Annotated in this window: 104 protein-coding genes, 3 tRNA genes and 1 other annotated feature (1 of these 108 cut by a window edge); of the genes, 94 read left to right on the top strand and 13 right to left on the bottom strand. The window is 40.8% G+C overall.

Annotated features, from left to right (window positions below; all coding sequences use genetic code 11):
* From ODU41_RS05390 to addA, 3 genes are all read left to right on the top strand, one after another.
* Positions 1-2,952 carry the 3' end of a MucBP domain-containing protein gene (locus tag ODU41_RS05390; protein WP_398578739.1) on the top strand. The gene continues 4,479 nt to the left of window position 1, outside the view, so the window shows 2,952 of its 7,431 coding nt (coding positions 4,480-7,431); the start codon falls outside the window, past its left edge; it ends in the stop codon at positions 2,950-2,952.
* Positions 2,953-3,118: 166 nt separating this feature from the next.
* A complete protein-coding gene (gene rexB, locus ODU41_RS05385; RefSeq protein ID WP_398578738.1) occupies positions 3,119-6,385 on the top strand; it encodes an ATP-dependent nuclease subunit B in 3,267 nt (1,088 codons plus the stop codon).
* Positions 6,385-10,035: a helicase-exonuclease AddAB subunit AddA gene (gene addA / locus ODU41_RS05380; protein WP_398578737.1), complete on the top strand. Its 3,651-nt coding sequence runs from the start codon at positions 6,385-6,387 to the stop codon at positions 10,033-10,035. Before rexB ends, addA begins: the two co-directional genes overlap by 1 nt.
* A gap of 287 nt (positions 10,036-10,322) precedes the next feature.
* Here addA and plsY read toward each other — a convergent pair whose 3' ends face one another.
* Complete coding sequence (plsY, locus tag ODU41_RS05375) at positions 10,323-10,967, bottom strand: glycerol-3-phosphate 1-O-acyltransferase PlsY (protein ID WP_105159783.1); 645 nt, start codon at positions 10,965-10,967, stop codon at positions 10,323-10,325.
* Between the two features lie 142 nt (positions 10,968-11,109).
* Here plsY and parE point away from each other — a divergent pair, with 142 nt between their 5' ends.
* From parE to ODU41_RS05300, 15 genes are all read left to right on the top strand, one after another.
* Complete coding sequence (parE, locus tag ODU41_RS05370; protein WP_002935482.1) at positions 11,110-13,059, top strand: DNA topoisomerase IV subunit B; 1,950 nt, start codon at positions 11,110-11,112, stop codon at positions 13,057-13,059.
* A 23-nt stretch (positions 13,060-13,082) separates the two neighbouring features.
* Positions 13,083-13,685, top strand: a complete 603-nt coding sequence (gene fic / locus ODU41_RS05365) for a protein adenylyltransferase Fic (RefSeq protein WP_141598900.1) — start codon at positions 13,083-13,085, stop codon at positions 13,683-13,685.
* A 32-nt stretch (positions 13,686-13,717) separates the two neighbouring features.
* Positions 13,718-14,221: a YkvA family protein gene (locus ODU41_RS05360; RefSeq protein ID WP_398578736.1), complete on the top strand. Its 504-nt coding sequence runs from the start codon at positions 13,718-13,720 to the stop codon at positions 14,219-14,221.
* Positions 14,222-14,249: 28 nt separating this feature from the next.
* Entirely contained in the window at positions 14,250-14,810 is a 561-nt protein-coding gene (locus ODU41_RS05355; protein ID WP_398578735.1) for a GTP pyrophosphokinase, read from the top strand.
* Positions 14,811-14,834: 24 nt separating this feature from the next.
* Entirely contained in the window at positions 14,835-15,395 is a 561-nt protein-coding gene (locus tag ODU41_RS05350; protein ID WP_044681566.1) for a hypothetical protein, read from the top strand.
* Between the two features lie 261 nt (positions 15,396-15,656).
* The gene (gene parC / locus ODU41_RS05345) at positions 15,657-18,110 is read left to right on the top strand and encodes a DNA topoisomerase IV subunit A (RefSeq protein ID WP_398578734.1); all 2,454 of its coding nucleotides are present in this window, start codon (positions 15,657-15,659) and stop codon (positions 18,108-18,110) included.
* Positions 18,111-18,182: 72 nt separating this feature from the next.
* Positions 18,183-19,103, top strand: coding sequence for a hypothetical protein (locus tag ODU41_RS05340; protein WP_398578733.1), 921 nt, complete (start codon positions 18,183-18,185; stop codon positions 19,101-19,103).
* Positions 19,104-19,264: 161 nt separating this feature from the next.
* Positions 19,265-19,882 (top strand): DUF4230 domain-containing protein, encoded by a 618-nt coding sequence (locus ODU41_RS05335; RefSeq protein WP_398578732.1) that lies wholly within the window; start codon positions 19,265-19,267, stop codon positions 19,880-19,882.
* A 110-nt stretch (positions 19,883-19,992) separates the two neighbouring features.
* Entirely contained in the window at positions 19,993-21,015 is a 1,023-nt protein-coding gene (locus ODU41_RS05330) for a branched-chain amino acid aminotransferase (RefSeq protein ID WP_014735910.1), read from the top strand.
* 66 nt (positions 21,016-21,081) lie between these two features.
* Positions 21,082-21,315, top strand: coding sequence for a DUF2969 domain-containing protein (locus ODU41_RS05325; protein WP_105095790.1), 234 nt, complete (start codon positions 21,082-21,084; stop codon positions 21,313-21,315).
* A 51-nt stretch (positions 21,316-21,366) separates the two neighbouring features.
* A tRNA-Tyr gene (locus ODU41_RS05320) sits at positions 21,367-21,447 on the top strand.
* A gap of 275 nt (positions 21,448-21,722) precedes the next feature.
* Positions 21,723-21,794 (top strand) — tRNA-Gln (locus ODU41_RS05315).
* A 123-nt stretch (positions 21,795-21,917) separates the two neighbouring features.
* Entirely contained in the window at positions 21,918-23,123 is a 1,206-nt protein-coding gene (gene rpsA / locus ODU41_RS05310; protein ID WP_024395145.1) for a 30S ribosomal protein S1, read from the top strand.
* Positions 23,124-23,160: 37 nt separating this feature from the next.
* Positions 23,161-23,232, top strand: a tRNA-Arg gene (locus ODU41_RS05305).
* A 61-nt stretch (positions 23,233-23,293) separates the two neighbouring features.
* Entirely contained in the window at positions 23,294-24,322 is a 1,029-nt protein-coding gene (locus tag ODU41_RS05300) for a threonine aldolase family protein (protein ID WP_398578731.1), read from the top strand.
* A gap of 18 nt (positions 24,323-24,340) precedes the next feature.
* Here the strand turns inward: ODU41_RS05300 and ODU41_RS05295 are convergent, their stop codons facing one another.
* Both ODU41_RS05295 and ODU41_RS05290 read right to left on the bottom strand, forming a co-directional pair.
* On the bottom strand, positions 24,341-24,724 hold the full coding sequence (locus ODU41_RS05295; protein ID WP_024395143.1) for a hypothetical protein: 384 nt from the start codon (positions 24,722-24,724) through the stop codon (positions 24,341-24,343).
* A gap of 60 nt (positions 24,725-24,784) precedes the next feature.
* Positions 24,785-25,198, bottom strand: coding sequence for a DUF6556 family protein (locus ODU41_RS05290; RefSeq protein ID WP_024401687.1), 414 nt, complete (start codon positions 25,196-25,198; stop codon positions 24,785-24,787).
* 112 nt (positions 25,199-25,310) lie between these two features.
* Between ODU41_RS05290 and ODU41_RS05285 the strand changes: the two genes are divergently transcribed.
* From ODU41_RS05285 to ODU41_RS05170, 24 genes are all read left to right on the top strand, one after another.
* Positions 25,311-26,453, top strand: a complete 1,143-nt coding sequence (locus tag ODU41_RS05285; RefSeq protein WP_248031076.1) for a cysteine desulfurase family protein — start codon at positions 25,311-25,313, stop codon at positions 26,451-26,453.
* Between the two features lie 6 nt (positions 26,454-26,459).
* Entirely contained in the window at positions 26,460-27,344 is an 885-nt protein-coding gene (locus ODU41_RS05280; protein WP_044762094.1) for a DapH/DapD/GlmU-related protein, read from the top strand.
* A 4-nt stretch (positions 27,345-27,348) separates the two neighbouring features.
* Positions 27,349-28,566, top strand: a complete 1,218-nt coding sequence (gene thiI, locus ODU41_RS05275) for a tRNA uracil 4-sulfurtransferase ThiI (protein WP_044667791.1) — start codon at positions 27,349-27,351, stop codon at positions 28,564-28,566.
* Between the two features lie 117 nt (positions 28,567-28,683).
* Positions 28,684-30,012, top strand: a complete 1,329-nt coding sequence (brnQ, locus tag ODU41_RS05270; RefSeq protein WP_398578759.1) for a branched-chain amino acid transport system II carrier protein — start codon at positions 28,684-28,686, stop codon at positions 30,010-30,012.
* Between the two features lie 67 nt (positions 30,013-30,079).
* Positions 30,080-30,168 (top strand) — a sequence feature (ribosomal protein L21 leader region).
* A gap of 35 nt (positions 30,169-30,203) precedes the next feature.
* The gene (gene rplU / locus ODU41_RS05265) at positions 30,204-30,518 is read left to right on the top strand and encodes a 50S ribosomal protein L21 (RefSeq protein WP_002941330.1); all 315 of its coding nucleotides are present in this window, start codon (positions 30,204-30,206) and stop codon (positions 30,516-30,518) included.
* 46 nt (positions 30,519-30,564) lie between these two features.
* A complete protein-coding gene (rpmA, locus tag ODU41_RS05260) occupies positions 30,565-30,858 on the top strand; it encodes a 50S ribosomal protein L27 (RefSeq protein WP_009909754.1) in 294 nt (97 codons plus the stop codon).
* Between the two features lie 307 nt (positions 30,859-31,165).
* Positions 31,166-31,621 carry a GNAT family N-acetyltransferase gene (locus ODU41_RS05255; RefSeq protein WP_029171825.1) on the top strand — a complete coding sequence of 152 codons (456 nt, stop codon included), beginning with the start codon at positions 31,166-31,168 and terminating at the stop codon, positions 31,619-31,621.
* Between the two features lie 86 nt (positions 31,622-31,707).
* On the top strand, positions 31,708-32,622 hold the full coding sequence (locus ODU41_RS05250; RefSeq protein WP_023370460.1) for a LysR family transcriptional regulator: 915 nt from the start codon (positions 31,708-31,710) through the stop codon (positions 32,620-32,622).
* Positions 32,615-33,079, top strand: a complete 465-nt coding sequence (gene lspA, locus ODU41_RS05245) for a signal peptidase II (protein ID WP_015646892.1) — start codon at positions 32,615-32,617, stop codon at positions 33,077-33,079. The genes ODU41_RS05250 and lspA overlap by 8 nt, the downstream gene beginning before the upstream one ends.
* Entirely contained in the window at positions 33,063-33,956 is an 894-nt protein-coding gene (locus ODU41_RS05240) for an RluA family pseudouridine synthase (RefSeq protein ID WP_029171823.1), read from the top strand. Before lspA ends, ODU41_RS05240 begins: the two co-directional genes overlap by 17 nt.
* Positions 33,957-34,036: 80 nt before the next feature.
* Positions 34,037-34,375, top strand: a complete 339-nt coding sequence (locus ODU41_RS05235) for a zinc ribbon domain-containing protein YjdM (protein ID WP_012775074.1) — start codon at positions 34,037-34,039, stop codon at positions 34,373-34,375.
* 45 nt (positions 34,376-34,420) lie between these two features.
* Positions 34,421-35,068 (top strand): Pr6Pr family membrane protein, encoded by a 648-nt coding sequence (locus tag ODU41_RS05230; protein WP_074391161.1) that lies wholly within the window; start codon positions 34,421-34,423, stop codon positions 35,066-35,068.
* Positions 35,069-35,266: 198 nt separating this feature from the next.
* Complete coding sequence (pyrR, locus tag ODU41_RS05225) at positions 35,267-35,788, top strand: bifunctional pyr operon transcriptional regulator/uracil phosphoribosyltransferase PyrR (protein ID WP_011922318.1); 522 nt, start codon at positions 35,267-35,269, stop codon at positions 35,786-35,788.
* 55 nt (positions 35,789-35,843) lie between these two features.
* Positions 35,844-36,767: an aspartate carbamoyltransferase catalytic subunit gene (locus ODU41_RS05220; RefSeq protein WP_074391160.1), complete on the top strand. Its 924-nt coding sequence runs from the start codon at positions 35,844-35,846 to the stop codon at positions 36,765-36,767.
* A 504-nt stretch (positions 36,768-37,271) separates the two neighbouring features.
* On the top strand, positions 37,272-38,351 hold the full coding sequence (locus ODU41_RS05215; RefSeq protein ID WP_024388785.1) for a carbamoyl phosphate synthase small subunit: 1,080 nt from the start codon (positions 37,272-37,274) through the stop codon (positions 38,349-38,351).
* A gap of 228 nt (positions 38,352-38,579) precedes the next feature.
* Entirely contained in the window at positions 38,580-41,759 is a 3,180-nt protein-coding gene (gene carB / locus ODU41_RS05210) for a carbamoyl-phosphate synthase large subunit (RefSeq protein WP_074391159.1), read from the top strand.
* 10 nt (positions 41,760-41,769) lie between these two features.
* On the top strand, positions 41,770-42,084 hold the full coding sequence (locus ODU41_RS05205; RefSeq protein ID WP_044667780.1) for a hypothetical protein: 315 nt from the start codon (positions 41,770-41,772) through the stop codon (positions 42,082-42,084).
* A 70-nt stretch (positions 42,085-42,154) separates the two neighbouring features.
* The gene (locus ODU41_RS05200; protein ID WP_044761281.1) at positions 42,155-42,916 is read left to right on the top strand and encodes a class I SAM-dependent methyltransferase; all 762 of its coding nucleotides are present in this window, start codon (positions 42,155-42,157) and stop codon (positions 42,914-42,916) included.
* Positions 42,913-43,560 (top strand): pyroglutamyl-peptidase I, encoded by a 648-nt coding sequence (gene pcp / locus ODU41_RS05195; RefSeq protein ID WP_002940685.1) that lies wholly within the window; start codon positions 42,913-42,915, stop codon positions 43,558-43,560. Before ODU41_RS05200 ends, pcp begins: the two co-directional genes overlap by 4 nt.
* Positions 43,560-43,868: a DUF4298 domain-containing protein gene (locus tag ODU41_RS05190; RefSeq protein WP_015646885.1), complete on the top strand. Its 309-nt coding sequence runs from the start codon at positions 43,560-43,562 to the stop codon at positions 43,866-43,868. The genes pcp and ODU41_RS05190 overlap by 1 nt, the downstream gene beginning before the upstream one ends.
* A 124-nt stretch (positions 43,869-43,992) precedes the next feature.
* Positions 43,993-44,265, top strand: a complete 273-nt coding sequence (gene rpsP, locus ODU41_RS05185) for a 30S ribosomal protein S16 (protein WP_002940682.1) — start codon at positions 43,993-43,995, stop codon at positions 44,263-44,265.
* A 21-nt stretch (positions 44,266-44,286) separates the two neighbouring features.
* On the top strand, positions 44,287-44,529 hold the full coding sequence (locus ODU41_RS05180; RefSeq protein ID WP_012028079.1) for a KH domain-containing protein: 243 nt from the start codon (positions 44,287-44,289) through the stop codon (positions 44,527-44,529).
* A 75-nt stretch (positions 44,530-44,604) separates the two neighbouring features.
* The gene (locus tag ODU41_RS05175; protein WP_340417922.1) at positions 44,605-46,341 is read left to right on the top strand and encodes an ABC transporter ATP-binding protein; all 1,737 of its coding nucleotides are present in this window, start codon (positions 44,605-44,607) and stop codon (positions 46,339-46,341) included.
* An 8-nt stretch (positions 46,342-46,349) separates the two neighbouring features.
* Positions 46,350-48,119 (top strand): ABC transporter ATP-binding protein, encoded by a 1,770-nt coding sequence (locus ODU41_RS05170; RefSeq protein WP_044766617.1) that lies wholly within the window; start codon positions 46,350-46,352, stop codon positions 48,117-48,119.
* A 56-nt stretch (positions 48,120-48,175) separates the two neighbouring features.
* Here the strand turns inward: ODU41_RS05170 and ODU41_RS05165 are convergent, their stop codons facing one another.
* Complete coding sequence (locus ODU41_RS05165; protein WP_074391156.1) at positions 48,176-49,099, bottom strand: polysaccharide deacetylase family protein; 924 nt, start codon at positions 49,097-49,099, stop codon at positions 48,176-48,178.
* A gap of 104 nt (positions 49,100-49,203) precedes the next feature.
* Between ODU41_RS05165 and ODU41_RS05160 the strand changes: the two genes are divergently transcribed.
* The 8 genes from ODU41_RS05160 (at position 49,204) to ODU41_RS05125 (ending at position 61,317) form a co-directional block, all read left to right on the top strand.
* Entirely contained in the window at positions 49,204-50,490 is a 1,287-nt protein-coding gene (locus tag ODU41_RS05160; RefSeq protein WP_318804836.1) for a homoserine dehydrogenase, read from the top strand.
* A 3-nt stretch (positions 50,491-50,493) separates the two neighbouring features.
* Complete coding sequence (gene thrB / locus ODU41_RS05155) at positions 50,494-51,354, top strand: homoserine kinase (protein ID WP_340417921.1); 861 nt, start codon at positions 50,494-50,496, stop codon at positions 51,352-51,354.
* 234 nt (positions 51,355-51,588) lie between these two features.
* The gene (gene murB / locus ODU41_RS05150) at positions 51,589-52,497 is read left to right on the top strand and encodes a UDP-N-acetylmuramate dehydrogenase (RefSeq protein ID WP_029171811.1); all 909 of its coding nucleotides are present in this window, start codon (positions 51,589-51,591) and stop codon (positions 52,495-52,497) included.
* A gap of 38 nt (positions 52,498-52,535) precedes the next feature.
* Entirely contained in the window at positions 52,536-53,690 is a 1,155-nt protein-coding gene (locus ODU41_RS05145) for an ABC transporter ATP-binding protein (RefSeq protein ID WP_014637974.1), read from the top strand.
* The gene (locus tag ODU41_RS05140; RefSeq protein WP_340417920.1) at positions 53,674-54,474 is read left to right on the top strand and encodes an ABC transporter permease; all 801 of its coding nucleotides are present in this window, start codon (positions 53,674-53,676) and stop codon (positions 54,472-54,474) included. The genes ODU41_RS05145 and ODU41_RS05140 overlap by 17 nt, the downstream gene beginning before the upstream one ends.
* Complete coding sequence (locus tag ODU41_RS05135) at positions 54,474-55,244, top strand: ABC transporter permease (RefSeq protein WP_002938656.1); 771 nt, start codon at positions 54,474-54,476, stop codon at positions 55,242-55,244. Before ODU41_RS05140 ends, ODU41_RS05135 begins: the two co-directional genes overlap by 1 nt.
* A complete protein-coding gene (locus tag ODU41_RS05130) occupies positions 55,244-56,314 on the top strand; it encodes an ABC transporter substrate-binding protein (protein WP_318797556.1) in 1,071 nt (356 codons plus the stop codon). Before ODU41_RS05135 ends, ODU41_RS05130 begins: the two co-directional genes overlap by 1 nt.
* Before the next feature lie 245 nt (positions 56,315-56,559).
* Entirely contained in the window at positions 56,560-61,317 is a 4,758-nt protein-coding gene (locus ODU41_RS05125; protein ID WP_395379392.1) for a S8 family serine peptidase, read from the top strand.
* Positions 61,318-61,360: 43 nt separating this feature from the next.
* Here the strand turns inward: ODU41_RS05125 and ODU41_RS05120 are convergent, their stop codons facing one another.
* Positions 61,361-62,224, bottom strand: coding sequence for an NAD(P)H-hydrate dehydratase (locus tag ODU41_RS05120; RefSeq protein ID WP_340417919.1), 864 nt, complete (start codon positions 62,222-62,224; stop codon positions 61,361-61,363).
* A 97-nt stretch (positions 62,225-62,321) separates the two neighbouring features.
* On the opposite strand from ODU41_RS05120, the gene nth reads away from it, so the two are divergent.
* The 24 genes from nth (at position 62,322) to lepA (ending at position 85,208) form a co-directional block, all read left to right on the top strand.
* Positions 62,322-62,945, top strand: a complete 624-nt coding sequence (nth, locus tag ODU41_RS05115; protein ID WP_024384233.1) for an endonuclease III — start codon at positions 62,322-62,324, stop codon at positions 62,943-62,945.
* Positions 62,946-63,230: 285 nt separating this feature from the next.
* Positions 63,231-64,214 carry a GMP reductase gene (gene guaC / locus ODU41_RS05110; RefSeq protein ID WP_014637970.1) on the top strand — a complete coding sequence of 328 codons (984 nt, stop codon included), beginning with the start codon at positions 63,231-63,233 and terminating at the stop codon, positions 64,212-64,214.
* A gap of 69 nt (positions 64,215-64,283) precedes the next feature.
* Complete coding sequence (locus ODU41_RS05105; protein WP_340417918.1) at positions 64,284-65,633, top strand: MATE family efflux transporter; 1,350 nt, start codon at positions 64,284-64,286, stop codon at positions 65,631-65,633.
* Positions 65,634-65,730: 97 nt separating this feature from the next.
* Entirely contained in the window at positions 65,731-66,249 is a 519-nt protein-coding gene (rimM, locus tag ODU41_RS05100; RefSeq protein ID WP_340417917.1) for a ribosome maturation factor RimM, read from the top strand.
* Positions 66,239-66,964, top strand: a complete 726-nt coding sequence (trmD, locus tag ODU41_RS05095; RefSeq protein WP_024390342.1) for a tRNA (guanosine(37)-N1)-methyltransferase TrmD — start codon at positions 66,239-66,241, stop codon at positions 66,962-66,964. Before rimM ends, trmD begins: the two co-directional genes overlap by 11 nt.
* Positions 66,965-66,994: 30 nt before the next feature.
* Positions 66,995-68,050, top strand: coding sequence for a histidinol-phosphate transaminase (locus ODU41_RS05090; RefSeq protein ID WP_024416189.1), 1,056 nt, complete (start codon positions 66,995-66,997; stop codon positions 68,048-68,050).
* A 103-nt stretch (positions 68,051-68,153) separates the two neighbouring features.
* Entirely contained in the window at positions 68,154-68,903 is a 750-nt protein-coding gene (locus ODU41_RS05085) for a DeoR/GlpR family DNA-binding transcription regulator (protein WP_014637965.1), read from the top strand.
* Entirely contained in the window at positions 68,900-69,811 is a 912-nt protein-coding gene (gene pfkB, locus ODU41_RS05080; protein ID WP_024401743.1) for a 1-phosphofructokinase, read from the top strand. The genes ODU41_RS05085 and pfkB overlap by 4 nt, the downstream gene beginning before the upstream one ends.
* Positions 69,808-71,763 (top strand): fructose-specific PTS transporter subunit EIIC, encoded by a 1,956-nt coding sequence (locus ODU41_RS05075; RefSeq protein WP_074391145.1) that lies wholly within the window; start codon positions 69,808-69,810, stop codon positions 71,761-71,763. The genes pfkB and ODU41_RS05075 overlap by 4 nt, the downstream gene beginning before the upstream one ends.
* 95 nt (positions 71,764-71,858) lie before the next feature.
* A complete protein-coding gene (locus tag ODU41_RS05070; protein ID WP_002934959.1) occupies positions 71,859-72,233 on the top strand; it encodes a DUF1149 family protein in 375 nt (124 codons plus the stop codon).
* Between the two features lies 1 nt (position 72,234).
* A complete protein-coding gene (locus ODU41_RS05065) occupies positions 72,235-73,086 on the top strand; it encodes a DegV family protein (protein WP_014637961.1) in 852 nt (283 codons plus the stop codon).
* 8 nt (positions 73,087-73,094) lie between these two features.
* Positions 73,095-73,862, top strand: coding sequence for a 4-hydroxy-tetrahydrodipicolinate reductase (gene dapB / locus ODU41_RS05060; protein ID WP_015646867.1), 768 nt, complete (start codon positions 73,095-73,097; stop codon positions 73,860-73,862).
* Complete coding sequence (locus ODU41_RS05055; RefSeq protein WP_044992883.1) at positions 73,859-75,070, top strand: CCA tRNA nucleotidyltransferase; 1,212 nt, start codon at positions 73,859-73,861, stop codon at positions 75,068-75,070. Before dapB ends, ODU41_RS05055 begins: the two co-directional genes overlap by 4 nt.
* Positions 75,063-76,931, top strand: a complete 1,869-nt coding sequence (locus ODU41_RS05050; protein ID WP_136581305.1) for an ABC-F family ATP-binding cassette domain-containing protein — start codon at positions 75,063-75,065, stop codon at positions 76,929-76,931. The genes ODU41_RS05055 and ODU41_RS05050 overlap by 8 nt, the downstream gene beginning before the upstream one ends.
* Positions 76,932-77,267 carry a hypothetical protein gene (locus ODU41_RS05045; RefSeq protein ID WP_136581304.1) on the top strand — a complete coding sequence of 112 codons (336 nt, stop codon included), beginning with the start codon at positions 76,932-76,934 and terminating at the stop codon, positions 77,265-77,267.
* Positions 77,268-77,362: 95 nt separating this feature from the next.
* A complete protein-coding gene (locus tag ODU41_RS05040) occupies positions 77,363-78,322 on the top strand; it encodes an ROK family glucokinase (RefSeq protein WP_398578730.1) in 960 nt (319 codons plus the stop codon).
* Between the two features lie 125 nt (positions 78,323-78,447).
* Complete coding sequence (locus ODU41_RS05035) at positions 78,448-78,726, top strand: hypothetical protein (RefSeq protein ID WP_002934968.1); 279 nt, start codon at positions 78,448-78,450, stop codon at positions 78,724-78,726.
* An 11-nt stretch (positions 78,727-78,737) separates the two neighbouring features.
* Positions 78,738-79,040, top strand: a complete 303-nt coding sequence (locus ODU41_RS05030) for a hypothetical protein (protein ID WP_029752306.1) — start codon at positions 78,738-78,740, stop codon at positions 79,038-79,040.
* 51 nt (positions 79,041-79,091) lie between these two features.
* A complete protein-coding gene (locus ODU41_RS05025) occupies positions 79,092-79,931 on the top strand; it encodes a thymidylate synthase (RefSeq protein ID WP_398578729.1) in 840 nt (279 codons plus the stop codon).
* A 335-nt stretch (positions 79,932-80,266) separates the two neighbouring features.
* Positions 80,267-80,779 (top strand): dihydrofolate reductase, encoded by a 513-nt coding sequence (locus tag ODU41_RS05020; protein ID WP_105112529.1) that lies wholly within the window; start codon positions 80,267-80,269, stop codon positions 80,777-80,779.
* A gap of 197 nt (positions 80,780-80,976) precedes the next feature.
* A complete protein-coding gene (gene clpX / locus ODU41_RS05015) occupies positions 80,977-82,203 on the top strand; it encodes an ATP-dependent Clp protease ATP-binding subunit ClpX (RefSeq protein ID WP_002934974.1) in 1,227 nt (408 codons plus the stop codon).
* Between the two features lie 53 nt (positions 82,204-82,256).
* Positions 82,257-82,844: a ribosome biogenesis GTP-binding protein YihA/YsxC gene (gene yihA, locus ODU41_RS05010; protein WP_014638915.1), complete on the top strand. Its 588-nt coding sequence runs from the start codon at positions 82,257-82,259 to the stop codon at positions 82,842-82,844.
* Between the two features lie 22 nt (positions 82,845-82,866).
* Positions 82,867-83,280, top strand: coding sequence for a nucleoside-diphosphate kinase (gene ndk, locus ODU41_RS05005; protein ID WP_398578728.1), 414 nt, complete (start codon positions 82,867-82,869; stop codon positions 83,278-83,280).
* Between the two features lie 95 nt (positions 83,281-83,375).
* A complete protein-coding gene (gene lepA / locus ODU41_RS05000; RefSeq protein WP_044678415.1) occupies positions 83,376-85,208 on the top strand; it encodes a translation elongation factor 4 in 1,833 nt (610 codons plus the stop codon).
* Between the two features lie 49 nt (positions 85,209-85,257).
* Here lepA and ODU41_RS04995 read toward each other — a convergent pair whose 3' ends face one another.
* Complete coding sequence (locus ODU41_RS04995) at positions 85,258-85,440, bottom strand: 4-oxalocrotonate tautomerase (RefSeq protein WP_002934978.1); 183 nt, start codon at positions 85,438-85,440, stop codon at positions 85,258-85,260.
* Positions 85,441-85,574: 134 nt separating this feature from the next.
* Between ODU41_RS04995 and ODU41_RS04990 the strand changes: the two genes are divergently transcribed.
* From ODU41_RS04990 to ODU41_RS04930, 13 genes are all read left to right on the top strand, one after another.
* Positions 85,575-86,888: an excalibur calcium-binding domain-containing protein gene (locus ODU41_RS04990; protein WP_398578727.1), complete on the top strand. Its 1,314-nt coding sequence runs from the start codon at positions 85,575-85,577 to the stop codon at positions 86,886-86,888.
* A 382-nt stretch (positions 86,889-87,270) separates the two neighbouring features.
* Positions 87,271-87,852, top strand: a complete 582-nt coding sequence (locus tag ODU41_RS04985; RefSeq protein WP_012028098.1) for a thymidine kinase — start codon at positions 87,271-87,273, stop codon at positions 87,850-87,852.
* A gap of 279 nt (positions 87,853-88,131) precedes the next feature.
* Entirely contained in the window at positions 88,132-89,211 is a 1,080-nt protein-coding gene (prfA, locus tag ODU41_RS04980) for a peptide chain release factor 1 (RefSeq protein WP_015646857.1), read from the top strand.
* Complete coding sequence (prmC, locus tag ODU41_RS04975; protein WP_024385204.1) at positions 89,211-90,044, top strand: peptide chain release factor N(5)-glutamine methyltransferase; 834 nt, start codon at positions 89,211-89,213, stop codon at positions 90,042-90,044. Before prfA ends, prmC begins: the two co-directional genes overlap by 1 nt.
* Positions 90,031-90,639: an L-threonylcarbamoyladenylate synthase gene (locus ODU41_RS04970; protein WP_011922372.1), complete on the top strand. Its 609-nt coding sequence runs from the start codon at positions 90,031-90,033 to the stop codon at positions 90,637-90,639. The genes prmC and ODU41_RS04970 overlap by 14 nt, the downstream gene beginning before the upstream one ends.
* Complete coding sequence (locus tag ODU41_RS04965; RefSeq protein WP_024385205.1) at positions 90,636-91,067, top strand: GNAT family N-acetyltransferase; 432 nt, start codon at positions 90,636-90,638, stop codon at positions 91,065-91,067. The genes ODU41_RS04970 and ODU41_RS04965 overlap by 4 nt, the downstream gene beginning before the upstream one ends.
* Before the next feature lie 23 nt (positions 91,068-91,090).
* On the top strand, positions 91,091-92,350 hold the full coding sequence (gene glyA / locus ODU41_RS04960) for a serine hydroxymethyltransferase (RefSeq protein ID WP_014637944.1): 1,260 nt from the start codon (positions 91,091-91,093) through the stop codon (positions 92,348-92,350).
* Positions 92,350-93,324, top strand: a complete 975-nt coding sequence (locus tag ODU41_RS04955) for a nucleoid-associated protein (RefSeq protein ID WP_024385206.1) — start codon at positions 92,350-92,352, stop codon at positions 93,322-93,324. The genes glyA and ODU41_RS04955 overlap by 1 nt, the downstream gene beginning before the upstream one ends.
* A complete protein-coding gene (locus ODU41_RS04950) occupies positions 93,325-93,924 on the top strand; it encodes a lysozyme family protein (protein WP_024411310.1) in 600 nt (199 codons plus the stop codon). It abuts the gene before it with no gap.
* Positions 93,925-94,261: 337 nt separating this feature from the next.
* Positions 94,262-99,256 (top strand): starch-binding protein, encoded by a 4,995-nt coding sequence (locus tag ODU41_RS04945; protein WP_024385208.1) that lies wholly within the window; start codon positions 94,262-94,264, stop codon positions 99,254-99,256.
* A gap of 117 nt (positions 99,257-99,373) precedes the next feature.
* Positions 99,374-100,132 carry an SDR family NAD(P)-dependent oxidoreductase gene (locus ODU41_RS04940; protein ID WP_044761193.1) on the top strand — a complete coding sequence of 253 codons (759 nt, stop codon included), beginning with the start codon at positions 99,374-99,376 and terminating at the stop codon, positions 100,130-100,132.
* A 16-nt stretch (positions 100,133-100,148) separates the two neighbouring features.
* Positions 100,149-100,898: a DUF6287 domain-containing protein gene (locus ODU41_RS04935; protein ID WP_044753052.1), complete on the top strand. Its 750-nt coding sequence runs from the start codon at positions 100,149-100,151 to the stop codon at positions 100,896-100,898.
* A gap of 21 nt (positions 100,899-100,919) precedes the next feature.
* Positions 100,920-101,273, top strand: coding sequence for an HIRAN domain-containing protein (locus ODU41_RS04930; RefSeq protein WP_002943204.1), 354 nt, complete (start codon positions 100,920-100,922; stop codon positions 101,271-101,273).
* Between the two features lie 20 nt (positions 101,274-101,293).
* Here the strand turns inward: ODU41_RS04930 and ODU41_RS04925 are convergent, their stop codons facing one another.
* Positions 101,294-102,241, bottom strand: coding sequence for a hypothetical protein (locus tag ODU41_RS04925; protein WP_398578725.1), 948 nt, complete (start codon positions 102,239-102,241; stop codon positions 101,294-101,296).
* Positions 102,242-102,268: 27 nt separating this feature from the next.
* Positions 102,269-103,057 carry a hypothetical protein gene (locus tag ODU41_RS04920; RefSeq protein ID WP_024385212.1) on the bottom strand — a complete coding sequence of 263 codons (789 nt, stop codon included), beginning with the start codon at positions 103,055-103,057 and terminating at the stop codon, positions 102,269-102,271.
* Positions 103,058-103,252: 195 nt separating this feature from the next.
* On the opposite strand from ODU41_RS04920, the gene ODU41_RS04915 reads away from it, so the two are divergent.
* Both ODU41_RS04915 and mcrC read left to right on the top strand, forming a co-directional pair.
* The gene (locus ODU41_RS04915) at positions 103,253-104,950 is read left to right on the top strand and encodes an AAA family ATPase (RefSeq protein WP_024385213.1); all 1,698 of its coding nucleotides are present in this window, start codon (positions 103,253-103,255) and stop codon (positions 104,948-104,950) included.
* Positions 104,947-105,996 carry a 5-methylcytosine-specific restriction endonuclease system specificity protein McrC gene (mcrC, locus tag ODU41_RS04910; RefSeq protein WP_398578724.1) on the top strand — a complete coding sequence of 350 codons (1,050 nt, stop codon included), beginning with the start codon at positions 104,947-104,949 and terminating at the stop codon, positions 105,994-105,996. The genes ODU41_RS04915 and mcrC overlap by 4 nt, the downstream gene beginning before the upstream one ends.
* A gap of 206 nt (positions 105,997-106,202) precedes the next feature.
* Here the strand turns inward: mcrC and ODU41_RS04905 are convergent, their stop codons facing one another.
* From ODU41_RS04905 to ODU41_RS04890, 4 genes are read right to left on the bottom strand one after another with little or no spacing between them, the layout of a single operon-like run.
* Positions 106,203-107,513, bottom strand: coding sequence for a site-specific integrase (locus ODU41_RS04905; protein WP_024417955.1), 1,311 nt, complete (start codon positions 107,511-107,513; stop codon positions 106,203-106,205).
* The gene (locus ODU41_RS04900; RefSeq protein ID WP_050573319.1) at positions 107,485-107,718 is read right to left on the bottom strand and encodes a DUF3173 domain-containing protein; all 234 of its coding nucleotides are present in this window, start codon (positions 107,716-107,718) and stop codon (positions 107,485-107,487) included. Before ODU41_RS04900 ends, ODU41_RS04905 begins: the two co-directional genes overlap by 29 nt.
* Positions 107,696-108,682, bottom strand: coding sequence for a hypothetical protein (locus ODU41_RS04895; protein ID WP_398578723.1), 987 nt, complete (start codon positions 108,680-108,682; stop codon positions 107,696-107,698). Before ODU41_RS04895 ends, ODU41_RS04900 begins: the two co-directional genes overlap by 23 nt.
* Positions 108,683-108,704: 22 nt before the next feature.
* Complete coding sequence (locus ODU41_RS04890; RefSeq protein ID WP_024417958.1) at positions 108,705-109,013, bottom strand: hypothetical protein; 309 nt, start codon at positions 109,011-109,013, stop codon at positions 108,705-108,707.
* A 253-nt stretch (positions 109,014-109,266) separates the two neighbouring features.
* Between ODU41_RS04890 and ODU41_RS04885 the strand changes: the two genes are divergently transcribed.
* Both ODU41_RS04885 and ODU41_RS04880 read left to right on the top strand, forming a co-directional pair.
* Positions 109,267-109,545: a hypothetical protein gene (locus ODU41_RS04885; protein WP_398578722.1), complete on the top strand. Its 279-nt coding sequence runs from the start codon at positions 109,267-109,269 to the stop codon at positions 109,543-109,545.
* A gap of 114 nt (positions 109,546-109,659) precedes the next feature.
* Complete coding sequence (locus ODU41_RS04880; RefSeq protein ID WP_024407057.1) at positions 109,660-109,938, top strand: helix-turn-helix transcriptional regulator; 279 nt, start codon at positions 109,660-109,662, stop codon at positions 109,936-109,938.
* A gap of 694 nt (positions 109,939-110,632) precedes the next feature.
* Here ODU41_RS04880 and guaA read toward each other — a convergent pair.
* Entirely contained in the window at positions 110,633-112,183 is a 1,551-nt protein-coding gene (guaA, locus tag ODU41_RS04875) for a glutamine-hydrolyzing GMP synthase (protein WP_398578721.1), read from the bottom strand.
* A gap of 275 nt (positions 112,184-112,458) precedes the next feature.
* Between guaA and ODU41_RS04870 the strand changes: the two genes are divergently transcribed.
* The 3 genes from ODU41_RS04870 to ffh all read left to right on the top strand — a co-directional run bounded on the left by ODU41_RS04870 (position 112,459) and on the right by ffh (position 115,179).
* On the top strand, positions 112,459-113,157 hold the full coding sequence (locus ODU41_RS04870) for a GntR family transcriptional regulator (protein ID WP_002943214.1): 699 nt from the start codon (positions 112,459-112,461) through the stop codon (positions 113,155-113,157).
* Between the two features lie 102 nt (positions 113,158-113,259).
* Positions 113,260-113,592, top strand: a complete 333-nt coding sequence (locus tag ODU41_RS04865; RefSeq protein WP_014735854.1) for a putative DNA-binding protein — start codon at positions 113,260-113,262, stop codon at positions 113,590-113,592.
* A 12-nt stretch (positions 113,593-113,604) separates the two neighbouring features.
* A complete protein-coding gene (gene ffh / locus ODU41_RS04860; RefSeq protein WP_398578719.1) occupies positions 113,605-115,179 on the top strand; it encodes a signal recognition particle protein in 1,575 nt (524 codons plus the stop codon).
* The last annotated feature ends 164 nt before the right edge of the window (positions 115,180-115,343 follow it).

Here is a 115,343-nt window from a genome sequence, read left to right as displayed (position 1 = left end):
ACTACGGAAGTAACCTATGTTTATCGTAAAGTAGAAGCGCCGGTTGCTAAAACAGGTAATGTTGTAGTTGAATATTACAATACTGACGGCGAAAAAATCGCAGCGGATGTTGAAGATACACCTGAAACAGCTGTTGGAACAGTTTATGAGACCCTTGATTACAAACCAACAACCATCACTAAAGATGGCGTGAAATACTACTACAAAGAAGTTAAAGCGACATCTGCTACTGAGAAAGGTACCGTAAGCGAAGGTACAACAACTGTTCAATATGTTTACGAACCAGGTGGTTCAGTCACAGTCAACTATGTAACGACTGATGGTGCAGTCATCAAGTCTCCTGTGAAGGATGAAGAAAACGCTGAGCCAGGTAAGTCTTATACAACAGAAGACAACAAACCAACAACTATCACAACCGAAGACGGTAAGACCTACAAACTTGTTCCAAACGCAACAACGGGTGATGAAAATGGAACAATCACTTCAGGCGAAGATAAGCAAGTAACTTATGTTTACGAAGAAGTGAAAGGAAATGTTATTGTTAACTATATCGATACAGAAGGTAATGTTATCAAGACACCAGTTGAAGATACTAAGTCTGTATCAACAGGTACAGCATACGACACAACCGACAACAAACCAACTACTATCACGACAGAAGATGGTACAGAGTACAAACTTGTTCCTGTATTAACAAAAGGTGATGAAACAGGTAAAGTAGTTGAAGGTACAACACAAGTAACGTATGTATACCAAAAAGTAACAACTCCTGCTCCAAAACCAAATGGTAGTGTCGTTGTTAATTATGTCAATACAAATGGTGAAACAATTGCAACTTCAGTAAATGATACAACAGATGCTAAATTGGATACACCATACGATACAACAGATTACAAACCTGCCATTATCAAACACGACGGTGTTACATACTACTACAAGGAAGTGAAATCTGGTGATAGCGAGACAGGTAATGTCGTTGAAGGTACAACAGAAGTCACATACATCTACGAACCAGGTGGTTCAGTCACAGTCAACTATGTAACGACCGATGGTACAGTTATCAAGTCTCCTGTGAAGGATGAAGAAAACGCTGAGCCAGGTAAGTCTTATACAACAGAAGATAACAAACCAACAACTATCACAACCGAAGACGGTAAGACCTACAAACTTGTTCCAAACGCAACAACGGGTGATGAAAATGGAACAATCACTTCAGGTGAAGATAAGCAAGTAACTTATGTTTACGAAGAAGTGAAAGGAAATGTTGTTGTTAACTATATCGATACAGAAGGTAATGTTATCAAGACACCTGTCGAAGATACGAAGTCTGTATCAACAGGTACAGCATACGACACAACCGACAACAAACCAACTACTATCACGACAGAAGATGGTACTGTCTATGAAATCGTGCCAGTATTGACAATCGGTTCTGAATCTGGTTCAGTCGTAGAGGGTACAACACAAGTAACCTATGTTTATCGTAAGGTATCTACACCAACTCCAGCAGTTAAGAATGGTACGGTTGTTGTTAATTACGTAACAGAAGATGGCACAGTCATCAAGTCACCTGTGACAGATACGCCAACCTCTCCAGAAGGTACGTCATACGACACAACCGATAACAAACCAACTGAAATTACAACGGAAGATGGTTCACGTTATGTATTAATTCCGTCTAAGACAATTGGTTCAGAGAATGGTACAGTTGTAGAAGGCGAAACTGTTGTTACTTACGTGTATAAGAAAGTTGCGAACTGGATTCCACAAATTCCGTCAACACCGGAAAATCCAACACCAGTTAACCCAGTTATCCCTTATCCGTTTGACCCAACAAATCCTGATAAACCGGTTGATCCAACAACACCAGGAACAAATGGTGAAGTTCCAAATATTCCTTATGTTCCAGGCTACACACCAGTAGATCCTAAGGACAATACACCATTGAAACCGGTTGATCCAAATGATCCAGGTAAAGGTTATGTACCACCAACTCCAGATGAAACTGGTAAAGATACACCAATTCCTTATGTTCAAAACGGTAATGTTGTTGTTAACTATGTAACAGAAGATGGCACAGTCATCAAGTCACCTGTAAATGATGAAACAGATGCACCAGCTGGTAAATCTTATGATACAACCGACAACAAACCAACTACTATCACGACAGAAGATGGTACAACTTATGAGCTTGTTCGTGTTGATGGTTCAGAAAACGGTACTGTTGTAGGTGGTAAAACAACTGAGGTAACTTATGTTTACCGTAAGGTTGAAACACCAACTAAGAAAGTTGTAACTAACCACGTTGATGAAGAAGGTAATCCGATTGCACCACAAGAAGAAGGTACAACACCTGATAAATCAATCCCAGGATATGAGTTCACAGGTAAGACGATTACTGACGAAGATGGCAACACAACCCACATCTACAAGAAAACACCAACTAAGAAAGTTGTAACTAACCACGTTGATGAAGAAGGTAATCCGATTGCACCACAAGAAGAAGGTACAACACCTGACAAATCAATCCCAGGATATGAGTTCACAGGTAAGACGATTACTGATGAAGATGGCAATACAACCCACATCTACAAGAAAACACCAACTAAGACAGTCATAACAAAACACGTTGATGAAGAAGGTAATCCTGTTGCACCACAAGAAGATGGTACAACACCAAATAAATCAATTCCTGGTTATGAATATGTACGTACTGTAGTTGATGTTGAAGGTAACACAACGCATATTTATCGCAAAGTTTCTAATAAGCCGACCCCACCTGCTACAGAAACTCCTGTGAAGCCTCAGCCAGCAACTCCGACTCCAACTGCTGATAAGACGAAACAATTGCCAAATACTGGTGAAGCTTCATCTTCAGCTGGCGTCCTTGGTGCAGCGATGCTGGTTGCAGCAATCGCTCTTGCAGGCAAACGTCGTCGTCACGAAGACTAATTATGTTTCTTTACACGAATTCTTCCCCCGATAGAATAAGTGAAGAAATTTAGATAAATGTAGAAAGAATTACCTTTCTGAAAAAATGGTCCATTGGACCATTTTTTTTTGTTTGAATTTTGATATACTAGACATAGTATATTCAATGAAAGAATGAGAATTTGATATGAAATTAGTTTATACAGATATTCGCAATCCTCTGACGCAGTATTTAACGGATACCGCAGCAGAATTTGCTAAGGAAGCTAAGCGAGTTTTTTACATTGCTCCAAACTCTCTATCCTTTGAGATGGAGCGCAAGGTCTTGGAATATTTGCCTGAACAGGCAACTTTTGATATTATCGTGACCCGTTTTGGGCAATTGGCCCGCTATTTGATGATTGATAGGAAAGAAGCAGGTCAACCGCTGGATGATGTTGGTCTGGCCATGATTTTCTTTCGTGTGCTATCGCAATTTAAAGACGGCGACTTGAAAGTCTATGGTCGTTTACAGACAGATTTTGGGTTTATTAACCAGCTAGTTGCTTTATATAAAGAATTGCAACGGGCAAATATGTCTATTTTGGACTTGGGAGCCATGGAGTCACCAGATAAGCAGGCTGATTTGGTAAAGATTTTTCTGGCTGTAACAGACATTTTGTCCAAAGAAGGCTTTGAGCATCAGTCTCAGTTAGCACAGCTGACTAGCTTGGTGGAAACTGGTCAGTTGGATGAGCAGTTGAAGAACATTGTGCTGGTGGTAGACGGATTTTCTCGTTTTTCGGCAGAAGAAGAAGCTTTAGTAAGTGCTTTAAATGAACGGGTGTCGGAAATCCTGATTGGTGTATATGCCAGCAAGAAAGCTGTGCAAGCGACCTATGCGGAAGGGAACGTTTATCAAGCCAACGTTGACTTTTTACGTCAGTTATCAACGCAGTTCCAGACTAAGGCTACTTATATTGGTCAAGAGCCAGTCTTGGACAGTATTGGTAAATTTTCAAAGAATATGGAAGCCTATTATGACTACAGCGGGACCATGATAGACTTGACTCCAGCAGACCAAGAAAAAATCCAACTATGGGAAGTCGTTAACCAAAAAGAAGAAGTTGAGCAGGTTGCGACTGCAATTCGTCAGCATGTGCATCAAGGGGCTCGCTATAAAGACATCTTATTACTTTTGGGTGATGTAGATAGCTACAAGTTGCAGATTGGCAAGATTTTTGACAAGTATGATATTCCTTACTATTTCGGCAAGGCAGAGGAGATGAGTCATCATCCCCTGGTTCATTTTGTGGAGTCCTTGGAGCGCTTGCGCCGCTATCGTTTCCGTGCGGAAGACCTGCTCAATCTCCTCAAATCTGGTTTGTACGCCAGCATTTCCCAAAAGGAGCTGGACCTATTTGAGTCTTACATCCTCTTTGCGGATATGAAGGGGCAGGCTGCTTTTTCGCGGGCTTTTTCGGTCAATGGCAGAGCGGACTACGATGCTGAAGCCATCAAGGAGAAAAGGCTTGTCTATGATTTGACTGTCTTGGACCCCCTACGTGCTAAGATTATGGAGCCTTTGAACCAGCTGTTTAAGGCTGGACCACAATCTGGAACTGCCTTGCTTGAGAAATTTATGGCTTTTTTGGAGGCAATTGAGCTTCCTAAAAATATGGAAAAAATGTCTCGAAATTTGAGTGAGGTAGAGCAAGAAAAAGAAGAGCAGGTCTGGAAAAGTTTTACCCATATTCTAGAGAATTTTCATCAGATTTTCGGAAAAGAAAAATTGAAAATGGATGATTTTCTGGCTATTTTACAGGCCGGCATGCAGGCTAGTCACTATCGTACCGTTCCTGCAACGGTTGATGTGGTCAATGTCAAATCCTATGATTTGATTGAGCCACACACTGCTAAGTATGTTTATGCTATCGGTATGGGCCAGTCCAATTTTCCAAAAGTTGCCAAGAATACCAGTCTATTGACAGAAGAAGAGATGGAGAAAATCAATCTTGTCTCAGCTAGCTCTTCACGTTTTGATTTGGTCAGCCGAGAGAATATCAAGAAGAACCATGCTGCCATGATGTCTCTGCTGAATGCTGCGACGGAACAGTTAGTTATTTCAACTCCTCAGATATATAATGAAGGCGAGGATAGTCTCTCCCCTTATATCAAGATTCTCCAAAAAATGGGGCTGAAAACCGAAGAACGTGGAAGGATGAAAACACTTAGTCCACAAGACATCGGTCACTACAAGAGTCTCTTATCCCGTTTGATTGAGTCGGAAAGACCATCTCTTGATCATGAAGAATGGGAAGGGCAGACGGCCTTCTGGACAGTCTTGGTTCGCCATTTGAAGAAGAAATTGGAGTCGCAAGGCATTGAAATTCCGACCATTACTGGCGAAATTACTTCTAAACAGCTTGCAGCTGATACCTTGGCTGCTTTATATCCAGAGGATAAGCCGCTCAATCTTTCTGCATCCAGCTTGACCAATTTCTACAACAACCAATATCTTTACTTTGTCCGTAATGTTCTTCGCTTGCGGGAACAGGAATCCATCCATCCGACTGCCTTTCAGCATGGTTTGTTCTTGCATCGGATTTTTGAACGAGTGGTCATGGACCAATCTGATCTAGATTTTGATCAAAAAGTGGACAAGGCCATCCTGCATACGCGTGACGAGGCAGAATTTGCTATGTTTTATAACCAGGATGCGGATGCTCGTTATACGGAGGAGGTGCTGGATAAGATTGCTCGCTCCAGTGCAACCATTTTGCGGGATAATGATTTGGTTGAAATTGATGGTCAGGAAAAGAGTTTCCGTCAGGATAAGGCGCTGGTTTTTGACCTTCAAAATGGCAAGAGTGTACATGTAAATGGTACAATTGACCGCTTGGATACCTTACAAATCAATCAGGCTGTCGGTGTTGTAGATTACAAGTCCAGCGACCAATCTTTTTCAGTTGGAGAATTTTACAATGGTCTAAAACCTCAGTTGGTGACCTACCTGGCAGCCTTACAAGAGCTGGATGAAACCAAGGATAAACCTGTTTTTGGGGCTATGTATTTGCATTTGCAGGATCCGATTATCAAGTTAAAAGACACAAAGAATTTAGAACAGCTAGAAGGAGCTGCCAATACGAGCTTGGTTTACAAGGGGCTTTTCTTGAAGGAGGGAAGTCAGGGGCTCAATCATTTTTATCAGACTCGTAACCAACTCTACACGGAAGAAGAGTTTGCGGTTTTATTGAACCACAACCAAGAACTCTACAAACAAGCTGCCAAGGACATCCTAGATGGTCGCTTTGCTATTAACCCTTATACCAAAGATGGGCGTTCGGTAGCAGGTGAGCAGTTGAAGGCAATCACTGGTTTTGAGACGGATCGGCACATGGGCATGGCGCGGCGGTTGATCAAAGAGGCCAAGCGTCAAGATTGGATGGAACGAATGAAAGGAGGTCAGGACTAATGGCTTTTGAACAATTTTTAAGCGCGGAAGAAATCAAGGCTGTGCAGCTGGCGGAAGCTAATTCTGATAAGCAACAAAAACGCACACCTGAGCAGATTGAAGCCATCTACACGCACGGTCAGAATGTTCTGGTCTCTGCATCGGCAGGGTCAGGAAAGACCTTCGTTATGGTTCAACGGATTTTGGATAAGTTGAAGCGTGGTGTGGGAATCGACCAGCTCTTTATCTCGACCTTTACAGTCAAAGCGGCTGGTGAATTGAAGGAGCGGGTTGAGAAAAATCTCAATGAAACCATTGCTGAGACGACCGATATGGAAGTGCGTCGGCATTTGTCGGCCCAGTTGGCGGATTTGACCAAGGCGGACATTGGGACCATGGACTCCTTTACGCAGAAATTGGTCATAACCTATGGTTATAGTCTTGGCATTTCTCCGCAGTTTCGGATTTTACAGGATGAGACAGAAAAAGCGAGTCTGAAAAAAGAGGTTTTTGATCAGCTCTTTGCAGATTATCTTGAACAGGATGAAAATGGTACATTCCGCAAACTGGTTCACAATTTTTCAGGCAACCGCAAGGATAATAGTGGTTTTCGTCAAGTTGTTTATCAGGTGCATGATTTTAGTCAATCGACGAGCAGTCCAACTAAATGGCTGAAAGAGCAGGCTGTTCAAGCTGATTTGTACAGTCAAGAGCGTATAGAGCAGATCTTAGAGCAAGGCTTTAAGGAAAAAGTATTAGACAAGCTCTATCAAGCTACAGATTTCTTCCGCTACCATGTGGAATGGGGCAGAAATGACTTTGGTTCCGCCAAGTATTTTGCCAATGTGGAAGAAGTCTTGGATTTGTTGACAGGTTTAGATAGTCTGGACCAGAAGGGCTTGATGGAGCGGGTTGAAAGAATCCTTCTCATCAATGACCAGTCCAGAGGCAAGGGCCTGACCAATGTCAATCGACCAAAAGATGAGCATTTGATAGCCTTTAAAGAAGAATACAATGCTGGCAAGAACCAGATTATCTCAGAATTACGAGATTTGGGTCAGGAAGTTTATGAATTGACCCTGCTGAAAGATTATCAGGTTCAAGCTTTGCCACTGCTTGTATTATTACGTGAGTTTGTCTTGGATTTTTCGCAGGCTTATCTGGATGTCAAAATCAAGGAAGCAGCCTTTGAATTTGGCGATATTGGGCATTTCGCTATTCGTATTTTAGAAGAAAATGCGGACATCCGCCAGTTTTTCCAAGAAAAATACCACGAAGTCATGGTGGACGAGTACCAGGATAACAACCATAGCCAAGAACGGATGTTGGACTTGCTGTCTAACGGTCACAACCGCTTTATGGTGGGCGACATTAAGCAGTCCATCTATCGATTCCGTCAGGCGGATCCGATGATTTTCCAAGAGAAATTTGAACTGTATCAGGCAAATCCTCAGGCTGGGAAATTGATTTTGCTTAAGGAAAACTTCCGTAGTCAGATTGAGGTCTTGGAGGCAACAAATGCTATTTTCACGCGCCTGATGGACCGTCAAGTAGGGGAAATCAAGTATGATGACACCCACAGTCTAGTGGCTGGTAGTCTTGGTCAAAAAATTGCCCAGCCCAAGCATGAGATGGAATACTTTATTTACGACCAGCAGGATAGCGCACATTCATCAGCGGATGCTGAGGAGGATGCTCTTCTTACTGCAGGTGAAATTGAGGTCGTTGCAAAAGAGATTATTCGTCTTCACAATGAAGAAGGTGCAGACTTCAAAGACATCACTCTCTTGGTGCAAAAACGGACGCACAATGACCTCATTATGTCCATTTTTGAAAAACATGGGATTCCTATTGTGACAGATGGCGGAGCAGCCTCCTATCTGCAATCTTTAGAAGTCATGATCATGCTGGATACCTTGCGGGTTATCAATAATCCACTCAATGACTACGCCTTGGTTGCACTGCTTAAATCGCCTATGTTCCGATTCGATGAGGATGAACTGACACGGATTTCCTTGCAGACTGGGACGGGTTTCTTTTACCAGAAAATGGAAATAGCCCAGCAAGCAAGTGGACAACATCCTGAACTGATGTCAGGAGAGTTGATGAAGAAAATCAAGGATTTCTTGTCTATTTTGGAAAACTGGCGTGCCTATGCCAAACTGCATTCTATTTATGACCTGATTTGGAAGATTTTCAATGAAAAATTCTACTATGACTATGTCGGTGCTCTTCCAAATGGCAGCAAGCGTCAGGCCAATCTATATGCACTAGGTCTGCGTGCCAACCAGTTTGAAAAAACAGGCTACAAGGGCTTGTCCCGCTTCATCGCCATGATTGACCGTGCCTTAGCAAATGATAAGGATTTGGCAGATGTACAAGAGTTTCTACCGCAAAATGCTGTACAGCTTATGACCATTCACAAGTCAAAAGGTTTGGAGTTCAAGTATGTCTTCCTCATGAACATCGATAAGCGATTCAACTTGGAAGACCATTACCAGTCAGTCATCATCAGCCGGAAAAATGGTCTGGGTATCCAATATTTAGCGGATATGAAAGATAAGGTAACTAGCCCATTACCTCAGGTGCGAGTCTTAATGAACACCCTGCCTTATCAAAATAATCTCCAAGAGCTCAAAATTGCCAATCTTTCAGAACAAATGCGGTTACTTTATGTTGCACTAACGCGTGCCGAGAAGAAGCTGTATCTGGTTGGAAAGGGCAATGCTGACAAGTTAGCTGAAAAATACGATGGTAAAAAGGAAGATGGCGTACTTGCCCAATCAACTCGTGAAAGTACGGCGACCTTCCAAGACTGGATTCTAGCCATTGATGAGGCCTTTTCAGGAGAAGACTTGCATTTCAAGAAAGTCTTTGTGACGGATGAGGATTTGACAGAGGAGAAGATTGGTAAACTGACATTGAAGAATAAGCTAGAAGACGCCAGCCTTAAAGATATTCGTCAATCAGAAGACATCGCCCAGGCCTTGGACCAGTTGTCTTCTGTTCAAGAGTTGAACGAACGCTATAAGGCTGCCATTGAATTGCCAAGTTTACGCACTCCAAGTCAAATCAAGAAACTCTATGAGCCTGTCTTGGAACAAGAAGGCATGGAAGTTATGGAAAAATACCAGCCCAAATGGACCTTTGCCTTACCAGATTTTTCCAAGAAACCAAAAATCACTGGAGCCCAAGTCGGTTCAGCAGTTCATGAACTCATGCAACGTTTGGATCTGTCTTGGTTGGTGACAGAAGATACGGTAAGAGAAGCCTTAGAAGCTGTTCATGCTGAGCAAGCGGTTAAAGATAAAATCAATGTTCAGATGATTTTGGATTTCTTTGATACAGACTTAGGAAGAGAAATTCTAGCCAATACAGACAAACTCCACAGAGAAGCTCCATTTGCAAGTTTGCAGACAGATTCTTTGTCGCAGGAACAATTTGTCCTTCGTGGGATTATCGATGGCTACCTACTATATGATGATCATATTGTCCTCTTTGATTACAAGACAGACAAATATGACCAACCAAGCCAACTCAGCCAACGTTACCAAGCTCAAATGCAACTCTATGCCGAGGCATTGAAAAAAGCCTACAAGATAAATCGTGTAGACTGCCATTTGATTTTGCTTGGTGGGGAGAGGATTGAAGTGGTTGAAGTCAACATATAGCCATTTAGTTTTTCTTTTATTACTTCGACGCAAGAGGAAACTCCGTTTCTTTATTTCCAACTTCAAACATTCCACTGGATTGTTTGAACTCGCTTTGCCGTACTCTGCAGGGGGTAACTTGCTCCGCAAGTGCTATCTCCAACCTTGCACAGTCACTCGACTGTACAAGCTGTCTGCAGCTATTGAGGCGAACTTTGTTCGCTATATCTCCAACCTCCAAAGGTTCCCCGAACCTTTGGAGCGAGTACTAAAAGTAAACTAAAAGACTATAAATGAAAAGCGAGTGGTTAAACTCGCTTTTTCTGTTTGGTTAGATTGAGTCCGAATGGGACAAGGTTCTCTTCTTTTTTCAAAATCCGCTGGATATTTTCCTTGTGGCGGATAATGACAAATAGGCCCAAAAAGACGATAATCACTGTAAAGAGCCAGTCGTAGCTTGGCAGGATGATTCCTATTGCTGGAAATAGCAGAGCTCCTAAGATTGCTAAAGCAGCAGCCAATACGCTGGAGAAGGAAACCATCGAAGTGAGGTAAAGAGAAGTCACAAAGATGACAACCAGATAGAGACAGAAAGCAGGTGCGACGCCTAGAAGCATACCAGCAGATGTTGCAACCGCCTTTCCACCTTTGAATTGGGCAAAGATAGGGAAAGTATGTCCTAAGACAGCCATTAACCCAAATACAATCGGAGAAATTCCTTGGGCATGAAAGATCAGCGGAAGCAAGGCTGCCAACGTTCCCTTGAGAAAATCAATTACAAATACAATCGTACCAGCCTTTGGACCTAAAATACGGAATGTGTTGGTTGTTCCAGTATTTCCCGAACCATGTTCACGAATGTTGATATTGAAAAAAGTTTGACCTATCCAAAGTCCTGACGGGATAGATCCCAATAAATATGCAATAAATAGTAAAATAAGATTGACTAACATGTTTTCATTATAGCATATTTTCATCTAATTTAGTCCAAAATCTTATTTTGTGAGCTGTCTCAGCCGATAGGTAGCAGAAATATTTTGCAAAAATGCTAAAAAACTTGTAATATAGAAAGGATGATAAGTATGGAGGTCAATTTTGGCTAAGAAAGAGATTGATATAAATAATTACAATGATGATGCCATTCAGGTATTGGAAGGCCTAGATGCCGTTCGCAAACGCCCTGGTATGTACATCGGATCCACAGACGGAAATGGCTTGCACCACATGGTCTGGGAGATTGTCGACAACGCTGTCGATGAAGCCTTGTCTGGTTTCGGTGATCGGATTGACGTGACTATTAACAAGGACGGTAGCCTGTCTGTTTCCGACCGTGGACGTGGAATGCCTGTCGGTATGCACGCAACAGGCAAGCCAACGGTTGAAGTCATCTTCACCGTTCTCCACGCAGGTGGTAAGTTCGGTCAAGGTGGCTACAAGACTTCAGGTGGTCTCCACGGGGTTGGTTCTTCGGTGGTCAATGCCCTGTCCAGCTGGTTGGAAGTTGAGATTACCCGTGACGGTGCTGTTTACAAGCAACGGTTTGAGCAGGGCGGAAAGCCAGTCACGACTTTAGAGAAGATTGGTACCGCTCCAAAATCAAAAACAGGTACAAAAGTTACCTTTATGCCTGACGATACCATCTTCTCAACGACTGATTTCAAGTTCAACACCATTGCCGAACGCCTGAAAGAATCAGCCTTCTTGCTCAAACAAGTCACCATGACCTTGACAGATGAGCGGACTGGCGAGCAGGAAGAATATCACTATGAAAATGGCGTGCAGGACTTTGTATCCTACCTCAACGAAGACAAGGAAACTCTGACACCTGTCCTCTATTTCGAAGGAGAAGATGCAGGATTCCAGGTCCAAGTGGCTATGCAGTACAATGACGGCTATTCAGACAACATCCTCTCCTTCGTTAACAACGTTCGGACCAAGGATGGCGGTACCCACGAAACAGGGCTCAAACTAGCCATTACCAAGGCTATGAATGACTACGCCCGCAAGACCAACTTGCTCAAGGAAAAGGACAAGAACTTGGAAGGCTCCGACTACCGTGAAGGTCTGTCTGCGGTCCTTTCTATCCTTGTGCCAGAAGAGCATTTGCAGTTTGAAGGGCAGACCAAGGACAAGCTGGGAAGCCCCTTGGCACGACCTGTGGTGGACGGCATTGTATCAGATAAGCTGACCTTCTTCCTTTTGGAAAATGGCGAGCTAGCCTCTAATCTAGTTCGAAAGGCCATTAAGGCCCGTGATGCCCGCGAGGCTGCGCGTAAGGCACGTGACGAATCCCGAAATGGTAAGAAAAACAAGAAGGACAAGGGGCTTCTGTCAGGTAAGCTAACTCCAGCCCAGTCCAAAAATCCAGCCAAAAATGAACTCTATCTGGTCGAGGGAGATTCAGCCGGAGGCTCTGCCAAACAGGGCCGTGACCGCAAGTTCCAAGCCATTCTACCTTTGCGTGGTAAGGTTATCAATACCGCCAAGGCAAAAATGGCGGACATCCTCAAAAACGAAGAAATCAATACCATGATTTACACCATTGGTGCAGGTGTTGGGTCAGATTTTACGCTGGAAGATGTCAACTATGACAAGATTATTATCATGACCGATGCGGATACGGATGGTGCCCACATTCAGACCCTCTTGCTGACTTTCTTCTATCGCTATATGCGACCATTGGTAGAAGCAGGACGGGTTTACATCGCCCTTCCGCCACTTTATAAGATGTCAAAAGGCAAGGGCAAGACAGAAAAGATTGCTTATGCTTGGTCTGACGGAGAATTAGAAGATCTCCGCAAGGATTTTGGCAAGGGCTTTATCCTCCAACGCTACAAGGGACTTGGTGAGATGAATGCCGATCAACTCTGGGAAACAACCATGAACCCTGAAACTCGTACCCTTATCCGTGTCACCATTGAAGACCTAGCCCGTGCTGAACGCCGTGTATCCGTCCTCATGGGCGACAAGGTCGAGCCACGCCGCAAGTGGATTGAAGACAATGTGAAGTTTACCTTGGAGGAAGCGACAGCTTTTACTAAATAATCTCAGGGAAGTTGAGGTGCAGTATGGTTTTAGAAAATAAATTGGGGATTGAAAATTCGGCTGAATTAGCTCGTCTTGAAGAACAAATCAGCAAGAAAAAAGCAGCCCTCTTATTTGAAACTGGTCAACTGTTCCAGATAGAAGTTGGGACTTTTGCAGGTTTGGCACACATTCATCGTACTTTATTTGAGGATATTTACGACTTTGCAGGCAAAATTCGTGATGTCAACATTGCCAAAGATAATTTTCAATTCGCTCCACGAATCTTTCTTGAGCAGTCTTTGGCCTATATTGACAAGCTACCTCATGAAACCTTTGACGAAATCGTTGAAAAATATGCGGATATGAACATTGCACATCCATTCCGTGAAGGAAATGGACGCAGTATGCGTATCTGGCTGGATTGTATGCTACGGGCTAGTTTGGGCAAGGTGGTTGATTGGAATAGTATTGATAAAGATGACTATTTCAATGCCATGATTAGAAGTCATGTATCAACAGGCGAGCTTAAATATTTATTATTGAAGGCATTAACAGAGAATCTTGATCAAGCAACATATTTCAAAGGCATCGACCATTCTTATTACTATGAGGGTTATAACCTTTATCGTACTGAGGATTTGTAAATCTAGCACAGACAAACTATGTGAGGTGTTTTATGCCATTAAGAGGAAAATTAACTGACCATTTTCAAAAACGGTTGTCTGAATGGGCTCGAAAGCGCAAGCCATTTAAAAATAAACAGGAGTTGGAAGAGAAATTTGACCAAGCATTGAAGATTTGGCAATCTTCCAAAACTCGGCAACATGCAGAAAACTTGCTATCTGAGCAAGGAAAATTAGAACATTTTTTACATAGCACGGAACGGAAACTGTCTCGTATGCCTTTTGGTGGAGATAAGTTTGCGGCTATTCCAGGCTTGATTTCCATGGTGCGAAGCTATATCCGTAGAGATTACAACAAGTTACCCAAAGGGACAATCCTCGCAATTATAGGTGCTTTGATTTATTTTTTCAGCCCTATTGATGCCTTACCAGATTTCATCCTTGGAGCAGGTCTACTTGATGATGCCTTTGTCCTTAATGCCTGTTTGAAATTAATCAAAACAGATGTCGATGACTTTAGAAGCTGGCAAGCAAGCCAGTGGAAAGTGGATGTGTAGCTCTGCTATTTTCAAAAGGAGAAAGAAGATGTTAGAGAAAGTTGAACGCTTAATAAGTGAAATTAACCGTATTCATCTGGAGTATTCAAAGGATTATTTAGAAACTGGTAAGGTTGAAAAGGTCAATCTCAAACATACCTTTGCAAAGGTTCCAACCTGGCCTATTCTGGCTTATCGGCTCAACTTACACGAGGCTATTAATGACTACTTGATGCGTGCTGATGTCAAGGATATTGCCTATTTTTACCGTGTCAAAACATCGGAATCGATTTTGGATAAGATTGAGCGTTTTAAGGATAGAAGAGAGGGCTATCCTGTCAACTCCATTCTCAATGATATTTTCGGTGCTCGTATGATTTTGACTTCTGAGGAAATTGCGGAGGTCATGGAGCGTCTGGATGACTGGCAGGAACAATATGGTCTGAAAAACTGGTATCTGCGTGATAAAGACGGCTATGTCGGCATTCATATCTATTTCAAAAACAAGAGCAATTTCTATTACCCGTGGGAACTGCAACTGTGGGACGAGAAGGATGTAGAAGGCAATATTGCTAGTCATATCAAGTATAAGAGGAAGTTTGTGGGGTAAAATCTATCTGGAGGAGAGAAGTAAATGACTAAGGAAAATATTGAATTATTATCAAGACCTGTTTTACATATGACTATTTGGGGTGTCGCCCCTAGAGAGATTATGGGAAAATATAAGTTTGAAAAAATAAAAAAGCTGGTTCAACTAGAAGCAGCTAACCATTGCATGATTTGCGACAGATTTGTTCCCCATACAATGCAGACTAAGGATTGGATATTTACTCATGAAGTATATCATATTGATAAAGTGAAGAAATGCTATACACTAGAAAAATTTGTAGGTATTTGCCAAGAGTGTCATAATTATATTCACATTGGACGATTGAATGTTTTATATAACCAAGGACAAGTTACAGAGGACTACTTTAACAGGGTCATAAAAAATGGCGATAGACTTCTAGCTACTATTAATCTTGAAAAACAACCAAATGATGATTTTGAAGAACCATATTACTTGGAATATAATAATGAAAGATTTGTAAATGATATCGATCCCGAATTTGCAATAGATTTTTATAAAAAAGGAGGTAATATCATACATTATAATGACTCAAAATTTTTAGATGAAGTTGTTTACTATAAATAATATAGAGTAATCATTTATGAATATGTTTAAGATGGTAGAAAGTATTGGACATATTTTACAAATTTTCTAAAGAGGAAAAAACTCAGAGAGATAAATTTCTTTATATTATCTTATTTTATCTTATTTCCATCTTCATCACTAAAGCTAGTATCTAAAAAATAAAAAGAAAATTTAACTACCCACCAAGAAACAAAGAAAGGAATGTTCAGCTAGTCTGTCTAACTGAACACGGGACTGAATCGTCCCTTTGTATCTTAATTTATGTCTAACATTCAAAACATGTCCCTTGAGGACATCATGGGAGAGCGCTTTGGTCGCTACTCCAAATACATTATTCAGGAGCGGGCTTTGCCGGACATTCGCGACGGTCTAAAGCCCGTGCAACGTCGGATTCTTTATTCTATGAATAAGGATGGCAATACCTTTGACAAGGGCTACCGTAAGTCTGCCAAGTCAGTCGGAAATATCATGGGGAATTTCCACCCGCACGGTGATTCCTCTATTTATGATGCAATGGTCCGCATGAGTCAGGACTGGAAAAACCGCGAGATTTTGGTGGAGATGCACGGAAACAACGGTTCCATGGACGGTGATCCGCCTGCGGCGATGCGTTACACCGAGGCTCGTCTATCGGAAATGGCTGGCTATCTCTTGGCTGACATCGAGAAAAAGACGGTGCCATTTGCCTGGAACTTTGACGATACGGAAAAAGAACCCACAGTGCTACCAGCTGCCTTCCCCAATCTCTTGGTCAATGGAGCGACAGGAATTTCAGCAGGGTACGCGACTGACATCCCGCCGCATAATCTGGCGGAGGTCATCGATGCCGTTGTTTACATGATTGATCATCCGACAGCTAGCTTAGACAAGCTAATGGAGTTCCTTCCTGGACCAGACTTCCCAACAGGTGCCATTATCCAAGGGGCTGACGAAATCAAGAAGGCCTATGAAACTGGTAAGGGTCGTGTCGTAGTTCGTAGCCGTTGTGAAATCGAGCAACTCAAGGCTGGCAAGAAACAGATTGTCATTACCGAGATTCCTTACGAGGTCAATAAGGCTGTTTTGGTCAAGAAGATTGATGATGTCCGTGTCAACAACAAGGTGCCTGGTATTGCCGAGGTGCGCGATGAGTCAGACCGTACAGGTTTGCGGATTGCCATTGAGTTGAAAAAAGACAGCGATGAGCAAACCATTCTCAACTACCTTTACAAATATACCGACCTGCAAATCAATTACAACTTCAACATGGTGGCCATTGACAATTTCACTCCGCGTCAGGTCGGCTTGCAAAAGATTCTTTCTAGCTATATTGCTCACCGACGTGAGATTATCATTGCTCGTTCTAAGTTTGACAAGGAAAAGGCAGAGAAACGCCTCCATATCGTAGAAGGCTTGATCCGTGTTATTTCTATTTTGGACGAGGTCATTGCCCTTATCCGTGCTTCTGAAAACAAGGCGGATGCTAAGGAAAACTTGAAAGTCAGCTATGATTTCAGCGAGGAACAGGCAGAAGCAATCGTGACCTTGCAACTCTACCGCTTGACCAATACCGACATTGTGACCTTGGAAAATGAAGAAGCAGCTCTACGCGAGCAGATTCAGACCTTGGCAGCTATTATCGGTGATGAGCGGACCATGTTCAATCTTATGAAGAAAGAACTGCGTGAGGTTAAGAAGCAGTTTGGCAATCCTCGTTTGAGTGAATTGCAGGATCAGGCAGAAACGATTGAGATTGACACCGCCAGCTTGATTGTCGAAGAAGAAACTTTTGTCAGCGTGACCAAGGCAGGCTATATCAAACGGACAAGTCCTCGTTCATTCAATGCCTCAACCCTTGAAGAAATGGGCAAACGAGAGGATGATCAGCTGATTTTCTTGCAGAATGCCAAGACAACCCAGCATCTCCTGCTCTTTACCAATCTTGGAAATGTCATTTACCGACCTGTCCATGAACTGACAGATATTCGTTGGAAGGACATTGGTGAACACCTGAGCCAGACCTTGATGAACTTTGATACCAATGAAGAGGTTATCTTTGCTGAATTGGTTGAGAATTTTGATGAGGGAACTTATTTCGCGGTGACTAAATACGGTCAAATCAAACGTGTGGAGCGGAAGGAGTTTGCTCCATGGCGGACTTACAAGTCTAAGTCAACCAAGTATGCCAAACTTAAAGATGCGGATGATGTGGTCATTACCGTATCGCCTGTGGTCTTAGACGACATCATGCTCATGACAGAAAAGGGCTACGCTCTGCGATTTAACATCGAAGAAGTGCCAATCATCGGTGCCAAGGCGGCCGGTGTCAAGGCGGTCAACCTCAAGGATGGGGATGTGGTGGCTGCGGCCTTTATCAGCAATACCAGCTCCGTCTATCTCCTGACCCAGCGTGGTAGTTTGAAGCGGATGGCGGCGGAGGAAATCCCTGTGACCAGCCGTGCCAAGCGTGGTTTGCAGGTGCTTCGCGAACTCAAGGCTAAGCCTCACCGTGTCTTTGCGGCTGGTCCAGTCTTGACGGACCAGGGGGATTTTGACCTCTTTAGCACAGCAAATGAAGATGAAACGACTAGTCAAATCCTTCATGTGCAGTCTAAAACGGGCAAACTCTATGAGGTTGATGTGACCCAGCTTAGCCTGTCTGAACGCACTAGCAACGGCAGCTTCATTTCGGATACCATTTCCGATGAAGAAGTGTTGTCTACTTGGATAAAATAAATAAGGAGAAAGATTGTCTTTGGACAGTCTTTTTTGTTATACTGATATGGAATATATGAGGAGAAGAATAGAATGAAAAAAATCCGTAAATACCTGATAATAATTATCTTTTGTTGTATGCTCCCTAGTTTGTCTGCTTGTGCATCTCCAGAGAGTATGTTGGAGTTTTTAGCTGGAAAAGAGCGTTCAGTTTCCGAGGAAGGAATCTATATTGACGCTTTTGAATCGTTTTTCCATGCTAAACCTTCTTTACAAATATATGAACATATTCCGGCAGGATTACTACAAGGAACTTCGATGACCAGCTATGAGGTTGTTATTGGCGATGAATTAGCCAATAACCCTATTTTTAATGTGGGAGAGGCTTCGTGGACGCCTGAAAGTACCATTGATTTACCAGACCCATATGCTCATGATGGAGTAGCCTTCGAGAATGCCCGTAAATTTGTATTTGATGATGTGATTTCACATCCTTTGTGGAGTATTGGAGCTGAAGTTTTCAATAATGAGTGGATCCAGACAAATTTGGTGAAGGAACCCTATAAGATTATTGCGTTAGATAATAAAACAATAAGGAAAAAGGATTTAAATTTATGGCCCTTTGTAACACTTGATTTGGATTCCTTTGATAACACAGCCTATCAAAATGTATCTAGAATACATGAGTTAGTGACTCTTGAACTAGATAAAGAATCAGGTTATTTGACTTATAAAATTGATGAAAATGACAGAGAAGAGCTGGTGAATCTATTTAGAAACCTTTTTTCAGAGGGGTATGTTGGAAAACAAGACGAAGAAAACAGTATCTTTAATCAAATAGGTTTTGTGATTGATACTGACTTCACAACGGAAGAATTGGAAAATGGAGCAAATAATACAGATGTAGTAGGTAGATTTGTCAATTTAGATGCCCTCCCTGAAGGAATGGTTCTCTATTTGTATGACAGTCATTTTAATCTAATTACCTATGGATTGGATGATACTGAGCAATAATAATCTATAAATCAAGATTTAATACTAACGTACCAGCAATGGCAGCTTCATTTCGGATACCATTTCTGATGAAGAAGTCTTCAGAGCCTGGATAGACTAAAAAGATGAAAAGATTGCTCGCAAAGCAGTCTTTTTGCTATACTGTAGGGGAGGTACATATTATGAAAATTATCAAATTATTTTTCGGTATAAAAGTCTATCTATGGCTTGTTCTGTCCTTCCTTCTGTTATTGTGTGGTGTATGGGGATACGGCTACATCTCTGGTGAAAAGAGTAATCAGCAGGAAGTGAGTGTTCATACGGCTATTGAGTCTGTCGAGCAAGTCAATGAATTGGTATTTCTAAATACAGCTGTCCAGAAAATTGTGACCGCTAAAAACTACACGGTCTTATTTGGTCAAGAAATGCCCTTCTCAGAAAAATCAGCCCTCTTAATCATTAAGTACAAGGCAAAATTTGGTATCAAAAGTCCTGTATCCATTGAACATCTTTCTGAAAATCGGTACAAAATTACCCTTCCAGCCTTTGAAGTCATTGGATTGGAATTAGATGCAGAAGAACCTTATACCTTATATGATAAGAGTGGTGAGATACTGAGTTTTGCGACAGAAGAAATCGATACTGCCCAACTCATCACAAATGAATTTCAGTCAGCAGAACAAGAAACGTTTCTAGCAGATTATCAGGAAGACATAAAAGAGTCAGCCAAAAACTACTATCAAAATTTATTTAGTGCTATCTCACCTGAAATTCAACTAGAATTTGTTTTTAAAGAGTAAGAGTCTGGTTTACCAGGCTTTTTCTTATATTCACAAAATTTTCTGAATTTTTAATTGAAAATCACTTTCAAAAGTAGTAAAATAATAAAAAATGAATTTGGAGAAACTATATGACAGTGAACATTGACTGGGAAAACCTTGGTTTTTCTTATATGAAACTACCTTATCGCTTCATCGCTCATTTCAAAAACGGCCAATGGTCTGAAGGGCAATTGACCGAAGATGCCGAACTTCACATTTCAGAAAGCTCACCAGCCCTTCACTATGGCCAGCAGGCTTTTGAAGGCCTCAAGGCCTATCGCACCAAGGAGGGAAAACTCCAGCTCTTTCGTCCAGACCAAAACGCTGAGCGCCTACAACGGACAGCTGACCGCTTGCTCATGGAGCCTGTACCGACGGACCTTTTCATCAAGGCTTGTAAAGAAGTGGTCAAAGCCAACGCAGACTACGTTCCTCCCTATGGAACAGGTGGCACCCTTTATCTCCGTCCGCTCCTGATTGGCGTCGGCGACATCATCGGCGTAAAACCAGCAGAAGAGTACATTTTCACAGTTTTTGCCATGCCGGTCGGCAACTACTTCAAGGGTGGGTTGGCTCCGACCAACTTCCTCATTCAGGACAAGTACGACCGTGCGGCACCAAATGGAACAGGGGCAGCTAAGGTTGGTGGTAACTACGCGGCGTCGCTCTTACCGGGCCAATATGCCAAAAAGCAGGGCTTCTCAGATGTCATCTACCTAGACCCAGCTACCCACACCAAGATTGAAGAAGTAGGGTCTGCTAATTTCTTTGGTATCACAGCTGATAACGAGTTTGTCACACCGATTTCACCATCAATCTTGCCGTCTATTACCAAGTATTCTCTCTTGTACTTGGCAGAGCATCGTCTGGGGATGAAGGCAGTGGAACGAGAAGTCCTTGTCGAAGAATTAGACCAGTTTGTCGAAGCAGGAGCTTGCGGAACAGCTGCAGTCATCTCACCAATTGGTGGTATCCAGATTGCAGACAAACTCCATGTTTTCCATAGTGAAACAGAAGTAGGACCTGTCACTCGTAAATTGTATGAAGAATTAACAGGTATCCAGTTTGGTGATATTGAAGCTCCTGAAGGCTGGATTGTCGAAGTAGATTAATTTCAGAAGGCTTGCACTTGCAAGCTCTTCTCTTTTTTTGTAGAATAGTAAAAGTGAGGTTTGAAAATGAGTAAAAAAGATAAAAAAATTGAAATTCAGATTGAAGATAGCAAAGTTCTTGTCAATAGAGAAGAGTTCCCTGGCTACCGCCTTGTTATAGGTAAAAAAGTAATTGGAGAAATTGCAGAATTGGCTGAACATAACTTTGCAGTTATAAAAAATGGAAACACCGAAAGCTTTTACAAAAAATTAGAAAAAGCAGTCGGAAATATTATTGAAAATTATAATTTAAGTCACTAAAAGGCTTGTAATAGTCGCTATTTTATGTTAGAATAGTGACTGTTAGTGCACGGAGAGATAGCGAAGAGGCTAAACGCGGCGGACTGTAAATCCGCTCCTTCGGGTTCGGGGGTTCGAATCCCTCTCTCTCCATTGAACAGGATACAAAGGACGTTAAGAAATCCGTATGAAAATAGGAAACTGATGTAGTGTGCTAAACACACAAGGAAGTTTATCTTTTTCACTAGGATTTTAGTCCGTGTTCAACTAAGATACGAGAGATGTTCTGGTTTATCAGAAATTTCTGTAGAAAATTAGGAGACTGACGCTGAATGTTAACACTCAAGGAAGGCTATCTATTTTCCTAAGAAATTAATATCGAGTTCAATTTCTTGTGATTAGTAAATAAATGAATTGTATCTATTTTTTGGGGTATCGCCAAGCGGTAAGGCAAGGGACTTTGACTCCCTCATGCGTTGGTTCGAATCCAGCTACCCCAGTAAAGGTACTAGATATAGTCTAGTTCGTCAAAGATGTCTAATTGTTGTTGTCCTTGCGTGTGCCTTAAATAAAATATATTTTATGTTAGGTCGAAAGACCTGATTGTCGGAGGTTTTTTTATAATGAACGAATTTGAAGATTTGTTGAACAGTGTAAGCGAAGTTACACCTGGTGATGTGGTAACTGCAGAAGTATTGACAGTTGATGCTGGTCAAGCAAACGTAGCTATCTCAGGTACTGGTGTTGAAGGCGTATTGACTCTTCGTGAGTTGACTAACGACCGTGATGCTGATATCAACGACCTTGTAAAAGTTGGTGAAACACTTGAATTGTTAGTACTTCGCCAAGTTGTTGGTAAAGATACAGACACTGTTACTTATCTTGTATCTAAAAAACGTTTGGAAGCACGTAAAGCATGGGACAAGCTTGTTGGTCGTGAAGAAGAAGTTGTTACAGTTAAAGTAACTCGTGCCGTTAAAGGTGGTCTTGCAGTTGAATTTGAAGGTCTTCGTGGATTCATCCCAGCTTCAATGATCGACAGCCGTTTCACTCGTAACACTGAGCGTTTTGTAGGTCAAGAATTTAATGCTAAAATCAAAGAAGTTGATCCTGCTGAGAACCGTTTCATCTTGTCACGTCGTGACGTTGTTGAAGCAGAAGCTGCAGCTGCACGTGCTGAAGTATTCGGTAAATTGGCAGTTGGTGAAGTTGTGACTGGTAAAGTTGCACGTATCACAAGCTTCGGTGCATTCATCGACCTTGGTGGTGTAGATGGTTTGGTACACTTGACTGAATTGTCTCACGAGCGTAACGTATCTCCTAAATCAGCTGTAACAGTTGGTGAAGAAGTTGAAGTTAAAGTTCTTGCAATCGACGAAGTTGAAGGTCGCGTATCATTGTCATTGAAAGCTACACAGCCTGGTCCATGGGATGGCGTTGAGCAAAAATTGGCAGCTGGTGATGTCATCGAAGGTAAAGTAAAACGTTTGACTGACTTCGGTGCTTTCGTTGAAGTATTGCCAGGTATCGATGGTTTGGTACACATTTCACAAATTTCACACAAGCGTGTTGAAAATCCAAAAGACGCTTTGTCAGTAGGTCAAGAAGTAACTGTTAAAGTTCTTGAAGTGAACGCAGCTGATGAGCGTGTATCACTTTCTATCAAAGCTTTGGAAGAGCGTCCAGCAGCAGTTGAAGGTGAGGAAAAAGCTGAAAAACGTGCTCCACGTCCACGTCGTCAAAAACGTGAAGAAAAACGTGATTACGAATTGCCAGAAACTCAATCTGGATTCTCAATGGCTGACCTTTTCGGTGACATTGAATTGTAATTCATATAAAAACTTGCCTTGTGCAAGTTTTTCCTTTCCACCCTTAGTGTAATGGATATCACGTAAGATTCCGGTTCTTGAGATGGGGGTTCGATTCCCTCAGGGTGGACTAAAGTGAAAAGCCTGCATTAACAGGCTTTTTTGTTATATTATATCAAGGAGGCTATGATATGTTACATTTTGAAAATGACTATAACAAAGGTGCCCATCCCGTCTTGCTAGAAGCCTTAGTTGCAAGCAACCAAGAAGGTTTATCTGGATATGGCACTGATAAATATACTGAATCTGCTATCGAAAAAATCAGACTTGCTACGGACTGTCCTCATGCACAAGTTACGTTTTTAGCAGGTGGCACGCAGACCAATCAAATTGTCATTTCGTCTATGTTAGCTTCCTATGAAGGAGTCATTGCAGCGGATACTGGTCATATTGCAGTTCATGAAGCAGGGGCAATTGAATTTACAGGTCATAAGGTGCTGGCCTTACCGCATACGGATGGCAAACTTGTTGCAAGTGAAGTTGAGAACTATATTTCCGATTTCTACGCAGATGCTAATCATGCTCACATGGTTCATCCAGGAATGGTTTATATTTCCCACCCGACTGAATATGGTACGCTTTATAGCAAAACAGAGCTAGAAGATTTGTCCAAAGTTTGCCAACAGCATAATATTCCGCTCTTTTTAGACGGTGCTCGCTTGGGTTATGGGCTTGCTGCTCGTGAAACGGATCTTGATTTGAAGACAATTGCAGAGCTGACAGATGTTTTCTACATTGGTGGTACAAAACTTGGTGCCTTGATGGGGGAAGCTTTGGTATTTACAAAGAACAACCAGCCTAAGAATTTCGTATCGATTGTCAAACACCATGGTGCCTTGTTGGCGAAAGGAAGGGTGACAGGTGTCCAGTTTGATTGCTTATTTACTGATGACTTGTATCTTGAATTGGGGCGTCATGCTATCGCAATGGCAGAGCAACTGACCCAGATTCTGGAAGAGAAAGGCTTTCAATTCTATCTCAAATCACCGACCAATCAGCAATTTGTTATTGTTAAGAATGAAGAATTGGCTAGATTGACAGAAGCTGGAATTGCCTATGGCTTCTGGGAGAAATACGACGATAGCCACAGTATCATCCGCTTTGCGACCAGCTGGTCAACTAGTCAAGCGGATATTGATGCGTTAAGGAATAGATTATAATTAATAAAAAAGAAAGGGTTAGCCTTTCTTTTTAGTTTGTAAATAATGATAGCGATAAACTGCATAACGTTCAATAAGGCGATAGCCTATTCCTCCTGCGATTGCATGTACAATCAGGGCAATGTGCAATTCTAGTGGTGCTTTTATAGTGATACCAAATAGAATACCGATTACAGTCCATCCTAGTATCACCCACCATAAGTACTTAAATGGAGCATACTGACCATCCTGGTCTTTAACTTCACTGGAAACCCTGATTGAACAACCGGTCAATACTCCCATGGGGAGCAATGAACGAGTATCAAATGGTTCTGGTAAAAATGACGATAAGGCGAAGACTTGTATAAGTGCAAAAATCAGTAGCCAAACGAAAATCGGCGTTTTTAGAATGACGTATTTCATATTGCACACCTCCTGAAATTAGTATCTCAAATCCAAGAAAGTAAAACAAATATTTTTGTGCTATTGATTAGAAGTCGTTTCGGATGCCCCACTAGTTACCTCTGTATCAGTACTGGTTTCTGTCCTTGTCTCCGAAGCTTGAGTAGCAGACGTTTCTGTAGACGAGGAAGAGGCAGTAGACTCTACTGAAGAGCTGGTCTCGATTTGGGTTGAGGATGTTGTTTCGGAGCTTAAACTTGTTAAATCTTGTACTTCAGTTAACGGATTGTCGCTGGATGATTGGCTGGGGCTAGTGTCGCTAGATGATGAAATGGTAGTACTTGGAGATGTTGAGGATGTTGCAGGTTTTGCTGTAAAGGTGTAGATAGTGATGCAGGCAGTGATAATCCCTAAAATAGACCCGATAAAGGTTAAATATTTTTGAAAATTAGTTAAACCAGCCGGTTTTTTATTTGTATTCTTACGTGTATTCATGATGTACCTCCACCTTTAGTTTAAGATAGGAAGTTTAAAACTATCTTAAAGATTGCCGAAAGGCATGAAAACATGATAAAATAGGACTATTGCAATAAAAGGAATATAAAAAATGATATATTTTGATAATGCGGCAACGACACAGGTCTATCCAGAAGTTCTCAAGACCTATACGGAAGTGGCGACAAAAATCTGGGGAAACCCCTCTAGCCTCCATAGTCTAGGCAGTCAGGCAACCCGTATTTTGGAAGCATCTCGCAAGCAAATCGCAGAATTACTTGGCCAGGATAGCAAAGAAATCTTTTTCACCTCAGGTGGTACGGAAGGTGACAACTGGGTCATCAAGGGAGTGGCATTTGAAAAGGCACATTTGGGCAAGCACATCATCGTGTCAGCTATTGAGCATCCAGCGGTAAAAGAATCAGCACTTTGGCTCAAAACGCAAGGTTTTGAGGTGGATTTGGCTCCGGTCAATGCCCAAGGTTTTGTGGATGTTGCAGCCTTAGAAAGCTTGATTCGTCCAGATACCACACTGGTTTCTATCATGGCCGTCAACAATGAAATTGGTGCTATTCAGCCCATTCAGGAAATCTCCCAACTCTTAGCTGATAAGCCGACTATCTCCTTCCACGTGGATGCGGTGCAGGCAATCGGCAAGGTGCCAACGGAACGGTATTTGACAGACCGAGTTGATTTTGCCAGTTTTTCAGGTCACAAATTCCACTCTGTCAGAGGAGTAGGTTTCGTCTATGTCAAGTCAGGCAAGAAAATCGCTCCGCTATTGACAGGAGGAGGACAGGAAAGCGACAAACGCTCAACAACGGAAAATGTGGCTGGTATCGCCGCGACTGCTAAGGCGCTCCGCTTGACCTTGGACAAGGCGGTAGATAGCCAGAAGCGGCTGGCAGCTATGAAGCAGATTCTTGTGGATGAATTGGGCAAATATGCCGATGTGACAGTCTTTTCTGGGCTAGAGGACTTTGTGCCAAGCATTGTGACCTTTGGGATTAAGAATATTCGAGGCGAAGTCATTGTCCACGCCTTTGAAGATCACCAGATTTACATTTCGACCACCTCAGCCTGCTCATCCAAGGCTGGAAAACCAGCTGGAACACTGATTGCTATGGGTGTTCCGCAGAAGTTGGCTCAAACTGCCGTCCGTATCAGCTTGGATGATGACAACGATATGGGGCAAATTGAACAATTCCTCACGATTTTCAAACAAATTTATCAGAACACACAGAAAGTAAGGTAGCAACTGATGACGGATGTTCTTTCGGAATCAAAGTTAATCAAAAAAGGAAGTTTTTATGATTTTCAGCTTTCGCCAGTTGGGAAACTCTCAGTTGGAAATAATGTTGTTTTGCGTAATTTTATCAGTATTGAAGTCAACAATGGTGCGTCTTTAACATTGGGTGACAATGTTTATATCAACAACTATTCGAATATCCGTTGTTTTCACTCGATTGAGATTGGTGAAAATACTATGCTAGGAGATGGTGTGCGAATTTTTGACTTTGATCATTCTTATTCTGCTTACCATATTGGCAGGTTGTCTTCTACAGTTGCTCCAGTTGTAATTGGCAAAAATTCCTGGATTGGAGCGAACTGTGTGATTACAAAAGGAGTCACCATTGGAGATAATGTAATCATCGGTGCAGGGACTGTTGTTACAAAAGATGTTCCAAATGATTCTTTGGTATATGGTCAAAAGAATTTAGTTATAAAGAAAAGAGAACAAGCCAGTACACATGCTTTTATCCTTACAGTATCAGATAGGATTGAGCATATTGAGTATCTGCTGGAACATTTACCGGAGATGGATTTTCATATAGCTGCTCCAACCTGTATCTCTTCAAGTTTGGAACAATTAGGGCGCAAATTTTCCAACTGTCAACTTTATCCATTGGTGTATGCAGATTATAGTTTGGATATATTACTGAAGCAAGCAGATTGTTACTTAGATATCAATCATGGTAGAGAAGTAGATGAAATAATTAGTAAAGCATTAGAATACAATAAGGTTATCCTCTCTTTTTCAAATACTTCTCATCGTTTGGATGAAGATAAAATTATTCAAATTGATTCAGAGAAACCGGAGTTGATGGTTTCAGAACTTAAAAATATTATAGGAAGTAGGCAGTAGACTATTGAACTATTCAGAAATTATGATTCGCTACGGCGAATTGTCAACTAAAGGGAAAAACAAGATGCGGTTTGTTAACAAACTCCGCAATAATATCAAGCATGTCCTTTCTGTTTACCCAGAAGTGACCGTTTATTTTGACCGTGACCGTGGTCATGTCTATTTGAACGGGGCAGATTATCAGGAAGTCTCAGCTTCTTTGAAGAAGATTTTTGGGATCCAAAATTTCGCACCATCTTATAAGGTTGAAAAGTCTGTTCCAGCTTTGAAAGAAGCGGTTCAAAACATCATGAAAAACATTTATAAGGACGGTATGACCTTCAAGATTGCTGCACGTCGTAGCGACCACAATTTTGAATTGGACAGCCGTGACCTTAACCAAGTCCTTGGAGATGCGGTTTTTACAGCTATTCCAAATGTACAGGTACAGATGAAGTCACCAGATATTACCTTGCGAGTGGAAATCCGTCCTGATGCTGCTTATATTTCCCATGAAGAAATCAAGGGGGCAGGCGGTCTGCCAGTTGGAACATCTGGAAAAGGAACGCTTATGTTATCAGGTGGTATTGATTCGCCTGTTGCGGGCTATTTAGCACTGAAACGTGGGGTTGAAATTGAAGCCCTTCACTTTGCAAGTCCGCCTTATACTAGCCCAGGTGCACTTAAAAAGGCCCATGATTTGACTCGTAAATTGACTGCCTTTGGTGGTAATATCACCTTTATCGAAGTGCCGTTTACAGAAATTCAGGAAGAAATCAAGGAAAAAGCACCTGAAGCTTATTTGATGACCTTGACACGCCGCTTCATGATGCGGATTACAGACCGAGTACGGGAAGAGCGTGGTGCCATGGTTATTATCAATGGTGAAAGTCTAGGACAGGTGGCAAGTCAGACCTTGGAATCTATGCAGGCTATCAATGCGGTGACAAATACACCTGTTATCCGTCCAGTCGTTACCATGGACAAGTTGGAAATCATTGATATTGCTCAAGAAATTGATACCTTTGATATTTCCATCCAGCCATTTGAGGATTGCTGTACCATCTTTGCCCCTGACCGTCCAAAAACCAACCCTAAAATCAAAAATGTCGAGCAATACGAGGCTCGTATGGATGTTGAAGGCTTGGTGGAACGAGCTGTGGCTGGGATTATCGTAACTGAAATCACACCGAAAGAAGAAGTGAAAGACGAAGTGGATAGTTTAATTGAAGACTTACTGTAGAATTCAATTGTTTGACATACATTTAAATCCAGCTATTGCTGGATTTTTTAGTTCGAATCGTTCGGAAAAATCGAATTTGTATGATATAATAAGACTTCAGAAAAATACAAAGGAGTTATTATGAAAAAAGGAGCTCTAACAGGTTTACTCCTGTTTGGTATGTTTTTTGGTGCAGGAAACTTGATTTTCCCACCTGCACTTGGTGTCTTATCTGGTGAGAATTTCTGGCCAGCTATTTTAGGATTTGTTGTATCGGGTGTCGGTATTGCTGTCATTGCCTTGATTGTCGGTACATTAAACCCCAAAGGTTATGTACATGAGATTTCTCGCAAGATTTCACCGACTTTTGCAACGATTTATCTTGTTGCCTTGTATTTGGCTATCGGTCCTTTCTTTGCCATTCCGCGTACGGCTACAACGTCCTTTGAAATTGGTATTGCGCCATTGTTGAGTGATGCGAATCTAGGGCTCTGGTTGTTTGGCTTTACAGCTCTTTACTTTGTGGCAGCCTACCTGATTGCCCTCAATCCATCTCAAATCTTGAACAGTATTGGTCGTATTTTAACCCCTGTTTTTGCGATTTTGATTGTGATTTTGGTGGTGCTGGGTATTGCCAAGTATGGTTCGACCAGTCCGTTGCCGGCTTCGGAAGCCTATTCAGCTGGACAGGCATTTGGTACAGGATTTATTGAAGGATACAATACCCTTGATGCTCTTGCGGCGGTTGCTTTTAGTGTGGTAGCTGTCAATACCTTGAAACAACTTGGTTTCTCCAGCAAGAAAGAATATGTTTCAACCATCTGGTCTGTTGGTTTTGTTGTAGCTTTAGCTTTCTCAGCACTATATGTCGGTTTGGCTTTCCTAGGTAATCATTTCCCAGTTCCTGCTGATGTTTTGGCTTCTGATACCAACAAGGGTGTTTATATTCTTTCGCAAGCAACACAGGCTATTTTTGGTCCAAGTGCACAAATTTTTTTGGCAGCTATGGTTATCGTCACTTGCTTTACGACAACGGCTGGTTTGATTGTTTCCTCAGGTGAATTTTTCGCTGAGCGTTTTCCACGTTTTAGCTACAAAGTATATGCGACTATCTTTACTTTGATTGGCTTTGGGATTGCCAACCTCGGTTTGAACAATATCATCACCTTCTCAGTTCCAGTTCTTTTGGTTCTCTATCCAATTACCATCTGTATTGTCTTGATTACCATTGTTAACAAATTTGTACCGCTTTCTACTTACGGTATGCAATTAACTGTGGGACTAGTGACAGCTTTGTCATTGGTAGAAGTTTTGGCTGGTCAATTTGGTTGGACAGCTGTTTCAAAAGTTATTTCAGCTTTGCCATTGGCTGGACAATCATTAGCATGGTTATTACCAGCTCTTGTCGGAATCGTCCTCTCTCTATTCTTACCAAACAAGCAGGAGAGCGAAGTTTTTGAAATGTAAGAAAAGTGATACAAAACACTTGCATTTGCAGGTGTTTTTGTTATAATAGGACTGTTGACTATGCACATTTCCTGTGCAACCGCACGAATGCCGTTCTTTCGATGAGAGTAGAGTAAGTGGTTCGTCCCACGGTACTAGGCGAGTCTTCACATTAAATTCGGGCAAGGCCCAAAAATCATAGGAGGTGCATAATGAGCACATATGCAATCATTAAAACTGGCGGCAAACAAGTTAAAGTTGAAGTCGGTCAAGCTATCTACGTTGAAAAATTGAACGTTGAAGCAGGTCAAGAAGTTACTTTCGAAGAAGTAGTTCTTGTTGGTGGTGAGAAAACTGTTGTGGGTACTCCACTTGTAGCAGGCGCTACTGTTGTTGGTACTGTTGAAAAACAAGGTAAACAGAAAAAAGTTGTTACCTTCAAGTACAAACCTAAAAAAGGTAGCCACCGCAAACAAGGTCACCGTCAACCTTACACAAAAGTTGTTATCAACGCTATCAACGCTTAATCGCGTAGCTTGAAGCAATCATTACAGAAATTCGGAGGAATAACATATGTTAAACTTGAATCTTGCTAACTTGCAATTTATGGCCCACAAAAAAGGTGGAGGTTCAACGTCAAACGGTCGTGACTCACAAGCAAAACGCCTTGGTGCGAAAGCTGCTGACGGCCAAACTGTATCAGGTGGTTCAATCCTTTACCGCCAACGTGGTACAAAAATCTACCCAGGAGCTAACGTAGGTCGTGGTGGAGATGACACTCTTTACGCTAAAGTAGAAGGCGTTGTACGCTTCGAACGTAAAGGTCGCGATAAGAAACAAGTATCTGTTTACCCAATCGCAAAATAAGTCTGAAAATGGCTTAACAATAGGCTTTCCGAGATTTCGGAAGGCCTGTTTTTTTGTTTTAATCTCCATTTTTCATTTACCAAGGGTTTGATGTGAAATGATCAGGCACTGGTAGTTATATAAAAAGTTATTAGTTGAAAATGAACATGTGAATATAGGTTGACTGACACGAGTAATATATGGTAGTATTACCATACAATAGAATGAAGGGAGGCGATTCAAATGAAAGCAATAGTAAGATATGTCAAAAAACAAGGAATCAAGAGTAAGGAGGTTAAGGCAATTTAACCTCCGAAAGGAGAAAATAATGCAAATTGTAGCAATAAGAGATTCAGTTGAAAAAGCTGATATTATAAAAATGGTATTGGCAGATTTACCTGAGTGGTTTGGCTTACCTGAAAGCACTAAAGAATATATTCAAGATGGGAGTTTGCTGCCATTATGGGCGGCATTTGACGAAGATGAGCCAGTAGGATTCGTAACCTTAACGTGCACCTCTGACGATTGTGGGGAAGTTCACTGTATGGGTGTTAAAAAATCTCATCATCGAAAAGGACTGGGTCGAGCGTTGATGCAAGCATTGGAAGGAGAGGCGAGAAAATCATATGCCTATCTACAAGTAAAAACGGTTGACCAAGGGCACTATGAAACATACGACAAGACCATTGCTTTTTATCATTCTTGTGGTTTTGCTAAGTTAGAAGTTTTTCCAAACTTGTGGGACGAATGGAATCCCTGTCTTATCATGATTAAAAAGTTATAATCACTTACCACTAGCAATTTTGCTGGTGGTTTTATTATGTGGTATAATAGAAAGATAGGAAATTGGAATGAAGAAAGGACGAGTCGATGAATATTCAACAATTGCGCTATGTGGTGGCGATTGCCAATAGCGGGACTTTTCGTGAGGCAGCAGAGAAAATGTACGTTTCCCAGCCTAGTTTGTCTATTTCCATTCGTGATTTGGAAAAAGAGTTAGGTTTTCAAATTTTTAGCCGAACTAGTTCAGGAACTTTTTTGACACAAAAAGGGATGGAATTCTATGAGAAAGCTCAGGCTTTAGTTAAGGGATTTGATCAGTTTGAGCATCTCTATTTGCAACCTGAGGAAGGTGAGAAGACTTTTTCAATTTCAAGTCAGCATTATGATTTTCTTCCCCCATTGATTACGGAGTTCTCTCGTAGCCACCCGCAGTACCCTCATTTTCGCATTTTTGAATCGACTACAGTACAGATTTTAGATGAAGTTGCTCAAGGTTATAGCGAGCTTGGTATTATTTATTTGAACGAGAGAAATACAAAAGGAATCATGCAGAAATTGGATAAACTTCACTTGCAAGCTGTAGATTTGTCTGCATTTCAGACTCATATCTACCTTCGTGAAGATCATCCTTTGACAAAGAAAGCTGAGATTGAGCCAGCAGATTTGGTAGGTCTACCTACCGTACGGTTCACTCAAGAAAAAGAGGCTTATCTCTATTATTCCGAGAACTTGATTGATACGTCGGATTCCTCGGTTGTGTTTGATGTGACAGACCGTGCTACTTTGAATGGAATTTTGGAGCGTACGGATGCCTATGCAACTGGTTCGGGCTATCTTGATGATGAGAGTGTCAATGGCATTACAGTAATTCCTCTCAAAGGAAAGGTAGACAATCGCATGGTCTACGTTAAACGAGCCAATGATGAACTTAGTTCTTGTGCCAAAGACTTTATTGAAACCATGCAGGCATATTTTGATAAGAAGAAGGATGAAAATGCGTAAAATTGGATTTCCATTTTTGATGGTAGTATTAATTGGTCTGGACCAGCTTGTAAAAGCTTGGACAGTTGCCAATGTTGAATTAGATACGGTAACGGAATTTATACCAGGATTGATGAGCTTAGCTTATCTAAGAAATTATGGTGCAGCCTGGTCGATTTTACAAAATCAGCAGTGGTTTTTCACGATAATGACAATTGTAGCTGTGACAGGCCTAGTGTGGTACTATATCAAACAGATCAAGGGCAATATCTGGACTCTATTCAGTCTGTCTTTGATGATTGCTGGTGCTCTTGGGAATTTTATTGATCGTCTTAGACTGGGATATGTGGTGGACATGTTTCACTTGGATTTTATTAGTTTCCCTGTATTTAATGTAGCAGATGTTTGTCTGACAGTTGGTGTAGGTATTTTATTTATTTGTATTATGAAAGAAGAGAGTAATGGAAGTAAGAGTTGAGGTTGGTGGCATTCGTTTGGATAAGGCATTGTCGGATTTGACGGATTTGTCTCGTTCGGTTGCAAATGAGCAGATTAAGGCTGGTCAGGTTTTGGTCAATGGACAGCCTAAAAAAGCTAAATATAGTGTACAGGTTGGAGATGTCCTAACCTATCAAATTCCAGAAGTAGAAGAAATCGACTATGTTGCTGAGGATATTCCTTTAGAGATTGTCTTTCAGGACGAGGATGTTGCTGTTGTAAATAAACCTCAAGGGATGGTCGTTCATCCGTCGGCTGGTCACACATCTGGAACGCTAGTTAATGCTCTCCTTTATCACGTAAAAGATTTGTCAGGCATCAATGGTGTCTTGCGACCAGGAATTGTTCATCGGATTGATAAGGATACTTCTGGCCTGCTCATGGTTGCTAAAAACGATGATGCCCATACAAAGCTTGCTGCTGAATTGAAAGACAAGAAATCCCTTCGTAAGTATTGGGCCATTGTCCACGGCAATCTACCAAACGATCGCGGAGTAATTGAGGCGCCGATTGGTCGTTCTGAAAAAGACCGCAAGAAACAAGCGGTGACTGCCAAAGGGAAAGAAGCTGTGACACGTTTTCAGGTTCTGGAGCGTTTTGGTGACTACACTTTGGTGGAATTGACCTTGGAAACAGGGCGAACTCACCAAATTCGTGTCCACATGGCTTATATTGGTCATCCGGTTGCGGGGGATGAGGCTTACGGCCCAAGAAAAACACTAAAAGGGCATGGTCAATTTCTTCATGCCAGAACGCTTGGATTTACCCATCCGAGAACTGGTGAGGTTGTTGAATTTACGGCAGAAGCGCCAGCTATTTTTCAGGAGACACTTGAAAAACTGCGCAAGGCTGAATAATAGTATGAAAACCTTATCATCTTGCCCATTTTTTCAACAAATGCTATACTAGAACATGAAAAATGTTAAGGAGAGTAAGAATGGAAACTTTACCAAATTGTCCAAAATGTAATTCTGAATATGTCTATGAAGACGGTGCCCTCTTGGTTTGCCCTGAGTGTGCTTACGAGTGGAACCCAGCAGATGTAGCTGAGGAAGAAAGTGGACCTGTTGCAATTGATGCTAACGGTAATCGTTTGGCGGACGGCGATACTGTGACGCTTATCAAAGATTTGAAAGTGAAAGGTGCGCCTAAGGACCTTAAACAAGGTACACGTGTTAAAGGCATCCGTATTGTTGAAGGCGATCACAATATTGATTGTAAAATCGATGGTTTCGGTGCGATGAAGCTGAAATCTGAATTTGTTAAGAAAATCTAAGAGAGGACTGGTTAACCAGTCTTTTCCTGTTTTTGAAAGGATATTATGAAACATCAAAGTATTTTGTTTTACAGTAGATGCCTGTTAGCCATTTTAGCCATCACAGGTACCGCCTTAGAAATCATTAAATACGGTATCGGGATGCTCATGTATTATACGGTGCAATCTAATTTATTAGTATCTCTGTTCGCTGTCTATATGGTATATGCCATGGGTAAAAGTGTGGATTTACAGACGTCACGTTTTCTTCGGATAAAGGCTGCTGTAACCATGTCTATCATGATTACTTGTGTAGTCTATCACTTTATGTTGGCACCTTTGGCAGACGATTTCTGGCGTCTTGAAAATCTACTCTGCCATTATATTGTTCCCTTATATTTTTTGTTAGATACCCTAATAGTAGATCGTCAGCAACAGTACAAGTGGTTTGACCCGATTTGGTGGACGCTTTTGCCTGTTCTCTACATGATTTTTGGTCTAGTGAATGGTCTTTTCATAAAAATTCCAATCCCAGATGCTAAGGACAGTCCTTTTGCTTATTTCTTTCTCAATGTCCCTAAGTATGGTTGGACTTATGTTTTGACTTATGCAGGTACAATTTTTGTTGCTTATCTGATTTGTGGGTTTATGTTGGCGGGACTTAAATCCATAAAACTTAAGACTTCATTGTCTTTTGGAAAAAATTCTCAGTAAAATCCGATAATTTCTATATTTTTTCAGAAAAAAATTGTCAAGGCTGAGATTTTATGCTATACTCTGCTTAATAAATCCTTTAAAACCTGTCCAGAGAGGCAGACAAGGAGTCGGATGTTAAGCAGGTTGGTTCTAACTAGCCTATATTTTCATAGTCTCCTTGTATAAGGAGACTTTTTCTATACTTTTGGAGGTCTTATGAAGACAAAAGAAATCGTTGACGATATGACTATGAAACGGGCGATCACCCGTATCACTTATGAAATTATCGAGCGGAACAAGAATTTGGATAATATTGTCCTTGCAGGGATTAAAACACGGGGTGTTTTCATTGCAAAGAGGATTCAGGAGAGGCTTAAGCAATTAGAGGGTATCGATGTTCCGTTGGGAGAGTTGGATACCAAGCCGTTTCGAGATGACATGAAGGTAGAAGATGATACGACAAATATGACTGCCAATGTCAACGATCGTGATGTTATATTAGTAGATGATGTGCTTTATACAGGACGAACTATTCGTGCTGCTATTGACAACATAGTGTCCTTGGGCCGTCCAGCTCGCGTTAGTTTAGCGGTACTTGTGGATCGTGGACACAGGGAGTTGCCTATTCGAGCAGATTATGTTGGGAAGAATATTCCAACTAGTCGTTCTGAAGAAATCATTGTGCACATGGCTGAAATCGATGGTCAAGACGCTGTCCTTCTGGTTGAAGGTGCATAGTCGCTTCGTTTACAAATTATCATTCTACATCTAGATCATAAAGGTAGGTATCATCATGACAATTACAAATGGTAAAGTTTCACTCAAACACTTGGTTACAATGGAGACCCTCTCAAATGAAGAAGTATTGGGACTCATTCAACGTGGTATTGCTTTTAAACGCGGTGAAAAGGTAGAGTTGGATCGGAAGTACTATGCTTCTAACCTTTTCTTTGAGGATTCAACTCGGACGCATAAGTCTTTTGAAATGGCAGAGCTTCGTTTGGATATGGGAATGATTGACTTCGATGCTCGTACCAGCTCAGTCAATAAGGGTGAAACCTTGTATGATACCATTTTGACCATGTCGGCACTTGGGGTAGACATTTGCGTGATTCGTCATTCGGAAGTGGATTATTACAAGCAATTGATTGATAGTCCTACCATCCAGACTTCAATTGTCAATGGTGGTGATGGTTCAGGCCAACACCCAAGCCAATCCCTACTTGATTTGATGACTATTTATGAAGAATTTGGAACTTTTGAAGGCTTGAAGATTGCCATTGCAGGTGATATTACACACTCACGGGTTGCTAAGTCCAATATGCAAATTTTGAAACGTCTGGGAGCTGAGATTTTCTTTGCTGGACCGGAGGAATGGTACGCAGAGGAATTTGATGTCTATGGTCAGCATTTGAATATTGATGATATTGTGGAAATGGTAGATGTACTGATGTTGCTCCGTGTGCAACACGAACGACATGATGGTGATGGTGGATTCTCTAAAGAAACTTATAACCGTTTGCATGGTTTGACTGATGAACGCTACAAACGCTTGAAAGATACTGCAATTGTTATGCATCCGGCCCCTGTTAACCGTGATGTAGAAATTGATGACCAATTGGTAGAGGCACCAAAATCACGTATTGTCCGTCAAATGCAAAATGGTGTCTTTGTTCGGATGGCGATTTTGGAAGCAATTGTCAATGGCAAGGCTTAAACTTTAACTATTTAGAAATTTGTTAGACTTATCTTATTTAATGTCGCTCAGAGAGGCGACGAATAGAAAGGTAAGGGACAGGTCAATGGTTGCAAGCAACTCATTTCCCTACGCCTGCCTCTATGGAGGTCAGGCTATCCCTTGCACTAGCAGTAAGGTTTATCTAATATCGAGCTAAACCTTACTGTGTCGGTCAGAGCAAGTCGGATGATATGCTAAAGCATTTGTCCTCCTATGCAAAGTCCTATGGGACCTTTGCTAACTTTGACACTAGTTTGTACAGTCAATTATTATCGAATTGACCGTACAAACGTCGGACTATTATTTAATTCTATCCGGAGAGATAGAAAATAGAAAGGAGAGTGGGTGCTCTGTTGCTCGGATTTGTAACTGAATTCGGGCTACGGACTGGGTCAAAAAGATAGTTTTTCCTCGAACGCAAGCGTTCTTGGTCAAACTCCTATTTTGACTGTGTCCGCTTAACGCCCTTAATATCTTATTATTATGTCAAAAAGACGTTTGATTTTAGAGGATGGCACTATTTTTGAAGGGGAGGCCTTCGGTGCTGATATTGATGTGACTGGTGAGTTGGTTTTCTCAACTGGGATGACAGGTTATCAGGAATCTATCACGGACCAGTCTTATAATGGTCAGATTTTAACCTTTACCTATCCCTTGGTAGGAAATTACGGGATTAACCGTGATGATTACGAGTCAATTAAGCCGACTTGTAAGGGAGTGGTTGTCAGTGAGTGGGCTCGTCGGGCAAGTAACTGGCGTAACCAGATGACTTTGGATGAATTTTTAAAGGCTAAGAAAATTCCAGCAATTTCTGGAATTGACACACGCGCCCTAACTAAAATTATTCGTCAGCACGGTACCATGAAGGCGACTCTTGCAAATGTCGGTGATTCTGTGGAGCATTTGACAGACCAGTTGAGAGCGACTGTTTTGCCAACCAACAACATCCAGCAAGTATCAACAAAAACAGCCTATCCTGCACCTGGAGTTGGACGTAGTGTCGTTCTGGTTGATTTTGGATTGAAACATTCTATTCTTAGAGAGTTAGCCAAGCGTGATTGCAATGTGACAGTTGTCCCGTATGATACGACTGCTGAAGAAATTCTTGCCCTCCATCCTGATGGTGTCATGCTATCAAACGGCCCAGGAAATCCAGATGATGTTCCAGAAGCGCTAGAAATGATTCGTGGGATTCTTGGTAAAATTCCAATTTTTGGTATCTGTATGGGGCACCAACTTTTTGCTAAAGCAAATGGGGCAACGACTTATAAAATGAAGTTTGGTCACCGTGGTTTCAACCATGCTGTTCGTGAAATTGCGACAGGTCGAGTGGACTTTACCAGTCAGAACCATGGTTATGCAGTGGCTCGTGAAGATTTACCTGAATGTTTAATGATTACTCATGAAGAAATCAATGACAAATCAGTAGAAGGGGTACGCCACAAGTACTATCCAGGTTTCTCTGTTCAATTCCACCCAGATGCTGCACCTGGTCCACATGATGCCAGCTATTTGTTTGATGAATTTATGGAATTGATGGATTCGTTTAAAAAAGGGCAGTAAGGTTTAACCACTATCGAGCTAAACCTTACTGCGTCGGACTTATCTTATTTAATGTCGCTCAGAGAGGCGACGAATAGAAAGGAGAAGGGGTGTTCTGTTGCTCGGATTTTGTAATTGAATTCGGGCTACGGACTGGGTCAAAAAGATAGTTTTTCCTCGAACGCAAGCGTTCTTGGTCAAACTCCTATTTTGACTGTGTCCGCTTAACGCCCTTAATATCTTAAAATTATGCCAAAACGTACGGATATTAAGAAAATTATGGTGATTGGGTCTGGTCCGATTATTATCGGTCAGGCTGCGGAGTTTGATTATGCTGGGACTCAGGCTTGTTTGGCTTTAAAGGAAGAAGGCTATAGTGTTGTCTTGGTCAATTCAAACCCTGCGACCATCATGACAGACAAGGAAATTGCGGATAAGGTCTATATTGAGCCGATTACGCTTGAATTTGTCACACGGATTTTACAGAAGGAGCGTCCAGATGCTCTCTTGCCGACTCTTGGTGGTCAGACCGGTCTAAACATGGCCATGGAATTGTCTAAGGCTGGTATTTTAGATGAGCTTGGAGTTGAGCTGTTGGGAACCAAACTCTCTGCAATTGATCAGGCAGAGGACCGCGACCTCTTCAAACAACTCATGGAAGATCTCAATCAACCTATTCCTGAGTCAACGATTGTGACAACAGTTGAAGAGGCTTTGGAATTTGCTGGTGAAATTGGCTATCCTGTCATTGTTCGCCCAGCCTTCACGTTGGGTGGTACTGGCGGTGGTATGTGTGCCAATGAAGAAGAACTGCGTGAAATAGCGGAAAATGGTCTGAAACTATCACCGGTGACCCAGTGTTTGATTGAGCGTTCGATTGCTGGTTTCAAGGAAATCGAATACGAAGTAATGCGCGATGCAGCTGACAATGCCTTGGTCGTATGTAACATGGAAAACTTTGACCCTGTGGGAATTCATACAGGAGATTCTATCGTATTTGCCCCAACGCAGACGCTTTCGGATATTGAAAACCAGATGCTGCGTGATGCCAGTCTCAGCATCATCCGTGCCTTGAAAATCGAGGGCGGTTGTAATGTGCAGTTGGCACTGGATCCACATAGTTTCAAATACTATGTCATCGAGGTGAACCCACGTGTGTCCCGTTCCTCTGCCTTGGCATCCAAAGCGACAGGTTATCCTATTGCCAAATTGGCAGCAAAAATTGCGGTTGGCTTGACCTTGGATGAAATGGTGAACCCTGTCACAGGGACAACCTATGCCATGTTTGAACCTGCACTTGACTACGTTGTGGCTAAGATTCCTCGTTTCCCATTTGATAAGTTTGAAAAAGGGGAGCGCCGCCTTGGAACGCAGATGAAGGCAACTGGTGAGGTCATGGCCATTGGTCGCAATATCGAAGAAAGTTTGCTCAAGGCCTGCCGTTCTTTAGAAATCGGAGTCTATCACAATGAAATGCCCGAACTCAGCCAAGTGACAGATGACCAATTGGTTGAAAAGATTGTCAAGGCACAGGATGATCGTTTATTCTATCTTTCAGAAGCTCTTCGACGTGGCTTTACAGTAGAAGAACTGGCTCAATTGACGAAGATTGATCTTTTCTTCCTTGATAAGCTGCTTCATATCTTAGAAATCGAGCAGGAATTGGTAACGAATTTTGATAATATTGATTTATTGAAGAAAGCCAAGAAATACGGTTTTGCAGATCGCAAGATTGCGGAACTCTGGGGACGGACAGAATCCTACATTCGTCAACTGCGGACAGAGCACAAAATTGTCCCTGTTTATAAGATGGTGGACACTTGTGCAGCTGAATTTGAAAGTGCTACACCTTATTTCTATTCAACTTATGAGTGGGAAAATGAGTCCATCCGCTCGGAAAAAGAATCTGTTTTGGTGCTGGGTTCTGGCCCAATCCGTATCGGACAGGGTGTGGAGTTTGACTATGCAACGGTGCATTCGGTCAAGGCCATTCAAGCGGCTGGCTACGAAGCTATCATAATGAACTCAAACCCTGAAACAGTGTCAACTGACTTTTCGGTTTCGGACAAGCTTTACTTCGAGCCGTTGACCTTGGAAGATGTCTTGAATGTGATTGACCTTGAGAAACCCAAAGGGGTTATCGTTCAGTTCGGTGGCCAGACGGCCATTAATTTGGCAGAGCCATTGGCAAAAGCAGGTATTCCAATCTTGGGGACGCAAGTGGAAGACTTGGATAGAGCTGAAGACAGGGATTTATTTGAAAAAGCCCTGAAAGACCTTGGTATTCCACAGCCACCAGGCCAAACCGCAACCAATGAAGAGGAAGCACTAGAAGCGGCCCACAAAATTGGTTTCCCAGTACTTGTTCGTCCCTCATATGTCTTGGGCGGTCGTGCTATGGAAATTGTCGAAAATGAAGAGGACTTACGTTCTTATATGAGAACGGCGGTCAAGGCTTCGCCGGAACATCCAGTTTTGGTGGATTCTTACATCGTCGGTCGTGAGTGTGAAGTGGATGCCATTTCAGACGGTAAGGATGTCTTGATTCCAGGTATTATGGAACATATCGAACGCGCAGGGGTTCACTCAGGTGACTCGATGGCTGTTTATCCGCCACAAACCCTGTCTAAAGAGGTGCAGGCGGCCATTGCAGACTACACCAGACGCTTGGCAATCGGTCTCAACTGTATCGGTATGATGAATATCCAGTTTGTTATCAAGGATGAGACGGTTTATGTGATTGAGGTCAATCCTCGTGCTAGTCGTACGGTTCCATTCTTGTCCAAAGTCACAGACATTCCAATGGCCCAGGTTGCAACCAAATTGATTTTGGGACAAAGCCTTGCGGAACTGGGTTACCAAGATGGTCTTTATCCTGAGAGCAATCAGGTGCACGTTAAAGCACCAGTATTCTCATTTACAAAATTGGCTAAAGTTGACAGTTTGTTAGGACCTGAGATGAAATCTACTGGTGAGATTATGGGGTCTGATACAACTCTCGAAAAAGCACTTTATAAGGCTTTTGAAGCAAGTTATCAGCATTTGGAAGATTTTGGCACTATCGTCTTTACAGTTGCGGATGAGGACAAGGAGGAGGCCTTCCGTCTAGCGGAAAGATACCGTGAAATTGGCTTTATTATTGCGGCTACAAGCGGTACGGCAACTGCCTTTCAAGCTAAGGGCTTAGACTGTCTGCCTGTTGGGAAAATCAGTAGAGACCAAAGAGAGTCGATTCCTCAGCTGGTCCGTAAAGGAAAAGTGCAAGCCATTGTCAATACAGTAGGCAAAAAGCGTGTGGCAGACGAGGATGGAGAGGTTATTCGTGCATCTGCTATCGAAGCAGGGATTCCGCTTTTTACAGCCTTAGATACTGCTGCGGCTATGTTGGCTGTACTAGAAAGTCGTAGTTTTTCGACGCGAGCAATTTAGGAGATAAAAAATGAAGGTTCATTTAGTGGATGAGTTTGGGAATGTAAAGGAAGTGAAGGCTGGTTTTTCATGGACAACCTTTTTCTTCAAGTTTTTTGTACCGCTGATTCGAGGTGATTTAAAATGGTTTGCGATTATTTTGGTAGCATTCTTATTTGCCTTGTTAATTGATCGTCGCTTTGATATTCCTTTTATTAATACTGGCTTTGGGATTTTGTGGGGCTATCTCTACAATCGAATCTATATCAAGGAAGCCTTGGCAAAAGGATGGCGTCCGGTTAGTGAAGCTGATCAGGAAGCCATTCGCCAATTTCTACAATCCTAAGTCTTGATTCACAAAGAGATTTAAGTGTGACTTCGTAAGAAGTCACGCTTTTTCTGTTATAATATTTAATATGAAAGTAATCGTAACAACAAGTTTGGGAATGGATGGGCACTTGGTTCAGAAGGCCAAACGGCTAGCTGAAGATTTAGGGATTGTTTACTGTGAGCGGCGGAAGCAAGCCGTGAAGGTCTTACTCAAGCAGGCGGATGCGGTTTTGGTGGTTTATAAGGATCGATTGGTTTTTGAGCAAAAAGAAGGGAGAAAACTCTTTTTCCATCCAGATACTGCCATGTTGCGGATTAAGTCTGGAAGAGATCCGATTTTAGAATTACTTGGAAAAGAAAAACAATCAATAATAGACTGTACTATGGGCTTGGGATCTGATAGCATAGTGTTAGCGAGTGCTGGTCATCGGGTGACAGCCTTGGAAAGTTCTAAGCTAGTGCACTTTATTGTGAGTCGGGGTTTACAGGATTTTGATAGTGGGCTGCAAGAGGTCAATCGAGCCATGAAATCTATCCAGACAATTTGGACAGATAGTTTGACTTATTTGAAAGAGCAAATAGATAAGTCTGTTGATGTCATTTACTTTGATCCCATGTTTTCAGAAGAAATCAAGGAATCACAAAATCTTTCTGGCTTGTCTGGTTTGGCTGACAGAAGCCGTTTAACGGAGGAAATTGTATCTGAGGCTAAACGAGTAGCTAGGAAGAAATTGATTATAAAGGCTCATTTTCGAGATCAGGTCTTTGAAGAATTTGGCTTTAAACGTCATGTCAGACCCAATCAAAAATTTCACTACGGAGAAATTATTTTGGAGGAGGAAGTATGAAAATCATCGTAACAGGCTTTGATCCCTTTGGTGGCGAGCCTATTAACCCAGCCTTGGAAACAATCAAATCTCTACCTAAGACCATTGCTGGTGCAGAGATTATTCTTGTAGAGATTCCGACTGTTTTTGACAAGGCTGCGGATGTTTTAGAGGAGAAAATGGCAGAACATTTACCTGATGCGGTACTATGTATTGGTCAGGCTGGTGGGCGAGTTGATTTAACTCCTGAGCGTATAGCCATTAACCAAGATGATGCACGCATTCCAGACAATGAAGGGCAACAGCCGATTGATAGAACGATTCGAGAAGATGGTCAGCCTGCTTATTTCTCCACCTTACCCATCAAAGCAATGGTTGAAGCTATTCATAGGATTGGGCTTCCAGCTTCTGTTTCTAATACTGCTGGGACCTTTGTCTGCAATCATCTCATGTATCAAGCTCTTTACTTGGCGGAGAAACAATTTCCAAAGACTAAGGCAGGCTTTCTCCATATTCCCTTCTTGCCAGAGCAGGTTGTAGACAAGCCAGGACTAGCTTCCATGTCTTTGAACGATATTGTAAGAGGAGTTGAAGTAGCTATAGGAGCGATTGTTGAATATAGGGATAAAGAGGATATTAAAAAGGGTGGTGGCAGTACACATTGATGAAAAATATTATGGAAGCAAGAAAACGTGTAGAGGAAATGGAAAAAATATTTAACAGACAGCTAGAGCTGAACCAGTCCCTTTCCGATAGTCTGTCACAACTCAACCAGGAACAATCGACTTATTTACAGTTATTAGATTATTACCAGAGCCAGACCTATATGGAAGATCTTGATTTATCTAATAAGGGTTATTTCAATGGTATTCCTTGCGGAGTATTGAGTGAAGATGGAGTCTATAATTTACTGTTTGACCGTACAAATCTAGCAAGTCAACTGAGAGAACTAGCAGATATGCTCGAACAATAAAATTTTTTAAAACCTGTCAAGTTTTTTTCTTGACACCCTGTTAAAGTGTGGTATAATAGAACATGTGCTAAATAGCTCTGCTATTTCACCGAATAAAAATACAAAGAAAAGAGAACATTTAAAAATGGCAGTAAAAATCCGTTTGACTCGTATGGGTTCTAAAAAGAAACCTTTCTACCGTATCAACGTTGCAGACTCACGTGCACCACGTGATGGTCGTTTCATCGAAACTGTTGGTACTTACAACCCACTTTTGGCTGAAAACTCAGTAACTCTTAAAGAAGAGCGTGTACTTGAGTGGTTGGCAAAAGGTGCACAACCATCTGATACAGTTCGTAGCCTTCTTTCAAACGCTGGCGTATTGAAGAAATTCCACGAACAAAAATTCTCTAAGTAAGAACAGTAAGCGAGAACACTTATGGACATGATTGAAAATCTCATTATTGCGATTGTGAAACCTTTGATTTCACAGCCTGATAGCTTGACAATAAAAATTGTTGATACACCTGAATTCTTGGAATATCATTTGGATTTGGATCAATCTGATATTGGACGTATCATTGGTAGAAAAGGACGCACAATTTCTGCAATCAGAACGATTGTCTATTCTGTTCCAACAAGTGATAAAAAAGTTCGTTTAGTGATCGACGAGAAAGAATAGAAAGTCACCGTTTGGTGGCTTTTAACGTTGACAAAGGGGCCTAGCCCCTTTTTAACATATAGAAAGGAAGAAATGATGAATCTGATTTGGACCTATTTGAAAAAATATCCTAAGTGGATTGCCTTAGACTTGTTGGGGGCCTTCTTATTTGTAGTGGTAAACTTGGGCTTGCCAACTTTTTTGGCTAGGATGATTGACCAAGGAATTACAAAGAACGATGTTAGTCAGCTCTATTTCTGGGCGGGGATGATGGGATTGATTGTCCTACTCGGTATTGTTGGTCGAGTGACACTTGCCTATGCAGCTGGAAAATTGACTACAAATATCGTCAAAGATATTCGAAATGATCTGTATGAGAAAATTCAGGACTATTCTCATCACGAATATGAGCAGATTGGTGTTTCTTCTCTAGTTGCTCGTATGACAAATGATGCTTTTGTTCTCATGCAATTCTCTGAAATGGTCTTGAAACTAGGTATTATTACACCCTTGATGATGATTGCTTCTGTCATCATGACCTTGGTAACCAGTCCGAGCTTAGCCTGGACAGTAGCAGTAGCCATGCCCTTTCTGGTTTTCGTCATTTTTTATGTAGCTACTAAAACTCGTCCTCTTTCTGAAAAACAACAGAAACGATTGGACACCATTAACCAATATGTTCGCGAAAATCTCATGGGCTTGCGTGTCATTCGTGCCTTTACTCGTGAGGAGTTTCAAGAGGAGCGCTTTGAGTCGGTCAATGAGGAATATACCGATATTTCCAAAAAGCTCTTTAATCTGACTGGATTGACAGAGCCTCTCTTTGTCCAGATTATCATTGCTATGATTGTAGCCATTGTCTGGTTCGCATTGGCTCCTTTGCAAACAGGCAGTCTGCAAATCGGTGATTTGGTAGCCTTTATCGAATATAGTTTCCACGCGCTGTTCTCATTCTTGCTCTTTGCTAACTTGTTTAACATGTATCCACGTATGTCCGTATCGAGCCAACGGATTCAGGAAGTCTTGGACATGCCCATTTCCATTTCTAAGAATGAAGACGGCATAACTGAAACAGATACTCGTGGTTATTTGGAATTTGAAAATGTAATCTTTGCCTACCCTGGTGAAACGGAATCGCCTGTGCTGCATAATATTTCCTTCAAAGCTAAGCCTGGTGAAACGATTGCCTTTATTGGTTCAACAGGTTCTGGTAAGTCTTCCTTGGTCAACTTGATTCCACGTTTCTATGATGTGACACTTGGTCGTATCTTGGTGGACGGTGTGGATGTCAGACGCTACAATCTAAAGGCACTCCGCAGCAAGATTGGCTTTATTCCGCAGAAAGCTCTGCTATTTACCGGAACTATCGCGGAAAACTTAAAGTACGGTAAGATGGATGCTAGTCTTACAGAACTTCATGATGCGACGGATGTGGCTCAGGCTAAGGAGTTTATCGAGAGTAAGGAAGAAAAATTCGACACCCATCTAGCTGAGGGCGGAAGCAACCTGTCAGGCGGGCAAAAGCAACGTTTGTCCATTGCACGTGCTATTGTCAAACAGCCCGATATTTATATTTTTGATGATTCTTTCTCAGCGTTGGATTATAAGACGGATGCAATTTTGCGGAGTCGTTTGAAGGAAGTGACGGAAAATGCGACAGTGCTGATTGTTGCCCAACGTGTCGGAACCATTATGGATGCTGACCAGATTATCGTGCTGAACGAAGGTGAAATTGTCGGCCGTGGCACCCACAATGAATTGATGGAAAGCAATGAGATTTACCGAGAAATTGCCAACTCTCAACTTAACCGTCAATCGTTAACAGAAGAATAGGAGGAATTATGAAGAATAGATCAGTATTTACCCGTGTTTGGGACTATTTGCGTCGTTACAAATCTTCTGTATTTTTAGCTGTTTTTCTAAAGACCATCAGTGCAGTTATGAATGCCTTGGAACCCTTTGTATTGGGGCTTATCATCACAGAATTGACCAAGAATCTGTTAGACATGGCAAATGGAGTAGACGGAGCGCAGATTAACTATTCCTACATTGCTATCATGCTTGCGCTATATGCCCTCCGTGCCCTTATGTATGAAATCGGCGCCTATGGTTCTACCTATTTCATGACTAAGGCGGTACAGGGAGCAACCAAGGAACTGCGGCAGGATTTGAGTCACAAGATTAACAAAATTCCCGTTTCCTATTTTGACAAGCACCAATATGGTGATTTACTCGGGCGTTTTACAAGCGATGTGGAGACTGTTTCAAACGCCCTACAACAAAGTTTCCTCCAGCTAGTCAATGCCGTTCTGACTCTCTCTCTAGCCATTTTCATGTGTTTCTGGTTGGATGTATCCCTAGCACTTGTAGTCGTAACCTTGGTTCCAGTGACCTATTTTGGTTCCAAGTTTGTCATGGGCAAATCCCAGCCTTATTTCAAGCAACAGGCTGATGCCCTAGGTCGATTGAACGGCTTTGTCCAAGAAAATCTGACAGGTTTTAACGTTCTCAAACTCTACGGCCGTGAAGAAATTTCTACAGAAGAATTTCGCCAGATTACCGCAGATTTGCAGGAAGTTGGTTTCAAGGCTAGTTTTATGTCAGGCTTGCTCATGCCCCTGGTACACGGCTTATCGAACATTGCCTATGTAGTCGTGGCCTTACTTGCTGGTCTGAAAGTTCTTGCAGGTACATTGACAGTTGGTAATATGCAGGCCTTCGTCCAATACGTCTGGCAGATTTCTCAGCCAGTCCAAACTTTGACCCAATTGGCACCACAGTTGCAGTCTGCCAAATCTTCCCTTGAACGCATCTTTTCAGTCTTAGATGAGCTTGACGAAGAAGACGCCAATGCGCTAGAGTTGACAGCTAGTCTGACCGGACAAGTCAGCTTTGAACAGGTCGAATTCGGCTATTCAGAAGACAAACCGCTTATCCGTAACTTTAATCTTGATGTTAAGCCAGGTGAAATGGTGGCTATCGTTGGACCAACAGGGGCTGGTAAGACAACCCTCATCAACTTACTCATGCGTTTCTATGATGTCACATCCGGTGCTATCAAGGTGGATGGTCAGGATATTCGGAATATTTCTCGTCAATCCTACCGTAGTCAATTTGGTATGGTCTTGCAGGATGCTTGGCTCTACGAAGGGACGATTAAGGAAAACCTGCGTTTTGGGCGTCTGGATGCGACGGATGAGGAAATTGTGGAGGCTGCCAAAGCTGCCAACGTTGACCACTTTATCCGTACCCTGCCTGGCGGTTATAATATGGAAATGAACCAGGAATCCAGCAATATTTCCCAAGGTCAGAAACAGCTTTTGACCATTGCACGTGCCTTGTTGGCAGATCCTGCTATTCTGATTCTTGACGAAGCGACTTCTTCAGTTGATACTCGTTTGGAACTCTTGATTCAAAAAGCTATGAAACGATTAATGAAGGGACGAACAAGTTTTGTCATAGCTCATCGCTTATCTACCATTCAGGAAGCTGATAAGATTTTGGTCTTGAAAGATGGACAGATTATCGAACAAGGTAACCATGAAAGTCTTTTGGCAGATAAAGGTTTCTATTATAATCTTTATCAAAGTCAGTTTAGTGAATCCAAATAAAAAACGAACTCCCTTGTCAGTGACAGGGAGTTTTCTCATATACATGTTTGTGAAAATTAATAGGAAATTTCTGATAATAGTCCCTCAGCGGTAGTGGTTGGGAGGATGCGGACACGATTGAGAGTCAGTAATCCGTCACTAGCAGAAGCCAAGCCGTTGTTAGTAGTCACACCAAGTTTGTAGCCAGCTTGTTCTGTCAATGCCACGGTATCTGCTGAGTATCGTCCACCAGGGTAGGCGATAGCGATGGTTTCCTGATTTAATTGGCTGTCAAGATAGGCTTTAGAGGATGTAAGTTCATTTGTTTGATCCTCGATAGAACTATACTCTAAATCAGGATGGTTGACGGTATGCCCTTGGAAGGAGAGCCCTGCGGTCTGCATTTCCTTGATTTGATCAAGAGTAAGATGCCCTGCTTGTCCATATTCAGTAAACCCTGTAATGACATTGTTGGTTGCCTTCATTTGATATTGCTTAAGCAATGGGTAGGCATAACTATAAAAATCCCAGAGGCTATCGTCAAAGGTTAGCCAGACAACCTTTTTGCCAGCAGGAAGGACATTTTCTGTCAATACCTTATAAGCCTCTTCAGGTGATAAAGTATAGTAACCTGCATCTTGCAATGCTTTTAGATGACTTTCGAAAGTCGTTGGATCTACGATAAGATTCGCATTAGCTTCTTCCTCGGGAGCCATTACGTGAATGGCATGGTACATGAGGATTGGAAGTTTGATAGGTTCAGTTTGTTGTTCCCAAATGATTTCTGTTTGTACTTCACTACTTTCTGAAGTCATAACACTCGAACTGGCTGTTGTCTCTACCGTTGAAGCTTTGGAATCACTTTGTTGCTTAGATGGCTGTTTTAGAAAGATTAGAAAAATAGATAGTAGAGTCACTACTAATAATGCGATACCAAGTAGCATTGGCACAAGTTGTTTCTTTTGCGTGCGACCTCGACGGGCTCTTCTTGAATGTTTCATTATCTTATCTCCATAATCATATATTAAAACAATTATATCAAATTTTTTGCCAAATAGTCAGAATATTTGTTATAATGGGAGAAATACATTTTAAAGGAGAGCACATGGTAGTTAAGATAGGATTATTAGGATTTGGAACCGTTGCGAGTGGTGTGCCATTTTTATTAGAAGAAAACCAGGAAAAAATAGAGAAAGCCGCGCATGATAGTATTGAAGTTGCGAAGGTTTTGGTCAAGGATGAAGCAGAAAAAGACCGTCTCTTGGCTGCAGGTCATGACTATCATTTTGTAACAAATATTGATGACATTTTGGCTGACGAAAACATCGCCATTGTAGTTGAGCTGATGGGACGTATTGAGCCAGCAAAAACATTTATTACACGTGCCTTGGAAGCAGGCAAGCATATTGTAACAGCCAATAAGGATTTACTTGCTGTTCATGGTAGCGAATTGCGTGCCTTGGCTGAAGAGAAAGGTCTTGCGCTTTATTATGAAGCTGCAGTTGCAGGTGGTATTCCAATCTTGCGTACCTTGGTCAACTCTTTGGCTGCTGATAAGGTAACTCGTATCCTCGGTGTATTGAATGGTACTTCAAACTTCATGTTGACTAAGATGGTTGATGAAGGCTGGACTTACGAAAAAGCTCTTCAAACAGCGCAGGAACTTGGCTATGCAGAATCTGACCCAACAAATGACGTTGAGGGGATTGATGCGGCTTACAAGGCTGTTATCCTCAGTCAATTTGCTTTCGGTATGACAGTTGATTTTGAACACGTAGCACACAAGGGTATTTCAAATATCACGCCAGAAGATGTAGCAGTGGCACAAGAGTTGGGCTACGTCATCAAACTTGTGGGTGATATTCAAGAAACTACCTCTGGTATTGCTGCCGAAGTATCTCCAACCTTCCTACCGAAAAATCATCCACTTGCAAGCGTGAATGGTGTGATGAATGCTGTATTTGTCGAATCTATCGGCATCGGCCAGTCTATGTACTATGGACCGGGCGCTGGGCAAAAACCGACTGCAACAAGTGTTATGGCTGACATTATTCGTATCGTTCGTCGCTTGAAAGACAATACTATCGGCAAAGCTTTTAATGAATATAGCCGCCCACTTCAATTGGCAGCCCCAAGCGATGTGAAGAGCGAATATTATTTCTCAATTGATGCGCCTGATAAAAATGGAAAAATGCTTCGTTTAGCAGAAATCTTCAATTCTGAAGAAATTTCCTTTAAGCAAATTCTGCAACAAGCTGCAGATGGAGAAACAGCTCGCCTAGTGATTGTGACCCATGAAATGAGTAAGACTCAGTTGGAAAATGTAACAGACAAATTGAGCAAAGAAGCAGACTTTACTGTCTTAAATACCTTTAAAGTACTGGGAGAATAAGCAATGAAAATTATTATTCCAGCAACTTCAGCTAATATCGGTCCAGGATTTGATTCAGTAGGTGTTGCCCTTTCGAAATATCTAACGATTGAAGTGTTTGAAGAGACTGATGAATGGGTGGTTGAGCACAATCTTGAACATGTTCCATCAGACAAGAACAATCTTTTGATCAAGACAGCTTTAAAGATTGAAAAAGGATTGCAGCCGCATCGTATCAGAATGATTAGTGACATTCCCTTGGCACGTGGTTTGGGTTCATCCAGTTCCGTTATCGTAGCTGGTATCGAATTGGCTAATCAATTAGCAGGTTTGAATATGACAGCGGATGAAAAATTGCTTAAAGCTACAGAAATTGAAGGACATCCTGATAATGTAGCCCCAGCGATTTTTGGTAATTTAGTCATCTCTAGCTATGTTAATAAGAAAGTACAGGCAGTTGTAACAGAATTCCCAGAAGCAAGTTTTGTTGCCTTTATTCCAAACTACCCACTGCGTACGGTTGAAAGCCGAGGTGTACTACCTTCTCAGATGGGGTACAAGAAAGCAGTGGCTGCTAGTGCCATTGCAAACGTTGCTGTTGCCAGTTTGATGGCAGGTGATCTGGAAAAAGCTGGGAAAGCAATTCAGTCAGACATGTTCCATGAACCGTTCCGTCAGCTACTTGTTAAGGAGTTTTGTCCAATCAAACAAACTGCACAGGAGTTGGGAGCCTATGCAACCTACTTATCAGGTGCCGGTCCAACAGTGATGGTATTAGCGCCCAAAGATAGGGAGGACGCTATTGTTCTTGCATTAGAGGAACTAAATCTAGACGGAACTGTCCACCGCCTTCAAGTTGATACCAAGGGGATTGCTATTGTATAGATAGTGAGAATCTATCATTTGCAAAACTAAAAATGTTTATTTTATTGGAGTTCGCCATCGCAACTATATGCGGTAGGAAGGGAACTCCTTTTTTTGTGCATTCCATTCTCCATTTCAAAATATTGGGGCAAATTAATTTGGCTTGTGAAAGTATTTTTGTTGAATTTTATTCGTTTTCTCCTGTAATTTTTGGTATAATAAATCCTGTATATCTTAAATTGAAATGAGAAGGTTATGAAAGATAAAATTAGGCTTGAATTAGAAGGCATCGATATTCGATTCGATGAGCCTTTAAAAGAATATACCTATACAAAAGTAGGAGGAGCTGTTGATTATCTAGCTTTTCCGCGGAATCGTTACGAGATTGTTCGTATAGTAGAATTTGCTAAACGCGAAGGTATTCCATGGCAAGTGTTAGGAAATTCAAGTAATATCATTGTCCGAGATGGCGGTATTCGTGGTTTTGTTATCCGTATGGATAAACTTAACTCCGTTACTGTATCAGGATACACCATTGAAGCGGAAGCAGGTGCCAATCTGATTGAAACGACAAAAGTCGCACTTTTCCATTCTTTATCAGGATTTGAATTTGCTTGTGGTATTCCGGGAAGCGTTGGTGGTGCTGTCTATATGAATGCAGGTGCTTACGGAGGTGAAGTAGCACACATTCTAGTTTCAGCGCAGATTTTGACTCCAGCAGGTTATGTCGAAACATTGGACAATCGTGAGTTACGATTTGGCTACCGTTCTTCTATCTTGCAGGAAAACGGTGCGATTGTTTTGTCTGCAAAATTTGCCCTCAAGCCAGGAAATCATACGGTTATTCAACAAGAAATGGCTCGTTTGACACATTTACGCGAGCTCAAGCAACCTTTGGAATATCCATCTTGTGGTTCAGTCTTCAAACGTCCACTTGGTCACTTCGCAGGACAGTTGATTATGGATGCGGGTTTAAAAGGTTATCGAATCGGTGGAGTCGAAGTTTCTGAAAAACACGCTGGCTTTATGGTCAATGTTGCTGATGGAACGGCATTGGACTATGAACATTTGATTGCCCATGTGATTGAAGTCGTTGAAAAATCTTCAGGAATTACTCTGGAGAGAGAGGTGCGTATTATCGGCGACCCTGCTGATACACTCTAGCCATCAGGCTCTTACAAAAAAGAAGGAATTTATGAGAATTGAAAAAGCCAATTATTGAATTTAAGAACGTTTCAAAAGTATTTGAAGACAGTGGAACAACTGTATTAAAGGATATTAGTTTTGAATTGGAAGAGGGGAAATTTTATACCCTTTTAGGAGCTTCTGGTTCAGGTAAATCAACGATTTTGAACATTATTGCTGGTCTATTGGATGCGAGTTCAGGTGATATTTATCTGGACGGTCAACGGATTAATGATGTTCCGACCAATAAACGGGATGTCCATACTGTTTTCCAGTCCTATGCCCTTTTCCCACATATGACTGTCTTTGAAAATGTGGCTTTTCCTCTTAAATTACGAAAAGTTGACAAGGCTGAAATCGAACGCCGTGTGACAGAAGCCTTACAAATGGTCCGACTTTCTGGTTATGAAAATCGTTCCATTCAGAAATTGTCTGGTGGTCAACGCCAGCGGGTTGCTATTGCACGTGCGATTATCAACCAGCCTCGCGTTGTCTTGCTAGATGAACCACTTTCTGCCCTGGACTTGAAACTAAGAACAGAAATGCAGTACGAACTGCGTGAATTGCAACAACGTCTAGGAATTACCTTCGTCTTCGTTACCCATGACCAAGAAGAAGCTCTGGCCATGAGTGACTGGATTTTTGTCATGAATGAAGGTGAAATTGTTCAGTCTGGGACGCCAGTGGACATTTACGACGAACCAATCAACCATTTTGTTGCTACCTTCATCGGTGAATCCAATATCCTTCCAGGTCGCATGATAGAAGACTATCTGGTTGAGTTTAACGGCAAACGCTTTGAAGCTGTCGATGGCGGTATGCGTCCTAATGAAGAAGTTGAAGTCGTTATCCGTCCAGAAGATTTGCAGATTACCCTACCTGAGGAAGGCAAATTGCAGGTAAAAGTGGATACTCAGCTCTTCCGAGGGGTTCACTATGAAATCATCGCCTATGACGACCTCGGTAATGAGTGGATGATTCACTCAACTCGTAAGGCTATTGTCGGAGAAGTGATTGGACTAAGTTTTGAGCCAGAAGATATTCATATCATGCGTCTCAATGAAACAGAGGAAGAATTCGATGCCCGTATCGAAGAATATGTGGAAGTGGAAGAAGTAGAAGATGGCTTGATTAACGCCATTGAGGAGGAACGCAATGAAGAAAACCTCTAGGCTTTTTGCAATTCCCTATGCCCTATGGGTCTTTCTCTTTGTACTTGCTCCAGTTGCCATGATTATCTTCAAATCTTTTTTTGATATTCATGGCAATTTCACTTTGGCCAATTACCAGACCTATTTTAACTCGCCTAATATGACCTATCTGCGAATGAGTTTTAACTCCATTTTTTACGCAGGTATTATTACTCTGGTCACGCTTTTGGTTTCCTACCCAACAGCCTATTTCTTGACCAAACTCAAGCATAGACAGCTCTGGCTCATGTTGATTATCTTGCCAACCTGGGTCAATCTTTTGCTGAAAGCCTATGCCTTTATCGGTATTTTTGGGCAACACGGCTCTATCAACCAGTTCCTAGAATTTATTGGTCTAGGAGCTCAGCAAATTCTTTTCACAGATTTCTCCTTTATTGCTGTTGCAGCCTATATCGAGATTCCGTTTATGATTTTGCCGATCTTTAACGCCTTGGATGATTTGGATAAAAACCTAATCAATGCCAGTCGTGATTTGGGGGCAACTTCTTGGCAGACCTTCACAAAAGTTATTTTTCCTCTTTCTATGAATGGTGTCCGTTCTGGTGTACAGGCGGTCTTCATTCCAAGTCTGAGCCTCTTCATGTTGACCCGTTTGATTGGCGGTAATCGAGTCATTACACTGGGAACAGCTATCGAACAACACTTTCTCACAACACAAAACTGGGGAATGGGTTCAACCATAGGTGTGGTCTTGATTTTAGCCATGCTCTTGATTATGTGGATGACGAAAGAGAGGAAGAAATAATGAAGAAATTTGCAAATATCTACTTAACAGTTGCCTTTCTCCTTCTCTACTTACCGATTTTCTATCTCATTTTTTATGCCTTTAATGAAGGTGGAGATATGAACGGTTTTACAGGCTTTACCTTGGAGCATTTTTCATCTATGCTTGGTGATAGCCGACTAATGCTGATTCTGGCTCAAACCTTCTTGTTGGCCTTCTTGAGTTCTTTGATTGCGACCATTATCGGAACTTTCGGTGCCATCTATATCTATCAGGCAAAACCTCGTTTTCAAAATGCACTCTTGTCTGTCAATAATATCTTGATGGTAGCTCCAGACGTCATGATTGGGGCGAGTTTCCTAATTCTCTTTACCATGATTGGTTTCCAGCTTGGCTTTGTCTCAGTATTGCTCAGTCATATTGCTTTTTCTATTCCAATCGTAGTATTGATGGTTTTGCCACGCTTGAAGGAAATGAATGCCGATATGATTTCAGCAGCTTATGATTTGGGGGCAACTCAGCCACAAATGCTGAAAGAAATCATGTTGCCATACCTAACACCAGCCATTATTGCAGGCTACTTCATGGCCTTTACTTATTCCTTGGATGACTTTGCCGTGACATTCTTTGTTACGGGAAATGGTTACTCAAACCTATCTGTAGAGATTTACTCACGTGCTCGTCAAGGGATTTCTCTAGAAATCAATGCCCTGTCAACCCTTGTTTTCCTTTTCTCTATCTTATTGGTAGTGGGTTATTATTTCATCTCACGTGAAAAGGAGGCCAACTAATGAAACGACTGTATTCATTTTTTGTAGGAATTATAGCTATTGTCCTAGTTTTATGGGGAATTAGTTATAAGTTAGAAGCTGATTCAACCCAGGGGACAACTGATAAACTTGTCATCTATAACTGGGGTGATTATATTGACCCAGAATTACTCGCAGAATTCACTGCTGAAACAGGTATTCAGGTAGATTATCAGACCTTTGACTCCAACGAATCCATGTACACAAAGATTAAGCAGGGTGGAACAACATACGATTTGACAATCCCATCTGAGTACATGATTTCTAAGATGACAGAAGAAAATATGTTAATCAAGCTAGATAAGTCTAAGATTGAAGGGATAGAAAATATCGATCCACGATTTATGGGCCTTAGCTTTGATAAGAATAATGACTATTCTATTCCATATTTCTGGGGAACCTTGGGCATTGTTTACAATGAAACCATGGTAGAAAATCCTCCTCAGGAATGGGAAGACTTGTGGTCAGAGGAGTACCGTGACAATATCATGTTAATTGATGGTGTGCGTGAAGTCATGGGCTTTGGTCTACAATCACTGGGCTATAGTCTCAATTCCAACAACCCTACCGAGATTGAAAAGGCAGCTGAACATCTTTATAATTTAACTCCAAATGTCAAAGCAATTGTTGCTGATGAGATAAAAGGTTATATGATACAAGATGCGGCAGCAATTGCTGTTTCGTTCTCAGGTGAGGCGAGTGAAATGTTAGATGGAAATGAAAATCTGCGCTATGTTGTACCATCAAAAGGTTCTAACCTTTGGTTCGATAACATGGTCATTCCAAAAACAGCAAAAAATATTGCTGGAGCTTACGCCTTTATGAGTTTTATGCTTCGTCCTGAAAATGCGCTTCGCAATGCAGAATATGTTGGCTACTCAACACCAATTCCTGCAGCCAAGGCTATGCTGGATGAGGAGACTCAGAACGACGAATCTTTCTATCCTTCAGAAGAAACGATGAAGAAGATGGAAGTTTATGATAATCTTGGACCAGAGATGCTTGGAATGTATAATGACCTCTATCTCCAATTCAAGATGTATCGGAAATAGTCTGAATATCCATATCTAGTTTTCAAATCAGAATAGTATGAGCAACCGCAAATAGTGGTTGCTTTTTACTGTTCATTTAATACATTCAGTATCACAGATTCCAGTTATAAATATTAACTATACCTAGTTATAGTTTGAAGAAATAACTGAATTTTCAGAATATACTTGCAATGCTGATAATTTTATGTTTTAATATATTTATTGGTTTTGCCAATAATGAAGGAGAAAAACTAGGAGGAAAAGTTATGAAAAAGAAAGAAACTTTCTCACTTCGGAAGTATAAGATTGGAACTGTGTCTGTTCTTTTGGGTGCAGTTTTTTTGTTTGCAGGTGCACCATCGGTAGCTGCAGATGAATTGACAAGCCTTGTAGAGACTAAGGTGGAAGCAACTGTTCCTGATGCAATCGTCAGCGAATCAGCCTCAGAAAGTCCCGTAGTCGAGGAGTTGGTTGACACTTCTGTGGAGGCTACCTCAACTGATGTAACCACTACAGATAATGAAGAGGAAACACCTGGCTCAGAAGCTCTTGAAAACATCACAAATGCAGAAGTAGAGACAACTCAACCAGCTGTAGAAACTCCAGTTATTTCAGAGAAAAAAGTAGAAGAAGAGGAGAAGCTTTCCGTAGCAGATGAGACTACTGCTATTGCGAATCAGGAAGAAGCGAAACCACAAAACATTGATAGTAATACGATCATTACAGTACCTAAAGTTTGGGATAGTGGTTACAAGGGCGAAGGAACAGTAGTTGCAATCATAGATTCCGGTCTTGACGTTGACCACGATGTATTGCATATTTCAGACCTCTCAACTGCAAAATATAAATCAGAAAAAGAGATAGAAGCAGCTAAAGAAGCAGCAGGAATTACCTACGGTGAATGGTTTAACGATAAGGTTGTATTTGGTTATAATTATGTTGATGTGAATACTGTCTTGAAAGAAGAAGACAAACGTTCACACGGTATGCACGTAACAAGTATTGCCACAGGAAATCCGACACAACCAGTCGCTGGACAATTAATGTATGGTGTAGCTCCTGAAGCGCAAGTCATGTTTATGCGTGTATTCTCAGACCTCAAAGCTACAACAGGCGCAGCATTGTACGTAAAGGCGATTGAAGATGCTGTAAAATTAGGTGCAGATAGCATCAACCTCAGTCTGGGAGGAGCTAACGGCTCTGTTGTTAACATGAATGAAAATGTGACTGCAGCAATCGAGGCTGCTCGTCATGCAGGGGTTTCTGTTGTTATTGCAGCTGGTAATGATGGAACATTTGGTTCAGGTCATTCTAATCCGTCAGCCGATTATCCAGATTATGGCTTGGTCGGTGCTCCTTCAACAGCGCGCGATGCAATTTCTGTCGCTTCTTACAATAACACAACGGTTGGTAGTAAAGTAATTAATATCATTGGCTTAGAAAACAATGCTGATTTGAATTACGGTAAGAGTTCGTTTGATAATCCAGAGAAAAGTCCTGTACCGTTTGAAATCGGGAAAGAATATGAATATGTCTATGCGGGAATCGGTCAAGCTTCGGATTTTGATGGTCTAGATTTGACTGGAAAGCTTGCACTCATCAAACGAGGAACGATTACTTTCTCAGAAAAAATAGCCAATGCAACAGCTGCAGGTGCAGTAGGGGTGGTCATTTTCAATAGTCGTCCAGGTGAAGCCAATGTAAGCATGCAACTTGATGATACAGCTATTGCAATTCCATCTGTCTTCATTCCATTGGAATTTGGTGAGGCTTTGGCAGCTAACTCATATAAGATTGCGTTCAATAACGAAACGGATATTCGCCCTAACCCAGAAGCAGGTCTTCTTTCAGATTTTTCAAGTTGGGGTCTATCAGCGGATGGCGAGCTAAAACCAGACTTAGCTGCTCCAGGTGGTGCTATTTATGCAGCCATCAATGATAATGACTATGCCAACATGCAGGGAACAAGTATGGCTTCACCACACGTGGCAGGAGCAGCCGTACTAGTAAAACAGTATTTACAGGCAACTTACCCTACTAAGTCCCCTCAAGAAATCGAAGCCTTAGTAAAACACTTGCTTATGTCTACTGCTAAAGCACATGTGAACAAAGAAACAACGGCCTACACTTCCCCACGCCAACAAGGTGCAGGTATCATCGATACTGCAGCAGCTATTTCTACAGGTTTATATTTGACTGGCGAAGATGGGTATGGCAGCATTACCTTGGGAAATGTTGAGGATACATTCAGCTTTACGGTCACACTTCATAACATTACAAACGAAGATAAGACTTTAAACTACTCAACACAATTAACAACGGATACTGTTCAAAACGGATTGATCACCTTGGCTCCACGTCTATTAGCAGAGATTCCTGGCGGTAAGGTGACTGTGAAAGCCAATTCAAGTACAACTGTTACAATTAATGTCGATGCATCAAGCTTTGCAGAAGAATTGACAGGATTGATGAAAAATGGTTACTATCTTGAAGGTTTTGTTCGATTTACAGATGTAGCCGACGGCGGTGATATTGTCAGCATTCCATACGTTGGTTTCCGTGGGGAATTCCAAAATCTAGCCGTTCTAGAAGAGCCGATTTACAATCTTATTGCCGATGGTAAGGGGGGCTTCTACTTTGAACCTGTTACAGCACAGCCAAATACTGTTGACATCAGCCATCACTACACAGGTCTTGTTACAGGAAGTACAGAGTTAATCTATTCTACAGACAAACGATCTGACCTTGCGATCAAGACTCTTGGTACATTTAAAAATGAAGCAGGATACTTTGTTTTAGAGCTTGATGAGTCTGGTAAACCTCATTTAGCTATCTCGCCAAATGGGGATAACAACCAAGATTCGCTCGCTTTCAAAGGTGTCTTCTTGAGAAATTATACTGATTTAGTCGCAAGCGTCTATGCTGCAGATGATACTGAGCGAACAAATCCACTTTGGGAAAGTCAACCACAGTCAGGCAATAAAAACTTCTATAGTGGTGATCCTAAAAATCCAAAATCAAGCATTATTTATCCTACTGAATGGAATGGAACAGATAGTGACGGAAATGCTTTAGCAGATGGTAAGTATCAATACGTTTTGACCTACTCATCTGAAGTTCCAGGTGCAGCAGTACAAACTATGATTTTCGACGTTATCATCGATAGAGAATCACCAGTTATCACCACAGCTACCTATGATGAAACAAACTTTACATTTAACCCTCGTCCAGCCATTGAAAAAGGAGAATCAGGTCTATATCGTGAGCAAGTATTCTATCTTGTAGCAGATGCAAGCGGTGTGACAACTATTCCTTCCTTATTAGAAAATGGTGATGTAACCGTTTCTGATAATAAGGTATTTGTGGCACAAAACGATGATGGCTCCTTCACATTGCCTCTTGATCTTGCAGATATTTCAAAATTCTACTACACAGTGGAGGATTATGCTGGTAACATCAGCTATGAAAAAGTAGAGAATCTGATCAGTATTGGCAATGAAAAAGGGTTGGTAACTGTCAATATTCTTGATAAAGATACAAATAGTCCTGTACCAATACTTTTCTCTTACTCAGTCACCGATGAAACAGGCAAGATTGTTGCAGAATTACCACGATATGCCGGCGATACTAGCGTTCTTAAGCTACCATTTGGTACTTACACCTTTGATTTATTCTTATATGATACAGAGTGGTCAAGCCTAGCAGGTGAAACAAAAGCAGTCGTGACGATTTCGGAAGAAAATAGCACTGCCGAGGTGAATTTCTATGTGACTTTGAAAGATAAGGCCAACTTGCTGGTAGATATTGATGCATTACTACCTTCTGGTTCAACCATCCAACTGGTAACTGCTGATGGCCAGACTATTCAGCTACCAAATGCTAAATATTCTAAGACCGATTATGGTAAATTTGTACCAGTTGGTACCTACACTATCCTTCCAACCCTCCCAGAAGGCTATGAATTTTTGGAAGAATTAGACGTAGCAGTACTAGCAAACCAGTCAAATGTTAAGAAATTAACCTTGATTAATAAAGTTGCTTTGAAAGAACTGATTGCTGAACTTGCAGGACTTGAAGACACAGCGCGTTATTACAATGCTAGTCCAGAACTTCAAACTGCCTATGCTAAAGCATTAGAAGATGCCAATGCAATATATGCCAATAAACACAATCAGGCACAAGTAGATTCAGCACTTGCCAGTCTTGTGGCGGCGAGAGAACAGCTAAACGGTCAGGCTACTGATAAGGAAAAACTAATTGCTGAAGTATCAAACTACACACCGACTCAGGCAAACTTTATTTATTACAATGCTGAAAATACCAAACAAATTGCCTATGATACAGCTATTCGTTCAGCACAACTTGTATTGAACCAAGAGAATGTAACACAGGCAGTTGTCAACCAAGCGTTGGCTGACTTGTTAGCAGCGAAAACCAACTTAGATGGTCAAAAGACTGATATTTCAGCCCTTCGTAGCGCAGTATCCGTTTCTTCCGTATTAAAAGCGACAGATGCTAAGTATCTCAATGCATCTGAGAACGTGAAACAAGCTTATGACCAGGCAGTTGAAGCAGCGAAAGCGATTCTAGCTGATGAATCTGCAAGCCAAGCAAGTGTCGATCAAGCCCTAGCCGTTCTGACAAGCGCTCAGGCAGAACTGGATGGTGTTGCTACTTCAACAAATGATGCCAAAGAGCCAGCAAATACTGCCACTGACAAAAAAGATGAAGGCACTGTAACGCCTCTACCTATAGACTCAGAAAAAGTTGATGTACAGGCACCTCCTGTAAAAGATACTGGGAATTCAGGGCATGTACCGATAGGTCAGAAGCCAAACCCTCAACCAGCTTTACCTCGTCCAGTCACTTTGCAAGCTAGTCTATCTAGCCCTAATCAAGAAAAACAGGTGACTCAACTACCAAATACTGGAGAAAATGATACGAAATACTATCTTGTTCTTGGTATCATTATTGGGCTAGGGACTCTGTTGGTAAGCAAACGACGTCACAAGGAAGAAGTATAACCAACACTAGCTTTATCACAAGTTTGCTAAATAATAAAACCGCTTAATCATTGATTAGGCGGTTGTTTGTGTTTGAAATTGAAGCCATTGTCTTTTGGATGTTTCTTGAGACATCAGTTGGCTTTACAAGATAATAATCTTGAGCCAGTTGGTCGGCAATATAGGAGTGGAGGTAGGTTGCCACAAGGATTCTTTCATATAGTTGAACATGGGGAAATTGTACAGCAAATCCTGCAATCATACCTGCAAGAGTATCTCCCATACCTCCTGTTGCTTGGTAGGGACCACCAGCTCCTGTTGGAGTGACTTGGTTTGGCTGGGTTTTTAGGATTTGAGTAGCAGAACTTTTAGCTACAAGGATTGTATTTTCTTGAAAAGATTGCAAGGCTTCAAGATTTCTTTGGCTTGTTTGGTCAGCAACCGGAATGGCTGATAACCGTTCCCATTCTTTCTGGTGGGGTGTCAGGATGACTTGTTTACACGGGAAGTTCTTTCTGTTTTGCTTTGCGACTAAGGTAAGGGCTGAGCCGTCAAGAACTAAAATCTGCTGGTCAGATAAATGTTCAAAAACAAAGTCCAATAACTGTTCAGCTCTGCTATTTTCCCCCAAACCTGGACCAATCAATACCAAGTCAGCATTTTCTAAGCTACTTATCAGTAAGGCTTGATCGTCAAATGAAAATGCCATGGCTTCAGGCAGATGACTATGTAAGGCTGGTATGTTGTCTTTTTCAGTAGCAACAGTTACCAAGCCTGCTCCACTGTTGACGGTTGCTAGTGCGGCCATGATAATCGCTCCACCATAAGGATACAGTCCACCAATCAGCAAGACTCGACCATAGCTTCCCTTATGGCTATTGCGTGGTCTTGCTTGAATAACCTTTCTACAGAGTTCTTGTAAGTCCATACTTATTCCCCCTTTTCTTCTTATTATATCACGAGGAATGAGGTTTATGACAATCCAGATTTTAGATAAATCCAAGTTTTCATGCTATAATGAATTCATGGTATTATCAAAAAAACGTGCAAGAAAAGTTATTGAAGAAATCATCGCTCTATATCCTGATGCTAAGCCTAGCTTGGACTTTCGAAATCACTTTGAGTTGGTATGTGCAGTGCTCTTATCTGCTCAAACTACAGACGCTGCGGTGAATAAGGCAACACCTGGTTTGTTCGCTGCTTTCCCAACGCCACAAGCCATGGCAGCAGCAGAAGTAAAGGATATTGAGCCTTATATTTCTCGTTTGGGTTTGTATCGTAATAAAGCCAAATTTTTAAAAGAATGCGCCCAGCAGTTATTGGAACGGCATAATGGCATTGTCCCTCAAACTCGTGAGGAATTAGAAGCTTTGGCAGGAGTGGGAAGAAAAACAGCCAATGTTGTTTTAAGTGTCGGTTTCGGAATCCCAGCCTTTGCAGTTGATACCCACGTGGGACGGATTTGTAAACACCACGATATTGTCAAAAAATCGGCTACACCCCTGGAAACAGAAAAACGAGTCATGGAAGTCCTACCTCCTGAACTCTGGCTCCCTGCTCATCAAGCTATGATTTATTTTGGTCGTGAGGTTTGCCATCCTAAGAACCCTGAATGCGAAAAATTCCCACAATTATATGAATTTGACTAAAAAATATTCTGTTTTTGAAGATTTTTTTAGTTTTTATGTAAAATTGTTTGAGTAAATTCTGAACATTTTTTAAAATTTTATAAGAATAGTAACTCAGAAAAGAATTATACGAATGTTATATTTTATAAACAAGCCTTAAAGGTGATATATCCGAATATTGTCTAGATAGGTTTCTTTTTTATTGACAAAACACAAACAATAAGCTATACTATATCTTGTAATAAGGAAAAAATACGAAAAACAAACTGTTTTTCTGTTCTAATGTTAAGAAAAAGAGGTAGAAGCATGTTCAACGAAACTCCAGTTTTTGACTACGAAGATATTCAGCTCATTCCAAATAAATGTATCATCAATAGCCGTTCCGAGGCAGATACAACAGTGACTCTTGGAAAATATAGCTTTAAATTACCAGTTGTTCCAGCTAATATGCAGACTATTATTGATGAAGATGTAGCAGAAATGCTTGCCAAAGAAGGGTATTTCTACATCATGCATCGTTTCGATGAAGCTGGTCGCATTCCATTTATCAAACGCATGCACGAGCAAGGTTTGATCGCTTCTATCTCTGTTGGCGTAAAAGAATATGAATATGAGTTTGTGACTAGCTTGAAAGCTGATGCCCCTGAGTTTATCACTATTGATATTGCTCATGGCCATGCAGAAAGTGTTATCAAGATGATCCAACATATCAAGAAAGAATTGCCTGAGACATTTGTTATTGCAGGTAATGTCGGTACTCCAGAAGCAGTTCGTGAACTAGAAAATGCTGGTGCGGATGCGACAAAAGTTGGTATTGGTCCAGGTAAAGTATGTATTACAAAGGTTAAGACTGGTTTTGGTACAGGTGGTTGGCAGTTGGCTGCCCTTCGTTGGTGCGCAAAAGCTGCCCGTAAACCAATTATTGCGGACGGTGGTATTCGTACCCACGGAGATATTGCCAAATCCATCCGTTTCGGCGCTAGCATGGTCATGATTGGTTCGCTCTTTGCCGGGCACATTGAAAGCCCAGGTAAAACAATTGAAGTTGATGGTGAGAAATTCAAAGAGTACTACGGTTCAGCATCTGAATACCAAAAAGGTGCCTATAAAAACGTAGAAGGCAAGAAAATCTTACTCCCTGCCAAAGGACATTTGAAAGATACTCTGGTTGAAATGGAGCAAGATTTGCAGTCATCTATTTCTTATGCAGGAGGACGCGACATTACCAGCTTGAAGCATGTGGACTATGTTATCGTGAAAAACTCTATCTGGAATGGTGACTCTATCTAGTCAAAGAGGACTTGCAATGCAGGTCCTTTTCTTGTTACAATATTTATATAAAATTGAAAGAGAATAAGTATGTACCAAACAAGAAATAACAAAGAGAAGCTCTGGCTATTTATCAAAATATTTTTGCCTATTTTAATTTATCAATTTGCTAATTATTCAGCCTCCTTCATTGATACCATGATGACTGGTCAGTATAGTACCATGGATTTGGCAGGTGTTTCCATGGCAACAAGTCTTTGGAATCCGCTTTTTTCATTTCTTACAGGGATTGTATCTGCGTTGGTCCCAATCATCGCTCAATATTTAGGAAAAGGTGAAAGAGATAAGATTCGTGAGGAGTTTCATCAGTTTGTCTATCTAGCCATTGGATTAACCATTTTACTCTTGTGCTCGATCCTATTTATCGCTGTTCCCGCCTTGGCTCAGTTTGGACTTGATGAATCTGTTTTTCAAGTTGGTCGGCAGTACCTCTATTTTATTTCCATTGGTATCCTGCCTCTCTTGCTCTTTAGTGTCTGTCGCTCTTTTTTCGACGCCCTCGGTTTGACTCAGCTATCCATGTACCTCATGTTGCTCCTTGTCCCATTTAACAGCCTCTTTAACTATCTCTTAATTTATGGGAAAATGGGCCTACCGGCCCTAGGCGGAGCTGGAGCTGGATTGGGTACTGCTTTAGCTTACTGGGCGATATTGCTAGTAATCGTCATTGTCATGTGCAAAAATAAGACCATTGCATCTTATCAGATTTGGCAGTGGAGTCCGATTGACCTTTCTTTATTGAAGGAAGGCTTGAAAATCGGTCTTCCCATCGGTTTACAAGTCTTTGCAGAAGTAGCAATTTTTGCAGTAGTAGGGCTCTACATGGCAAAATTTTCAGCACAGATTATAGCAGCCCATCAGTCAGCTATGAACTTTGCGACATTATTATATGCCTTTCCTGCCTCAGTTTCTTCAGCCCTAGCTATTGTCATTGCTTATGAAGTAGGGGCTAAACGACCACAGGATGTGAAAGCCTACAGCCGTCTGGGACGCTTGGTTGCACTTGGTTTTGCAGGTTTGACGCTAACTTTCCTATATTTTTTCCGCTCCAAAGTTGCCTACCTTTATGGTAATGACGCAGAATTTATCCGTCTGACCTCGCATTTCCTGAGCTTTGCCCTCATGTTCCAGTTAGCAGATGCCTTTACAGCACCTATTCAGGGGATTTTACGTGGTTACAAGGATACGACTGTTCCATTTATACTTGGTTTGGTTGCCTATTGGTCCATGACCTTCCCAGTCGCATTCTTGCTTGAAAGATTTATCCAAATGGGTCCAGAAGCCTATTGGATTGGTCTTATTTCAGGGATTTTTGTCTGCGGAATAGCTCTTAATTTGCGCTTGATCAAAATAGCTCATTCTCATTTATCCGTGAAATAAATTAACTATGAAAGTCGGAGGCATCCGGCTTTTTCTCTCTTGTGAAAATATCTTGCTCATGTTAAAATAAAAGGATAGAAAATCAAATGGAGAAATTATGAATTATTTTAACGTAGGAAAGATTGTTAACACGCAAGGCCTACAAGGGGAAATGCGTGTTTTGTCTGTGACCGATTTTGCAGAAGAACGTTTTAAAAAAGGGGCAAAGCTTGCACTTTTTGATGACAAGGATCAGTTTGTCATGGAAGTGGAAATTGCTAGTCACCGTAAGGCTAAGAACTTTGATATTATCAAGTTTAAGGGCATGTACCATATCAACGATATTGAAAAGTACAAGGGCTTTAGTTTGAAAATTGCCAAGGAAAACTTGACTGACCTTGAAGATGGTGAGTTTTATTACCATGAAATTATCGGCTTGGATGTCTATGAGAATGATATTCTGATCGGACAAATCAAGGAAATCTTGCAGCCAGGTGCCAATGATGTCTGGGTGGTGAAACGAAAAGGTAAGAAAGACCTGCTCTTGCCATATATTCCACCTGTTGTCTTGAACATTGATATTCCAAATAACCGTGTCGATGTGGAATTGCTCGAGGGCCTAGACGATGAGAATTGATATTTTGACCCTCTTCCCTGAGATGTTTGCACCTCTAGAACACTCTATTGTGGGTAAGGCGCGTGACAAGGGTTTGCTAGAAATCAACTACCACAATTTCCGTGAGAAAGCTGAAAAGGCTCGCCATGTGGACGATGAACCCTATGGTGGAGGACAAGGCATGTTACTCCGAGCTCAACCGATTTTTGACACCATGGATAGCATTGAACAAACCAAGCCCCGTGTTATCTTGTTGGATCCTGCTGGTAGAACTTTTAATCAGGCCTATGCAGAAGAATTGGCACAGGAAGAGCAGTTGATTTTTATCTGTGGACATTACGAAGGTTATGATGAGCGGATTAAGACCCTGGTGACAGACGAAATCTCCCTCGGTGATTACGTTCTGACTGGGGGCGAATTAGCAGCCATGACTATGATTGATGCTACTGTTCGTTTAATTCCAGAGGTCATTGGCAAAGAAGTCAGCCATACGGATGATAGTTTTTCTTCTGGTCTACTGGAATATCCTCAGTATACTCGTCCCTACGAATATCGAGGGATGGTAGTTCCTGATGTATTAATGAGCGGTCACCATGAAAATATTCGTAAATGGCGTTTGGAAGAGAGCCTACGCAAAACCTATCAACGTCGTCCAGACTTGTTAGAAAACTACAACTTTACAGCTGAAGAGTTAACTATTTTTGAAAAAATCAAGGCAGAAGACACAGTTGATTAGACTGTGTTTTTCTTGCTAGAAGGAGAAATGATGAAACGCAAGGTATTTGAACATTACCAACCTTATAAAATCAAACAAAAGGCTAGGTTTGACTTGGGAAATAATGAAAATCGCATTATTGATTGGTCCTTTTTACCACAAGAGACTTTGGAAAATTTGGATGTCAATCAATTAAGTTTTTATGGTGATAACACTTACTCCGAACTGATTGAGAAATATGCTACCTATCTTGGAGTGAATCCCAAACAAGTAACAGTAGGTGTGGGCTCTGATCACCTTATTCACATGATTATTTCCACCTTTATGGAAAAGGATGATACTTTTTTGACTGTCAATCCAGACTTCTTCATGTATGAAACCTATAATCACATGCATGGTAGCCGTTTTGAAGCCATTGATTTGGAAGCAAAAAACGATACACTCGACCTGCCGGTAGAGAAATTGTTGGCGCGTGCGGAGGAGGTGAAGGCAAAGATAATCATGCTTTCCAATCCTAACAATCCTTCTTCAGTAGCTTATTCGCTAGAAGATTTGGAGAAATTGGCTATTTCTTTTAAAGGGCTACTCGTTGTAGATGAGGCTTACATTGAATTTGCAAATGTCGAAAGCTTCATCAGTCGTCTGCAACAATTTGACAATGTTTTAGTTTTACGGACCTTATCAAAGGCTTTTGGACTTGCAGGTTTACGAGTTGGCTTTGCGGTAGGAAGCGAAGAGTTAATTTATGAATTGGACAAGGTCATTCCCCCATTCAGCTTGTCAAACTTGACTGCAAAAATGGCAGCCGTTGCATTGAACTATACAGACAAAGTTTTAGAAACAGTGGGAGTAATTCAGAATTTGCGAGAAGAAATGATTTTATTCTTGCAAGGGTTAGATAACTGTCAAGTTCTTCCTAGCCAGGCTAGTTTTGTAACGTTTAAAGCACCATGGGCAGAAGAATTTTATCAGCAAGCCTTGGCACAGGATTGGAATTTCAAATATTATCCAACAGGTAAATTAGAGGGGCATATTCGCCTATCTATTGGTCGTCCAGAAGAAATGGATATGATGAAAAAAATGATTGAGAAACTAGTGGAAGCGTAGATTTCTGCTAGTTTTTTTGTTTTTTTGAAAGAAAATGATAGAAAATGATTGACAATGGCAGAAAATCGTGTATAATGATTTTTGTAAACGATTGCAGGAGGTGTTGAACATACTCAAATCAGAACGAAAACAGATTATATTGGAGCGAATACACTCTCAACAGTTTGTTCGGCTAGAGGAATTAATCGAAGTTCTTGATACATCTGAGTCTACTGTACGTAGGGATTTGGACGAGTTGGAAAACGAAGGTAAGCTTCGTCGTGTACACGGCGGTGCTGAAGCGCCAGGGAATTTGCAACTCGAAGAGTCTATTCTAGAAAAATCTGTCAAAAACGTTCAAGAAAAACGAGAGATTGCGGAAAGAGCTGCTCGACAAATTGTTAACGGAGACGTAATTTTTTTAGATGCAGGTACAACAACCGGTGTACTGATTGATTATCTTCAGCAGGAAAATCTGACAGTCGTTACCAATTCTATTCACCACGCAGTGAGGCTGGTTGAACGCAAGATAAAAACAATCATTATAGGTGGTTTTGTTAAGCAATCAACAGATGCTTCCGTTGGAGCAGTAGCATTGGAACAAATTCGACAGCTCAATTTTGATAAGGCATTTCTGGGGATGAATGGTATTGATAAAAACTATTTTACAACGCCAGATATTGAAGAAGCGACTATCAAACGTACTATCATAGACAATGCTAAAGAAAGCTATGTTTTGGCAGATGCTTCTAAAATTGGTCAATTCTCCTTTGTTAAAGTTGCGGCAATCGAAAAATCCAACATTATCTGCCAATCTTCAGAAAGTAGTTTGTTGGACATCATAAAAGAGAAAACGAGGGTAATCGAGGTATGATTTATACAGTTACGCTCAATCCAGCGATTGACTATATCGTTCGACTTGATAGAGTTGAAACAGGCAGTGTCAATCGTATGGAGAGCGACGATAAGTATGCCGGCGGTAAGGGAATCAACGTTAGCCGTGTTTTGAAGCGCTTGGGCTATCCGAATACAGCAACGGGTTTCCTTGGGGGATTCACAGGTCAGTTCATCAAAGATGGATTGATTGCCGAAGGAATTGATACAGATTTTGTTCAGGTTGATCAAGATACACGTATTAACGTGAAAATCAAGGCCGACCAAGAAACAGAAATCAACGGTTTGGGTCCGATTGTGACAGATACACAGTTGGCCGAATTAGAAATGGTTTTGGCTGGCTTGACTAAAGATGACACAGTTGTCTTTGCTGGTTCAGCACCTGCTAGTCTTGGAAATGAAGTCTACAATAGACTGATTCCTGTGGCGAAAAAAGCAGGAGCGCAAGTTGTCTGTGACTTTGAAGGTCAGACACTTCTGGACTCATTAGCTCACCAACCACTCTTGGTCAAGCCAAACAACCATGAACTTGAAGCAATCTTCAATGTCGAATTGAATGGCATTGCAGACATCGAGACCTACGCTAAGAAAATCTTAGAAATGGGTGCTCAGAATGTTATCATTTCCATGGCAGGGGATGGGGCTTTGTTGGTCACTCCAGCAGCTACTTACTTTGCCAAACCAATCAAGGGAACAGTGAAAAATTCTGTCGGAGCTGGAGATTCCATGGTGGCAGGATTTACTGGCGAATACGTTCGCTCACAAGACCCAATCGAAGCCCTAAAATGGGGAGTTGCTTGCGGTACGGCAACAGCCTTTTCAGACGATTTGGCAAGTATCGAATTTATTAAGGAAACTTATGAAAAAGTTGAGGTAGAAACACTATGAAAATTCAAGATGTTTTGAGAAAAGATGTCATGTTGCTTGATTTGCAAGCGACAAGCAAGGAAGCAGTTATCGATGAAATGATTGCTAGTTTGGTTGATAAAGGTTATGTAACGGATTTTGAGGTATTCAAAACAGGTATCATGAACCGTGAAGCACAAACGACAACAGGTCTTGGGGATGGTATCGCAATGCCACATGCTAAGAATGCTGCTGTAAAAGAAGCGACTGTTCTCTTTGCAAAATCAAACAAGGGCGTTGACTACGCAAGTCTTGATGGTCAACCAACCGACTTGTTCTTCATGATTGCAGCTCCAGAAGGTGCTAACGATACCCACTTGTCAGCCCTTGCTGAATTGTCCAAATACTTGATGAAAGCTGGTTTTGCTGATAGACTTCGTGCGGCAACAAATCCTGAAGAAGTCATTGCAGTCTTCGATACCGCTGAAGCCGCAGATAAGGCAGTTGAAGAAGTGGTTGCATCACCAAGTGGTGACCGTCCATTTATCGTTGCTGTTACAGCATGTACAACAGGTATTGCTCACACTTACATGGCAGAAGAAGCACTTAAGAAACAAGCTGCTGAGATGGGGGTTGACATCAAGGTAGAAACCAACGGTGCTTCAGGTGTCGGAAACAAACTGACTGCTGAAGACATCAAGAATGCAGCAGGTGTTATCATCGCAGCAGATAAGGCTGTCGATATGCCTCGTTTCAATGGTAAACCATTGGTATCTCGTCCAGTTGCAGCTGGAATCAAACAACCAGAAGAATTAATTAACCTTATCTTGGAGGGTAAAGCATCAGCCTACACAGCGTCAGAAGGAGTAGCTACTGTGGAATCTTCAGAAAAACTCAGTCTTGGTAAAGCGTTCTATAAACACTTGATGAGCGGTGTTTCTCAAATGTTGCCATTCGTTATCGGTGGCGGTATCTTGATTGCTCTTGCCTTCCTATTCGATGGAGCTCTAGGTGTGCCACAAGACAGTCTTGGTAGTCTGGGTTCATACCATGAAATCGCAGCTATGTTCATGAAGATAGGTGGAGCAGCCTTTGGCTTCATGTTGCCACTTCTTGCAGGTTACATTGCTTACTCAATTGCTGAAAAACCAGGTTTGGTTGCAGGTTTCGTAGCTGGTGCAATCGCTAGTAGCGGTCTTGCGTTCGGTAAAATTCCTTACGCAGCTGGTGGTGAAGAAACGCTTGCTCTTGCAGGTGTATCATCTGGTTTCTTGGGTGCCCTTGTTGGTGGTTTCCTTGCTGGTGGTGTAGTGCTCGTTCTTCGCAACGCTTTGCGCAACCTTCCAAAATCACTTCAAGGTTTGAATGCTATCTTGCTCTTGCCACTTTTGGGAACAGCAATCACTGGTTTCTTGATGTTCTTCGTTAACATCCCAATGGCAGCTATCAACACAGGTATGAACAACTTCCTTGCAGGTCTTGAAGGTAGCTCTGCTATTCTCCTCGGCCTTGTCCTCGGTGGTATGATGGCAGTCGATATGGGTGGTCCAGTCAACAAGGCAGCTTATGTCTTCGGTACAGGTACACTTGCAGCAACTGTTGCAGATGGTGGTTCTGTTGCCATGGCAGCGGTAATGGCAGGTGGTATGGTTCCACCGTTGGCAGTATTCGTTGCAACCCTTCTTTTCAAAGACAAATTCACACAAGAAGAGCGTAACTCAGGTTTGACAAACATCGTTATGGGTCTTTCATTCATCACTGAAGGTGCGATTCCGTTTGGTGCTGCTGACCCAGCTCGTGCAATCCCAAGCTTTATCGCTGGTTCTGCCCTTGCAGGTGCCTTGGTTGGTTTGTCAGGCATTCAATTGATGGCTCCTCACGGTGGTATCTTCGTTATCGCTTTGACATCTAATCCATTGCTTTACATCGCCTATGTTTTGATCGGTGCGGTTGTATCAGGTATCCTTTACGGAGCACTTCGTAAAGCTAAATAATTTTGATTGAAACCTTGCTTCTGGCAAGGTTTTTTAGCTATTTCACGAGGATTATGGTATAATGTGAGTATTATTGTTATTAGAGGAGTCTTGAAATGGAAATCATTCGCGATAAAGAATTTGTCAATCAGTATCATTTTGATGCCCGCAATCACGCGTGGGAGAAAGAGAACGGAATTCCGGAAACAAAATTGAAAGTTGACTTTCAATTGATTGAGCAAAATCGTGCGGAAAATCGAACATCCATGATTACCATTTTGCGCTTTATGATTGTACTAGATCATTTTGTAATTTCAGGTGCCATGAGTCAGGCCGTTCACTTACCAAATCGATTGGTAGAAGAGCCAACTGAATTTACTGATGAAGAAAAACGTGTTTTGGTAGAGCCTCTTTTGGACATTTTAAAACGAATGACTTATGAGGTTACTGAAATCGCCTTTGATGCACCGGGAGTGAATTTGGAGTTTTAATATGAAATTAGCAGTTATAACTGACTCATCGGCTGTTTTGAATGTTCAAAGTATTGAGCGGGATGACCTGTTTGTCCTAAGCATTCCAGTCAGCATCGATGGGGAAAATTATATCGAAGGGCAAAATTTGACGGTTGAAGAGTTTTATCAAAAAATGGCTTCATCGAAAGAATTACCTAAAACAAGTCAACCGAGTTTGATGGAACTAGAAGAAATTCTGGCTAAATTAACAGAAAAAGGTTATACACACGCACTTGGCTTATTCTTGTCATCAGGTATTTCAGGTTTTTATCAAAATATTCAATATTTGGCTGATGAATTTGAAGGATTAACCGTTGCCTTTCCAGATACCAAAATCACATCGGCTCCTTTGGGCATGATGGTGGAGAATGTCCTTAAATGGGCTGATGCAGGACTTAGTTTTGAAGAGATTACTGGGAAATTGGACCAAGAGATTGGCAAAACAACTGCCTTTATTATGGTTGATGACCTCAATCATTTGGTAAAAGGTGGTCGCTTGTCCAATGGTGCAGCCTTGCTTGGCAATCTTTTGAGCATCAAACCGATTCTGTATTTTACAGGTGAGGGTAAGATTGAAGTGTATGAAAAAGTTCGGACTGAGAAGAAAGCCATTAAGCGACTCTTGGAAATCCTCCAAGAACAAACCAAAGAAGGACAATATCAGATTGCTATTATTCACGCCAATGCACCTCAGAAGGCTGAAAACTTTAAACAGCAGTTGGAAGAAGCAGGTGTCGGTAGCGATTTACCAATCGTGTCATTTGGTTCAGTCATCGGTACGCACTTGGGAGAAGGAGCTGTAGCCTTTGGTATTTCTCCCATTATTGAATAGGAGTTTGCATGACAATTAAGGTAATTATCGCAGGATTTAAAGGAAAAATGGGTTCAACGGCTGTTGAGATGGTCAAAGGTGATGCAGAACTCAGTCTGGCTGCCTTGGTGGATCCATTTGCGACAGAAACAGAAGTGGACGGAGTTCCTGTTTTCAAGACCAAAGAAGAAGTTGCCAGCCTAGAAGCTGATGTCTGGGTGGATTTTACAACGCCAAAATTTGCCTATGAAAACACCCGCTTTGCCTTGGAAAATGGATTCGCACCTGTGGTTGGAACGACTGGATTTACTCCAGAAGAAATTGAAGAATTAACTGCCTTGTCTGCTGAGAAGGGTTTGGGTGGCTTGATTGCTCCTAACTTTGCTATTGGCGCCATCTTGCTCATGCAGTTTGCAGCACAAGCAGCCAAGTATTTCCCAAATCTTGAAATCATTGAATTACACCACGATAAGAAGAAGGATGCACCGAGTGGTACGGCTGTCAAAACGGCCGAACTCATTTCACAAGTCCGTCAGTCACAGACACAAGGTGCAGCGGATGAAGAAGAACTGATTGCTGGCGCTCGCGGTGCAGAATTTGACGGCTTCCGTATCCACTCAGTACGCTTGCCAGGCCTTGTTGCCCATCAGGAAGTGATTTTTGGGGCACAGGGCGAAGGCTTGACCATTCGTCATGACTCTTACGATCGTATTTCCTTTATGGGCGGTGTCAACCTCGGTATTAAAGAGGTAGTCAAACGCTCACAACTCGTTTATGGTTTGGAACACTTATTATGAAATTAAACAATCTGCCTTCTGAGTTTCAGGAGGCTTTGCCGATTTTAGAGAAAATTAAAGCAGCTGGTTACGAGGCTTATTTCGTTGGCGGTTCTGTTCGTGATGCCATTCTCGGTAGGCCTATTCATGATGTCGATATTGCGACATCCAGCTACCCTCAGGAAACGAAACAAATCTTTTCACGGACTATTGATGTCGGAATTGAACACGGTACGGTGCTAGTATTAGAGGGGAAAAAGGAGTATGAAATTACCACCTTTCGGACAGAGGAAGAGTATGTAGACTACCGTCGTCCAAGTCAGGTTTCCTTTGTGCGTTCCTTAGAAGAGGATCTCAAACGTCGCGACTTCACAGTCAATGCCTTTGCTCTGGATGAAGAAGCACAGATTATTGACCTCTTTGATGGGATGACTGACTTAGAAAACCGCACCCTACGGGCTGTAGGCATCCCGGCTGAGCGTTTCAACGAAGATGCCCTCCGTATCATGCGTGGATTTCGCTTTGCGGCGACCTTGGACTTTGAGATTGAGCCGACTACCTTCACAGCTATGGTTGAAACCGCACCGCTTTTGGAAAAAATCTCGGTGGAACGTAGCTTTATCGAGTTTGATAAACTCTTGATGGCGGATTTTTGGCGAGAAGGCTTGCGCGCTATGATTGATTCCAAGGCTTACAATTTCTTGCCTGATTTAGCTGGAAAAAGTGATGAATTAGAGGCCATGCTAACAAGTCTGACAGAAGAGTTTCGCTTTTCGACATCTGAACAAGCTTGGGCCATGCTCTTTGTCTGCCTAGGTATTGATAACATCAAGTCCTTCCTGAAAAAATGGAAAACCAGCAATGATTTCCAACGCAGCGTGGTCAAGTTGGCAGAGATTTACCAGCTCCGCCAAGCAGGACCTGTCACTAAACAAATCTGTTTCAAGTATGGCAAAGAATTCTTATACTTGGTAGAGGAACTTCGTCAGGCACAAGGTTTTGTTACAGATTTTGCAGCAATCGATAAGATTGACCAAGCCTTGACTATCCACGACAAGCATGAAATTGTTGTCAATGGAGGACATCTGATGAAGGCATTTGACCTCAAACCAGGTCCAGTATTGGGAGAACTACTCAAAGAGGTGGAATTCCAGATTGTGGAAGGACAGCTGGAAAACGAAGAGCAAGCGATTATGACATTTGTGAAAGGAATCTTAGAGAATGAGTGATTTTATCGTTGAACACCTGACTAAATCTGTCGGAGATAAAACGGTCTTTGCTGATCTGTCTTTCATCATCCATCAAGGCGACAGAATCGGGATTATTGGGGTCAATGGTACAGGAAAGACGACTTTGTTGGATGTCCTGTCAGGTCGTATCGGTTTTGACGGAGATGTATCACCTTTTCGTACAAAAAATGCCTATAAAATCGCCTATCTGACCCAGGAACCTGATTTTGATGAAAGTAAGACAGTTTTAGACACGGTTCTTTCATCTGACCTACGTGAAACCCAGCTGATTCGTGAATACGAGCTGCTCTTATCTCATTACGATGAAGCCAGTCAAGCAAGACTAGAAAAGGTGATGGCTGAGATGGATTCTCTCAATGCTTGGGAGATTGAAAGTCAGGTCAAGACTGTCTTGTCGAAACTCGGGCTAACAGACCTCAATAAAACTGTTGCTGAGTTATCAGGTGGTCTACGTAGACGAGTGCAATTAGCCCAAGTCCTCCTTGGCAATGCTGACTTGCTCTTGCTAGATGAACCGACTAACCACCTGGACATTGATACCATCGAGTGGTTGACGACTTTCTTGAAAAATACCAAGAAATCTGTCCTCTTTATTACCCACGACCGCTATTTCTTGGACAATGTGGCGACACGAATTTTTGAATTGGATCGCGCCAGCTTAACTGAATATCAGGGAAATTACCAGGACTATGTTCGCTTAAAGGCAGAACAGGACGAACGAGATGCCGCCCTTCGCCATAAGAAAGAGCAGCTCTACAAACAAGAGCTGGCTTGGATGCGCAGACAACCTCAAGCTCGTGCAACCAAGCAGCAGGCTCGTATCAATCGTTTCCATGACCTCAAAGGCGATTTAGCCAACAAGATAGACGATAGCGAACTGGAAATCAATTTTGAAACCTCTCGTATCGGCAAAAAAGTCATTAACTTTGAAAATGTCAGCTTTTCCTATCCTGATAAGCCCATTTTAAAAGACTTTAACCTGCTCATTCAAAACAAGGACCGCATCGGTATTGTTGGTGATAATGGAAAAGGAAAATCTACCCTGCTCAATCTAATCGCAGGTGATTTGCAGGCAGACAGCGGTAAGGTAGATATTGGTGAAACCATCCGTATCGGCTACTTCTCGCAAACAATTAAGGGACTGGATGAAAGCAAGCGGGTCATCAATTTCTTGCAGGAAGTGGCAGAAGAAGCTAAGACGACATCTGGTATGGTTTCTATTGCCGAACTCTTGGAGCAATTCCTCTTCCCACGTAATACCCATGGTACCCTGATTGAAAAGTTGTCTGGTGGGGAGAAGAAGCGACTTTACTTGCTTAAGATTCTCTTGCAACGCCCCAATGTTCTCTTACTAGATGAGCCGACCAACGACTTGGACATAGCGACTCTGACAGTCTTGGAACATTTCTTGCAGGGCTTTACTGGTCCAGTCATTACCGTTAGTCACGACCGTTATTTCCTAGACAAGGTAGCCAATAAAATCTTGGCTTTCGAAGATAGCGGTATAGAGACCTTCTTTGGCAACTACACAGACTATCTGGATGAGAAGGCCTTTCTGGCTTCCAGCTCTGCCATTTCCTTGGAAAAACCAAAGGAGAAAATCGAGAAGGTCAAAGAGAACAAGAAGCGGATGTCCTACTTTGAGAAGCAGGAATGGGCGACCATCGAAGAGGATATTGCTGACTTAGAGGAGCGGATTGCGGCAATCGAGGCGGAAATGCTGACCTGTGGCAGTGATTTTACAAAATTGTCCGATTTGCAGAAGGAATTGGATGAGAAAAACGACCTGCTCTTGGAAAAATATGAGCGGTATGAGTATCTGAGCGAGTTGGAGGGCTAGATGAAAGTTCTTGTCATGACTTATATGGTTATCTATCTTTTGGTGACCCTGAGTGCCGCTCTTTTTAGCTATTTTAAGACCAAAAAGATGAATGCTTTGCGCTTAATCTTGACGGTCTTATCCATGCTCTTGCTAGCCGTTACACTCTATTTTTACAGTCAGGCCTATCACGATGTACAAATGGTGGGCTTTGCTATGGGCTTTACCTTCATTTCTACTCTTTTTCTCTATAATGGAACAAAAGAAGGTAGCAATTTTACGACAGTTATGCTCTTTTCAATTGGAAGGTTTATCTTACATATTCAATTTTTGATTTTGCTCTATCTTTTTCGATAGAGCAATTTATTTTTATCCGTACAGATTTTTGAAAAGGCTTTACGCAAACCTTTGCATTGTGTTATAATAAAGAAAATACATTTGAGGTGATGATTATGTCTAAAAAAATTATCGGTATTGACCTTGGGGGAACTTCTGTTAAATTGGCTATTTTGACTACTGAAGGAGAAATTCAAGAAAAATGGTCTATCAAGACAAATATATTAGACGATGGAAGTCATATTGTTCCTGATATTATTGACAGTATCAAGCAGCGATTTGAAACCCATGGTTTGACAAAGGACGATTTCTTAGGAATTGGTATGGGCTCACCCGGTGTAGTGGATAGTGAAGCTGGCACTGTTATCGGAGCCTATAACCTCAACTGGAAGACCTTGCAATTGGTCAAAGAGCAGTTTGAATCTGCGCTCGATTTACCATTCTTTATTGACAATGATGCAAACGTAGCGGCTCTTGGTGAACAATGGGTTGGTGCAGGAAACAACAATCCAAACGTTGTCTTTATGACGCTTGGTACAGGTGTCGGTGGCGGTGTCATCGCTGCTGGAAACTTGATTCGTGGGGTCAAAGGCGCTGGTGGCGAATTGGGTCACATCACAGTTGACTTTAATGAGCCGTTTGCTTGTACCTGTGGTAAGAAAGGTTGTCTAGAAACCGTTGCTTCAGCAACAGGTATTGTCAACCTCAGCCGTCGTTATGCGGACCAATACGCAGGCGATGCAAAACTGAAACAAATGATTGATGATGGGCAAGATGTAACGGCTAAAGATGTCTTTGATTTGGCAAAAGAAGGCGATGATTTGGCTTTGATTGTCTACCGTCATTTCTCAGAATACCTAGGTGTTGCTTGTGCAAACATTGCTGCAGTCCTCAATCCAGCCTACATCGTTCTGGGTGGTGGTGTATCAGCTGCAGGTGAGTTCCTGTTGGACGGTGTTCGCAAGGTCTTTGCGGAAAACAGCTTCCCACAAATTAAAGAAAGTACACAAATTGTCTTGGCAACACGTGGTAATGATGCAGGTGTATTGGGCGCAGCATCACTCGTCTTGAAATAATCGTTAAAAGCAGAGTTCCCTCTGCTTTTTTAAAATCCGCCGTCACAATTTCTTTATATACATATATTGAAAAATGTAGTGTTTAAGCGTACAATGAAAGTGTAAAGAGAAAGGAGTGTCACCTTATGAAACAGGTAAACATGTCTAAAATAATCAACTATCTGACCATTCTTGGTTTATTGATTTTGTTATCTGCCTTTTTCCTTGATAACTGGATTCGTGACTGGTTTTTCCCGTCTAGCTGGGGAAACGTAGCAACCATGTTGATTCTCCCTCTACTGGGGACTCTAATTCTTATACTATCTATCTATTATAAAAAATTGTGGACTGGTTTGATTAGTATCTTCTTAATGATCTCATTTCCTCTGATATTCGGTATTGGCTACTTTATATTTGGCCCCTAGAAGGAGCAGTTATGAACCTGGCTTTACTAAAAAGATTAAATCTAGTTTTGTATGGTATCGAAATTTTTCTCATCGTCATGCTATTTTTACCAATAGGCCAATGGTTTGATATTGTAAATGTGAATTTTAAACTAACATTTTTCATCATTCCCTTTTTCGGTCTCGCTAGTTTACCAACGGCTATTTACACTAAAAATGTTCGTCAGATATTGTTAAGTGTTCTCTTGGTTGCCTTGTATTTTATATTGTTCAGCCTAGTAACTGCCCTTTCTGGTCTGTTTCAGCTCAACCTCTACCCCTTGCTATATAAATGAGAACTCCAGTGCAAACTGGAGTTTTTTATCAGAACATGCTATACTAAACTCATGACTAAAGCAGATATTATTTTTAAAGAAAACATTCGTAAGATTATGGAAGAGGGCGTTTTTTCAGAAAATGCTCGTCCACGTTACAAGGATGGAAATGTAGCTAATTCCAAGTACGTTACAGGCGCCTTTGCTGAATATGATTTGTCTAAGGGCGCGTTTCCTATTACAACACTTAGACCTATTCCAATTAAGTCGGCCATCAAGGAAATTCTCTGGATTTACCAAGACCAGACCAATGATTTGTCGGTTTTACAGGAAAAATACGGTGTCCAGTATTGGAATGATTGGGAAGTTGAGGGAACTGGCACAATCGGTGAACGTTACGGTGCTATTGTGAAAAAACATGACATCATTTCCAAGATTCTCAAACAATTGGAGGAAAATCCATGGAATCGCCGCAATGTGATTTCTTTGTGGGATTATGAAGCGTTTGACCAATCTGCAGGTCTCTTACCGTGTGCCTTTCAGACTATGTTTGACGTTCGACGAGTGGGTGGGGAGATTTATCTGGATGCAACTCTAACTCAACGGTCAAATGATATGCTAGTAGCCCATCATATAAACGCTATGCAGTATGTAGCACTTCAGATGATGATTGCTAAACATTTTGGCTGGAAGGTTGGGAAGTTTTTCTATTTCATCAACAATCTTCACATCTATGACAATCAGTTTGAACAAGCTGAAGAATTACTCCGTCGCACACCATCTGAAGTTGAGCCACGTTTGGTCTTAAATGTTCCTGACGGTACCAATTTCTTTGATATTCGGGCAGAAGATTTTGAGTTGGTGGACTACAATCCAGTTAAACCGCAACTTAAGTTTGACTTGGCGATTTAACTGGATTAGCAGTAAGAACTTCGTTCTTTTACCTCGCTTCTTTATTTTTAGGCTCGGGCTGAAACAGTTCCCCGAACTGTTTCACTTCCAACCTTCAACAGTCTATTCTCAGACTGTCGAAGCCAGTTAAACCGCAACTGAAGTTTGATTTAGCGATTTAAGATGTGGGGGCTTTCCAGTCCCAACTAGATTCACATTCTACGAATCTCGGAATCTTCCCTATCTCTGAGGAGTCGGTGATAGTTTCAACATGATAAAAATTTGCGCTTGGCCTACTTGGTAAGTGCATTTTTTTTGAATTTTTGATAGAATGATAGGACGGAAAGTGAGAGAAAATGACTAAAAAGATTGTTGCTATTTGGGCTCAAGATGAAAATGGATTGATTGGAAAAGGTGATAAATTGCCCTGGTATTTACCTGCTGACTGGGCTCATTTTAAAGAAACGACTACTGGTCATGCAATGGTGATGGGGCGTGTGACTTTTGATGGCATGGGAAAACGTGCTCTTCCAAATCGTCATTCCTTAGTACTGACAAGTGATGAAACCTATCAAGTTGAGAATGACCGAGTCACAGTCTTGCACAATGTAGAAGCTGTTCTAGACTGGTACCATCAACAAGAAGGAACTCTATTTGTGCTTGGTGGGGGACAAATTTTTACTGCTTTTGCACCTTACATTGAAGCTTTAATAGTGACAGATATTCACGGTCAATTTAATGGCGATGTGTATTTTCCGAAAGCATTTCCTATGGAGAAATTTCAGCTACAAAGCGCCAATTTACGTCCAAAAGACGAGAAAAACCCGTATGATTTTACAATAAAAACCTATGAAAGAAGAGATGGTTAGGCATGGAGAGAAGTTTATTCGGTTTATTTACAGCATTTCTCTGTGGGATTTGTGTTCTTTGTGCGATTCAAGCCTTTCGGAAGAAACGTTTTGGTTTAGCAATTTTATTTTTACTGAATGCTTTTACCAATCTGGTCAATAGTATTCACGCCATTTATGGATTTTTATTTAGATAAGAGATATGAAAGAGGAAACATATGGCTGTTAAGCATACACATGAGCTAATCTATTGCTCATTTTGCGGAAAAAATCAAGAAGAAGTTAAAAAAATTATCGCAGGGAACAATGTCTTCATTTGTAATGAGTGCGTGGAACTAGCACAGGAAATCATTCGTGAGGAACTGGCAGAAGAAGTTTTGACAGACTTGGCCGATACGCCAAAGCCACAAGAATTACTCAATATCCTGAACAACTACGTCATCGGACAGGATCGTGCAAAACGTGCTTTAGCAGTAGCCGTTTACAACCACTACAAACGTATCAATTTCCAAGATAGCCGTGATGAGAACGATGTTGATTTGCAAAAATCAAATATCCTCATGATTGGCCCGACTGGTTCAGGAAAAACCTTCCTAGCTCAGACCTTGGCTAAAAGTTTGAATGTCCCGTTTGCTATTGCTGATGCGACTGCTCTTACTGAGGCGGGTTATGTTGGTGAAGACGTAGAAAATATCCTCCTCAAACTTTTGCAGGCTGCAGACTTTAACATTGACCGTGCAGAAAGAGGAATTATCTATGTGGATGAAATTGATAAAATTGCCAAAAAAGGTGAAAATGTGTCCATTACCCGCGATGTATCTGGTGAAGGTGTCCAGCAAGCTCTCCTAAAAATTATCGAGGGAACTGTGGCCAGCGTACCACCACAAGGCGGACGCAAACATCCAAACCAAGAAATGATTCACGTGGACACCAAAAATATCCTGTTCATCGTTGGCGGTGCATTTGATGGTATCGAAGAAATCGTCAAACAGCGTCTCGGTGAAAAAATCATCGGTTTTGGTCATAATAATCGTGCTATTGATGAAAAAGAATCATACATGCAACATATCATTGCAGACGATATTCAAAAATTCGGTATCATTCCAGAGTTGATTGGTCGCTTGCCTGTATTTGCAGCTTTGGACCAATTGACAACAGAGGATTTGGTACGTATTTTGACGGAACCAAAGAATGCTCTTGTAAAACAATACCAGACACTCTTGTCTTATGATGACGTGGAGCTTGACTTTGATGAGGACGCCTTGTTAGCAATTGCAGAAAAAGCAATTGAACGTAAGACTGGCGCTCGTGGACTTCGTTCCATCATTGAAGAAACAATGTTGGATGTCATGTTTGAGGTGCCAGGCCAAGATAACGTTAAACGTGTTCGTGTAACAAAAGCAGCAGTAGACGGTAAGGAAAAGCCTTTACTAGAAACTGCTTAAAAATAAAGGGTAGAAACTGATTGATTTCTACCCTTATTTATGAAAGGTATAAAATGGAAATCAACACACATAATGCTGAGATTTTGCTCAGTGCTGTTTCAAAAGCCCAGTATCCGGGCGATGACATTCCAGAAATTGCCCTTGCCGGGCGATCTAACGTTGGAAAGTCCTCATTTATCAATACTCTTCTAGGAAGAAAAAATCTTGCACGTACGTCAGGAAAACCAGGAAAGACTCAACAACTCAATTTTTATAATATAGATGATAAAATTCGATTTGTAGATGTTCCAGGTTATGGCTATGCTAAAGTATCTAAAACTGAGCGTGCTAAGTGGGGAAAAATGATCGAAGAGTATTTGACGACACGAGAAAATCTACGTGTTGTGGTGAGTTTAGTAGACATGCGTCATGAGCCATCAGCAGATGATGTTCAAATGTATGATTTCTTGAAATATTATGAAATTCCTGTTATTATTGTGGCAACGAAGGCTGATAAAATCCCACGAGGAAAGTGGAATAAGCACGAATCGATGATTAAAAAGAAATTGGATTTTGATAAAAATGATCAATTCGTTATCTTTTCTTCTGAGACTCGTCACGGATACGATCAGGCATGGGATGCTATCTTAAGTAACATCTAATAAACAGTCCAGGAGAAAAATCATGGAACGTACTTTCTTCATCATCAAACCAGATGCTCTTAAGCGTGGACTTGCAGGACAAATTCTTTCACGTATCGAACGCAGGGGATTTCAAATCCAAGATTTAAAAATGGTTACAGCGACAGAAGAGCTAATCAGTCAACATTATGATCATTTGACAGATAAACCTTTCTTCCCGCAATTAGTACAATATATGACGAGCGGGCCGATGATAGCTGGCATTATAGAAGGGCCAGAAGTTATCAAATCTTGGCGAGATATGATGGGAGCTACCAATCCAGTAAACGCCCGACCTGGGACTATTCGTGGAGATTTTGCGACAGCGCCCGTTGAGGGAATTGTGGCAAATGTCGTTCATGGCTCAGATAGTGCAGAAGCAGCCGAACGCGAGATCGGTCTTTGGCTGGGAAAATAGCAGAGCAGACACCTAGTTTTCTAGGTGTTTTTCTTATGGAAAATTATCACTAAATCTGATATAATGAGGAGTAATACCCTTGTAGAGGAAGAAACATGAATTTAGAAGATTTGAAAAAACGACAGGAGAAAATTCGTAATTTCTCCATTATTGCCCACATCGACCATGGTAAATCAACCTTGGCTGACCGTATTCTTGAGAAGACAGAAACAGTTTCCAGCCGTGAAATGCAGGCCCAGTTGCTTGATAGTATGGATTTGGAGCGTGAGCGTGGTATCACTATTAAACTGAATGCTATCGAACTCAACTATACAGCTAAAGATGGAGAGACTTATATTTTCCACTTGATTGACACACCAGGACACGTGGACTTTACCTATGAAGTATCACGTTCTCTTGCGGCCTGTGAGGGTGCGATTCTGGTGGTGGATGCTGCTCAAGGGATTGAAGCACAGACCTTGGCTAACGTTTATCTAGCCTTGGACAATGATTTGGAAATCTTGCCAATCATTAACAAGATTGACCTGCCAGCAGCAGACCCAGAGCGTGTTCGTCAGGAAATCGAAGATGTGATTGGTTTGGATGCTTCAGAAGCAGTACCGACATCAGCCAAGGCTGGTATTGGTATCGAGGAAATCTTGGAACAGATCGTGGAGAAGGTTCCAGCACCGACTGGTGATGTCGAAGCTCCTTTGCAAGCATTGATTTTTGACTCTGTCTATGACCCTTATCGTGGGGTTATCCTCCAAGTTCGTATCGTCAATGGTGTCGTGAAGCCAGGTGATACCATCCAGATGATGAGCAACGGCAAGACTTTTGATGTAACAGAAGTCGGAATTTTCACACCAAAAGCCATTGGTCGTGATTTCCTAGCAGTTGGAGATGTTGGCTATATCGCAGCTTCTATCAAGACTGTAGCTGATACCCGTGTCGGTGATACAGTAACCTTAGCGGATAATCCAGCCAGTGAGCCACTCTCAGGCTACAAACAGATGAACCCAATGGTCTTTGCAGGTATCTATCCAATTGATTCCAACAAGTACAATGACCTCCGTGAAGCCTTGGAAAAGCTCCAGCTCAACGATGCCAGCTTGCAGTTCGAACCTGAAACATCGCAGGCCCTCGGCTTTGGTTTCCGTTGTGGCTTCTTAGGTCTCTTGCACATGGATGTTATCCAAGAACGGATTGAGCGTGAGTTTAACATTGATCTCATCATGACAGCTCCGTCGGTAGTCTACCATGTCAACATGACAGACGGTGAAACAATTGATGTAGCCAACCCATCTGAGTTCCCAGACCCAACCAAGATTGCAACTATCGAAGAACCATATGTTAAGGCACAAATCATGGTACCGCAGGAATACGTCGGTGCAGTCATGGAATTGGCCCAACGCAAACGTGGTGACTTTGTGACTATGGATTATATTGATGATAACCGTGTCAATGTCATCTACCAAATTCCACTTGCGGAGATTGTCTTTGACTTCTTTGACAAGCTTAAGTCATCCACTCGTGGTTATGCCAGTTTCGACTATGAGATTTCTGAATACCGTTCATCCAAGTTGGTGAAAATGGATATTCTCCTTAATGGGGATAAGGTCGATGCTCTTAGCTTTATCGTCCACAAGGAATTTGCTTATGAACGTGGGAAAATCATCGTTGATAAACTCAAGAAAATCATTCCTCGTCAACAGTTTGAAGTGCCAATCCAAGCAGCTATCGGTCAGAAAATCGTTGCCCGTAGCGACATCAAGGCTCTTCGGAAGAACGTTTTGGCTAAGTGTTATGGTGGTGACGTTTCCCGTAAACGCAAACTCCTAGAAAAACAAAAAGCCGGTAAGAAACGGATGAAAGCCATCGGCTCTGTCGAAGTTCCACAAGAAGCCTTCCTCAGCGTTCTCAGCATGGATGAAGACGATAAGAAATAAACTTGATACAAAGAAACACTCCTGCATTTTGTTGCAAGAGTGTTTTCTCTTATTTACGTTTCATTTCACCTTGTGGGTAGTAAGTCCCTTCAGGCATATCATTGATGAAGACATGAATGGCTTCTTTGGGCGCATTAGTATTACGAGATACAACTTCGGTAACTTCACGTGCTAAGGCAATCTTTTGTTCCTCCGTGCGTCCTTCAAACAAATCAATACGTACAAACGGCATATATTTCCTCCTTTATTTTTCGTTTATTGTACCATAGTTTTTATGATTCTCCAAGGATATTTTCATAATGTATTGCAAAATATATTTATATTTTGTTATAATAATATCACGATTAACAATAAGGAGAATGATTTATGTTTAAGAAAAAAGCAACTCAGATAGTTAGCGAAACGTCAATAAAAAAATCTAGAAAGTTTCTTAATCGGAAAACAGCAGGAATAACTGGCGGTGTCCTACTTACAACATTTATCGGTTCACAATTAATGACTGCTGAGCTTCCTAAAAAAGATGACCTTTATGGACAACAGTATGTAACAGTCGTAAAACATCTTCAGGAAGCAGGTTTTAAAAATATTCAGGGGGTGGAAATTACTGATTTAGAATTTGGAAAAATAGGGGAGAGCGATCTTGTCGAACTCGTCTCTGTTGACGGAGAAGATTGGAAGGAAGGACGGGCTTTAAAAAATATCCCAATTACAATCTCCTACCATGTTCCCAAAAAAGATGCCGTTGAATTCAAACTACCAGCTTCTAAAAATTTAGCAGATGTCGAGAAAGAGCTGAAAAATTCAGGTTTTAAACAAGTCGAACTAACTCCTGTTCTGCTAGTAGAAGAAGGCAATGCGGATAAAAAAGATAAGATTGATCGCCTTCAAATTGGAAATCACACCTATCAATCCAATCATTTTTACTCTATTAGTCTCCCTGTTACATTAACCTATTTTGACGTTAGCAAAGATAACATCAAACTACCAGAAAATCTAGCAGAGGATAAAACAAAACCAGAGCTCGAAAAACAGCTAAAAACAGCAGGATTTACAGACATCAAGTGGACTGCTGTTGCGGACAAGGATAAAGCAAAGCACGAAAAAATTCAAAAAATTAGTCTAGGTGGCGCAGAGCTTCAGTTGCCTACCAAACAGGAGATTATCAGCAAAAAATCAACCCCCATTGTAATCACCTACTACGATTTCTCTAGCTTCGCTGAACTGCCATCATCCATTTCAACAAAAACAGCTGCAGATACTAAAAAATTGTTTACTGACGGTGGTTTTTCTCAAGTATCTGAAGTAGCAACAGAGACCAATGAAATTGCTAAAAATGGACAAATCATTGCGGTCGAGATTGATGGAAAATCTTTTAACGAGATGAATGATAAGGTCATCAAAAAAGATAGCAAAGTCATTATCAAATATTGGAATGCTGAAAAAGCTATTGCTGAGAAAGCACGTAAAGAGGAGGAAGAACGTCTCGTCGCCGAAGCGCAAAAAGTTGCAGAAGCAGAAGCACAAAGCCAAGTTCAGCAATTTGCTGCTACACCATCTCAAAACACATATTATCCAAATTGTAAGGCAGTTAGACAAGCAGGAGCTGCACCAATCTATCGTGGTGAACCAGGTTACGGTAGTCATTTAGACCGTGATGGAGATGGAGTTGGGTGTGAGTAAGAAAAACATTGACAGCGTTTACATCGTTTGCTATACTATCCTTAAAGGAGGGATTACTCATGGCCTATAAATACCGTATGATTTTATCGTTCCTACTCGCTGGATTATGTTTGTATCTAGTAGCAACTGTTTTTGCCAAGAGTATCTGGGAAGGACCTTTGTTTCTTGCATTTTCTTTTTACAGCCTAATATATGGTTGCGTTATGCTCTACAAGTGGAAACCAACGGCAGCTAAAATCATTTTTGAGTGTGTCGGAAATTTCTTATCATTCCCCTGGTCTTAATATCAAACAAGCTCAAAACGGGCTTGTTTTTCTATTTCCATAAGGACTATTTTATGATAAAATGGAAGGAGTGAAAATTTAAGATTGGAAAGAGAAAAGTGGCTCAATTATATTATAAATATGGGACAATGAACTCAGGAAAAACCATTGAGATTTTGAAGGTTGCCCACAACTATGAAGAACAAGGAAAACCTGTTGTTATCATGACATCTGCACTTGATACTCGTGATGCCTTTGGTGTTGTATCCAGTCGTATAGGCATGAGAAGAGATGCAGTGGCGATTGACGATGATATGGATATCTTTGGTTTTATTGAAAAAATGGAACCGCGTCCTTACTGTGTTCTCATTGATGAAGCACAATTTCTTCGACGTCATCATGTCTACGCACTTGCTCGCGTAGTCGATGAATTAGATGTACCCGTTATGGCTTTCGGTCTTAAAAATGATTTCCGAAATGAACTGTTTGAAGGTTCCCAACATTTGCTCTTATTGGCTGATAAATTAGATGAAATCAAAACAATCTGTCAATATTGTTCTAAAAAAGCGACAATGGTTTTGAGAACGCAGGATGGAAAACCTACTTATGAAGGAGAACAAATCCAAATTGGTGGCAATGAAACCTACATTCCTGTCTGTCGCAAACATTATTTTTCACCAGAAATTAAAGATTTACCCTAATTTTTGAAAATGAAATGAGAAGCGGCTGTAAACTGAGCATCTGTATAGAACTGAATTTGCCTATGACTCTGTGCCAATTTTCATGACCTACATATTACAGAAAGGAAATGAACACGCCCTACAAGCTAACTGGAAGTGTGTTCGGTCAAATATCTAGAAAGGAATTGAATACGGGCTACGAACTGTGCAAAAAAGATAGTTTTTCCTAGGACGCTTTCGTCCTTCGTCAAAACTCCTATTTTTGCTTTGTTCGTTTAACGCCCTTAATATCTTATAATTATGAACATCTACGATCAATTACAGGCGGTGGAGGACCGCTATGAGGAACTTGGTGAATTGTTGTCTGACCCTGATGTGGTCAGCGATACCAAGCGTTTTATGGAGTTGTCTAAGGAAGAGGCTGCAACTCGTGATACAGTAACAGCCTACCGCGAATATAAGACTGTACTTCAAAACATTGTCGATGCAGAAGAGATGATTAAAGAATCTTCTGGTGATGCTGATTTGGAGGAAATGGCTAAGGAAGAACTCAAACAAGCTAAAGCTGACAAAGAGGCTTACGAAGAAAAGCTGAAAATCCTTCTTTTACCAAAAGACCCTAACGATGACAAAAACATCATCTTGGAAATCCGTGGTGCTGCAGGTGGTGATGAAGCTGCCCTATTTGCTGGAGACCTTTTGACCATGTATCAAAAGTATGCAGAAGGTCAAGGCTGGCGTTTTGAAGTCATGGAGGCTTCTTACAATGGTGTCGGCGGTATCAAGGAAGTGGTTGCCATGGTCTCTGGTCAATCCGTTTATTCAAAACTCAAGTATGAATCAGGAGCTCACCGTGTCCAACGTGTCCCTGTGACAGAAAGCCAAGGTCGTGTCCACACCTCAACAGCAACCGTTCTCATCATGCCAGAAGTTGAAGAAGTGGAATACGACATCGATCCAAAAGATCTTCGTGTCGATATTTACCACGCATCTGGTGCTGGTGGACAGAACGTCAACAAGGTTGCAACTGCCGTGCGTATCGTTCACTTGCCAACCAACATCAAGGTAGAGATGCAGGAAGAACGGACCCAGCAGAAAAACCGTGAAAAGGCCATGAAGATCATCCGTGCCCGTGTTGCGGACCACTTTGCACAGATTGCCCAAGATGAGCAGGATGCAGAGCGTAAATCAACCATTGGTACTGGTGACCGTTCAGAGCGTATCCGTACTTACAACTTCCCACAAAACCGTGTGACAGACCACCGTATCGGCTTGACCTTGCAAAAGCTGGATACTATCTTGTCAGGTAAGATGGACGAAGTCGTAGATGCTCTTGTACTTTACGATCAAACGCAAAAACTAGAAGAGCTAAACAAATAATGAATTACGCTCAATTATTTGCAGCATACGAAGAACAATTAGTCGCAATCGGTGAAGAGGCAGAATCCCTGTCCTTCACCTTTCGTGGCTTAAAGGGACTGAACTTTACGGAATTTCTCCTCCTGCTCCGTCAGGAAGTTACACCGACTGACAAAGAAGAGATTAATGCGATTTTTCAGCAACTTTCCCAACATCGACCTGCTCAGTACATTATCGGCAGGGCAGATTTTCATGGCTTGGAGTTTGCAGTGGATGAGCGAGTCTTGATTCCAAGACCTGAAACGGAAGAATTAGTTGATTTGATTTTGCAGGAAAATAGCGGAGCAGGTTTGCGCATCTTAGACATCGGTACAGGAAGCGGTGCCATAGCTATTTCCCTTGCAAAAGCTAGACCTGATTGGGAGGTGGTTGCGGTTGATATTTCAAAGGATGCCCTAGCAGTGGCTCAGGAAAATGCAAGAACCAACCAAGTCTCTGTTCACTTTCTAGAATCGGATGTCTTGCAAGCAGTGACAGGGCATTTTGACATCATTGTTTCCAATCCGCCCTACATCTCACCAGATGACACAGATGAAGTTGGACTCAATGTATTGACTTCTGAGCCACATCTGGCCTTATTTGCGGAAGAAGATGGACTGGCTATTTATAGACAAATTGCGGAGCAAGCAGGGACATTTTTGAAGGAGAATGGAAAACTCTACTTTGAAATTGGCTACAAGCAAGGGCAAGACCTAACCGACTTACTTGCTCTGCATTTTCCAAAAAAGCGAATTCGAGTCCTCAAAGACCAATTTGGTCAAGATAGAAAGGTCGTAGCGGATGACAATGGATAAACTCCGAACAATTCTTGAAAATGGTGGTGCTGTTATCCTTCCAACTGAAACAGTCTATGGGCTTTTTGCCCAAGCCTTGAATGAAGATGCAGTCAATCGTGTCTATCAGTTGAAACAGCGTCCGAGGGATAAGGCAATGAACTTAAATGTCTCAAATCTGAACGATATCTATTTTTTCAGTCAAAATACACCATTTTTTCTGGAGAAACTGTATAATAGATTTATGCCAGGACCACTAACGATTATCCTGAAAGCAAACGATAACGTTCCTTTTTGGGTTAATTCTGGACTGGATACTGTTGGATTTCGTCTTCCCAATCACGAACAAACCTTACGATTGATTTCGGAGACTGGACCACTTATTGGACCATCCGCCAATATTTCAGGAAATGAAAGTGGCAAGAAGTTTTCGGACATTCAGGCACAATTTTCAGTTGATTTGCCTGGCATTGAGGATGACCAAGCTCTAACAGGTATTGATTCAACGATTTTGGACCTTTCTGGACAGAAAGCGCGGATTTTACGCCAAGGTGCTATCAGCCGCGAAGAGATTCAGAAAGCCATTCCCGAAATAGAATTTGAGGTAGTTTTATGATTCGTCCCATTGAGAAAGGTGACTTGGTAGTCATCCGAGAAATCAATGCTCAATCCTTAGGGTATGATTGTTCATTAGAACAAACTGAGCGACAGTTTTTTAGATGCACGAGCACATTGGGGCATATCTTATTGGTCTATATAGATGACATAAGTGGCACAGTGCAAGGCTACATTCACGCACAAGTCTATGAAAGTCTCTATTCGGATACAGGCCTCAATATTCTCGGACTAGCTGTTTTGCCTAGTCATCAAGGACAAGGGATTGGAGCAAGTCTGCTGAAAGCCGTTGAGCAAATTGCACAGAAAGAGGGCTACCATTTTATTCGCCTCAATTCTGCTGAAAGTCGTCTCCAAGCCCATCTTTTCTACGAAAAGAATGGCTATCACTCCGATAAAATGCAGAAACGTTTTATCAAGCACATTTAGCCCAATACAAAGGAGTACCGCACATGATTTTTGACAAAGTTAACTACAAAGAATTTGATAAAGAAGTTTGGGAAGCTATCCAAGCTGAAGAAAAACGCCAACAAAATAATATCGAATTGATTGCGTCTGAAAACGTTGTTTCTAAAGCTGTTATGGCAGCTCAAGGTTCTATTTTGACCAATAAATACGCAGAAGGTTACCCAGGTCGTCGTTACTATGGCGGTACGGAATGCGTTGACGTAGTTGAAAGTTTAGCTATTGAACGTGCTAAAGAAATATTCGGTGCAAAATTTGCTAACGTTCAGCCACACTCAGGAAGCCAGGCCAATTGTGCTGCCTACATGGCCTTGATTGAGCCAGGAGACACTGTTATGGGGATGGACTTAGCTGCAGGTGGTCACTTGACTCACGGTGCATCCGTTAGCTTCTCGGGTCAAACTTATAACTTTGTCGCTTACAATGTTGACGAAGAAACTGGCTTGCTTGATTACGATGCAATTTTAAAACAAGCAAAAGAAGTGCAACCAAAATTGATTGTAGCAGGTGCTTCAGCTTATGCCCGTACCATTGATTTCGCAAAATTCCGTGAAATTGCAGATGCAGTTGGTGCAAAATTGATGGTGGACATGGCCCATATTGCTGGTCTTGTAGCTGCTGGTCTCCATCCAAACCCAGTTCCTCACGCTCATATCACAACAACAACAACTCACAAAACACTTCGTGGGCCACGTGGTGGTTTGATTTTGACCAATGATGAAGAGCTCATCAAGAAAATCAACTCAGCCATTTTCCCAGGTATCCAAGGCGGTCCATTAGAGCATGTTATTGCTGCAAAAGCCGTATCTTTCAAAGAAGTTTTGGACCCAGCTTTCAAAGACTATGCTCAAAAAGTGATTGAAAATAGCAAGGCCATGGCTGAAGTCTTCCTTGCTAACCCTAACTTTAAAGTCATCACAGGTGGAACAGACAACCATCTCTTCCTCGTTGACGTGACCAAAGTTGTTGAAAATGGTAAAGTTGCTCAGCATCTCTTGGATGAAGTAAATATTACTCTCAATAAAAACTCAATTCCTTACGAAAAACTCTCACCATTCAAAACAAGCGGTATCCGTATTGGCTCTGCGGCCATTACCGCTCGCGGTTTTGGAGTAGAGGAAGCTCGCAAGGTTGCACAACTAACTATCAAAGCACTTGAAAATGCAGAAAATGAAACCGCTCTTGAGGAAGTCCGTCAAGAAGTGCGTGCTTTGACAGATCAATTCCCACTTTACGAAGGTTTATAATGGATATATTTGTAAAAAAAGCCATCATACATCAATTTAGTCCTGATGATACAGAGCTGGTCCTTGCCGACCAGCTTTTGACTGTTAGCCCAAAAATAGAAGAATATTTGCGTAAAAAGATTGAACGTGTCTTTTCTGATGAAGCAAAAACAGGACAATTTAACCCCGACAATCCTTTTCTTGACTATTTAGATGGTGACCTACTGACAAACTCTGTCAAGATTGCTAATCTATGGAAAGAAGAATTTTCAATTTCTGAGAATTTAAAAACCAATGACCTCATTTTCATAGAGTTTGAACGAAATGGTGTTGAACATTTTGCCTTTTTGAGAATCTCACTGCGTGAAAACCTCGCCCACGTTGGTCTGGAAAGCGGAAGTCCTTTAAAAATCACCCAGAATAATTTACCTGGAGCGGGTTCAGCACCTGATGAAGCCTTGATTGTCAATCTTCAAACGCAGAAGTATCATTTGATTGAGAAAAGAATCAAACATAACGGAGCCTTCCTCAATTATTTCTCAGATAATCTTCTGCAAGTTACACCAGCTATTTCTGCAAAAAAATCAATCAAAGCAGTAGAGCAAACTGCACAGAAGATTGCTGACAATTTCCATCAAGGTGATTTTCAATTTCAATCGAAAGTCAAGTCAGCTATTTTCAACAATTTGGAAGAAGATAACGAGCTTTCACCTGAAAAATTGGCTGATCAGTTATTCGATAACAACCTGACCGCTCGTTTAAATTTCGTCGATCAACTGAAAGAGGTCATACCTGATAAGATTTCCTTCGATGAAATCGATAGTAGCCGTCAACTTAAGAAATTTGAAAATCAGAAGCTATCTTTATCAAACGGAATTGAGTTGATTGTGCCAAATGCAATCTATGAGGATGCAGAATCGGTTGAGTTTATTCAAAATGACAACGGAACCTATTCTATTCTTATCAAAAATATTGAAGACATAAAGAGCAAGTAAATGAAAAAACTGATACGTACGCTGATACTTCTTTTACTGATTTTTATCGGTTACAAATTCTATCAAACCTACAGTGCAGTCAAGCAAGTGATGACCTACCAAACTATGGTACAAGAAGTATTGGCAGAAAACGACACACCAGCTAATGAAGAACTAGTCCTAGCAATGATTTACACAGAAACCAAGGGACAAGAAGCAGATGTCATGCAATCAAGTGAGTCCGCTACTGGCTATGCTAACACCATCACGGATAGCAGAGAGAGTATCCGGCAAGGAATTATCTACCTGACAGAAAACCTACGGTTGGCTGAGGAAAAAGGAGTAGAGGTTTGGACAGCAGTTCAGGCGTATAACTTCGGTCCAGCCTATATTGACTATATTGCTGAGCATGGTGGAGAACATACACTCTCTTTAGCGAAAGAATACTCCAGAACAGTAGTAGCACCAAGCTTAGGGAATACTACAGAAGAAACGTATACCTATTTTCATCCTTTGGCTTTGCTAAATGGTGGGAAGTTATATGTAAATGGTGGAAATATCTACTATGCTAGACAGGTTCGTTTTAATATGCACCTGATGCGCCTCATTAATTTATTTTAATACCTATCAAACTCATCGGAAATCTGATGAGTTTTTTTGTTCCTCCTTCAATAAAAATAGATAGCGGTATCAAAATCACTTCAAATTCCAGTTAAAATCTCGAGAAAGCGTGTCACTACTGGCTTTTTTAGATTTTTTACATATTTGAATTTTGCATACAAATATGCTACCATCTTTTTGCAACCGTTTGCATTCCATACATAATGACTAGATTTCAGAAGAAAGGAGAGAGAAAGTTCCTCTACCGTTAATGATGATTTATAGAATCCGTTAGCCGTAGGTTATATAAAAAATGAAATGCAGGCGTTTTCTTTTAACAATTTTTTAGGAGGTTTATATGACTTATCAAAGTCAATGCAAGAGAAGGCTGTCTAAGTTAGTAAAAAAAGGGGTTAGCTTCACTCTGATATTATCCATGTTCTCTGGGATTGAACAGGCGCTTACTGTAACAAGAGTAAACGGAGAAACAGTTGTTACAAGTTCCAACCAACAAGTTGCAATGAAAGATGGAACTATCTTACATGCTTGGTGTTGGTCTTTTAATGCTATCAAAGAAAATATGGCAGCAATAAAAGAGGCAGGATACACAAGTGTTCAAACATCACCGATTAATGCTGTAGTGGTTGGAAATGGTGGCGATAAGAAATTTACAGAGCAATGGTATTATCATTATCAACCAACCGCCTATACGATTGGTAACTATCAGCTTGGGACTGAAGCTGAATTTATCGAGATGAATCGTGTCGCAGAGCAGTATGGTATAAAAATTATAGTTGATGCAGTACTGAATCATACTACTTCTGATTATAATGCGATCTCTTCAGAAGTTAAATCCATTACAAAATGGACTCATGGAAATACTAAAATTGAAAACTGGGGAAGTCGTTGGGATGTAACTCAAAACTCTCTGCTTCAGCTCTGGGAATGGAATACACAAAATCCAGAAGTACAACAGTATTTGTTGAAATTCTTAAAAAATGCAGTTGCTGATGGGGCTGATGGTTTCCGTTATGATGCTGCAAAACATATCGAATTACCAGGAGAATATCCAAACGAATTTGGTAGTAATTTCTGGAATGTTATATTAAATAATGGTACTGAGTTCCAATATGGTGAAGTGTTACAAGACAATATTTCACGCGATGCAGATTATGCGAACTTGATGAGCATTACTGCATCCCAATATGGACACTCTATCCGAGACATGCTCCGCAATCGAAATGTCCATGCTGGAAATCTTGGCAACTACCAAGCAGGAGTAGATCCATCTAAACTCGTACTTTGGGTCGAATCTCACGATACATATGCAAACGGAAAAACGGATAGTGAATCCGAATCAGCTTGGATGAGCGATGAAGATTTGAAACTTGGCTGGGCAATGATTACTGCACGCGCCAAAGGTACACCTCTATTCTTCTCACGTCCAGTTGGTGGCGGTAATGGTGTCCGTTTCCCTGAAAAAACTAAAATCGGTGATGCGGGTAGCAATCTTTATAAAGACCCTACGATTGTAGCAGTAAACAAATTCCATAATGCTATGGTTGGTCAATCAGAATATATTCGTAACCCGAATGGTGATACAACCGTTGCCATGATTGAACGAGGCACTCAAGGCGCAGTAATTGCAAACCTTTCCGACAGTGAGAAAAGCTTAAATACTGAGACTAAATTGGCGAATGGAACCTATAAAGACCAAATTTCTGGTAAAACCTACACTGTTTCGAACAGACGGTTAAGCGGTTCTATTGCGAGACGATCAGTATTAGTATTAACAAATGGTGAAAGTTTTGATAATCTAGCATCCTTGTCAGTTCAAGGATATCAAGAAGGCAGCCATACTTTCTTGACAGATACATTAAATCTTACATTACAAACTTCTAATACGAGTGAGGCTACCTATTCTGTCAATAATGGCGCTCCAATTAAATTTGAAAATGGAAAGGTCATTACAATCGGAAGTCAAGTGCAATTTGGTGAAACAGTAACGATTACCTTATCTGCAAAAAATGCTAAAGGACAGAAAGTTCAATCCGTTTATCGCTTTACAAAAGAAGATCCGAATGCCAATACAACAATATACTTTGACAACCCCGAAAACTGGAGTCAAGTATATGCCTATATGTATAGCGGAACGGATACTGTCTTGCTCGATAAATGGCCTGGAACGGCATTGAATAAAGATAGCTCAACAGGCTATTACAGCATAGCTATTCCAAATTCATTTATCAGTAAAGGTGCCAAGGTATTGTTTACCAACAATCAGGGTGCCCAGTATCCACAAAGCGTAGGCTTTGAAGTAAAATCAAACGGTCTATATTCTCGTGATGGCTTTGTAAAAGTTGTTGAGAAACAAATTACTGAACCAGAAACACCTGCTACAACAGAACCAACAATCCTCTCAAGCCTAGCAAGTGGCAGTTCCTTTACAACTGAAACTGCTAAAACAAGATTGAGTTTAAAAAATGCAGTAAAAGGTGAGTATTCAATCGACGGTGGTGAGATAAAAACATTTACGGATAGTACGGAAGTGGTACTAGGTGAAGGTCTTGTTGGTAATAAAACCATTACTGTGAAGACAAAGGCCTACGCATCGGATGGTAGTAGCACAGAACAAACCTTTGCATTTGAAAAGAAATTTATTGTAAAATCTTCATCAATCCCATCCACTCCAAGTCAATCTTCAAGTCTGCCAACGCCATACTATACCACAAATGGTACTGGATACGGAAAAGAAAAAACAATTGTTATTGACGGTGATGCCAGTGATTGGACAGAAGATATGAAAATTGCCCAAAGCGCTGCTTGGGATGTGGCCAATCATTGGAAAGGGGGACATGAGAATAGTGTTCTTGACACCACTGGTCTGTATGCAGCTTGGGACAATGAAAACCTCTATCTGGGCTGGCAAATGGTCAATACTACTGATACCTGGGCACGTTCTGGAGATGGTCCTCTAAGCGATGGAGGACGTGTGTTAGATGTTCCGCTTATCCTAGCTTTGTCAATTGATCCAGCTTCAACATCCATGTCCAATAAAAATACGAGTGGAGGATCTATCTGGGGACAACGAATGGGAATTGAGTTTGATACCCATGTTGATAAACTCCTTTATATGAGTGGCAAACCAGGATTAGGTACGCCTGCAATGTTTAGTGCTGTAGATGAGGATGGAAATACAGACTACACAGATGGTTGCGTTGGCTTCAAAGATGCTGGAATTCAGTACAAACTAGCGACTACAAATATCGATTCAACTATCTGGGGATTGAATCAATCCGACTCACCCGCAGACATTTTATCATCAAATTCTGACTGGATAAATTACAAAACCTATGTAGGTTCAGCAGGTAAACACGATACCAGCTTCGATTCATTCTATGAAATGAAAATTCCTCTATCTCAACTTGGAATTGATAAGAATTACTTAACCAACAATGGTGTAGGTGCAATGCTTTTAGCTACTCGTGGAGAATCAGCAATGGATTCAGTTCCATTTGACCCGTCCATGATTGACAATGCAACTGAGAGTTATTCAGCCGACCCAAGTACATCTGCTGAAAAAGAAGACATTGACCGTATCACAGTACCTTTTGCCAAAATTGGAACTGCAACTAATGCTACGGGTAACCAAACGCCACTTCAAGTCAACTTCGGTGCTGATATTTCAGGAAACCAGGTTGCTGGTCAGGAAAGAACCTTAACAGCAACAGCACATGGTGGTTCATCAGGTTATACTTATCAATTCTATGTCAATGACCAACTTATATCGACAGAAAAAGGTAAGAGCACAATTTCAGTGAAATGGACACCTTCTGAAGCAGGTACCTATACCATTAAGTGCACTGTAGCAGATACTAACGGCAATACTGTCACAAGTAAAAAAGATTACAGTGTAAGTGAACCTCAAACACCTATTATAAAACCTGCAGTGCTTGGAATAAAAGACCAATCAGCAAGTGAGATTACTATTGCAGATGCTATTGAACTGACCTTACAAGCCAATCAAGTGACAGATGCAACCTATCAAATCAACGAAAGGGATGCAGTTTCCTTTAACGATGGCGATACATTGACACTTGGTCAGGAGTTGGAAAATGGCGAATCGTTAACCTTGACGCTATCCGCAAAAGATTCAGTTGGTGAATCCGTGACGAAAATATTTACTATCACGAAGAAAGTAGCAGAAGTACCTAGTGAACCAACAGAAGAACCAGCTACTCAAACAACCATTCGCTTTGAAAATCCAGATAAATGGACGGATGTTTTTGTTTATATGTATAATGCCAAAGGCGAGAAATTGTTGGGAGCATGGCCAGGAACAAAGATGGAGAAAGCAGATACAGGTCTTTTTGCCATCACTCTTCCTACATCATATGAGACTGAAGGCGTAAAAGTACTCTTTTCTAACAATAAGGGGGCACAATATCCACAATCCGTTGGTTTCGAGTTTAAATCAGGCGGAACATACTCTAAAGACGGTCTAGTTCCTGAACAACCTGCTAGTGAGTTCAAAGAAGAAAGTGAAGAACTTCCAATTCCATTTGAAACACAGTATGTAGACAATCCTGAACTTGAAAAAGGACAGAAAGTAACTCGCCTTGAAGGTCAAGACGGAGTGAAGACAATAACTTACCGTTCAGAGTACATTGGTGGTCAACTTGTTGCTAAGACAAAAATCAGTGAAACTGTTAGCAAAGAGCCAGTAACACAAGTGGTTGAAGTCGGTACAAAAGTCCCAGACATTGAGCAACAAATTGCCAACCGTGTTTATTTCAACAACTCACAAGGCTGGTCTAAGGTCTATGCCTATGTTTATGACAATAAAGGCGTACCTCTTGTTGGTAATTGGCCAGGGCAGGAAATGAGTCAAGATGAGTATGGCTATTATATTGAACTTAACGAGGAATTTGATGGAGGAAAAGTTATTTTTAACAATCCTGATACGAAAGTTCAATACCCAGCACAAAATAAACCTGGTTATGATTTGGAACTCGGCCAAGTCTATGAAATAGATGGTAGTCATAGAGCAGTTTTGCCAGATCCAGTTGCTGAAGGTCATACTCGCATTACATTTGATAATCCAGGTGGCTGGGATGCGGCAAATGTCTATGCCTATTATGGCAATCCAATCCAAATGCCATTGGGTGCTTGGCCAGGACAGGCTATGCTGAAAGATAGCAAAGGCCATTTCTATATCGACTTACCAGAAGAGTATGCTAACTCTAATGTAAAATTATTATTTAATAAACCAAATACTCAAATTCAATTCCCAATTTCAGTAGGTTTTGACTTTGAGGTAGGTGGCCATTATACTAAAGATGGTCTAAAATAAATGAGTCCCCTTCCTAAAAAATAAGGTCCTCCAAAACGGAGGATCTTATTTTTCACTTCTACAGTTTAACAAACTAGGTAAAATTGTAGTATAATAAAGAGAATAGGAGACAGAGTGATGAAACGAAATGTATTGATTACAGGTGCAAGTAGTGGTATTGGCAAAGCAATCGCTTATGTGTTTGCTGCTAATGGTGATAATATCATCATTACAGGACGAAGATTGGACAAACTAGAAGAAATTAAGCAAGATATTGAAAAGCAATACCATGTTCAAGTATCAGTTCATTCATTTGATGTTACGAATATGGAACAAACGATTGTAAATTGTCAAAAAATCTTAGAAGAAGTTGGACAAATTCATATTTTGGTAAACAATGCTGGCTTGGCATTGGGATTGGACAAATTCCAAGACTATGATTTGACTGACATGATGACAATGATTGATACCAATATTAAAGGATTACTAACTGTGACACGTCAGTTATTGCCACAAATGGTTGAAAATAATGAGGGTCATATTATCAATATTGGATCAACGGCCGGTATTTACGCCTATGCAGGAGCTGCTGTCTATGCTGCAACCAAATCAGCTGTCAAGGTGCTTTCAGACGGGATCCGTATTGACACGATTGATAAAAATATCAAGGTAACTACGTTACAACCCGGTATCGTTGAGACTGATTTTAGCCAAGTCCGTTTTCATGGAGATAAAGAGAGAGCAGCGACAGTCTATCAAGGAATTGATGCTATTCAAGCAAATGATATTGCCAGCTGTACTCTATTTGTTGCAAATCAACCTGCACATGTGCAGATTTCTGATATGACCATTATGGCAACCAAACAGGCAACTGGCTTTACTATTCATAGAGATTAGAGGGGAGATAGCTAGAATGAAAAGAAAATATTTAGCACTCGCTCTTGGCTTGCTCACTATCATGTCGCTTTCTGCCTGTCAAACTGCAAATAAGGGCAGTTCCGCAAGTACCTCAACTGCTGATACCCAGGTTTCTAATGCCAATACAAGCACATCATCAACAATCCAACGCGAGATTTCTCTTAGTTCTATGGATATAGATGCTCTAATGCAAGGCAATTACGATAGTATACTAGGCACCTGGCAAAATAGCCAAGGAAATTCACTAGTCTTCAATAGCAAAGGATTAGTAGCAGATAGCCAATCCTTACTTGGCCGCGGAAAAATAACTGACGGAATTTTTGAAACAGGCTATGTAGACGCAACGATTGGCGATGTAATACTATTAATGATTCCCAAAGGAACACAAGCAAATACAACTGAGACAGACACTACTGACTCTACGCGCGACAGAATGATTGTAATAAGCCAAGAAACAACAGCAGATGTAGTAGATGTCTATTATCGCTTGACCAATTCAGCTACTAGCGGTATAGATCCATTAAAAAATACTGAAACAGGCGTCCAGTTGGATAGTGGACCAAAAACGATTGATTATGCCAACTCAATTTTAGGCGAAAACAACTGGCGCGTCATTGAAGGTAACTACACGCGCACCGAATCTATTCCTTATAATATTTTGGAAGGCGATGATAATGCCCGTTACACTATTTACCAAAACGGTGTTATTATCAATGCAGATTATCAAATTGTTTATCAACCATAATGATTCACTAGGAGGTTAGACATGACATTCACATCATTTGAACCAACACGCAATGTGCAAGATTTTCATTTGGCAGCCTTTGCCTACTATGATGGACTAGATGTAATCGACCAACTCAAGCCAGGAACACCTGTTCAGCTAGTCGGAGAGCCTTCAAACCCACATGACTCAGAAGCTGTAGCAATCTTTTATCAGGGCACAAAGTTAGGATATATCCCATCGGATAAAAACTCACTAATCAGTCGCTTAATCTATTTTGGACACGGCGATATTCTAGAGGCACGTATTCAGATGTCCAATACAGAAAATCATCCTGATCGCCAGTTTCGAGTCGTTGTAAAACTAAAAGATAATCGTAAAAATGATAGTCGGTAATTTACCAAACTACCCATTTTCTACTTAACACGGAGCTGTGCTCTCTGTTTTTGTTCTTCAATAATGCTTAAAAAGGCTGCAAACTCCCTATCCAGGCGATGTTGGTAGGCCTTATTTTTTATTGTGAGATCTTCCAAGAACACTGGATAGGTTCCTTTTTTATACAATTCTCCTTGAAAGAAGAAGCGGTCCGATAATTTATCAACTGAAACAAGAGAAGAACGCCAGCGGCTTTTACGAGAATGAGAAGGTTTCCAAGATATTTTTAATTGCTTCTCATAAAAGTACCAGCCCATAATATAGATTTTAATAATCTGATTTCGTTTTCTGTCTTGATAGAAACAAAGAACTGCATAAACATTTCCATGCTTTGTTTGCAAAAAAGGATGAAAATCTTTTATCTTTTCGTATTCTTTCTTTGGAATAAGGGTTAATTGATTATCCTTAATAACCTTCTTTTCATCAATAGTATATGAATAACGGTAGGGGTCATAAATGGTTGATTGTCCACGCGCTCTATAACGCTCTGCCATTTCCTTAAAAATAGGTAGACGTCCATAACCATCCATCAGACTAGATAGACTAAGTCCTCGTCGATTATTATTTTTCTGCACACCAAGAATCTGGCAGGTAGGCCAATAATTGATAGGAATGGCTCCTAATCCGACCAGAAGACCGGCGCTGTCAAAATGACTGGCAAAGCGTACCTCACGAGTGTGACCGTTCTCATTTTTCAAATCAACAAATACAGGTTGCTTGTCCTGTTCAAAAACAATTATATAATTTCCAGAAGACTCCGTATTTTCTCTAATTGGAACGGTGTAGAAGTGGTGAAAATTTGGTAATTCTAGTAACTTTCCAAGTGTTGATGTTTTCATAACACAAGTATAACAAAAAATATTTTTCAAATCCACAAAAATGTTTAATTTGTTAAACAAAAATATAAAGAAGCTGGGAAAGACATCCATGACGACTTTCCCACTCCCACCGTTTATTCAAGGATAGGTGATCATTGTCTTATCTACCGAATCTTCTAAAGCCTGGCGCGATTCTTCTGATAAACGCAAATCTGCAAGGGTTTGTTCTGAAAAATAGTAGGGATTTAGACTATCTACAAATGCAGAAATTGAAATGACAGCTTTCTCCAATATCAGAGATTTTTCAGTGTAAGCAAAGGGAATAGCAGACCAATCATCACTCTCGAACATTTCTAAAATATCTTTTTGAACTTGAATTTCAGTCTCATTTTTAGCTGAAACTAGGATTGTTTTTAGTTTAGCACGAAAACTCTCCTTGTCTTGCACCAAGTCTTCCAAGGTCAGCAAGCTTTCATCTGCCTTCTCATAAAAAATATCTAATTCCGTCTCTGACGAAGTAGTCACATGGAGCCAGTCGGCCTTGATACTGGTTTTCATTACTGCATAGGCAGAAGTATTTTCAAAGGGACTGCTGCGCGTTTGAGGATAGAGAACAATCCACTCTTTCTGGAATAGATTGTCAGGTTTAGCTATTTTCAATTCCTCCTCAGAAGCTGTACCAATCCGCTGGCTGATAGCAGTAGTGTCATCTTGCTGAAAGAATCCAATGATACGCGGATTTTGCGGACCACCAATGGCATCAATTTTTGTTCCCAGATCATTAATAATGCGTATGTTCAAGGCATGACACTGCTCATTTAATAGTCTATTTTGCTCTTTTCCGAGCCAGTAGATTCCGATACAAGATAGACCAGTGGCAATAAGCAAGACAAGTAACAGCACTTTCGAGTATTTCAGCACAGCCATCACACCTTTCTAAAACGTTTTCAGTCACATATTATCATATAAAAATATCAAAAGCAACTATTTTAAGGTACCGCATTAAACAGTTGCACAAGTATATAAATTCTAAGTTTACGACAGGAATGTTTAATGATAAAATATAGGTAAATTCGAACTCATAATTTAATAGGTGTAGATACAACACCGTTGGAGGATACTATGGATGAACAAAATCAATTCAATTGGGTAAACTTTTATAAGGAATTTGCTTGGAAATTGGTAGACTATAAAGATAATAGAGCAGAGCTGGTTGAGAAAGTAAAAGCTATCTATACCAAAACCAAGATACATATGCCCACGTTAGAAAAGGACAATCAACTGATAGATATTGATCCTTTTACGATATTTGGACTCTTCAACAAGCAAATAAAAGAGGAGAATCGCATTAAAATTCTGACAGCTATAGCAGAATTATTCAACCTCCAAACGGAAATCCCATCCTCTTTTGAAAGCATACCAGTACTGATGAATCAGAATGCGACTTTCTATTACTTTATCGGAGATCGTGATGAGAAAGATATTGATGACTTATGGGAACTTTTCATTGCTGCTTTGACCTATAGCAAGGAGCCTACGGCTGAGAAGAAAGAAAAATTTTCACACTATTTTGATTTGGCTATAAACAAGAAAGGAAATGGCAACAGCAAGATTACGATGGCCTTGTATTGGATTGCTCCTGACTTTTTCTTGAACTTAGATAGCAGAAATAAGTGGTATGTGTACGAATCTGGAGAGATTCCTACTGATGTCATCAAAAAACTACCAAAGATGAAGTCAAAAATTTCTGCCGATGATTATTTTTATATCTCGGACTCTATGCATCATTATTTAAACAGTGCAGAGAGCAAACTGAAAGATTTTAAAGAATTATCATCCATGGCTTGGAAATACTCTAAACAGATCAATCAAGAAGAGAAGGAAAGAAGTGCTGGAGCAATTTCTCCACTGGCTGATGAAACTGATACTGGAAACGAGATAGGTGGTGAAGAGGTAGTAGAAGATAGCTATACGAAAAATCACTTCCTATCAGAAGTCTATATGACAGAAGAAGAGTATGATCAATTAACCTCCATACTCCAAATGAAAAAGAATATCATCTTACAAGGAGCGCCAGGAGTTGGAAAGACGTTTGTTGCAGAACGCCTAGCATTTTCATTAATGGGTAAACCAGATTTAGAAAGGGTCATGACAATTCAGTTTCACCAAAGCTATTCCTACGAGGACTTCATCATGGGCTTTAGACCTTCGACAAATGGCTTTGAGCTGAGAAGAGGGGCATTCTATACTTTCTGTAAAAAAGCAGAGTCTGACAAGAGTCATGATTATTTCTTTATTATTGATGAAATAAACAGGGGAAATTTGAGCAAAATTTTTGGTGAATTGTTTATGCTGATAGAAAATGACAAACGAGGCAAGTCTTTACAGCTCCTCTACTCGGATGAGCAATTCTCAATTCCAGAAAATCTATATATCATCGGCATGATGAATACCGCAGATAGGAGTTTAGCCCTACTTGATTATGCACTGAGACGACGCTTTGCCTTCTTTGACATCAAGCCAGGTTTTTCAACTGCGGGATTCAAAGATTATCAAACAAATCTGAAAAACGAAAAATTCGATAGACTCATTTCCTGTGTAGAAAAGCTAAATCAGGCCATTTCAACAGAGGAAGTACTGGGAGATAGCTTCTGTATTGGGCATAGTTACTTCTGCGGTTTATCGGCAGAAGTACTGGACCAAGGTTTGCTAGAAGCCATTGTTGAATATGAACTGATTCCCCTCTTGAAAGAATATTGGTTTGATGAACCGACAAAAATTCATGATTGGAGTAGTAAGTTAAGGAGTGCCATCCAGTGATACCTGTCCAAAATATCTACTATATGCTATCCTACCCATTCAAAATCCTTCATAAGCAGGAATATAAACGGATTGCTGCTGAAGAATTTAAAAATGCTGCAGATCTACTGGCGGAAATAATGATAATCAGCCTCTCGATACAGGTGAAAAGAGGACTTGGTCGAGAGTATCGTTCTCAAACCGAGTCACTCTCGGCTCTTAAAGGTAAAATAAATATCTCTGAATCTTTAACACCTCCGAATTGGCGTAGAAAGCAACTTGTTTGCCAATACGATGATTTTTCTCTTGACAGTAGAATGAATCGCATTATCAAAGCAAGCATTGATATACTGCTAAAAGCTGATATAAGCAGGGACAGGAAAAAGAAATTGAGAAAACTCTTAGTTTTCTTTGGAGAAGTCTCAAAAATTAATCTACACTCAATCAATTGGAATTTACAATATAATCGAAACAATCAATCGTATCAATTACTAATGTCAATCTGCTATTTGGTAGTGAATGGATTAATTCATACAGAGAGGGAGGGGAATAAGAAATTGATGAATTTTCTTGATGAGCGGAGGGAATCCTTGCTATATGAGAAGTTCATTCTTGGATATTATAAAAAGCATTATCCCCAAATACAGGTTACCGCCTCTCAGATACCTTGGGCACTAGATGATGTTTTTGGAGAAATGCTCCCCATCATGCAAAGTGATATTTACCTCAAATATAAAGATACTATATTGATTATTGATGCTAAATATTATTCTAGTAACACACAGATTCGCTTTGATAAGCGCACACTCCATTCAAATAATCTATACCAAATTTTTACCTATGTGAAAAATCAGGCTTATCGCCTGTCAGATACAAACGATACAGTAGCAGGAATGCTTCTATACGCTAAAACCGATATAGATATTCAACCTAACCAGGTCTACCAAATGCATGGAAACCAAATTAGTGTCAAAAATTTAGACTTAAACCTGCAGTTTGCAAGTATTGCTGAACAACTGGATGACATCATTACATCGCATTTTGTATCCCCTCCAAAACGGTACTAGTTAGAGCTTTAAGCTAGAAAACAAAAAAAACAATCAAAGTAGTAGCACTAAACTACTCTTTGATTGTTTTTTTATAAGACTCTTTCCTATTTTGGAGCATCGGGTTAATTGATTTCCCAGATCAGCGACGCTTTTTTATTTTTAAGCGTCGGGTAAATTAGTCCACTGGACTAATTTACTCCCACTCAATTGAAACAGGTATCCTCCTATCCCTTGTGGGACAAGGGATTAGAAGTAGTATATACATCAAAGGGGGGTGTTTTAGGGGGGATTGATTTTTTCATATGTTGGTTTCCATTAAATTTTACTCTAGTTTCATGTGCAGTTTGTATGTTAATTGCATTAGTGAGTAACTGGGCTATCTCTTTATCAGCACCACTGTACAAGTGAGCATAGTGACGCAAAGTTATCTCAGGACTTGAATGTCCTAATCTCTTTGAAAGCGCAAGAATAGAAGCTTTTAACTCATTTAAAACATAGCTTGCATGACTATGTCTTAGACCTTTAGGTTGAATCCTACGAACGCCCGCAAGCTCTGCATATCTATTTAATATTCGATTTATTGTTGACTTTATCATAGGGTAACCATCGTAAGTAAATATAAAGTCATTTTCTTTACCAAGTCCTATTTGAGTTTGTATTTCTCGCCATTGTCTCAATATACTGACAGTTGTATCATCTAATTCAATGATTCTTTTGCCATCATCTGTTTTTGTATATTCTTTTCTAATGTATTTTTTTCTTGATTGAACCTCAAGCATGTGGTGGATGCGTAATTGTTGTTGCTCAAATGCAATATCACTCCAAAACAAAGCAGTTCCTTCATTAACTCGAATACCAGTCGTATAATATAAATATAGCATTACAAAACACAAATGTTCATATACATCATCTAGGCATATTTGTTGCAAGACTAACTCGAATTCCGTCCTTGTCCAATAAGGGACAATTTGCTTTCCTTTCGGAATTGCCTTTACTTTTTTTGAAATATTGTATTCAAGAAAATTTCTCTCGACAGCTTTATCAAGTGTTTTACGAAACATACCAAAAACTAGGGAAGCATATGATTGACTGTAACCTGAGCCTCCATTGTTTTCATCTGTCAGTAGCCAAATCTTAAAATTATCAACATCGGTCACGCTTATTTCACGTAGTTTTATATCACCAAATTTTTCAATAATAAGTTGTAAAGCTGGATATCTAGTATTAAACGTTGAGGTCTCGACATATGAACGATAGTAAGGTATATATACTGTGTCCATAAATTCTCGATACTTCATATGATAAAAAGAATAGCCATCTACCTTATGATACTCTCTTTTTATTCTAGTAACTTCTTTATGTGCTTGAAGAGCTGATGTAAAGATATTCCCGAATCTATCTTTTGATTTTTTCCTCCTTATTCTCTCACCTGTTGCTTTGTCTGTACCTAACTCAATCTGGTAAAAAAATTTACCTGACTTTAGGTCCTTGTAAACACCTGGATACTTAGTCTTTTGTTGGGTTTTGTTTGCCATTCTCTTCTGTCTCCTCTGAAATTGTTACTCCAATAAAAGATTCGACAGCAGAAGCTGGAACAATACCAAGTCTCTTGTTATTATACAAATAATAACCTTGATTGACAAGGTTCAGCTTAACTTGTTTGATAATGCCTGTGGCTTGGTATTTTGTAAACCCCATCTTTATAAGATGGGATTTTTCAATCATTCTGTCTGTCATCATCTTCCTCCTGTGAAATTTTGAGAGTCATTTCTTTATATTTGTTATAAACATCTGAATTAAATTCAATTTTATCTTTATCGGACTCGTAGTAAGGATTGTCTATTCGCTCATATTCTACATATTTATTTTTTTCGTTATCGAATTTGTATGTAATAATAGATTTATCAGTTACTTCTTGAAGCAGTGTAATCCGTCTAATGAGCTGAATCACAGTGTCAATTTTCTTATCAAAGCCAGCTTGTTTACTAATTGATTCATAAAATTGAAAAGGTGAAAATGGGGTGTTTATTATTATTGTCGTCGCAATAATTGGTTTATCAAAGAAACGGCTGGAAGCAGTAGCATCAGCATTGAATGGGTCAATAATAAGTAAGAAATCAGCGTAATTAAAATTTCCTCCTCGACCTGGACGAATTTCCTCAATTATAATTGTTTCTTGTGAACCAACGTTTTGAAAAGGGTCACGAGAAGAGCCTGTAGTATAGAATGGTTTTCCAAGTGATTTTGCAAAGTGCTTTTCTGCTTTGCGCTTATCTCGTTCAAGAACACGTATTTCTTGATTCACACTTGCACGTTCTCTAATAGCGTTTGAAATATCTTTCTCAACTTTTTCTTTGTCACTGAGCAATCGATTTAACTCTGCATTTCTAGAAGTTAATACTGACTCTGTTCTTTTTAAATCAGCTTTTGTATTTTCAAGTTGCTCATTGTACAGCTTTTCTTGTAGTCGTAAAACAGAAGAAGTATCACAATATTCACCAGTAAATTTATTTTTTAGCACTAAATAGACTGGTGCTTTTTCACGCTCTTCATGACCGATTATCATGTCTTCTAGACTACTTGAACATTGTAACTTGAAGTCTTTTTTTGACATTTCGCTGTAAGTGATGAGAGCAATGTCAAAGTCAGTTGCTTCATTTTGTAATGTATGCTCAGCGACAGTCGATAACAAAGTTATCTTCATTTTTCAGTTTACCTTTCTTTTTTTATTCAAATAACTGAATTGATTCAGCTCTGAAATAAATCGTACCATTGAAATCATAAGCTTCTAAATTCTGAAATTTATATCCAATGAATATTTTTAGATTCTTGTTTAACTCTGCTGGAAGTGCAACTTGAAACGGCTCTGAATTATCTTGTATAAACCAGTATTTGTACCCTGTGATTTTATCGGTCCTACCATTATCATCATACTTAAATTTCAAAGTATAGTCGGTAGACAATAAGTAATATGGTTTACTAACATCAGTCACAACGCTTGCTAAAACTGAAGGACTTAGTTTTTTTGTTTTCATTCTTAATTTTCCTCTCATTGTTCGTGGTCTTTTTTGTAGTATACTTATGTGTTAAAATATTCTACAAAGAGTTAAAAAATCAATTAACGTTAATCTACATTCATTATATCTGCTATAAACTTATGTGTAAAAAACAGATAATGATACGAATCCGAATTTATGAAATTATATAATATTCAAGTTATATAAGTTGTCTCACATGCTAATTAGTAGGTTTCAGAGTTTTAAGTTAAAATCCGAAGGGTGCAATGTTATGAAAATTTATTTCAATGAAAAAGAGCTTGAAATAGCTTCTGTAGCAACGTTTTTAAAGGGAACATATGATTTTGTAGAATACAAAAATAATATTTTTTCTGAACAGATTGAAGAATTTGATAAGTTAAATGGCCAGTACAGGACTGACCACGATATATTATTTAGAATTTTTCAAGAAGAAGTTGAAGAATTGATTGCTCAATCAATGTTTGTAGAATTAAGCAACAAACTAGCAAAAGTATTTGCAAGCCCTTTAAAGAGGGCTTTTATATATTAATCACAAATCACTTATCACAAATCACAAGTGATTAATCACTTGTTTATTAAGATATTAAAAGCTATAATTTAAATAAAGCGTGAATTTTATGACACAAAAAGAGGGGGGAGAAACTTGGAACTAGCATTTAGAGAAAGCTTAAAAAAGATGAGAGGTACCAAATCAAAAGAAAAATTCTCCCAAGAATTAGAAATGAGTAGATCAAATTATTCACGAATAGAATCAGGAAAATCAGATCCAACCATAAAAACACTAGAACAAATTGCAAAGTTAACTAACTCAACGCTAGTAGTGGATTTAATCCCAAATGAGCCAACAGAACCAGAACCAGAAACAGAACAAGTAACATTGGAGTTAGAAATGGAAGAAGAAAAAAGCAATGATTTCGTGTGAATAATGCACGAAATCATTGCTTATTTTTTTAAAAAGCGATATACTAGATATAACGAAACAACGAACTGAATAAAGAATACAAAAAAAGAGCCACGACCAGTTAAAGCCTGAGAAACTTTAACTGCGAGCCTTAATTGATTACCACCAATCAATTAAAGAAGTCGAGACCCAAAATTTGGTAAAGTATTTAATTACTTTATTAATCAGATACTTAAATATCTGTAAACCCATTATATCGGGTTTTTGAGGGGATTTCAAGTCTTTAAGAAGATACCAGGCAATCAATTAAGAAAAACTTAGTTGATTGCCTTTTTTGTTGTGATTCAATAGTATTTAAAGGGGAGGCGAAAGAGTTACCTAAAAAAATACCTCTAGGGGATGACTGGAATGCCTTGCAATCAAATAGGTATACGAATTTTAACAATCTATTTACTTCAGCAAATACTGATGAATTATTTTCAAAAACATTTGAAAACGATGGAGACGAACGTTCTTATCACAGTGAAGAATTTGATGACGGATTTGAAACAAATCAATAGTATATAAAAAGAATTAGCCAGAAAAAATTTCTAGCTAATTCTTTTTTCGGGGGGATTTAGGGGGGAATCAAACGAAGATTCACCCTTTTTAGACTAGTTTGTTCCTGCTAAACTGCTGTAGAATCGCTATTTTGAAGGTAAATCAAGCCTCTCCATTATTCCCACTCAACTGTTGCTGGTGGTTTACTTGTTATATCATAGACGATGCGGTTGACGTGGTCGACTTCGTTTACAATACGGACAGAGATTTTTTGAAGAACATCCCATGGTAGTTTGGCAAAGTCAGCTGTCATTCCATCGACAGAAGTGATAGCACGGATGGCGATGGTGTAGTCGTAGGTACGACCATCTCCCATGACACCTACGGAGCGAACGCCAGTATTAACCGTGAAATATTGCCACACATCGCGGTCAAGACCCGCTTTTGCAATTTCCTCACGCAAGATAGCGTCAGATTCGCGAACAGTTTGAAGTTTTTCCTCAGTGATTTCACCCATGACACGAATGGCAAGACCTGGTCCTGGGAATGGTTGGCGCCATACAACTTCATCCGGCATACCAAGAGCAGTACCGAGGGCACGAACTTCATCCTTAAAGAGAGTATTGAGCGGTTCAATCAACTTGAACTGCATATCTTCTGGTAGACCACCAACGTTGTGGTGAGATTTGATTGTCTCAGCAGTATCCGTTCCTGACTCGATAATATCGGTATAAAGCGTTCCTTGCGCTAGGAATTCAACATCAGTCAACTTGCTCGCTTCATCGTCAAATACGTAAACAAATTCATTACCGATGATTTTACGTTTCTTCTCAGGGTCAGATACGCCAGCAAGTAGGTCTAAGAAACGCTTAGCAGCATCGACGCGAATAATATTGAGGCCAAATTTACCGCCCAACATTTCCATAACCTGATTGCCTTCATTCTTACGAAGAAGACCGTGGTCAACGAAGATACAGGTCAATTGGTCACCAATAGCACGTTGAAGAAGCACACCAACAACAGATGAATCCACACCGCCTGATAAACCGAGCAAGACTTTCTTGTCCCCAACAGTCTGGCGGATTTTTTCAATTTCTGTTTCGATGAAGTTTTCCATTGTCCAGTCGCCTTTGGCTCCACAGATACCAAACGCAAAGTTTTTCAAAATATCGTTTCCATATACGGAATGACGAACTTCTGGGTGGAACTGGATACCGTAGATACGGCGTTCCGTGTTTTCAATGGCCGCGTAAGGGCAGTCAGCAGACAGACCAACCAGGTGGAAATCAGCAGGAATTTCAGTTACTGCATCACCGTGGCTCATGAGTACAAGCTGTTCTTTTGGTGTTCCAGCAAAAAGCGCTGATTCAGTCTTCAGTTGAAGATTTGATTGACCATATTCACGATTTCCAGCCTCACCAGCAGGAACAACCTTACCACCCAATTTATGGGTAATTAACTGCATACCATAGCAAATTCCTAAGATAGGAATACCCAATTCAAAGATTTCTGGATCAATATCAAAGGCATTTTCTGCGTAGACAGAGTTTGGTCCACCTGAAAGAACGATACCAATTGGATTGATAGCACGGACTTCCTCAGCTGTAATTTTATGGTTTTTCAATTCTGAAAAGACACCAAATTCACGAATTCGACGTGAAATAAGTTGGTTGTACTGGCTACCATAATCCAATACAATAATTTTTTGGACATCTTGTTTTGTCATGTTTTTCCCTTTCGTTTTGAAAAAAATTCAAATACTAGTAGTTATTTTAACATAAAAGCGAACATTTTCCAAATTTTATTTGTTAAATATCTGTTTTGCAAACTATGAGTGATAATAAAAATGTTAGTGTTCGTATTTTTATTGTTTTTACTCACTTTATTTTAGGTAATCTGACTTCATTGTTTGCCTAGGAGAATTTTACCAATAGAGTGTGGCCTGAATTAGCCAAACGCCTTTATTTTTGGTAAACTAGAAAGAAGAGAAAGGCTAGATAAATGAAAGCAGCATATATCACAATTCACGATAAAATTAAGGAACAAATCGATAACGGAATCTGGAAAATTGGTCAACGTTTACCAAGTGAACGCGATTTAGCAGATGAATTTGGTGTTTCTCGTATGACGCTCCGTCAAGGAATCACACTTTTAGTGGAAGAAGGTATTCTACAACGCAAGATTGGTTCCGGTACTTATGTCGCCAGTACACGGGTTCAAGAAAAGATGCGAGGCACGACTTCCTTTACTGAATTAGTACAACTCCAAGGAAAGACGCCAAGTAGCAAATTATTGTCCTATACACGAACCAAACCTAATGAAAAAGAAGTTGAACAGTTAGGTTTATCCCGTGGCGAGTATGTTATTCGAATGGAGCGGGTCCGCTATGCAGATAATGTTCCCGTCGTGTATGAGGTTGCCAGCATTCCTGAACGCTTGATAAAAAATGTCCCCAAAGAAGATGTTACCAACCATTTCTTTAAAACACTTATGGACAATGGTTATCGAATTGGAACGAGCAAACAAACCATTTTTGCGCGTTTAGCCAATGAAAAAGTGGCTCAATATTTACAAATTTCTAAAAACCAGGCTATTCTCGCACTAAAACAGGTATCTTATCTCGAGGATGGTCAAGCATTTGAATTTGTAAATAGTCAGTATGTTGGGGAACGTTTCGAATTCTATTTAGAAAACAATTAACATAAAAATAATTATGTAAAACATTTTTAAAATCCGTAATCTTTCTAGTGATGACGGATTTTCTTATTTATAAAATATGGAATTTTTGATATAATAAAGTTTATGGAAATTGAAAAAACCAACCGAATGAATGCCTTATTTGAATTCTATGCAGCCTTGCTAACAGACAAGCAAATGAACTACATCGAGCTCTATTATGCCGATGATTACAGTTTGGCTGAGATTGCTGAAGAATTTCAAGTCAGCCGTCAGGCGGTCTATGATAACATTAAACGAACAGAAAAATTACTGGAAGACTACGAGATGAAACTACATATGTATTCTGACTATGTAGTGCGTAGCCAGATTTTCGATGAAATGCTGAATAAGTATCCAGAAGATGCTTATTTGAAGGAAAAAATCGCTATTCTAACCAGTATTGATAATAGAGAATAAGAGGAGAAGTATATGGCTTTTGAAAGCTTAACAGAACGTTTACAGAATGTTTTTAAAAATCTGCGTCGTAAGGGGAAAATTTCTGAGAGTGATATTCAGGAAGCAACCAAGGAAATTCGTCTGGCCTTACTAGAAGCCGACGTTGCTCTTCCAGTTGTAAAAGATTTCATCAAAAAAGTACGTGAACGTGCTATCGGTCATGAAGTCATTGAAACCCTGAACCCCGCTCAACAAATCATCAAAATCGTTGATGCAGAATTGACGGCTGTATTAGGTTCTGAAACTTCAGAAATTATCAAATCACCAAAAATTCCAACTATCATTATGATGGCTGGATTGCAGGGGGCTGGTAAAACGACCTTCACAGGTAAGTTGGCTAATAAACTCAAGCAGGAAGAAAATGCCCGTCCACTCTTGATTGCTGCCGATATTTATCGTCCAGCTGCCATTGACCAGTTGAAGACCCTTGGTCAACAAATTGATATACCTGTATTCGAGTTGGGCAATCAAGTCCCTGCCCTGGAGATTGTACGCCAAGGTTTAGAACAAGCCAAAGCTAATCATAATGACTACGTTCTGATTGATACGGCAGGTCGTTTGCAGATTGACCAAGCCCTTATGGCCGAATTGAGAGAAATCAAAGAGTTTGCTCAGCCAAACGAAATCCTCTTGGTCGTCGATGCCATGATTGGTCAGGAAGCTGCCAACGTTGCGCGTGAGTTCAATGATCAACTGGCTATTACTGGTGTGATTTTGACCAAGATTGACGGTGATACACGTGGTGGTGCAGCCTTGTCTGTCCGTCACATTACTGGTCAGCCAATCAAATTCACCGGTACTGGTGAAAAAATCACAGATATTGAAACTTTCCACCCAGACCGTATGTCCTCGCGTATTTTGGGCATGGGCGACATGCTGACCTTGATTGAAAAAGCCAGCAAAGAATATGATGAGAAGAAATCACTAGAACTCGCTGAAAAAATGCGTGAGAATACCTTTGATTTCAACGATTTCATTGATCAGCTGGACCAAGTTCAGAATATGGGACCAATGGAAGACCTGCTGAAGATGATTCCAGGTATGGCTGGTAACCCAGCCCTTGCCAACTTGAAAGTTGACGAGCGTGAAATTGCAAGAAAACGAGCTATCGTATCTTCTATGACACCAGCCGAACGAGAAAATCCTGATTTGTTGACACCGAGCCGTCGTCGTCGTATTGCTAACGGTTCTGGAAATAGCTTTGTCGAAGTCAATAAATTTATCAAGGATTTCAACCAAGCGAAAACCATGATGCAGGGTGTCATGTCAGGCGACATGAACAAAATGATGAAACAAATGGGAATCAACCCAAATAATCTCCCTAAAAACATGCCAAATATGAACGGTATGGATATGTCTGCTCTTGAAGATATGATGGGCGGTGCAGGAATGCCTGATATGAGCCAACTGATGGGAGGAGCTGGTATGCCAGACATGTCCCAAATGTTTGGAGGCGGTTTGAAAGGTAGAATCGGAGAGTTTGCTATGAAACAAGCCATGAAACGCCAAGCCAATAAAATCAAGAAAGCCAAAAAGAAGAGAAAATAATCTCTTCTTTTTTACTTTTTATTCGAAGAAATAAGATACAGCAATATAAAATAGAAGTAGCAAAGCAGAAAAAATGTTTTTTGAACTCACAAACTTTCCATTATAACGGAAATAACCAAAAATGTCCTTTTTGGTAGACAATCTTTATAATGTCCGTTATAATA

The organism is Streptococcus sp. 2022WUSS083, assembly GCF_044427155.1.
Taxonomy (GTDB): domain Bacteria; phylum Bacillota; class Bacilli; order Lactobacillales; family Streptococcaceae; genus Streptococcus; species Streptococcus hashimotonensis.
The sequence above is the reverse complement of the archived record's forward strand: the minus strand, read 5'-3'. Positions and strand labels throughout refer to the sequence as shown.

What these genes read in the sequence shown, in the direction of transcription:
- dapB (WP_015646867.1), top strand. Translation starts at nt 73,095, where the DNA reads ATGACAATTAAGGTAATTATCGCAGGATTTAAAGGAAAAATGGGTTCA.
- ODU41_RS05230 (WP_074391161.1), top strand. Translation starts at nt 34,421, where the DNA reads ATGAAACATCAAAGTATTTTGTTTTACAGTAGATGCCTGTTAGCCATT.
- murB (WP_029171811.1), top strand. Translation starts at nt 51,589, where the DNA reads ATGAAAGATAAAATTAGGCTTGAATTAGAAGGCATCGATATTCGATTC.
- ODU41_RS05065 (WP_014637961.1), top strand. Translation starts at nt 72,235, where the DNA reads ATGAAATTAGCAGTTATAACTGACTCATCGGCTGTTTTGAATGTTCAA.
- plsY (WP_105159783.1), bottom strand. Translation starts at nt 10,967, where the DNA reads ATGTTAGTCAATCTTATTTTACTATTTATTGCATATTTATTGGGATCT.
- ODU41_RS05285 (WP_248031076.1), top strand. Translation starts at nt 25,311, where the DNA reads ATGATATATTTTGATAATGCGGCAACGACACAGGTCTATCCAGAAGTT.
- ODU41_RS05070 (WP_002934959.1), top strand. Translation starts at nt 71,859, where the DNA reads ATGGAAATCATTCGCGATAAAGAATTTGTCAATCAGTATCATTTTGAT.
- thrB (WP_340417921.1), top strand. Translation starts at nt 50,494, where the DNA reads ATGAAAATTATTATTCCAGCAACTTCAGCTAATATCGGTCCAGGATTT.
- rpsP (WP_002940682.1), top strand. Translation starts at nt 43,993, where the DNA reads ATGGCAGTAAAAATCCGTTTGACTCGTATGGGTTCTAAAAAGAAACCT.
- ODU41_RS04965 (WP_024385205.1), top strand. Translation starts at nt 90,636, where the DNA reads ATGATTCGTCCCATTGAGAAAGGTGACTTGGTAGTCATCCGAGAAATC.
- ODU41_RS05020 (WP_105112529.1), top strand. Translation starts at nt 80,267, where the DNA reads ATGACTAAAAAGATTGTTGCTATTTGGGCTCAAGATGAAAATGGATTG.
- ODU41_RS04925 (WP_398578725.1), bottom strand. Translation starts at nt 102,241, where the DNA reads ATGGATGTCTTTCCCAGCTTCTTTATATTTTTGTTTAACAAATTAAAC.
- ODU41_RS05335 (WP_398578732.1), top strand. Translation starts at nt 19,265, where the DNA reads ATGAAAATTATCAAATTATTTTTCGGTATAAAAGTCTATCTATGGCTT.
- ODU41_RS04995 (WP_002934978.1), bottom strand. Translation starts at nt 85,440, where the DNA reads ATGCCGTTTGTACGTATTGATTTGTTTGAAGGACGCACGGAGGAACAA.
- ODU41_RS05050 (WP_136581305.1), top strand. Translation starts at nt 75,063, where the DNA reads ATGAGTGATTTTATCGTTGAACACCTGACTAAATCTGTCGGAGATAAA.
- carB (WP_074391159.1), top strand. Translation starts at nt 38,580, where the DNA reads ATGCCAAAACGTACGGATATTAAGAAAATTATGGTGATTGGGTCTGGT.
- ODU41_RS05175 (WP_340417922.1), top strand. Translation starts at nt 44,605, where the DNA reads ATGAATCTGATTTGGACCTATTTGAAAAAATATCCTAAGTGGATTGCC.
- ODU41_RS05035 (WP_002934968.1), top strand. Translation starts at nt 78,448, where the DNA reads ATGAAACAGGTAAACATGTCTAAAATAATCAACTATCTGACCATTCTT.
- guaC (WP_014637970.1), top strand. Translation starts at nt 63,231, where the DNA reads ATGTTCAACGAAACTCCAGTTTTTGACTACGAAGATATTCAGCTCATT.
- yihA (WP_014638915.1), top strand. Translation starts at nt 82,257, where the DNA reads ATGGAAATCAACACACATAATGCTGAGATTTTGCTCAGTGCTGTTTCA.
- ODU41_RS05165 (WP_074391156.1), bottom strand. Translation starts at nt 49,099, where the DNA reads ATGAAACATTCAAGAAGAGCCCGTCGAGGTCGCACGCAAAAGAAACAA.
- ODU41_RS05360 (WP_398578736.1), top strand. Translation starts at nt 13,718, where the DNA reads ATGCCATTAAGAGGAAAATTAACTGACCATTTTCAAAAACGGTTGTCT.
- ODU41_RS05055 (WP_044992883.1), top strand. Translation starts at nt 73,859, where the DNA reads ATGAAATTAAACAATCTGCCTTCTGAGTTTCAGGAGGCTTTGCCGATT.
- ODU41_RS04950 (WP_024411310.1), top strand. Translation starts at nt 93,325, where the DNA reads ATGAAAAAACTGATACGTACGCTGATACTTCTTTTACTGATTTTTATC.
- rexB (WP_398578738.1), top strand. Translation starts at nt 3,119, where the DNA reads ATGAAATTAGTTTATACAGATATTCGCAATCCTCTGACGCAGTATTTA.
- rimM (WP_340417917.1), top strand. Translation starts at nt 65,731, where the DNA reads ATGAATTATTTTAACGTAGGAAAGATTGTTAACACGCAAGGCCTACAA.
- ODU41_RS05325 (WP_105095790.1), top strand. Translation starts at nt 21,082, where the DNA reads ATGAGTAAAAAAGATAAAAAAATTGAAATTCAGATTGAAGATAGCAAA.
- ODU41_RS05290 (WP_024401687.1), bottom strand. Translation starts at nt 25,198, where the DNA reads ATGAATACACGTAAGAATACAAATAAAAAACCGGCTGGTTTAACTAAT.
- ODU41_RS05180 (WP_012028079.1), top strand. Translation starts at nt 44,287, where the DNA reads ATGGACATGATTGAAAATCTCATTATTGCGATTGTGAAACCTTTGATT.
- glyA (WP_014637944.1), top strand. Translation starts at nt 91,091, where the DNA reads ATGATTTTTGACAAAGTTAACTACAAAGAATTTGATAAAGAAGTTTGG.
- ODU41_RS04945 (WP_024385208.1), top strand. Translation starts at nt 94,262, where the DNA reads ATGACTTATCAAAGTCAATGCAAGAGAAGGCTGTCTAAGTTAGTAAAA.
- rplU (WP_002941330.1), top strand. Translation starts at nt 30,204, where the DNA reads ATGAGCACATATGCAATCATTAAAACTGGCGGCAAACAAGTTAAAGTT.
- ODU41_RS05075 (WP_074391145.1), top strand. Translation starts at nt 69,808, where the DNA reads ATGAAAATTCAAGATGTTTTGAGAAAAGATGTCATGTTGCTTGATTTG.
- pfkB (WP_024401743.1), top strand. Translation starts at nt 68,900, where the DNA reads ATGATTTATACAGTTACGCTCAATCCAGCGATTGACTATATCGTTCGA.
- ODU41_RS05220 (WP_074391160.1), top strand. Translation starts at nt 35,844, where the DNA reads ATGACAATTACAAATGGTAAAGTTTCACTCAAACACTTGGTTACAATG.
- ODU41_RS05125 (WP_395379392.1), top strand. Translation starts at nt 56,560, where the DNA reads ATGAAAAAGAAAGAAACTTTCTCACTTCGGAAGTATAAGATTGGAACT.
- parC (WP_398578734.1), top strand. Translation starts at nt 15,657, where the DNA reads ATGTCTAACATTCAAAACATGTCCCTTGAGGACATCATGGGAGAGCGC.
- ODU41_RS05140 (WP_340417920.1), top strand. Translation starts at nt 53,674, where the DNA reads ATGAAGAAAACCTCTAGGCTTTTTGCAATTCCCTATGCCCTATGGGTC.
- pyrR (WP_011922318.1), top strand. Translation starts at nt 35,267, where the DNA reads ATGAAGACAAAAGAAATCGTTGACGATATGACTATGAAACGGGCGATC.
- ODU41_RS05340 (WP_398578733.1), top strand. Translation starts at nt 18,183, where the DNA reads ATGAAAAAAATCCGTAAATACCTGATAATAATTATCTTTTGTTGTATG.
- ODU41_RS05200 (WP_044761281.1), top strand. Translation starts at nt 42,155, where the DNA reads ATGAAAGTAATCGTAACAACAAGTTTGGGAATGGATGGGCACTTGGTT.
- ODU41_RS05240 (WP_029171823.1), top strand. Translation starts at nt 33,063, where the DNA reads ATGGAAGTAAGAGTTGAGGTTGGTGGCATTCGTTTGGATAAGGCATTG.
- ODU41_RS05355 (WP_398578735.1), top strand. Translation starts at nt 14,250, where the DNA reads ATGTTAGAGAAAGTTGAACGCTTAATAAGTGAAATTAACCGTATTCAT.
- trmD (WP_024390342.1), top strand. Translation starts at nt 66,239, where the DNA reads ATGAGAATTGATATTTTGACCCTCTTCCCTGAGATGTTTGCACCTCTA.
- ODU41_RS05160 (WP_318804836.1), top strand. Translation starts at nt 49,204, where the DNA reads ATGGTAGTTAAGATAGGATTATTAGGATTTGGAACCGTTGCGAGTGGT.
- prmC (WP_024385204.1), top strand. Translation starts at nt 89,211, where the DNA reads ATGAATTACGCTCAATTATTTGCAGCATACGAAGAACAATTAGTCGCA.
- ODU41_RS05300 (WP_398578731.1), top strand. Translation starts at nt 23,294, where the DNA reads ATGTTACATTTTGAAAATGACTATAACAAAGGTGCCCATCCCGTCTTG.
- ODU41_RS04940 (WP_044761193.1), top strand. Translation starts at nt 99,374, where the DNA reads ATGAAACGAAATGTATTGATTACAGGTGCAAGTAGTGGTATTGGCAAA.
- ODU41_RS05030 (WP_029752306.1), top strand. Translation starts at nt 78,738, where the DNA reads ATGAACCTGGCTTTACTAAAAAGATTAAATCTAGTTTTGTATGGTATC.
- ODU41_RS04955 (WP_024385206.1), top strand. Translation starts at nt 92,350, where the DNA reads ATGGATATATTTGTAAAAAAAGCCATCATACATCAATTTAGTCCTGAT.
- ffh (WP_398578719.1), top strand. Translation starts at nt 113,605, where the DNA reads ATGGCTTTTGAAAGCTTAACAGAACGTTTACAGAATGTTTTTAAAAAT.
- lspA (WP_015646892.1), top strand. Translation starts at nt 32,615, where the DNA reads ATGCGTAAAATTGGATTTCCATTTTTGATGGTAGTATTAATTGGTCTG.
- nth (WP_024384233.1), top strand. Translation starts at nt 62,322, where the DNA reads ATGGTATTATCAAAAAAACGTGCAAGAAAAGTTATTGAAGAAATCATC.
- rpmA (WP_009909754.1), top strand. Translation starts at nt 30,565, where the DNA reads ATGTTAAACTTGAATCTTGCTAACTTGCAATTTATGGCCCACAAAAAA.
- ODU41_RS04900 (WP_050573319.1), bottom strand. Translation starts at nt 107,718, where the DNA reads ATGATGACAGACAGAATGATTGAAAAATCCCATCTTATAAAGATGGGG.
- prfA (WP_015646857.1), top strand. Translation starts at nt 88,132, where the DNA reads ATGAACATCTACGATCAATTACAGGCGGTGGAGGACCGCTATGAGGAA.
- ODU41_RS04895 (WP_398578723.1), bottom strand. Translation starts at nt 108,682, where the DNA reads ATGAAGATAACTTTGTTATCGACTGTCGCTGAGCATACATTACAAAAT.
- ODU41_RS05205 (WP_044667780.1), top strand. Translation starts at nt 41,770, where the DNA reads ATGAAGGTTCATTTAGTGGATGAGTTTGGGAATGTAAAGGAAGTGAAG.
- ODU41_RS05120 (WP_340417919.1), bottom strand. Translation starts at nt 62,224, where the DNA reads ATGGACTTACAAGAACTCTGTAGAAAGGTTATTCAAGCAAGACCACGC.
- ODU41_RS05130 (WP_318797556.1), top strand. Translation starts at nt 55,244, where the DNA reads ATGAAACGACTGTATTCATTTTTTGTAGGAATTATAGCTATTGTCCTA.
- ODU41_RS05280 (WP_044762094.1), top strand. Translation starts at nt 26,460, where the DNA reads ATGACGGATGTTCTTTCGGAATCAAAGTTAATCAAAAAAGGAAGTTTT.
- ODU41_RS05105 (WP_340417918.1), top strand. Translation starts at nt 64,284, where the DNA reads ATGTACCAAACAAGAAATAACAAAGAGAAGCTCTGGCTATTTATCAAA.
- ODU41_RS05250 (WP_023370460.1), top strand. Translation starts at nt 31,708, where the DNA reads ATGAATATTCAACAATTGCGCTATGTGGTGGCGATTGCCAATAGCGGG.
- ODU41_RS04905 (WP_024417955.1), bottom strand. Translation starts at nt 107,513, where the DNA reads ATGGCAAACAAAACCCAACAAAAGACTAAGTATCCAGGTGTTTACAAG.
- ODU41_RS04930 (WP_002943204.1), top strand. Translation starts at nt 100,920, where the DNA reads ATGACATTCACATCATTTGAACCAACACGCAATGTGCAAGATTTTCAT.
- lepA (WP_044678415.1), top strand. Translation starts at nt 83,376, where the DNA reads ATGAATTTAGAAGATTTGAAAAAACGACAGGAGAAAATTCGTAATTTC.
- guaA (WP_398578721.1), bottom strand. Translation starts at nt 112,183, where the DNA reads ATGACAAAACAAGATGTCCAAAAAATTATTGTATTGGATTATGGTAGC.
- ODU41_RS04970 (WP_011922372.1), top strand. Translation starts at nt 90,031, where the DNA reads ATGACAATGGATAAACTCCGAACAATTCTTGAAAATGGTGGTGCTGTT.
- ODU41_RS04935 (WP_044753052.1), top strand. Translation starts at nt 100,149, where the DNA reads ATGAAAAGAAAATATTTAGCACTCGCTCTTGGCTTGCTCACTATCATG.
- rpsA (WP_024395145.1), top strand. Translation starts at nt 21,918, where the DNA reads ATGAACGAATTTGAAGATTTGTTGAACAGTGTAAGCGAAGTTACACCT.
- ODU41_RS04990 (WP_398578727.1), top strand. Translation starts at nt 85,575, where the DNA reads ATGTTTAAGAAAAAAGCAACTCAGATAGTTAGCGAAACGTCAATAAAA.
- ODU41_RS05135 (WP_002938656.1), top strand. Translation starts at nt 54,474, where the DNA reads ATGAAGAAATTTGCAAATATCTACTTAACAGTTGCCTTTCTCCTTCTC.
- ODU41_RS05170 (WP_044766617.1), top strand. Translation starts at nt 46,350, where the DNA reads ATGAAGAATAGATCAGTATTTACCCGTGTTTGGGACTATTTGCGTCGT.
- ODU41_RS05255 (WP_029171825.1), top strand. Translation starts at nt 31,166, where the DNA reads ATGCAAATTGTAGCAATAAGAGATTCAGTTGAAAAAGCTGATATTATA.
- ODU41_RS05040 (WP_398578730.1), top strand. Translation starts at nt 77,363, where the DNA reads ATGTCTAAAAAAATTATCGGTATTGACCTTGGGGGAACTTCTGTTAAA.
- ODU41_RS05295 (WP_024395143.1), bottom strand. Translation starts at nt 24,724, where the DNA reads ATGAAATACGTCATTCTAAAAACGCCGATTTTCGTTTGGCTACTGATT.
- ODU41_RS05215 (WP_024388785.1), top strand. Translation starts at nt 37,272, where the DNA reads ATGTCAAAAAGACGTTTGATTTTAGAGGATGGCACTATTTTTGAAGGG.
- fic (WP_141598900.1), top strand. Translation starts at nt 13,083, where the DNA reads ATGGTTTTAGAAAATAAATTGGGGATTGAAAATTCGGCTGAATTAGCT.
- clpX (WP_002934974.1), top strand. Translation starts at nt 80,977, where the DNA reads ATGGCTGTTAAGCATACACATGAGCTAATCTATTGCTCATTTTGCGGA.
- ODU41_RS05090 (WP_024416189.1), top strand. Translation starts at nt 66,995, where the DNA reads ATGAAACGCAAGGTATTTGAACATTACCAACCTTATAAAATCAAACAA.
- addA (WP_398578737.1), top strand. Translation starts at nt 6,385, where the DNA reads ATGGCTTTTGAACAATTTTTAAGCGCGGAAGAAATCAAGGCTGTGCAG.
- ODU41_RS04865 (WP_014735854.1), top strand. Translation starts at nt 113,260, where the DNA reads ATGGAAATTGAAAAAACCAACCGAATGAATGCCTTATTTGAATTCTAT.
- pcp (WP_002940685.1), top strand. Translation starts at nt 42,913, where the DNA reads ATGAAAATCATCGTAACAGGCTTTGATCCCTTTGGTGGCGAGCCTATT.
- ODU41_RS05330 (WP_014735910.1), top strand. Translation starts at nt 19,993, where the DNA reads ATGACAGTGAACATTGACTGGGAAAACCTTGGTTTTTCTTATATGAAA.
- ODU41_RS05045 (WP_136581304.1), top strand. Translation starts at nt 76,932, where the DNA reads ATGAAAGTTCTTGTCATGACTTATATGGTTATCTATCTTTTGGTGACC.
- ODU41_RS04870 (WP_002943214.1), top strand. Translation starts at nt 112,459, where the DNA reads ATGAAAGCAGCATATATCACAATTCACGATAAAATTAAGGAACAAATC.
- ODU41_RS04885 (WP_398578722.1), top strand. Translation starts at nt 109,267, where the DNA reads ATGAAAATTTATTTCAATGAAAAAGAGCTTGAAATAGCTTCTGTAGCA.
- ODU41_RS05235 (WP_012775074.1), top strand. Translation starts at nt 34,037, where the DNA reads ATGGAAACTTTACCAAATTGTCCAAAATGTAATTCTGAATATGTCTAT.
- ODU41_RS05190 (WP_015646885.1), top strand. Translation starts at nt 43,560, where the DNA reads ATGAAAAATATTATGGAAGCAAGAAAACGTGTAGAGGAAATGGAAAAA.
- ODU41_RS05350 (WP_044681566.1), top strand. Translation starts at nt 14,835, where the DNA reads ATGACTAAGGAAAATATTGAATTATTATCAAGACCTGTTTTACATATG.
- ODU41_RS04920 (WP_024385212.1), bottom strand. Translation starts at nt 103,057, where the DNA reads ATGGCTGTGCTGAAATACTCGAAAGTGCTGTTACTTGTCTTGCTTATT.
- ndk (WP_398578728.1), top strand. Translation starts at nt 82,867, where the DNA reads ATGGAACGTACTTTCTTCATCATCAAACCAGATGCTCTTAAGCGTGGA.
- ODU41_RS05025 (WP_398578729.1), top strand. Translation starts at nt 79,092, where the DNA reads ATGACTAAAGCAGATATTATTTTTAAAGAAAACATTCGTAAGATTATG.
- ODU41_RS04915 (WP_024385213.1), top strand. Translation starts at nt 103,253, where the DNA reads ATGGATGAACAAAATCAATTCAATTGGGTAAACTTTTATAAGGAATTT.
- ODU41_RS04890 (WP_024417958.1), bottom strand. Translation starts at nt 109,013, where the DNA reads ATGAAAACAAAAAAACTAAGTCCTTCAGTTTTAGCAAGCGTTGTGACT.